The organism is Bacillus sp. MSP13 (genome assembly GCF_000815295.1).
GTDB lineage: Bacteria > Bacillota > Bacilli > Bacillales > Bacillaceae > Bacillus > Bacillus vallismortis.
Genome location: NZ_JXAQ01000004.1, coordinates 288,358 through 403,700 on the forward strand (window position 1 = coordinate 288,358; position 115,343 = coordinate 403,700).

General features: G+C 42.9%; 80 protein-coding genes, 1 tRNA gene, 12 pseudogenes and 1 riboswitch (2 of these 94 only partly in view). Of the genes and pseudogenes, 31 read left to right on the forward strand and 62 right to left on the reverse strand.

Translation table 11 applies throughout. The features are described 5' to 3' along the window. The 8 genes from SC79_RS04855 to SC79_RS04890 all read right to left on the reverse strand — a co-directional run. Positions 1 to 450, reverse strand: partial view of a non-ribosomal peptide synthetase gene (locus SC79_RS04855; RefSeq protein WP_082022546.1) — the start only. 3,381 nt of this gene lie to the left of the window's left edge; 450 of the gene's 3,831 nt are visible here — the first part of the coding sequence; its start codon is at positions 448 to 450; its stop codon lies beyond the left edge, outside the window. 7 nt (positions 451 to 457) lie between these two features. Continuing rightward, the gene (locus SC79_RS04860; protein WP_039074100.1) at positions 458 to 11,269 is read right to left on the reverse strand and encodes a non-ribosomal peptide synthetase; all 10,812 of its coding nucleotides are present in this window, start codon (positions 11,267 to 11,269) and stop codon (positions 458 to 460) included. 25 nt (positions 11,270 to 11,294) lie between these two features. After that, positions 11,295 to 18,962 carry a non-ribosomal peptide synthetase gene (locus SC79_RS04865; RefSeq protein WP_039074101.1) on the reverse strand — a complete coding sequence of 2,556 codons (7,668 nt, stop codon included), beginning with the start codon at positions 18,960 to 18,962 and terminating at the stop codon, positions 11,295 to 11,297. 19 nt (positions 18,963 to 18,981) lie between these two features. After that, positions 18,982 to 26,664 carry a non-ribosomal peptide synthetase gene (locus SC79_RS04870; RefSeq protein WP_039074102.1) on the reverse strand — a complete coding sequence of 2,561 codons (7,683 nt, stop codon included), beginning with the start codon at positions 26,662 to 26,664 and terminating at the stop codon, positions 18,982 to 18,984. A gap of 23 nt (positions 26,665 to 26,687) precedes the next feature. Continuing rightward, entirely contained in the window at positions 26,688 to 34,364 is a 7,677-nt protein-coding gene (locus tag SC79_RS04875) for a non-ribosomal peptide synthetase (RefSeq protein WP_039074103.1), read from the reverse strand. 344 nt (positions 34,365 to 34,708) lie between these two features. Continuing rightward, entirely contained in the window at positions 34,709 to 36,184 is a 1,476-nt protein-coding gene (gene dacB / locus SC79_RS04880) for a D-alanyl-D-alanine carboxypeptidase/D-alanyl-D-alanine endopeptidase (protein WP_039074104.1), read from the reverse strand. A 33-nt stretch (positions 36,185 to 36,217) separates the two neighbouring features. Continuing rightward, the gene (gene galM / locus SC79_RS04885) at positions 36,218 to 37,192 is read right to left on the reverse strand and encodes an aldose 1-epimerase (RefSeq protein ID WP_039074105.1); all 975 of its coding nucleotides are present in this window, start codon (positions 37,190 to 37,192) and stop codon (positions 36,218 to 36,220) included. Between the two features lie 131 nt (positions 37,193 to 37,323). After that, a complete protein-coding gene (locus SC79_RS04890; protein WP_039074106.1) occupies positions 37,324 to 38,715 on the reverse strand; it encodes an MATE family efflux transporter in 1,392 nt (463 codons plus the stop codon). A gap of 277 nt (positions 38,716 to 38,992) precedes the next feature. Here SC79_RS04890 and iseA point away from each other — a divergent pair, with 277 nt between their 5' ends. After that, positions 38,993 to 39,538: a DL-endopeptidase inhibitor IseA gene (gene iseA, locus SC79_RS04895; RefSeq protein ID WP_039074107.1), complete on the forward strand. Its 546-nt coding sequence runs from the start codon at positions 38,993 to 38,995 to the stop codon at positions 39,536 to 39,538. Positions 39,539 to 40,175: 637 nt separating this feature from the next. Here iseA and SC79_RS04900 read toward each other — a convergent pair. From SC79_RS04900 to SC79_RS04930, 6 genes are all read right to left on the reverse strand, one after another. Further along, positions 40,176 to 40,364: a hypothetical protein gene (locus SC79_RS04900; protein ID WP_010330622.1), complete on the reverse strand. Its 189-nt coding sequence runs from the start codon at positions 40,362 to 40,364 to the stop codon at positions 40,176 to 40,178. A gap of 247 nt (positions 40,365 to 40,611) precedes the next feature. After that, a tRNA-Arg gene (locus SC79_RS04905) sits at positions 40,612 to 40,684 on the reverse strand. A 51-nt stretch (positions 40,685 to 40,735) separates the two neighbouring features. Next, on the reverse strand, positions 40,736 to 41,281 hold the full coding sequence (locus SC79_RS04910; RefSeq protein ID WP_010330621.1) for a site-specific integrase: 546 nt from the start codon (positions 41,279 to 41,281) through the stop codon (positions 40,736 to 40,738). Positions 41,282 to 41,597: 316 nt separating this feature from the next. Continuing rightward, positions 41,598 to 41,828, reverse strand: coding sequence for an excisionase family DNA-binding protein (locus SC79_RS04915; protein ID WP_010330620.1), 231 nt, complete (start codon positions 41,826 to 41,828; stop codon positions 41,598 to 41,600). Between the two features lie 497 nt (positions 41,829 to 42,325). Next, the gene (locus SC79_RS04925) at positions 42,326 to 42,874 is read right to left on the reverse strand and encodes a methylated-DNA--[protein]-cysteine S-methyltransferase (protein ID WP_039074109.1); all 549 of its coding nucleotides are present in this window, start codon (positions 42,872 to 42,874) and stop codon (positions 42,326 to 42,328) included. After that, positions 42,864 to 43,511, reverse strand: a complete 648-nt coding sequence (locus tag SC79_RS04930; protein WP_082022548.1) for a bifunctional transcriptional activator/DNA repair enzyme AdaA — start codon at positions 43,509 to 43,511, stop codon at positions 42,864 to 42,866. Before SC79_RS04930 ends, SC79_RS04925 begins: the two co-directional genes overlap by 11 nt. Positions 43,512 to 43,964: 453 nt before the next feature. Between SC79_RS04930 and ggt the strand changes: the two genes are divergently transcribed. Continuing rightward, complete coding sequence (ggt, locus tag SC79_RS04935; protein WP_039074110.1) at positions 43,965 to 45,728, forward strand: gamma-glutamyltransferase; 1,764 nt, start codon at positions 43,965 to 43,967, stop codon at positions 45,726 to 45,728. Between the two features lie 92 nt (positions 45,729 to 45,820). Here ggt and SC79_RS04940 read toward each other — a convergent pair. After that, positions 45,821 to 46,677: pseudogene (locus SC79_RS04940) on the reverse strand (LysR family transcriptional regulator). 129 nt (positions 46,678 to 46,806) lie between these two features. Between SC79_RS04940 and SC79_RS04945 the strand changes: the two are divergent. Continuing rightward, a complete protein-coding gene (locus tag SC79_RS04945) occupies positions 46,807 to 47,796 on the forward strand; it encodes a zinc-binding dehydrogenase (RefSeq protein ID WP_039074112.1) in 990 nt (329 codons plus the stop codon). A gap of 56 nt (positions 47,797 to 47,852) precedes the next feature. On the opposite strand, the gene gltD is transcribed toward SC79_RS04945, so the two are convergent. Continuing rightward, entirely contained in the window at positions 47,853 to 49,334 is a 1,482-nt protein-coding gene (gene gltD, locus SC79_RS04950; protein WP_039074113.1) for a glutamate synthase small subunit, read from the reverse strand. 16 nt (positions 49,335 to 49,350) lie between these two features. After that, positions 49,351 to 53,913, reverse strand: coding sequence for a glutamate synthase large subunit (gene gltB / locus SC79_RS04955; RefSeq protein WP_039074114.1), 4,563 nt, complete (start codon positions 53,911 to 53,913; stop codon positions 49,351 to 49,353). 145 nt (positions 53,914 to 54,058) lie between these two features. Here gltB and gltC point away from each other — a divergent pair, with 145 nt between their 5' ends. Next, a complete protein-coding gene (gene gltC / locus SC79_RS04960) occupies positions 54,059 to 54,961 on the forward strand; it encodes a glutamate biosynthesis transcriptional regulator GltC (protein ID WP_039074115.1) in 903 nt (300 codons plus the stop codon). A 61-nt stretch (positions 54,962 to 55,022) separates the two neighbouring features. Here the strand turns inward: gltC and proB are convergent, their stop codons facing one another. The 4 genes from proB to SC79_RS04980 form a co-directional block, all read right to left on the reverse strand. Further along, the gene (proB, locus tag SC79_RS04965; RefSeq protein ID WP_039074116.1) at positions 55,023 to 56,138 is read right to left on the reverse strand and encodes a glutamate 5-kinase; all 1,116 of its coding nucleotides are present in this window, start codon (positions 56,136 to 56,138) and stop codon (positions 55,023 to 55,025) included. Next, on the reverse strand, positions 56,135 to 57,028 hold the full coding sequence (gene proC / locus SC79_RS04970) for a pyrroline-5-carboxylate reductase (RefSeq protein WP_082022564.1): 894 nt from the start codon (positions 57,026 to 57,028) through the stop codon (positions 56,135 to 56,137). The genes proB and proC overlap by 4 nt, the downstream gene beginning before the upstream one ends. Before the next feature lie 145 nt (positions 57,029 to 57,173). Continuing rightward, a complete protein-coding gene (rtp, locus tag SC79_RS04975) occupies positions 57,174 to 57,542 on the reverse strand; it encodes a replication termination protein (protein ID WP_003220337.1) in 369 nt (122 codons plus the stop codon). Positions 57,543 to 57,770: 228 nt separating this feature from the next. Next, positions 57,771 to 58,487 carry a 3-ketoacyl-ACP reductase gene (locus tag SC79_RS04980; protein WP_039074118.1) on the reverse strand — a complete coding sequence of 239 codons (717 nt, stop codon included), beginning with the start codon at positions 58,485 to 58,487 and terminating at the stop codon, positions 57,771 to 57,773. Between the two features lie 150 nt (positions 58,488 to 58,637). Here SC79_RS04980 and SC79_RS04985 point away from each other — a divergent pair, with 150 nt between their 5' ends. From SC79_RS04985 to SC79_RS04995, 3 genes and pseudogenes are all read left to right on the forward strand, one after another. Then, positions 58,638 to 58,943, forward strand: a complete 306-nt coding sequence (locus tag SC79_RS04985) for a DUF948 domain-containing protein (protein WP_039074119.1) — start codon at positions 58,638 to 58,640, stop codon at positions 58,941 to 58,943. 68 nt (positions 58,944 to 59,011) lie between these two features. Then, positions 59,012 to 59,770 (forward strand): annotated as a pseudogene (locus tag SC79_RS04990) (hypothetical protein). Between the two features lie 41 nt (positions 59,771 to 59,811). After that, positions 59,812 to 60,345 (forward strand): GNAT family N-acetyltransferase, encoded by a 534-nt coding sequence (locus SC79_RS04995; RefSeq protein ID WP_039074120.1) that lies wholly within the window; start codon positions 59,812 to 59,814, stop codon positions 60,343 to 60,345. A gap of 356 nt (positions 60,346 to 60,701) precedes the next feature. On the opposite strand, the gene SC79_RS05000 is transcribed toward SC79_RS04995, so the two are convergent. The 7 genes and pseudogenes from SC79_RS05000 to SC79_RS05030 form a co-directional block, all read right to left on the reverse strand. Continuing rightward, positions 60,702 to 61,694: an ABC transporter permease gene (locus SC79_RS05000; RefSeq protein ID WP_052245569.1), complete on the reverse strand. Its 993-nt coding sequence runs from the start codon at positions 61,692 to 61,694 to the stop codon at positions 60,702 to 60,704. Beyond that, a complete protein-coding gene (locus SC79_RS05005; RefSeq protein WP_039074122.1) occupies positions 61,688 to 62,434 on the reverse strand; it encodes an ABC transporter permease in 747 nt (248 codons plus the stop codon). The genes SC79_RS05000 and SC79_RS05005 overlap by 7 nt, the downstream gene beginning before the upstream one ends. A gap of 9 nt (positions 62,435 to 62,443) precedes the next feature. Beyond that, positions 62,444 to 63,382 carry an ABC transporter ATP-binding protein gene (locus SC79_RS05010; RefSeq protein ID WP_039074123.1) on the reverse strand — a complete coding sequence of 313 codons (939 nt, stop codon included), beginning with the start codon at positions 63,380 to 63,382 and terminating at the stop codon, positions 62,444 to 62,446. Between the two features lie 13 nt (positions 63,383 to 63,395). Further along, complete coding sequence (locus tag SC79_RS05015) at positions 63,396 to 63,947, reverse strand: MarR family winged helix-turn-helix transcriptional regulator (protein WP_039074124.1); 552 nt, start codon at positions 63,945 to 63,947, stop codon at positions 63,396 to 63,398. 207 nt (positions 63,948 to 64,154) lie between these two features. Beyond that, the gene (locus tag SC79_RS05020; RefSeq protein ID WP_039074125.1) at positions 64,155 to 65,399 is read right to left on the reverse strand and encodes an MFS transporter; all 1,245 of its coding nucleotides are present in this window, start codon (positions 65,397 to 65,399) and stop codon (positions 64,155 to 64,157) included. Between the two features lie 94 nt (positions 65,400 to 65,493). Next, positions 65,494 to 66,956: pseudogene (locus tag SC79_RS05025) on the reverse strand (FGGY-family carbohydrate kinase). Then, positions 66,953 to 67,999 (reverse strand): 2-hydroxyacid dehydrogenase, encoded by a 1,047-nt coding sequence (locus SC79_RS05030; protein WP_082022549.1) that lies wholly within the window; start codon positions 67,997 to 67,999, stop codon positions 66,953 to 66,955. The pseudogene SC79_RS05025 and the gene SC79_RS05030 overlap by 4 nt, the downstream one beginning before the upstream one ends. Positions 68,000 to 68,096: 97 nt before the next feature. Further along, positions 68,097 to 68,188, reverse strand: a riboswitch (SAM riboswitch). 148 nt (positions 68,189 to 68,336) lie between these two features. Here SC79_RS05030 and SC79_RS05035 point away from each other — a divergent pair. The 4 genes from SC79_RS05035 (at position 68,337) to SC79_RS05050 (ending at position 71,719) form a co-directional block, all read left to right on the forward strand. Next, a complete protein-coding gene (locus tag SC79_RS05035; RefSeq protein WP_039074128.1) occupies positions 68,337 to 70,379 on the forward strand; it encodes a molybdopterin oxidoreductase family protein in 2,043 nt (680 codons plus the stop codon). A 103-nt stretch (positions 70,380 to 70,482) separates the two neighbouring features. Then, a complete protein-coding gene (locus SC79_RS05040; protein WP_039074129.1) occupies positions 70,483 to 70,776 on the forward strand; it encodes a hypothetical protein in 294 nt (97 codons plus the stop codon). 468 nt (positions 70,777 to 71,244) lie between these two features. Next, complete coding sequence (locus SC79_RS05045) at positions 71,245 to 71,367, forward strand: hypothetical protein (protein WP_039074130.1); 123 nt, start codon at positions 71,245 to 71,247, stop codon at positions 71,365 to 71,367. 58 nt (positions 71,368 to 71,425) lie between these two features. Then, entirely contained in the window at positions 71,426 to 71,719 is a 294-nt protein-coding gene (locus SC79_RS05050) for a YozQ family protein (RefSeq protein WP_039074131.1), read from the forward strand. A 115-nt stretch (positions 71,720 to 71,834) separates the two neighbouring features. Here the strand turns inward: SC79_RS05050 and SC79_RS05055 are convergent, their stop codons facing one another. After that, on the reverse strand, positions 71,835 to 73,520 hold the full coding sequence (locus tag SC79_RS05055) for a methyl-accepting chemotaxis protein (RefSeq protein ID WP_039074273.1): 1,686 nt from the start codon (positions 73,518 to 73,520) through the stop codon (positions 71,835 to 71,837). Positions 73,521 to 73,635: 115 nt separating this feature from the next. Here SC79_RS05055 and SC79_RS05060 point away from each other — a divergent pair. After that, positions 73,636 to 74,225 (forward strand): annotated as a pseudogene (locus tag SC79_RS05060) (4-hydroxyphenylacetate 3-hydroxylase C-terminal domain-containing protein); the annotation flags it as partial. 56 nt (positions 74,226 to 74,281) lie between these two features. Here SC79_RS05060 and SC79_RS05065 read toward each other — a convergent pair. Together SC79_RS05065 and SC79_RS05070 are read right to left on the reverse strand one after the other, a co-directional pair. Next, positions 74,282 to 74,980: an expansin EXLX1 family cellulose-binding protein gene (locus SC79_RS05065; RefSeq protein WP_039074132.1), complete on the reverse strand. Its 699-nt coding sequence runs from the start codon at positions 74,978 to 74,980 to the stop codon at positions 74,282 to 74,284. Between the two features lie 261 nt (positions 74,981 to 75,241). Beyond that, positions 75,242 to 75,919, reverse strand: coding sequence for a YoaK family protein (locus SC79_RS05070; protein WP_039074133.1), 678 nt, complete (start codon positions 75,917 to 75,919; stop codon positions 75,242 to 75,244). Between the two features lie 169 nt (positions 75,920 to 76,088). On the opposite strand from SC79_RS05070, the gene SC79_RS05075 reads away from it, so the two are divergent. Continuing rightward, positions 76,089 to 77,126, forward strand: a complete 1,038-nt coding sequence (locus SC79_RS05075; protein ID WP_039074274.1) for a polysaccharide lyase family 1 protein — start codon at positions 76,089 to 76,091, stop codon at positions 77,124 to 77,126. 742 nt (positions 77,127 to 77,868) lie between these two features. Here SC79_RS05075 and SC79_RS05080 read toward each other — a convergent pair. Continuing rightward, complete coding sequence (locus SC79_RS05080; RefSeq protein ID WP_039074134.1) at positions 77,869 to 78,585, reverse strand: NPP1 family protein; 717 nt, start codon at positions 78,583 to 78,585, stop codon at positions 77,869 to 77,871. 232 nt (positions 78,586 to 78,817) lie between these two features. Between SC79_RS05080 and SC79_RS05085 the strand changes: the two genes are divergently transcribed. Then, positions 78,818 to 79,501, forward strand: coding sequence for an SOS response-associated peptidase (locus SC79_RS05085; protein WP_039074135.1), 684 nt, complete (start codon positions 78,818 to 78,820; stop codon positions 79,499 to 79,501). A 310-nt stretch (positions 79,502 to 79,811) separates the two neighbouring features. Here SC79_RS05085 and SC79_RS21500 read toward each other — a convergent pair. Beyond that, positions 79,812 to 79,992, reverse strand: a pseudogene (locus SC79_RS21500) (DUF4944 domain-containing protein); the annotation flags it as partial. Here SC79_RS21500 and SC79_RS21255 point away from each other — a divergent pair. Beyond that, positions 79,980 to 80,324, forward strand: a pseudogene (locus tag SC79_RS21255) (aspartate phosphatase); the annotation flags it as partial. The pseudogenes SC79_RS21500 and SC79_RS21255 overlap by 13 nt on opposite strands. Further along, entirely contained in the window at positions 80,321 to 80,443 is a 123-nt protein-coding gene (locus SC79_RS05090) for a PhrK family phosphatase-inhibitory pheromone (RefSeq protein ID WP_039074136.1), read from the forward strand. The pseudogene SC79_RS21255 and the gene SC79_RS05090, both read left to right, overlap by 4 nt. 227 nt (positions 80,444 to 80,670) lie before the next feature. Here SC79_RS05090 and SC79_RS05095 read toward each other — a convergent pair whose 3' ends face one another. Together SC79_RS05095 and SC79_RS05100 are read right to left on the reverse strand one after the other, a co-directional pair. Next, complete coding sequence (locus SC79_RS05095) at positions 80,671 to 81,165, reverse strand: hypothetical protein (protein ID WP_039074275.1); 495 nt, start codon at positions 81,163 to 81,165, stop codon at positions 80,671 to 80,673. Positions 81,166 to 81,184: 19 nt separating this feature from the next. Further along, on the reverse strand, positions 81,185 to 82,129 hold the full coding sequence (locus tag SC79_RS05100; protein WP_039074137.1) for a VanW family protein: 945 nt from the start codon (positions 82,127 to 82,129) through the stop codon (positions 81,185 to 81,187). A gap of 306 nt (positions 82,130 to 82,435) precedes the next feature. On the opposite strand from SC79_RS05100, the gene SC79_RS05105 reads away from it, so the two are divergent. From SC79_RS05105 to SC79_RS05115, 3 genes are all read left to right on the forward strand, one after another. After that, positions 82,436 to 82,918 carry a DUF2975 domain-containing protein gene (locus SC79_RS05105; RefSeq protein WP_039074138.1) on the forward strand — a complete coding sequence of 161 codons (483 nt, stop codon included), beginning with the start codon at positions 82,436 to 82,438 and terminating at the stop codon, positions 82,916 to 82,918. 10 nt (positions 82,919 to 82,928) lie between these two features. After that, a complete protein-coding gene (locus SC79_RS05110) occupies positions 82,929 to 83,144 on the forward strand; it encodes a helix-turn-helix domain-containing protein (RefSeq protein ID WP_039074139.1) in 216 nt (71 codons plus the stop codon). Between the two features lie 132 nt (positions 83,145 to 83,276). Beyond that, positions 83,277 to 84,080 (forward strand): DUF817 domain-containing protein, encoded by an 804-nt coding sequence (locus tag SC79_RS05115; protein WP_039074140.1) that lies wholly within the window; start codon positions 83,277 to 83,279, stop codon positions 84,078 to 84,080. Positions 84,081 to 84,126: 46 nt separating this feature from the next. Here the strand turns inward: SC79_RS05115 and SC79_RS05120 are convergent, their stop codons facing one another. Continuing rightward, positions 84,127 to 84,291 (reverse strand): hypothetical protein, encoded by a 165-nt coding sequence (locus SC79_RS05120; protein ID WP_039074141.1) that lies wholly within the window; start codon positions 84,289 to 84,291, stop codon positions 84,127 to 84,129. A 408-nt stretch (positions 84,292 to 84,699) separates the two neighbouring features. Next, positions 84,700 to 84,879 carry a permease gene (locus tag SC79_RS21595; RefSeq protein WP_306807610.1) on the reverse strand — a complete coding sequence of 60 codons (180 nt, stop codon included), beginning with the start codon at positions 84,877 to 84,879 and terminating at the stop codon, positions 84,700 to 84,702. 366 nt (positions 84,880 to 85,245) lie between these two features. Between SC79_RS21595 and SC79_RS21260 the strand changes: the two genes are divergently transcribed. Beyond that, the gene (locus SC79_RS21260) at positions 85,246 to 85,476 is read left to right on the forward strand and encodes a membrane protein (protein WP_039074143.1); all 231 of its coding nucleotides are present in this window, start codon (positions 85,246 to 85,248) and stop codon (positions 85,474 to 85,476) included. A 33-nt stretch (positions 85,477 to 85,509) separates the two neighbouring features. On the opposite strand, the pseudogene SC79_RS21600 reads toward SC79_RS21260, so the two are convergent. From SC79_RS21600 to SC79_RS05150, 4 genes and pseudogenes are all read right to left on the reverse strand, one after another. Further along, positions 85,510 to 85,700: pseudogene (locus SC79_RS21600) on the reverse strand (UPF0715 family protein); the annotation flags it as partial. A 498-nt stretch (positions 85,701 to 86,198) separates the two neighbouring features. After that, positions 86,199 to 86,378 carry a hypothetical protein gene (locus SC79_RS05135; RefSeq protein ID WP_039074144.1) on the reverse strand — a complete coding sequence of 60 codons (180 nt, stop codon included), beginning with the start codon at positions 86,376 to 86,378 and terminating at the stop codon, positions 86,199 to 86,201. 53 nt (positions 86,379 to 86,431) lie between these two features. Further along, entirely contained in the window at positions 86,432 to 87,322 is an 891-nt protein-coding gene (locus SC79_RS05140; protein ID WP_039074145.1) for a CPBP family intramembrane glutamic endopeptidase, read from the reverse strand. A gap of 193 nt (positions 87,323 to 87,515) precedes the next feature. Further along, positions 87,516 to 88,145: a type 1 glutamine amidotransferase family protein gene (locus tag SC79_RS05150; RefSeq protein ID WP_039074147.1), complete on the reverse strand. Its 630-nt coding sequence runs from the start codon at positions 88,143 to 88,145 to the stop codon at positions 87,516 to 87,518. A gap of 340 nt (positions 88,146 to 88,485) precedes the next feature. Here SC79_RS05150 and bla point away from each other — a divergent pair, with 340 nt between their 5' ends. Together bla and SC79_RS05160 are read left to right on the forward strand one after the other, a co-directional pair. Next, complete coding sequence (gene bla, locus SC79_RS05155) at positions 88,486 to 89,409, forward strand: class A beta-lactamase (protein WP_082022566.1); 924 nt, start codon at positions 88,486 to 88,488, stop codon at positions 89,407 to 89,409. Between the two features lie 206 nt (positions 89,410 to 89,615). Beyond that, positions 89,616 to 90,383, forward strand: coding sequence for a class I SAM-dependent methyltransferase (locus SC79_RS05160; protein WP_039074149.1), 768 nt, complete (start codon positions 89,616 to 89,618; stop codon positions 90,381 to 90,383). Between the two features lie 642 nt (positions 90,384 to 91,025). Here the strand turns inward: SC79_RS05160 and SC79_RS21650 are convergent. The 8 genes and pseudogenes from SC79_RS21650 to SC79_RS05195 all read right to left on the reverse strand — a co-directional run. Next, positions 91,026 to 91,225 (reverse strand): annotated as a pseudogene (locus SC79_RS21650) (UV damage repair protein UvrX); the annotation flags it as partial. 156 nt (positions 91,226 to 91,381) lie between these two features. Continuing rightward, on the reverse strand, positions 91,382 to 92,320 hold the full coding sequence (locus SC79_RS05170; RefSeq protein ID WP_039074150.1) for a sugar-binding transcriptional regulator: 939 nt from the start codon (positions 92,318 to 92,320) through the stop codon (positions 91,382 to 91,384). A 22-nt stretch (positions 92,321 to 92,342) separates the two neighbouring features. After that, positions 92,343 to 92,699 (reverse strand): PTS glucitol/sorbitol transporter subunit IIA, encoded by a 357-nt coding sequence (locus SC79_RS05175; protein WP_039074151.1) that lies wholly within the window; start codon positions 92,697 to 92,699, stop codon positions 92,343 to 92,345. Between the two features lie 34 nt (positions 92,700 to 92,733). After that, positions 92,734 to 93,744: a PTS glucitol/sorbitol transporter subunit IIB gene (gene srlE, locus SC79_RS05180; RefSeq protein WP_039074276.1), complete on the reverse strand. Its 1,011-nt coding sequence runs from the start codon at positions 93,742 to 93,744 to the stop codon at positions 92,734 to 92,736. A 54-nt stretch (positions 93,745 to 93,798) separates the two neighbouring features. Further along, positions 93,799 to 94,176: pseudogene (locus SC79_RS21120) on the reverse strand (PTS glucitol/sorbitol transporter subunit IIB); the annotation flags it as partial. A gap of 38 nt (positions 94,177 to 94,214) precedes the next feature. After that, complete coding sequence (srlA, locus tag SC79_RS05185) at positions 94,215 to 94,742, reverse strand: PTS glucitol/sorbitol transporter subunit IIC (protein WP_039074152.1); 528 nt, start codon at positions 94,740 to 94,742, stop codon at positions 94,215 to 94,217. Between the two features lie 21 nt (positions 94,743 to 94,763). Then, entirely contained in the window at positions 94,764 to 95,192 is a 429-nt protein-coding gene (locus SC79_RS05190) for a transcriptional regulator GutM (RefSeq protein ID WP_039074153.1), read from the reverse strand. 95 nt (positions 95,193 to 95,287) lie between these two features. Further along, positions 95,288 to 96,571 (reverse strand): NAD(P)H-dependent oxidoreductase, encoded by a 1,284-nt coding sequence (locus SC79_RS05195; protein WP_039074154.1) that lies wholly within the window; start codon positions 96,569 to 96,571, stop codon positions 95,288 to 95,290. 254 nt (positions 96,572 to 96,825) lie between these two features. On the opposite strand from SC79_RS05195, the gene SC79_RS05200 reads away from it, so the two are divergent. Both SC79_RS05200 and SC79_RS05205 read left to right on the forward strand, forming a co-directional pair. Next, positions 96,826 to 97,296, forward strand: a complete 471-nt coding sequence (locus SC79_RS05200; RefSeq protein ID WP_039074155.1) for an NUDIX domain-containing protein — start codon at positions 96,826 to 96,828, stop codon at positions 97,294 to 97,296. Positions 97,297 to 97,540: 244 nt separating this feature from the next. Further along, positions 97,541 to 98,977, forward strand: coding sequence for a flavin monoamine oxidase family protein (locus tag SC79_RS05205; RefSeq protein WP_156122658.1), 1,437 nt, complete (start codon positions 97,541 to 97,543; stop codon positions 98,975 to 98,977). A gap of 446 nt (positions 98,978 to 99,423) precedes the next feature. Here SC79_RS05205 and xynA read toward each other — a convergent pair whose 3' ends face one another. The 10 genes and pseudogenes from xynA to SC79_RS05255 all read right to left on the reverse strand — a co-directional run bounded on the left by xynA (position 99,424) and on the right by SC79_RS05255 (position 106,294). Next, entirely contained in the window at positions 99,424 to 100,065 is a 642-nt protein-coding gene (xynA, locus tag SC79_RS05210) for an endo-1,4-beta-xylanase XynA (protein WP_039074156.1), read from the reverse strand. A 433-nt stretch (positions 100,066 to 100,498) separates the two neighbouring features. Further along, positions 100,499 to 100,888 (reverse strand): annotated as a pseudogene (locus SC79_RS05215) (DUF6998 domain-containing protein); the annotation flags it as partial. A gap of 10 nt (positions 100,889 to 100,898) precedes the next feature. Then, positions 100,899 to 101,153, reverse strand: coding sequence for a SunI/YnzG family protein (locus tag SC79_RS05220; protein WP_039074157.1), 255 nt, complete (start codon positions 101,151 to 101,153; stop codon positions 100,899 to 100,901). A gap of 482 nt (positions 101,154 to 101,635) precedes the next feature. Continuing rightward, on the reverse strand, positions 101,636 to 101,968 hold the full coding sequence (csaA, locus tag SC79_RS05225) for a chaperone CsaA (protein WP_039074278.1): 333 nt from the start codon (positions 101,966 to 101,968) through the stop codon (positions 101,636 to 101,638). Positions 101,969 to 102,032: 64 nt separating this feature from the next. After that, positions 102,033 to 102,754: pseudogene (locus SC79_RS05230) on the reverse strand (helix-turn-helix domain-containing protein). A gap of 14 nt (positions 102,755 to 102,768) precedes the next feature. Continuing rightward, positions 102,769 to 103,384, reverse strand: a pseudogene (locus SC79_RS05235) (GNAT family N-acetyltransferase). Positions 103,385 to 103,463: 79 nt separating this feature from the next. Then, positions 103,464 to 104,036 (reverse strand): TetR/AcrR family transcriptional regulator, encoded by a 573-nt coding sequence (locus SC79_RS05240; protein WP_039074158.1) that lies wholly within the window; start codon positions 104,034 to 104,036, stop codon positions 103,464 to 103,466. A gap of 5 nt (positions 104,037 to 104,041) precedes the next feature. Beyond that, complete coding sequence (locus tag SC79_RS05245) at positions 104,042 to 104,743, reverse strand: MBL fold metallo-hydrolase (protein ID WP_039074159.1); 702 nt, start codon at positions 104,741 to 104,743, stop codon at positions 104,042 to 104,044. A gap of 76 nt (positions 104,744 to 104,819) precedes the next feature. Beyond that, positions 104,820 to 105,302: a GyrI-like domain-containing protein gene (locus SC79_RS05250; RefSeq protein WP_039074160.1), complete on the reverse strand. Its 483-nt coding sequence runs from the start codon at positions 105,300 to 105,302 to the stop codon at positions 104,820 to 104,822. Between the two features lie 53 nt (positions 105,303 to 105,355). Continuing rightward, the gene (locus SC79_RS05255; protein WP_039074161.1) at positions 105,356 to 106,294 is read right to left on the reverse strand and encodes a helix-turn-helix transcriptional regulator; all 939 of its coding nucleotides are present in this window, start codon (positions 106,292 to 106,294) and stop codon (positions 105,356 to 105,358) included. Positions 106,295 to 106,491: 197 nt separating this feature from the next. On the opposite strand from SC79_RS05255, the gene csk22 reads away from it, so the two are divergent. Beyond that, complete coding sequence (gene csk22 / locus SC79_RS05260; protein WP_039074162.1) at positions 106,492 to 107,037, forward strand: mother cell-specific sporulation protein Csk22; 546 nt, start codon at positions 106,492 to 106,494, stop codon at positions 107,035 to 107,037. A gap of 26 nt (positions 107,038 to 107,063) precedes the next feature. Here csk22 and czrA read toward each other — a convergent pair whose 3' ends face one another. Beyond that, entirely contained in the window at positions 107,064 to 107,387 is a 324-nt protein-coding gene (czrA, locus tag SC79_RS05265) for a Zn(II)-responsive metalloregulatory transcriptional repressor CzrA (protein ID WP_039074163.1), read from the reverse strand. A 192-nt stretch (positions 107,388 to 107,579) separates the two neighbouring features. On the opposite strand from czrA, the gene SC79_RS05270 reads away from it, so the two are divergent. Beyond that, positions 107,580 to 108,257, forward strand: a complete 678-nt coding sequence (locus SC79_RS05270; RefSeq protein WP_039074164.1) for a lysozyme family protein — start codon at positions 107,580 to 107,582, stop codon at positions 108,255 to 108,257. 283 nt (positions 108,258 to 108,540) lie between these two features. Here SC79_RS05270 and SC79_RS05275 read toward each other — a convergent pair whose 3' ends face one another. Together SC79_RS05275 and SC79_RS05280 are read right to left on the reverse strand one after the other, a co-directional pair. Beyond that, positions 108,541 to 109,077, reverse strand: a complete 537-nt coding sequence (locus SC79_RS05275) for a DUF420 domain-containing protein (protein WP_039074165.1) — start codon at positions 109,075 to 109,077, stop codon at positions 108,541 to 108,543. Between the two features lie 137 nt (positions 109,078 to 109,214). Next, positions 109,215 to 109,997: a VLRF1 family aeRF1-type release factor gene (locus SC79_RS05280; protein ID WP_039074166.1), complete on the reverse strand. Its 783-nt coding sequence runs from the start codon at positions 109,995 to 109,997 to the stop codon at positions 109,215 to 109,217. Positions 109,998 to 110,170: 173 nt separating this feature from the next. On the opposite strand from SC79_RS05280, the gene SC79_RS05285 reads away from it, so the two are divergent. The 5 genes from SC79_RS05285 to desR all read left to right on the forward strand — a co-directional run. Next, positions 110,171 to 110,668 (forward strand): hypothetical protein, encoded by a 498-nt coding sequence (locus SC79_RS05285; protein ID WP_039074167.1) that lies wholly within the window; start codon positions 110,171 to 110,173, stop codon positions 110,666 to 110,668. Between the two features lie 63 nt (positions 110,669 to 110,731). Beyond that, entirely contained in the window at positions 110,732 to 111,709 is a 978-nt protein-coding gene (locus tag SC79_RS05290; RefSeq protein ID WP_039074168.1) for a S66 family peptidase, read from the forward strand. A gap of 900 nt (positions 111,710 to 112,609) precedes the next feature. Continuing rightward, the gene (desE, locus tag SC79_RS05300; RefSeq protein ID WP_039074170.1) at positions 112,610 to 113,665 is read left to right on the forward strand and encodes a fatty acid desaturase DesE; all 1,056 of its coding nucleotides are present in this window, start codon (positions 112,610 to 112,612) and stop codon (positions 113,663 to 113,665) included. Positions 113,666 to 113,786: 121 nt separating this feature from the next. Next, entirely contained in the window at positions 113,787 to 114,899 is a 1,113-nt protein-coding gene (desK, locus tag SC79_RS05305; protein WP_039074171.1) for a two-component sensor histidine kinase DesK, read from the forward strand. A gap of 19 nt (positions 114,900 to 114,918) precedes the next feature. Further along, positions 114,919 to 115,343: the 5' portion of a two-component system response regulator DesR gene (desR, locus tag SC79_RS05310; RefSeq protein WP_039074172.1), read on the forward strand. It continues 175 nt past the right edge of the window; only the first 425 of its 600 coding nucleotides appear in the window; the start codon lies at positions 114,919 to 114,921; its stop codon lies beyond the right edge, outside the window.

The window sequence follows — 115,343 nt, forward strand, 5'->3', positions numbered from 1 at the left end:
CCAGATGCAAACATGCTCCTCTTCAGCTGTTTTGAATAGATAGATCCGCATCAGCATGTCTTTTTGCAAATCAAAGCCTTTTTGCTTGTCCTTCTCCTTAAAGCATTCAATATACTCATTCTGGCCGTTTATTGGCAGGTGGGAAATGTCTTCGCTGTACAAATGGAATTCGCGTTCTGTCATCACGACTTGCCGAGGTCCTGACAAATGCGGGACATGCGGCAAAAACACGGTTCTGAAAATGTCATGGCGGTCGATGATGGTTTGAATGCTGCGCTGATACCATTCATAACTGAGGCTTCCTTTAATGGTGAAGAGCGACTGCTCAACGTATGCCCCCTCCTCTTTACGGAGGAAGGAATGAAACAGCATTCCCTCCTGCATATGACTCAGAGGATAAATGTTCTTGATTTTTTTGATGTTATCCATAGTGTCTGCACCTTTCTTCACGGATTCATTAGTGAAAACTGAGCATATCAGCAATCTCTTGAAGCGCGTCCTCGGTCAGTTCTTGATCATCAAAATCACTGATGGTCTTTTCTGTTTCGCTTTTGTTCTGGCAGTGTTCGATCAGCTGTAATAAAAATTGAAAACATGTTTCGCTAAGCTGTTCGATGGTTTTGCGCTGAAAGCGGGTATTGTCATAAGTCATGTTGACAGTCAGTTTTCCTTCTGCAGCGATTGCACTGATATCCAGCGACTGTTCACGATTCCAAGTTGTGCTGATATCATCTCCTGCACCCAGCGAAGAGAATGAGAAGGCCTCCTCCTCGGGTGCTTCAGTTGGGCTGACGTTTTCAAATTGCCCCAAATAATTGAAGCTGATTTCTGGCGCGCCTGTGAAATTGATGTCTTTTTTGTCAGGCGGCGTCAAATATTTGATGACACCGTAGCCGAATCCTTTGTCCGGTATGCGTCTCAGTGTATCTTTTGTTGTTTTTAGCACATGAACTATGCCTTCTTCCGAATCTGGCAAGTCTGCGTTCAGTTTAACCAATAACGGATAAATGGCGGTAAACCATCCAACCGTACGGCTCACATCAACTCCGTCTAATACATCCTCTCGTCCGTGGCTTTCTAATGACAGTTTGAAGGCGGATTGTTTGGTCCAATGGCGTAGCGCGAGAATGACAGAAGCGAGAAGCAAATCCTGAGTATCTGTGTTGTATGCGCTGTTGGCATCTTTTAAAAGCGCAGCTGTCTCTTTATCGTTTAATGTAAACGAAATGGTGGATCGTTTTCTCTCGTTTGCTATGGGTCCGTCGATTTGATCAAAAGGCAGTGCTTCTGTTTGATATTCTTCGGTTTCGCGCCAATACTTGAGCTGTTTTATAAGATGCTGGCTTTCTGCATAGCCAGAAAGCTTTTTCGCGTACGCTTTAAACGAGCTTGTTTTAGGCGGCAGTTTGATATCCTCCCCGCCAGCAGCTTGGCGATACCCTAAAGACAAATCTTCAAGCAGAACCCGCCATGAAATGCCGTCAACGACGAAGTGATGAGCCGATAAAAATAAGAAATCCCCGTCAGCTGTGCGGAAAAGACCGGCTTGCAGCAGCGGACCATTCTTCAGATCCATTTTCCGCTGAATATCACGTACATGGTGTTTGATAATAGGCTCATACGCTCTATTTCCGTCTGTGCAGTCTGTATGTTGCAAATCAACAATGTGAAGGCCATACAGCGCGTCGTCCGAATGACTGAGCGGCCGATTATATTGACCCCACTTTCCTTGCTCATTCTGTGTAAACACCATCCGCAGCGCATCATGATGACAGGTTATTGCTCTTAATGTTTTACGCAGTGCGTCCTCTTGTATAGGGGTTCCTCGATGCAGCATAATAGACTGATTAAAATGGTGTTTTTCTTTTATATCTTGAGAAAGAAACCATTTCTGAACAGGCGACCATTGTACGTCTCCGACAACCGGGGCTTGGATGGAACTTGTATTTGAATCCCGGATATAAGCTGCCAATTCTTGAATAGTTGGATGGTTAAACAAATCTTTTACTGCCATTTGCTTGCCTATCCGATGAAGCCGTGCTGATACCTGTAAGGCTTTGATCGAATCTCCACCAAGCTCAAAGAATGAATCAGCTGTTCCGATTTTTTCTGTCCCTAGTACTTCTTTCCATATATCCGAAAGTATTTGTTCCATCTTACTGGCTGGTGCGCGGAATGAACGTACAGCTCCGCCCTTGGATTCAGGTGTTGGAAGTGCTTTGCGATCCAACTTGCCGTTTGGCGACAATGGAAGTGAACCCAGTTTTTCAATAAACGCAGGGATCATAAACATCGGCAGCTTGTTTTGTAATTCTAAGCGTATCGTATTTGTGCTCAACGCTGATTCTGTCATAACATAAGCCCTTAACTCGGTTTGTCCCGATGCTGCTACATGAGCGAGTACTGCGGTATCTTTTACACCATTTATACAACGAATGACCGATTCAATTTCTTTCGTTTCTACACGATAGCCCCTTATTTTGACTTGTTCATCAATTCTTCCCTGATATTGAAGTGTTCCGTCGGCCATCCATCTGGCGGCGTCTCCTGTTCGGTACATTCGCGTTTCGGGTTGGTATGGGTTCTGGACGAATGACCTCTCTGTCAGTTCCGGAAGGTTGACATACCCTCTTGCAAGACCTGTTCCCGCAATACAAAGCTCACCGGTAACACCGATTGGCTGAAGCTGTTGATTGCCATTTAAAATCAGCACTTGGGTCCCGTCAATCGGCTGGCCGATGCTTATGTGTTTCTGCTTTTCCATATGTCTCATGACGGTGGTAGCCACACTGTTTTCTGTCGGTCCATATTCGTTGGCAAGTTCTGTATGCGGACATACGGCCAAGCTGCTGTCTGTCAATTGCCGATCAGCTGCTTCTCCCGCCAGAGTGACGATTCTAAGCGTCTTTACATCTTCCGGCTGCAATACGTCCAAAAGCGCTCGATATAAAACAGGCACAATAATCATATGTGTTATCCGGTGATGGGACAGCTGGTGTTTAATAGCCAGAATGTCCTTCGACTCCTCATCATTAAGCAAAACTGCTTTTGCACCTGATAAAAGCGGAGTAAACATACTTGTTAAAAAGCCGTCAAATGAAAAAGAAAAGAGCTGCAGAATGGTGTCTGTCTCGTTGAAAGCATAAGCGTTTCGCCGCCACTGAAGAGTGTTGGAAATGCCTTTATGCTCGATCATCACCCCTTTTGGACGGCCCGTCGTTCCTGATGTATAAATGATATAAGCCAAATGATGAGCAGACGATACTTGCGGCAGCGGTGATTTGTCGTATGCCTCCGCATTCTCTATGGTCAAGATCTCTCCTGCGAAATCAGCAAGCGCACCAAAATTGGCTTCATTTATTGTCATAAGCAGTTTCGTTCCGCTGTCGCTGAGGATATAGTGCTTCCGTTCCGCCGGGTATTCCGGATCAATAGGAACATAGCAGCCGCCTGCTTTCCAAACACCAAGTATGGCCGCTACCATGCAGAACGAACGAGGCATCATGATGCCTACTGGTGTGTCCGGTTTAACACCTCGGCTGCGTAATGTATGTGCGATGCCATTAGACCACTCATCCAACTCTTGATAAGTCAGTGTTTTGTCTCCGCTGACAAGTGCAGGGGCTTTTAGTGTTCGTGCAGCTTGCTGTTCAAACAATTGACTAATTGTTTGTTCTTCGTATTGATTTGCTTTCCTGATGTTACACTCATTGAGCAGTTGGTTGCGCTCTTCTTGAGTCAAGATGTCGATACGGTTGAGTGTCACCTCCGAGTTCTTTCCGATGATGCGAAGTACATTTGTCAAATGCGATGCCCAGCGTTCAATGGTGGTTTTCTCAAACAGTGCGGTAGAGTATTCAAAAAGAAAATGAATGTTCCCGTCACCCTCAGATGCTTGTAGTGTCAGGTCGAATTTAGAAACGAGATGAGAAACTTCTGCCGGCTTCATTTGTAAATCATGCAGATGTAATGGCTCGTAATCATTATTTTGGACAACTAACATGGTATCAAATAGCGGGTTTCTGCTCATATTCCGCGTCACTCCAAGCTTATCGACAAGCTCTTCGAACGGATAATCCTGATGCTCATAGGCCTCCAATGCAGTGGCGCGCACTTCCTGCAAATACTGCACAAACGGCTTCCTGCCCTCCGGGCGTGCCCGAAGCGCAAGCGTGTTCACAAACATGCCGAGTATCGGCTCAAGATCCTTGTGCGGCCGGCCGGCAATTGGCGAGCCGACGATGATTTCTTCCTGTCCGCTCAAGCGTGACAATAACGCTGTGTAAGCTGCCAGAAGCACCATGTACAGTGTGCTTCCATTCTCCCGTGCCAGCTTCTGAAGGCCTGATGCGGCCTTTTGATCAAGCGTAAACGAGACCTTGTCCCCCGCGAAGCTCCGCACCGGCGGGCGGGTATGATCAGCCGGCAGATCCAGCACCGGCAGCTCGCCCTCGAGCTGCTTCAGCCAGTACGCCTCCTGCGTCTGGTATGCATTCCCTTTTTTAAACCCTTCTTGCCATACGGCGTAGTCTTTGTATTGAATGGGAAGCGCCCGAAGGGTCCGGTTGTTGTACAGCGCCCCGAATTCCTGAATCAAAATGTTGACGGAAACACCGTCTGATATGATGTGGTGCATATCAACCAGCAACAGGTGCCGTTCATCTGATGCCTTTACAATTTGGGCGCGGAACAGCGGCGCTTGGCTGAGATCAAACGGTTTAATAAACGCGGCTGCGGCTTCCTGTTCAGTTTGTTCGCCGAGGACTGCTGTCTGTAATGCAAAAGGCACTTCGTCATGGATGCGCTGAACCGGATCGCCGCCTTCGTCCTGTTCGAAGGATGTCCGAAGCGACTCGTGGCGCTTGATCAGCTCTTTGAAAGCCCTGTCCAGCCTTTCGGGGTCAAGCTTTCCTTCCAGCTCTAACACAGCCGGCATATTATAGCCTGTTCCTCCGTCCTCCAGCTGCTGAAGGACATAAATCCGCTTTTGGGCAGATGAAACCGGATAGGTCTCACGCTGTTCCGCCGGTTTCATCGCTTCATATGGACTGTCCGTTCCTTCACGGATAACGGAAGCCAGCCCTTCTACCGTCGGATGGGCAAACACCTCTTTCAGCGGCACCTGTACATCGAATGCTTTGGCAATCCGGGACACAAGCGCCGTTGCTTTTAAAGAATGTCCTCCGCGGTCAAAAAAGTTGTCGTGAATCCCGACAGGGCCATTTTTCAGCACGTCCTCCCACAGCTGGGCAAGCTTCATCTCGGTCACATTTCTCGGCGCTGAGTAGGCCTTTTCATCTACCGCTCCGCCAGGAGCTGGCAGGGCGTTTCGATCCAGCTTTCCGCTCGGCGTAATCGGCCACTGTTCCATCTCTATCATATGGGCTGGGATCATGTAGCTCGGCAGCAGTCTCTCAAGCTGCGCCCTCACTTCGTTTCTCCGAAGCCCTTCTATATACGCGCATAATTCCGGGTCGCCGCTGTCTGTCCGTACGGTCACGGCTGCTTCCCTTATGCCTTCTATGCTTCTAAGCGCCGCTTCAATTTCTCCGGGCTCAATCCGGTAGCCGCGGATTTTCACTTGATCATCCAACCGGCCGAGGAATTCCATATTTCCGTCAGAGAGCCAGCGTGCCATATCCCCTGTTTTATACATGCGTTCGCCCGGGTAAAACGGGTCCTGGAGAAAGCGCTCTTCCGTTAAGGCCGGCCGATTCAAATAGCCCCTGGCAACACCCGCACCGGCGATATACAGTTCGCCGATACATCCGGCTGGCAGCATCCGCTGCTTCTGATTAAGAACATATAATCTGACATGATGAACAGGTTTTCCTATTGGAACCTGCTCAAGCTTTTCATGCTGCGGACAATCAAAGAACGCAGCTTCTACGGTTGCCTCCGTTGGTCCGTAAGAATTGGTTAATGTAACATTTTGAAGCAACTCGCGAAATCGGGAGACGAGATGGGTCCCCAGCTGCTCTCCCCCGGAAAACACCCGCTTGAGTCCGTTTGTCTTAAGCGGTACAGGGCGATATTTTATATTTTCTAAAAATGCATGAAGCATTGAAGGCACAAAATGCATAGCTGTGATCTTTTGTTCTTCTATGGCCTTTGCGATCATTTCGGGTTCTTTTTCGCCTCCCTGAGGAAGCAAATAAACAGAGGCACCGGCATAAGGCGACCAAAACAGTTCCCATATTGAAGCGTCAAATGAATAAGATGTTTTATGCATAATCACATCTGATTGGTTCAGTTGATAACGGGACTGAAGGGAATTCAAAAAATTCACCGCTGATCGATGTTCAACTTCAACACCCTTTGGTTTACCGGTAGAACCGGATGTATAGATGACGTAGGCTAAAGATTGCGGATGAACGTCCGCATTCGGATTGGCCAAATGATGTTCCAGCCTGTTATTTGTCTGATTGAGATAAACAATCTCTCCTGCAAATGCCGGAACAGGCAGGTCGGCAGGCTGAAGCAGGAGAATGTTTGTACCGCTGTCCTCCAGCAGAAAGCTGATTCGTTCTTCCGGATAATCCGGGTCAATGGGCAGATAAGCACAGCCAGCTTTAAGAATGCCATAAATGCCAATCAGCATTTCAGGCGAACGCCGTCCTATTATGGCAACGATTGTTTCCGACTTCACGCCTCGTCCGATGAGCTCCCAGGCGATGCGGTTAGCCTGTTCGTTCAATTCTTTATAGGTCATTCCTCCATCTTCAAAAATAACGGCCGGTTGATCAGGCGTTTTTGCAGCTTGCTTTTCGAGTGCATAATGGAGAGTTCGATTCACCGAATAGCCTGTATCCTGAAACGGATGGCATGATTCAATGAAGGCTTTCTCTTCTTCTTTTGTTAGGATCGCTATATCGTCCAATTCTGTTTTAGGGCTGACAGTTATATGTTCCACAAGCGTGGTGAAAAGATTGGCCCACCTTTGGATCGTTTCTTTCTTAAACAAAGCTGTGCTGTATTCAAACTGACAGAAAAGCACGGAATCGTGTTCTGTCACATACAGGGAAATATCAAATTTCGATATTGGATGCTGCAAATCGTCCCAATGAAGCTTTACCTCTTTCATTTTCAGCTTTTGCTGTTCCATATTCTGAAGGACAAGCGTTGTGTCAAACAATGGATTCCGGCTCATTTCCCGCTGTACGCCGATTTTATCCACGAGCTCTTCAAACGGATAATCCTGATGCTCATATGCTTCCAGTGCCGTCTGCCTGACTTCTTTCAGACACTCTTCAAATGTCTTATTGCCGGCCGGGCGTGTCCGGAGAGCCAATGTATTGACGAACATTCCGAGAACTGCTTCAAGATCGGCATGGGGCCGGCCGGCAATAGGCGAACCGATCACGATATCATCTTGACCGCTTACCCGAGACAAAAAGGCTGAATATAAAGCGAGTAGCGTCATATAAAGCGTGCTTCTGTTTTGACGGGCGATCCGCTTTATCCTGGCTGTAATCTTTTTATCCATCTGAAAAGTTACTTTTCCGCCTGTGAATTGCTGTTCTGCCGGGCGGTGTTTATCGGTCGGAAGCTCTAGGACAGGAAGGTTCCCGCTGAGCTGCTGCTGCCAGTAATTTTCCTGCTTTTGGTACGAGTCACCCTGTTTAAATTGCTGTTGCCAAACGGCATAATCTTTATACTGGATTCGCAAAGGCTTAAGTTGCCGGTTTGCATAAAGATCGGTGAATTCTCGGATTAAGAGCTGGACGGATACGCCATCTGAAATGATATGATGCATGTCCACCAGCAATACATGCTTCTCGTTTGCCACTTTTACAAGGCCCGCTCTAAATAACGGCGCCTGACTGAGATCAAAAGGACGGACAAAACCCTCGATAGCAGCCTCTTGGCTTAATGTAAACGGCACTTCGTCATGGATCCGCTGAACCGGCTCGCCATCGGCGCCAGATACAAAGGAAGTTCGAAGCGGCTCATGCCGACGGATCAGCTGTTTACATACAGCAGATAATTTAGCGACATCCAGTGCCCCTTCCAGATTTAAGACCGCAGGCATGTTGTAGGCGACACCCTCATCAAGCTGCTGAAGCACATAGATCCTTTTTTGAGCCGAAGATACAGGATATGTCTCCCTTGCTTCCGCTGGTTCAATTGCCGCATACGGATTTTCCTCTGCATCTCGAATGATTGAAGCCAATCCTTCTACTGTCGGATGGGCAAAGATGTCCTTGAGCGGAACTTGTACATGAAATTCTTTTGTGATCCGTGACATAAGTACCGTTGCTTTTAAAGAGTGGCCGCCAAGGTCAAAAAAGTTGTCATGGATGCCTATATGACCGTTATTCAGCACATCTGCAAATAGCTGCGAAAGCTTTGCTTCTACCAGATTACGAGGGGCAGTATACGGTGTCCCGATGATTGAAGCATCTGGCTCTGGAAGTGCTGATTGATCTACTTTTCCGTTTGGGGTAAGAGGTATGCTGTCAACCCATACCCATTTCGCCGGAATCATGTATGCTGGAAGCTCACTTGCCATATAGCGGCGTAAATCTGCTGCATTCAGCCCTTGTACACTGCAATAGTAAGCGCACAATTCATGATCACCGTTTGATTCTTGCCTGACGAGAATGGCAGCTTCTTTAATGTCTGGGTGATTCATTAATGTGACTTCGATTTCTTGGGGCTCAATTCGATACCCTCTGATTTTCACTTGATTGTCTGCCCGCTCGATATATTCGATGTTGCCGTCTTCAAGCCGTCTGGCCAAATCACCAGTACGGTACATGACCGCTCCGGCCCTGAATGGGTCGGGTGAAAATTTGTCGCGTGTCAGTTTATCGTGATTAACATACCCTCTGGAAACACTCGCGCCGGAAATATAGAGTTCACCTGGTACGCCGCAGGGCTGAAGCTGTTTTTGATGATTCAAAATATATAGATCAGTATAGTCTATCGGTTTACCGATAGGAGGAAACTCAGGAATAGGGTCTCCCGGATGAATGGTATACGTTGATACCACATGAGTTTCTGCAGGTCCGTAATGATTGTGCAGGTGAATGCTGCGTTTACGTAATACTTCTTGGAAAAGGCTTGAAATGATTAATTGTTCTCCAGCAGCAATCAGGTGTGTGACGACATCAGGAAACATGTCCGCAAATTGCCGCTCGCTGAAAATCATTTTGATAAAAGCCGTTGGGAGAAACACAATATTCGCCTGCTGCTTGTTTATAAATGCAAACAGCTGAGGCACATCTCTTTTTATGGCTTCTGGCACGATGTGCAGCGTGCCGCCTTTCAAAAGCGCAGAAAAAATTTCTTGATAACAGACGTCAAAGGCAGAAGTGGCAAATTGCAGAACATCTGCTTCAAAGTCAATGCCAGAGCGAGTATATTCGGACTTCAGCAAGTTCGCCATGTTTCGATGTTCAAATTGAACGCCCTTTGGTTTACCTGTTGTACCTGATGTATAAATGATATACAGCAGATCATCCGCATTGTTGACTGACTTCATGTTACTGCCGTCTTCCTTGCTTTCAATCTCTTCTACAAGAGTGATAAGGTAATTGCTTTCTAGAGATGCGGAAAGATGTGCTTGTGAAACAACATGCGAACAGCCGCAGTCATTTAGAATATAATGGATTCTGTCAGCTGGATAATGCGGGTCAATCGGAACAATGGCGCCGCCTGCCTTCAAGATACCAAGAACACCGGTGATAAACGCCGCAGAGCGCTCCATCATGATCGCGACAGGCTCCTGTCTCGCAACACCCTTCATTCTCAATTGCCGCGCCAATCTGTTTGCCGAGTTGTTCAATTCTCGGTACGTTAACGAGCAGGCTTGATCAATTACAGCATAAGCGTCCGGTGTTTTTTCCGCTTGTGCTTCAAACATAGCATGGATGGTTTCGTAAACTGGTGCATGATCTGCGATTTTTCCAATCATCTGCTGCTTTTCATCATCTGTTGTAATCTCTATTTCTGAGGGTCGAAGATTCGGATTATTTAAGATTTGTGATACGGCATTCAGAAGATGCCCCTTGACAGAAAGCACAAAAGACCGATCATGCTGCTCCGCATCATAGCTCATTTTGATATGGATTTCTTCCCCTGGCGCCACCATAAGGTAAAAGCTGTAGTTGGTTTCATCTGCCACAGTGAAGTTATCAATCTGAAAAAGATCAGAAGCATGCTCCTCTTGGTTCAGCATATGAATCTCTTGCTGTACCGGATAGTTTTCAAATACGAGAATATGATCGATTAATCCTTGCTTAATCGCCGAACGGGCTTGAATTTCATATAAAGGGTGGTAGCTGTATGTTTCAGCGGCAAGACGGTCTTTTTGCATGTCTTTTATGAGCTTAAGAAATGGCGTTTTTGTTCCCTGCACCCGAACTGGTATCGTGTTAATGAAAAGACCGACCATATGTTCAATGCCTTCGATTTCTGCAGGCCTTCCTGACATGACAGAACCAAATACGGCATCATCATTATGATTGTATTTTTGAAGCAGAATGCCCCAAATGGTATGAAAAATTGTACTGAGTGTTACTTCTTCTCTTGCCGCAAGCTCTGAAAGCCTGCTGCTTTCTTTCTTAGAAAATGAAAACGTAACGTGCTCCTGCCTGCTTCTCGCCTTTGTTTTTTTCTGCTTCGGGAGTATCGTTTGCTGTTCATGGCCAGATAAGTAATGTTCCCAATAAGAAACTGCCTGCTCTTTGTCTTGTTCCATCAGCCATTTGATATACGTTCCGTATGGCTGGACCGGCTCCAGTGCTATTGGAGATCCATATACATAAGATGCGTAAATATGGAGAAATTCCTTTAGCACAATACTGAGACACCAGCCGTCCATCATAATGTGGTGAAAGGTCCAAATACAAGTGTACTGGCCCTCTCCTGTTTGAATCAGAGTGATACGCATGAGCATATCTTTTTGCAAGTGAAACCCTTGAGCACGGTCCTCTTCTTTCCATTGCTTAATAAATTGTGATTGCCTCACATCGTTTAAATGTGTAATGTCTTTTTCCTGTACGATGACATTCCGTTCTCTCAGGACAACCTGTTGGGGAGAGGAAACATTTTGGCTGATAAAAATCGTTCTGAACATATCGTGTCTTGCTACAAGGGCGTTAATGCTGTTTTGAAAAAACTTCGGGGTGACTTTCCCTTCTATTGTAAAAGAAGCTTGCTCGACATATGCTTGTGAATCTTTTTGCAAGAGGGAATGGAAAAGCATCCCTTCCTGCATGTAAGACAGCGGATAAATATCCTGAATTGAATTCGTTTTTGTCATGTTCATGTCTCCCTGTCACGATTTTCTACAATTCTTCCACCAAGCTGGATATACTGTCCAAATCCTCTGCCGTTAATGATTCGCTGCTAAAATCGCTCAGTGTTTTTTCTGTATTTTGTTTACCAGCGCAGTGTGTCATGATGTCCAGCAAAAAGTGTTCGATCCTGTTGATGAGCTTCTTCATCGTGTTCCTATGAAAGCGTGTTGGCGGATAACTGAGATTGAAATGAAGCTTGTTCCCTGCTGCCATTGCACTCATCTCGATGATTTGTTCACGTTTCCATGTGTGAGTGATGTCCTTTCCGCTTCCAAGGCTTGATGGACGGAAGTTATCTTGTCTTTCTATGTCGTTAAACTGGCCTAAATAGTTGAAACTGATTTCGGATGTTTTTGAAAACGTAATGCTTTTGTTTTCAGGGTGTGTGACGTATTTCAGCATACCGTAACCCACCCCTTTGTTTGGTATCCGGCCCAGTGTATCTTTAACGGTTTTTACTGCGGTTCCAAGCTCATCCCCATGATGTTCAAAGCTTATGAGAGCTGGGTATATAGATGTAAACCAGCCAACCGTCCTGTTGATATCGAACTCCGGCAACACGTGTTCTCTCCCGTGTCCTTCCAGTGCAATGCGGATTTTGTTTCCGCCTGTCCACTCACGAATCGCCAAAGATGCCGCGGTTAACAGAATATCTTGTGTATCTGTACCATAGGCGTGGTTGACGTTTTGCAGCAAGGTGGCGGTATTTGCTTCAGTGAGTGAAAAGCTTACCGTGTCCCTCCTGCTGAAGTCCTTGTTCTCATGATGCGGCAGTTCATATGGCAGTTCCGCAGCTTGCTGTTCCTCTATACTTCGCCAATACGCCTCCTCGCGAATCAGCTTGCTGCTTTGGGCATAGTCCTGTAGCCGTCTTGCGTATTCCAGATAAGAATCAGTTTTAGGCGGAAGCTGGATCGCCTGGCCTGAAGACGCTTGTTGGTATCCGGCTGACAAATCCTCCAGCAAAATCCGCCATGACACACCGTCAACGACAAGATGATGGATCGCAATGAACAAGTAATCTCCGGTCACTGTTTGAAACCAAGCGGCATGTAGCAACGGTCCTTCCTGCAAATTGATGCTTTGCTGAAGATCTTCAATTTCTCGTTTGATTTGGGTTTCCCAACCGCTTTCTGACTGTGAAAGATCAGTTATTCTTAAACTGTATAGTTGTGATTCATGAATGCCTTGATTGATTTGTATCCATTGCCCGTCATCGTTACGATAAACCATCCGAAGCGCATCATGATGTTCCGCAAGTTTTTTTAAGGATGCTCTAAGAGCGTCTTCAGACAAACGACCAGAGTGGAAAAGCATGACAGACTGATTGAAATGATGTCGTTCTTCAATCTCTTGTGAAAGAAACCATCGCTGAACAGGTGTCCATGGAACATTTCCCTGAATGGGCCCTTGTTCGATGATTCTTTCTGTCTTACGAATACATCGTGATAGGTCCTTTATCTTAGGATGACGGAATAAATCACTTACCTGCAGGCTTAGCCCATGGCGTCCAAGGCGTGCGGAAACTTGAAGCGCTTTGATTGAATCTCCGCCCAATTCAAAAAATGAATCCTCTATTCCGATCCTCTGGATGCCGAGAACCTCCTGCCAGATCAACGCCAGCTGCTCTTCAAGGTCATTGCGAGGCGGGACGTACGTTTGTTTAGATGCAACATCTGGTTCAGGCAGTGCTTTCCGGTTCAATTTGCCGTTTGATGTGAGCGGAAGTGTATCCATTTCAATGATGTACGCCGGAATCATATAATTTGGCAGTGAACGCGCGAGAAGAGAGCGCACTTGTTCAGCATTCGTGCCTGCTTTCACACTGATGTAGCCAAACAGCTCTTTGCTCCCCGTTTGGCCTGTACGTGCCAACACAGCTGCTTCTTTGACTGCGTCTATTTTGCGAAGTGCTGATTCGATCTCACCCAGCTCCACTCGGTAGCCTCTGACTTTTACTTGATCATCAATACGGCCAACGTACTCAATTGTGCCATCGGGAAGCCAGCGCGCCAGATCACCTGTGCGGTACAGTCGATCGCCAGACGCAAATGGATTTGGGATAAATTTCTCTCTCGTTAAATCAGGACGGCCCAAATATCCTCTGGCGACGCCATCTCCGCCGACACAAAGTTCGCCAACAGCTCCGATCGGCTGCAGCATTCCCCATTTATTTAAGATATAAGCGGTGGAATGACCAATCGGTCGCCCGATTGGAATAGAAAGTTCATATGTTTTTTGAATGTGAAAGCACGTCGAAAAAGTTGTATTTTCGGTTGGCCCATATCCGTTCCATATCGAAACTTCCGGGCAGACATTTTTAATTCGATTGATGTGGCTCACCGACAAAGCTTCTCCGCCTATAATCAGATGGTTCAGCTGTGAAAATGTTGTCTCATTTTGCTCTGTCAAATGATTGAATAGAGAAGATGTCAGCCACATCGTTGTGATCCCGTGATGTTCTATGTATCTCTTAAGCTGATGGGGATCGAGAAATGCCTGTTTCTCGGACAGATGCAAAGCTGCCCCATTTAGCAGCGGTCCAAATATTTCAAATGTCGTACCATCAAAACCGATAGATGATGTCATGAGAAGACGGTCTGCAGGTGTAAATGCAATATAATTGCTGTTTTTAACAAGGCGAATGACACTTCGCTGCTCAATCATGACACCCTTTGGTTTACCGGTTGATCCAGAGGTATAAATGGTATAAGCGAGCGAATGCGGCCCTGCTGAAGATTCAATGTTATTTGTTTCTCCTTGCTTTTGAATGTCTTCGATTATGATTTGTTCACATTCAATGTCTAATAGCCGTTTGTCGACTTTTTCAGATTGAAGAAGGAATGTCGCTCCGCTGTCTGACAGGATGTAAGCTATTCGCTCAACAGGCAGATCAGAAGCGATAGGCAAATAGGCTCCTCCGGCTTTCAGAATACCCAGCATTCCGGCTATGAGTTCCGGTGTTCGTCCTGTCAACAAGGCTACAACACTCTCAGGCCCGACTCCCTTTCTCTGTAGAACAGAAGCGATTTGATTTGCCCGTCTGTTCAGGTCCGCGTAAGTTAACACTTGTGTATCGCTGACAATTGCTACGGCATTAGGCGTTTGTTCAGCCTGGACTTCAAAGAGCCTGCTGATGGTTTCATTTCTTGGATATTCTATTTTTGTACGATTCAGTTCATGGATAAGGTAATGGGTCTCATCCTCATTCAGTATATTTAATGATCCGAGAGCGGCTTTGTTGTCTTGGATGATGGAGAGTAACATATTGATGAAATAGTGAAGCCACTTTTCTATCGTTTTTTTCTTATATAAGTCCGTACTAAATTCCATTTGGAACGTCAGCAAACCGCGGGGCTGTTCGTGAGCATAGAGGGTTAAATCAAATTTTGACGTTTGATGCCCATTGTTTGCTGCAGGTTTGAGACGAAGTTCATCTAGCCGTATCGATTCCTGGTCCATATTTTGAAGAACAAACATCACGTCAAACAGCGGATTCCGGCTCATATCTCGCGTTAATTGCAGCTTGTCGACAAGCTCTTCGAACGGATAATCCTGATGCTCATAGGCCTCCAATGCAGTGGCGCGCACTTCCTGCAAATACTGCACAAACGGCTTCCCGCCCTCCGGGCGTGCCCGAAGCGCCAGCGTGTTCACAAACATGCCGAGTATCGGCTCAAGATCCTTGTGCGGCCGGCCGGCAATTGGCGAGCCGACGATGATTTCTTCCTGTCCGCTCAAGCGTGACAATAACGCTGTGTAAGCTGCCAGAAGCACCATGTACAGTGTGCTTCCATTCTCCCGTGCCAGCTTATGAAGGCCTGATGCAGTTTCTTGATCAAGCGTAAACGAGACCTTGTCCCCCGCAAAGCTCCGCACCGGCGGGCGGGTATGATCAGCCGGGAGATCCAGCACCGGCAGCTCGCCCTCGAGCTGCTTCAGCCAGTACGTCTCCTGCGTCTGGTACGCGTTCCCTTTTTTAAACCCTTCTTGCCATACGGCGTAGTCTTTGTATTGAATGGGAAGCGCCGGAAGGGTCCGGTTGTTGTACAGCTCCCCGAATTCCCGAATCAAAATGTTGACGGAAACACCGTCTGATATGATGTGGTGCATATCAACCAGCAACAGGTGCCGTTCATCTGATACCTTTACGATTTGGGCGCGAAACAGCGGTGCTCGGCTGAGATCAAACGGTTTGATAAACGCGGCTGCGGCTTCCTGTTCGGTTTGTTCGCCGAGGACGGCTGTCTGTAATGTAAACGGCATCTCGGCATGGATGCGCTGCACCGGCTCGCCGCCTTCGTCCTGTTCGAAGGATGTCCGAAGCGACTCGTGGCGCTTGATCAGCTCTTTGAAAGCCCTGTCCAGCCTTTCGGGGTCAAGCTTTCCTTCCAGCTCTAACACAGCCGGCATATTATAGCCTGTTCCTCCGTTCTCCAGCTGCTGAAGGACATAAATCCGCTTTTGGGCAGAGGAAACCGGATAGGTCTCACACTGTTCCGCCGGTTTCATCGCTTCATATGGACTGTCCGTTCCTTCACGGATAACGGAAGCCAGCCCTTCTACCGTCGGATGGGCAAACACCTCTTTCAGCGGCACCTGTACATCGAATGCTTTGGCAATCCGGGACACAAGCGCCGTTGCTTTTAGAGAATGTCCTCCGCGATCAAAAAAGTTGTCGTGAATCCCGACAGGGCCATTTTTCAGCACGTCCTCCCACAGCTGGGCAAGCTTCATCTCGGTCACATTTCTCGGCGCCGAGTAGGTCTTTTCATCTGCAGCTCCGCCAGGAGCTGGCAGGGCGTTTCGATCCAGCTTTCCGCTCGGCGTAATCGGCCACTGTTCCATCTCTATCATATGGGCTGGGATCATGTAGCTCGGCAGCAGTCTCTCAAGCTGCGCCCTCACTTCGTTTCTCCGAAGCCCTTCTATATACGCGCATAATTCCGGCTCTCCGCTGTCTGTCCGTACGGTCACGGCTGCCTCCCTTATGCCTTCTATGCTTCTAAGCGCCGCTTCAATTTCTCCGGGCTCAATCCGGTAGCCGCGGATTTTCACTTGATCATCCAACCGGCCGAGGAATTCCATATTCCCGTCAGGGAGCCAGCGTACCACATCCCCTGTTTTATACATGCGTTCGCCCGGGTAAAACGGGTCTTCAAGAAAGCGCTCTTCCGTTAAGGCCGGCCGATTCAAATAGCCTCTGGCAACACCCGCGCCAGCAATGTACAGTTCGCCGGCGACACCGCAAGGCTGTACGGCTAAATGCGGATCTAACACATACAAACGCGCGCCGGGTACGGGCTTCCCGATCGGAATCCGCAAGCGGTCCCTGTCCCGCTCTGGGTCCAACACATAAAATGCCGCGTCTACCGTTGCTTCTGTCGGCCCGTATCCATGGATCAGCGAGACTTGCGGCAATAAAGAAGCAAAACGGGCTGCCGTGCCTGGCGCAAGCGGTTCACCTCCGGCGAACACACGCTTCAGGCTTGTCCCGTCACTCAGCCTTTCGATCTCCGCTTGATCGAGAAAACTGTTCAACATAGCCGGAATAAAATGAACCGTTGTAATACGTTCCTGATGAAAGGCTTTGACGATCAATGCCGGATCTTTCTCCCAGCCGGGCGGGAGCAGATAAGCCGAAGCGCCGGAAAGCGACCACCAAAACAGCTGCCAGACAGATGCATCAAAGGAAAAAGAGGTTTTCACCATGACAATGTCATCTTCCTGAAGCGGAAACTCGCGCTGCATGCCGGTCAGAAAGGAAACAGCTTGGCGGTGCTCAACGGCCACTCCTTTTGGCTGCCCGGTGGAGCCCGATGTATAGATGACATAAGCAAGAGAATCGCTGTCAACAGGAGGAAACAAAAGGTTTTCTGCTTTTTCGCCCGCAAGAGATGTCATGTCAACTTCAAGCGTTTCGCCAGAAAAGCTCGGTGTGGAACATCCCGGTTGAGTCAGCAAGAGAGCTGCGCCGCTGTCTTTCAGCATGTAGCTCAGCCTCTCCTCTGGATATGAAGGGTCAAGCGGCAAATACGCCCCGCCTGCCTTCAAGACAGCAAGGACAGCGATCAGCATGTCAGGTGACCGCTCAGACAGGACACCGACGATGCTTTCCTTCGTGACGCCGCGTGCCGCGAGGCGCGCACCCAGCCGGCTGGCATACTTGTCAAGCTCAGCGTACGTCAGCGAACCGCCGGAAAAGCGTATGGCTGGCCGTCCCGGTGTGACTGCCGCCTGTCGTTCAAACAGCCCGTGAAGGGTTAGGAATTCAGGTGAAACAGATACTGTCCTGTTATTTTGAGAAACCATTTCTCGTGCTTTGTTTTCATCTAGCAATGTCATATTTGACACAGGCAGAGATGGATCAGATATAACGTCAGAGATCATGTGCTGTACATAATCTTTTATCTCGGACATCATATTTGGTTGATGAGCGCCGGTATGAAAATGAATCCGAACGTACAAAGTACGTCCTGGGATCACTTTGACACTGCATCTATAGTTGGTGAGTTCTTCCATCTCGAAATCTTCCACGGAGAAATCAAATGATCCAGCCTGATTCAGCCCTTCAATCTCTTGTTGAGTAGGTGTATTTTCAAAGACGATAATATGATCGATCAGCTCTTGTTTAAGAGCGCTCTGTGCCTGAATGTCATATAAAGGGAAGTAACTATATGCTTCTGCTTCCGTCATGTCCCTTTGCATCCTCCTGACTAAGTCAGAAAAAGAAAGAGAATCACTTTGGACTCGGATAGGAATGGTATTGATAAACAGTCCGACTATGTTTTCGACATCGTTTAGCTCAGAAGGTCTGCCTGATATAACTGATCCGAACACAGCATCATCACAGCAATTGAACTTCTGGAGCATGATTCCCCATAGAGCTTGGAAAACAGTGGGGAGTGTCGCACCACAAACCGCTGCGATTTTCTGTAATTCGGAGGTTTCTTTTTCAGGAATGGTGAATGTGATCTGCTGTAATGTCCCATCTGGCATTTGATCTGTTCTTTTTGGCAGAGGCGAAGCTTTTTCGAAATGCTGAAGCCTTTTTTTCCAATACACAGCCGCTTCTTCCCGATCTTGCTGCATCAGCCATTTAATATACGTCCCGTACGGCTGTACGGGAGGCATATCAGGAAGCCTGCCTTTATCCAGTGCTTGATAAATGTGAAGAAAATCCTTAATGACGATGCCTAAACACCAGCCATCCATTAAAATATGATGATGGCTCCAGATGCAGACATACCGGTCAGGCGCCCATTTTAAAATAGATATTCTCATCAGTACATCCGTTTGGAGATCGAAGCCTTTTGATTTATCCTGCTCTTTGAATGCCTCGGTACAATGTTCTTTATCTCTCTCATTGAGATGAGAAATGTCTTCAAAATGAATATGGCAATGACGATGCTTGAGTACGACTTGACGAGGTTTGGCTACATTTTTATAGATAAACGCCGTTCGGAAGATTTCATATCTGTCAAAAACAGCATCCATACTTTTCTGGAAACGGTCCAAATCAAGCTGTCCATGGATCGTAAAAGAAGCCTGTTCAAAATAAGCTCTTGACTGTTCATCATACAGCGAGTGAAAGAGCATCCCTTCCTGCATAAATGACAAAGGATATATATCCTGTATTTCGGGTTGCTGCGGCATCAGTGTGAATCTCCTCTCCCTATAGTTTGTTGACAGCTCCCATAATTTCACTCAATTCATCAAGCGTTAAATCTTCATCAGTGAAATCAGAAGCGCTCCATTCTCGGTTTTCTTTGTCCGTACAATGCTCAATGATGTTTTCCAGAGTCTGTTTAAAATACCCCGCAAATGTTTGGATTGTTTTCTCCTCAAATTGAAGGCTGCTATAGATGATGTGCATGCTCAGAATCCCCGAAGAAACGGCGCCGCTGATATCCAGTGTATAAGGCCGCTCCCAGTTCGGGCTGATCTCATTTTCTGGCTTGATGTCAGAAACCTCAAAGGCTTTTGATTGAATATCCTGATCAAACTGGCCTAAATAATTAAAGCTGATTTCCGGGCTGTTTGTCTCAGAGCCCCATCTTTTGCTGATATATTTCAGCACACCGTAGCCTGCGCCTTTATGCGGTATACGGTGCAGCATATCTTTTGTCTGTTTAATGAGGTGGCCCAGCCGTTCATCTTTGTTCTGATGTTCAGAATCGCTCATATCAAGCCATATCGGATAAATCGAGGTGAACCAGCCGACAGTTCTGCTAATATCAATGTCCTCAAGATATGCTTCCCTTCCATGGCCCTCCATGCTGATTTTAAACCGGTCAGAGCCCGTCCATTGCTGCAAAGCAAGGCCTAAAGCTGTCAGAAGGATATCATTCATCTCCGTGCTGTACGCTTTATGTACAGCCGTTAACAAGCGTTCAGTGTGATGGCGAGATAGCTCAAAATCAATCACTTCTGTTTCTTTGAATGTGTTAGGCGCTGTTTCATTGTCTTTAGGAATCACTTCAATGTGACGGTTCTCATGCTCATCCCAAAACGCTGCTTCACGCTGCATCTGGCGGCTTTTAGAATAGTCAGCTATTCTTTGTGAATACGTTAAATATGAATCTGTTTTGTGCGGCAGTTGAATAGATTCTCCTGTGACTGCCTGTTTGTAAGCTGTTGAAAAATCCTCGAACAAGATGCGCCATGAAACCGCATCAATAACCAAGTGATGAATCGTCAGAAACAAATGGTCACCATTCTCGGTTCTAAACAATCCAGCGCGAAGCAAGGGCCCGGTTTCTAAACGAAATTGCTCCTGCATCTGGCTGGCTGCTTCATTAATCGTATTACGTGTTTCTGTTAAGTTACCCTTTACATCAAACAGTTCAAGAGCATATAACTCTTCATCTTGCAAATCTATCCCTCTGTTCATCTGTATCAACCTGCCATCTTCATACCGGCAGACGATTCTCAGTGCGTCATGATGAAGCAACAGGCTTTTTAGCACCTTTCTAAGCGCAATCTCATCAAAGCGTTCATTCCGGTAAAGCATCACGGACTGGTTAAAATGATGGATTTCCAGAGATTGAGAGAAAAACCATTGCTGGACAGGTGTCCATTTGATCTCGCCCTCGACCGGGCCTTGGTCAATGACGTGCACGGCTGTTCGAACCCGAGCGGACAGTTCACCAAGAGTCTGATGTTCAAACATCTCACGTACTGTCGTTTCGAATCCGCGCTGCTTCAGTCTGGCACAGGCTTGCAGCGCTTTAATAGAATCTCCGCCAAGTTCAAAGAAATTGGCGCTTACGCCCAGCTCATCCACATCAAGAAGTTCTTCCCAAATGTCAGCCATCACCTTTTCAATCTCATTTCTTGGGCTGATATCATCAGCAGGGTAAGCGTTTTTTTCAGGTTCCGGCAGGGCTTTCTGATCGAGTTTTCCGTTAACAGTCAGCGGGATGCGATCAATCTGTATGAAACGGGCGGAAAGCATAAAGTCAGGCAGCTTGGTTTTTAGAAAAGCCCGGACGTCTGATTCGTTCACGGCCTGTTGATCTTTTGTTACCATGTAAGCATATATAGCTGCTTGCCCTTGCTCACCTGGTCTTGTGATGACAGCCGCCTCTTTAACAATTGGAAGCTGAAGAAGAGCCGCTTGGATTTCACCTAACTCAATGCGGTGCCCTCTGACTTTAACCTGAGCATCAATGCGGCCTACATATTCCAGCTCGCCATTTGACAGGCGTTTCGCAAGGTCTCCTGTTCGGTATAATCTGTCCCCCGGGAGATAAGGATTGGGCATAAAACGGTCAGCGGTCAGCTCATCTCTGTTGAGATATCCCCGTGCCACACCTTCACCGCCTATATAAAGCTCCCCCGGAACACCGATTGGCTGCAGATTCATATAAGCATCCATTACATAAGCCTGCAGAGTTGAAAGCGGCCGCCCGATATTGCTTCTATTATTTGCAATGTCAGCTGCGGACAATTTTTTGAATGTCACATGCACCGTCGTTTCTGTAATACCGTACATATTGATCAGATCAGTATGTGGATATTGATCATTCCAGCTTTGAAGCATGCCGGGCTGTAAAGCTTCGCCGCCAAAAATGACGTATCGGATGTTTAAACGATCCGAATGGTTTTGATCTTCATACATCAGGCTGTAAAAAGCTGTCGGGGTCTGATTGAGTACAGTGACGCGTTCTTTTTTTAACAATAATCGGAATGCCTTGGGATCACGGGCTGTTTCCTTAGAAACCACGACTAGTGTACTTCCGTTCAATAACGAACCGAACATTTCCCATACAGAGAAATCAAAACAGTATGAATGAAAGAACGACCAGACGTCTTCGTGGCCAAATTCAAAAGGCAGGTTTTGATGCTTTAACAGACTGATTACATTGCGGTGCTCGACAACGACACCTTTTGGCTGGCCTGTCGTTCCGGATGTGTATATCACGTACGCCGGCTGATCCGCTAGGGTTTCTTGAATGTTTAAATCATCTAGAATTGAGCCGTTTTCGCCTTCATCGATATACAATATATGACCGTTATAGTCCGCAGGTTTAATTTGACCGCGCTCTGTCAGCAATAGGTCCGCCCTACTGTCATTAAGCATAAAGCTGATACGTTCTTGGGGATATTCAGGATCAATCGGCAAGTAGGCCCCTCCAGCTTTTAGAATCGATAAAACGGCAATGATCATATCTGTTGACCGATCGAGCAGCAAACCGACGATAACTCCAGGGCTGACTCCTTGTTTGATGAGCATAGCAGCTGTCCGCTCCGCTTTTTCATTCAGCTCTCGATAGGTAAGCTGAGAGTCGCTGCACACCACTGCGAGATGCTGTGGATGCTCAGCGGCTTTTTTTTCAAATAAGCTTACAATGGTTTCGTCTCTCGGAAACGCCGCATACTGTCCCATTTCTTCAAGGAGCGAATTCCGCTCTGCAGCAGGAAGCAATTGCATATCCGAAATTCTCATCCCGGTATCCGCTAGTCCCCTTTTTAACAGCTCAATGAAATAGGATGCCCACCGCGCAATGGTCTCCTCTTCAAAAAGAGCAGTGCTGTATTCAAAACGGCAGCGAATTTTACCCGAATGCTCCTCAGCGTGTAATGTCAAATCGAATTTAGATATATTATGTTTTGGGGTGACAGACGAAATCGATAAACCTGGCACTTCGAACTGAAAATCTTCACTGCTTTGAAGCACGAGCATCGCATCGAACAGCGGGTTGCGGTTTACCTCTCGGTGTGTATCTAGCTTATCTGCCAGCTCCTCAAAAGGATAATCCTGATGCTCATATGCCGTCAGAGCCAGGCGGCGAATGTCCTGCAAATACGAGCTGAACGTTTTGTGGCCCTCAGGCTGGCTGCGCATTGCTAATGTATTGACGAACATCCCGATGACGCCCTCCAAATCGGCGTGCGGCCTTCCGGCAGCAGGCGAGCCGACAACAATATCCTCTTGCCCGCTTAGCTTGGAAAGCAAAATAGAATACACTGCCAGAAGGATCATGTACAACGTTGTTCCCGTTTCAGCCATTAAATGGTGCAGTTCGTCCGCCGTGTCTTTATCAATGGTTACTTCGATTGTTCCGCCGCTGAAATCAGGGAGTCGCGGCCTTGTTTTATCAAGCGGTAAATCTAATACAGGAAGACTCCCGCCTAGCTGATTGAGCCAGTAGGCCTCCTGTTTTTTGTATAGCTCTCTCGGAAACTTCTCTTGCTGCCAAACAGCAAAATCCTTATAATGCAGGTTTAAAACTGGCAGCTTCTTTCCACAATATAAGTCAGTAAACTCTTGGACAAGCGTGCTCATCGAGACACCGTCGGCAATGATATGGTGCATATCGAGGAGGAAAAACCCGCGTTTATTGCCCATTGTAATCACACATGCTCTAAATAGAGGGCCGGACGAAAGATCAAACGGTTTGATAAAGGATTCGATTGCAGACTCAAGCATTTGTTCTGATTCCATTTCAAGCTCTCTCAAATCAAAAGCTATCTCTGGATAAATGATCTGCACGGGCTCTCCACTGTCAAGCACAAAAACAGTCCGCAATGCTTCATGCCGATTCACAAGTTCTGCGAGAACGCTCCTTAAACGCTGGCGATCCAGATTTCCGCGTAATTCAAGTACAGCAGGCATGTTATAGCCTGTGCTGTCATCTGCCAGCTGATGAAGAGCATATATACGTTTTTGCGAGTAAGACAGCGGATAGACATCTCTTTGATCCGCAGGCTCAATCTGATTAAAAGCATGTTCTTTTAAGCTCATCAATTTGACTGCCATGCTTTCAATTGTCGGGTGAGAGAAAACCTCACTGAGCGGCAGCTCGACATGAAACTTTTTATGTATCCTTGATACGAGTACGGCCGCTTTTAAGGAATGTCCGCCTAGCTGAAAGAAATCATCACGAATACCGATTCGCTGTTTATTCAGCACATTTTCCCAAATGTGTGCGAGGTCAGCTTCAATGAAAGTTCGGGGCGGCATAAAGGTGAGGCTCGCATTGCTTTCTGGTTCAGGAAGGGCTGCCCGATCAAGCTTTCCGCTGGATGTTAATGGCATCCGGCTGATGGTCATGATAGTTGTGGGAATCATATAGGGTGGCAATGCCCCGGCAAGATGCCGATGCAAATCAGTGAAACTATTACCCTTTTCCGGAACGATATAAGCAATCAGCTCCTTGTCCTCAGCAGAAGCATTACGAGTCAATACCGCCGCTTCCTTTACCCCCGGTGCCTGCCGAAGTACTGTTTCTATCTCTCTCAGTTCAATGCGGTAACCCCTCATTTTCACTTGATCATCAAAACGTCCAATATATTCAATCGTTCCATCCGGCAAAAAGCGGCCTGCATCACCTGTTCGGTATATCCGCTCTCCTTCAAGGAATGAGTGATCAGAAAATGCTTTCTCTGTCAGCTCTGGCTGTTTGTAGTATCCTCTGGCAAGCCCCGTTCCGGAAATGCACAATTCACCCGCCGCGCCAATCGGCTGCAGTTGATTTCCGTGTAAAACAACTACTTTCGTGTTTGCAATCGGGTGCCCAATCGTGATCCGGCCTTTTGCATTCAGATGACGCAATATGGTTGTTGCCACACTGTTTTCTGTGGGCCCGTATTCATTTGCCAGTTCTGCAGAAGGACAAATTCTTTTACTCATCTCAAGCAGGTCATGCGTAACCGCTTCACCCGCAAATGTCACAATCCGAAGACTTTCTGCATCGTCAGCAGTCATCACTTCCAATAACACCCGGTACAGGGAAGGAACAATGATCATATGACTGACCTTATAACCGGCTATTTTCCGCTTAAGGGCTAGAGCATCCTTCGCTTCGTCATCCGTTGTCAGCAGTACGCACGCACCGGATAACAGCGGGGTAAACAGGCTCGTCACACAACCGTCAAACACGTATGAAAATAAATGGAGGGAAAGATCCTGTTCAGTCATTCCATACTCTTCCCGTCTCCATTGCAATGTATTGGCAACGCCTTGATGATCAACCAGAACACCTTTAGGACGCCCTGTCGTTCCCGATGTATAGATCAAATAGGCGAGATCGCCAAGTGGAACATCTGGAGTTTCTGTTTGCTGATTTTCTGTATGTTCTATCGTTATCATATTTCCTTCATAGTGCGGCGGGATGAATGGCATAAGGTCTTCTTCTATCAGCAATTGAGCCGCTTGACTGTCCTTCAGCAGGAAAGAAAGACGTTCTGTTGGAAAATGTGGATCCAGCGGCATATAAGCGGCGCCCGCTTTCCAAATTCCAAGCAGAGCTGCAGGCAATTCCATTGATCGGCCCATTATCACAGCCACGATATCTCCGGCTCCAACTCCCTTTTCTACTAAGGCGTGCGCTATTTGATTGGCTCTTATGTTTAATTGGCGATAGCTCCAGCATTCATCCCCCATTTTCAATGCAGCAGCATCAGGTGTTTTGCGAGCTTGTTCCTCGAACAATCGACCTGTCGTTTTGTTCTCATAAAGACACTCTGTTTTGTTAAACAATCGGATAAGTTTTTGTTCCTCCGGCGGGACGATACCGATGTCACTGACGGCAATATCGGGATTCGCCAAAATGCAATCCAGCGCTTGTTTTAGATGCCCCTGAATCCTCAGCATCTCCTCTTGTTCGTAAACGGCTGCGTTGTAGCTGAATTTGATATAAAATGATTCTCCCGGAACGACAACGATATTAAAGTCGTAATTGGTTTGCTCCGACATTGAAATATCACCCAGCTTCAACGCATTTTCCTCATTTTCGCTCTCCATGCGTAATGCCTGATCAAGCTGTATAGGATAATTTTCAAAGACAAAAATATGATCGATCAAACCTTGCTTCAATGGGCTATGGTTTTGAATGTCATAAAGCGGGTAATACCCATGCTGTTCAGATGATAAAATATCCTCCTGCACGGCTTTGACCAGAGAAGAAAACATCATGCCCTCCGCAGATCGAATTCGCACTGGAACCGTATTAATAAACAAGCCGACCATTGATTCAATCCCGTCAATCGCTGACGGACGTCCTGAAATAACGGAACCAAAAACTGCATCATCAGCTGCGTTATATCGGTGCAGAAGCACGCCCCATATGCTCATAAACAACGTATTTAATGTGACCCCCCATTTTTGGGCGGCCTCTGTCAGTTTCTCAACCATTTCCGGCGCTAAAGAAAAGCGGACCTGAGCGGCTATATAATCCGCGTCGGCTGACCGGTTCTTTATCCGGGGAATAGAAGCGGTATTGCCGTATTCCTCCAAATATCGACTCCAGTAAGCGGCAGTCTCTTCTTGATCTTGTTCTCCAAGCCATTCGATATAACGGCTGTACGGCACCGTGCTACCAAGCTGCACAGGCCTGTTATTGCTGAGTGAATCATATATGCTGAAAAACTCTTTAAGAATAATGCCGAGACACCAGCCATCCATGATGATATGGTGATGTGTCCATACACACGTATATTTGCTGTTTCCTCTATCAAAAAGGGCAAGGCGCATTAATGAATCTTTTTGCAAATCAAATCCTTTTTCCCGATCCTTGGTCATAAATTCATCGACCAGAGACTGCTGTTCATGATCGATCAAGTGAGAAAAATCTTCTTTATACACTGTCAATTCGCGGTTTGATAAGACTACCTGCTGCGGTCCTGTAAGGTCTGGTACTTCTTTAATAAAAATCGTTCTGAAAATATCATAGCGGGAGACAAGAAGGTTTAAGCTCTTTTGAAACGAGTCGATGCATAGATTTCCCGTGATGGTAAACGAGGTCTGTTCAACATAGGCTTTTGAGCTGAAATCCATGAGTGAATGAAACAGCATTCCTTCCTGCATGTGCGATAACGGATAAATATCTTGAATCTTTGCCGATTGTGCCATCAATTCCACACACCTTTTCAAAGTTAGAGATCTTTCACAAGATTTTCAATGCTAGATAATGCAGACAACGTTAATTCCTTATTGCTGAAATCGCTGAGCGTTTTTTCGCGTGTTTTTTTCTGCGAACAATGTTCAATGATCTCGATAAGATGCCTGTTTAAACGATCCATAAAACACTCAATTGCGTGTTTGCTGAACACTTGGGTGTATACCGCTCTTACATGAAGCCGTCCGTCCGTAATCAAAGCATTGATGTCCAGCTCATATTCTCGTTCTCGCTCACCTGCTATTTCATAACGAGGCTGGTAATATGATAATTGAAATGTTTCAGCTTCCTTCTCTTCGCTGAATTGGCCGAGATAATTAAAGCTGACCTCAGGATCTTTATGCCGCAGTTCTCCTATATGTGTTAACAATCCGTAGCCAGTTCCTTTGTTCGGCACTCTTCTCAGCATATCTTTTGTCGTCTTAATTCGGTAAGCGAGCTGATCTTCGAAAAGCTCGGGAATACTCATGTCTAGCAGAATAGGATAAATGGAAGTAAACCATCCAATTGTCCGTGAAATATCCATATGTGGCACATGCCCTTCTCTTCCGTGTCCCTCAGTGCTGATCACGATTTGGTCATGCCCTGTCCATTCAGAAAGCGTCAATCCTAACGCCGTAAGCAAAAGCTCGTTGGCATCAGTGCCATAGGCTTTCTGAGTTTCAAACAGCAACTTTTCAGTACAGTCCCCGGACAGTGAAAATGCTGCTGTATTGCTGTTCACTTGCAGTTTGCCCGGCACTTTTTCTATGCTAAGAAATGCAGTGTGAGCGCCCAAAATCGTTTGCCAATACGATTTTTCGGCAAGCAATTGTTTGCTTTCGGCTATTTGTTGAAGACCACTGGCGTAGGATAAATAAGAATCGGTTTTTGGCGGTAATTGGATCTCTTGATTTTCTAAAGCCTGCTGGTATGCTGCCGCTAAATCCTCAAGCAGAATTCTCCATGAAACGCCATCTATCACAAGATGGTGAAGCGCAATCAGAAGATGATCCCCTCCTGCCGTTTTAAACAAACCCGCTTGCAGCAGAGGCCCTTTTTGTACATTCATTTTGCTTTGAATGACGGTTTCCTCAGCGGTTAGTTTTTCAGTAAGATGCGTACTTTCCAGTGCCTCTTTTGTCCAGTCTGCGAGGTGAAGGCTGAACAGTTCATGGTCCTCATAATTTGTTCCGCGATTATACTGAACGACATGGCCGTTTTGGTCTTGTTGAAAAACCATGCGAATGGCATCATGATGCTCGGTTATTTTACGCAGTGCTAGACGAAGCACGTTAGCATTAAATCCTTTTTCACTGAAAAGCATGACGGACTGGTTGTAATGACATTGAAGAGCATGAGCCTGTCCGAAAAATCTTCGCTGAACCGGGGTGAGGTCAGCTTCACCTTCCGCAGGCCCCTGATCGGCTTGAGATGCCAATGGTGTGATATGTCCGCTTAGTTCCTGAATTGTTGGATAACGGAATAAGTTGCGTATTGTCATGCTCCAGCCTTCAGCTGCCAGCCGCGCTGCCACTTGTAATGCTTTAATTGAGTCTCCGCCAAGCTCAAAAAAGGAATCGTGAATGCCGACTCGTGACATGCTCAGTACATCTTCCCATATAGACGCCAGCGTTTTTTGTATGTCGTTAACTGGTGCGGTATATGGGCGCGACAACACATTACTTGGAGCCGGCAATGCATTTTTGTCCAGCTTTCCGTTTAAGGTCAGCGGCATGTTTTCTAAAGGAATCAGATGCGCAGGAACCATATACGCCGGCAGCTCCTTTGTTAAAGCAGCACGGAGAGCATTTGTATTGACATCTGAAGGCACAATATATGCTGCCAAACCAGCATGTCCATTCTTATCATGCTGAACGGTAACAGCAGCTTCTCTGACAAGCCCCGTTTGAAGAAGAACACTTTCAATTTCTTCTGTTTCAATTCTGTATCCATTTATTTTCACTTGATCATCCGTTCGGCCAAGAAGCCGGATCATTCCGTTTGAAAGCAAGCAGGCTCGATCACCGGTTCTGTACAGTCTTTCTCCTGAGACAAATGGATTTTCTGTAAATTTCATCTGTGTTAATTCAGGTTTATGATGATAGCCTTTCGCAACACCTGCCCCGCCGATGCACAGTTCGCCGGCAACGCCAATCGGCTGAATTTGATCCGTCTGGCTGAGTACGTACATGCGTACATTTGGCAGCGGGCTGCCGATTGGTACGTTATCTCCCGTCCAGTCTTCTCCCGTACTTGTTTCATAAAAGCTCGAATCAATCGTTGCCTCTGTGACACCATAGCTATTGAAGATGCGCACGCTTTGGCCAAAGCGCTCTGTTAATGTTTTGAAATCTTGAGCTTTCACCATGTCAGAACCAAGAATCAGTATGTCTAGGTCAGGAAGCTTGAGCTGGTTACGGTATACATACTCCATCACCGGAATAATGAGAGCAGGTGTGGACTCCATCATCGTGATTCTTTTAGAGCTCATGATTTTATATATTTCAGCAGGTTCCAGCCGTTTTTCCTCTGGGCAAACGATGAGAGTCCCGCCGTTGGTCAATGTTCTTGCCAAATCTCCTGAGAAGACATCGAATGAAAAGCTTGCGATTTGAAGCAGTCTGACAGGCTTCTGATCCAGTTCATAAATTTGACGCCACGCAAGAGCAGCATGAGTAAAGTTACGATAGGTGACAATAACACCTTTAGGCGCACCTGTAGTTCCTGACGTATAAATGATATATACTGCGTCTTCAAGAGCTGGTGATAAGGCAAGGTTACTGCTATTTTCTTCATATAAGGCTTCATCATCAAGACAGATGTGAGACATCTCAGGTTCAGGTGAGTTTGAAATCAAATGCTTCAATTCCTGTTGTAAAAGAAGAATATCTGCACCGCTATCACGAAGAATGTATTCAATACGAGTTTTTGGATAGTGTGAATCGATTGGGATATACACTCCGCCGGCTTTCATCACTGCCAGTACGCCAATAATTGCCTCGATGGAGCGCTTGGCTAAAACAGCCACTGTTGGCTTCGTCTCTGCTCTTTTTTGCAATGTCCGTGCCAGGCGATTGGCTCTTTCGTTTAGAAGCCGATAGCTAATTTGTGTTTTGTCATCAATAACAGCGATATGTTCAGGTGTTTCTTCAGCTCTTGCTTCAAACATGCGATGAAATGCAACATCTTTTTGAGAAAATTCTACTTGAGTTTTGTTGAATTCAGTAAGTATGTTTTGTTTTTCTTTTTCACTAAGTATGTTTATTTGTGAAAGTCTTGTTTCAGGATTAGAAACGGCCGCATGCAGAAATTCGATAAAATGAGATGCCCAGCGTTTCATCGTAGCTTTCAGAAATATTTCTGTACTGAATTCCAATTCGCAGCAAAGGGCACCATCTGTTTCCGTTGCTATTAACGTAATATCGAATAAAGAAATGTGTTGCGTGAAATGGGCATCCCGGACTTTTATCTCTTCCAGTTCTACGTCCTGCTTTTCCACATTTTGAAGGATAAACATCGCATCAAATACTGGATTCCGGCTCATATCTCGCGTCAATTTAAGCCTGTCGACAAGCTCTTCGAACGGATAATCCTGATGCTCATAGGCCTCCAATGCAGTGGCGCGCACTTCCTGCAAATACTGCACAAACGGCTTCCCGCCCTCCGGGCGTGCCCGCAGCGCCAGCGTGTTCACAAACATGCCGAGTATTGGCTCAAGATCCTTGTGCGGACGGCCGGCAATTGGCGAGCCGACGATGATTTCTTCCTGTCCGCTCAAGCGTGATAATAACGCTGTGTAAGCTGCCAGAAGCACCATGTACAGTGTGCTTCCATTCTCCCGTGCCAGCTTATGAAGGCCTGATGCAGTTTCTTGATCAAGCGTAAACGAGACCTTGTCCCCCGCAAAGCTCCGCACCGGCGGGCGGGTATGATCAGCCGGGAGATCCAGCACCGGCAGCTCGCCCTCGAGCTGCTTCAGCCAGTACGTCTCCTGCGTCTGGTACGCGTCTCCTTTTTTAAACCCTTCTTGCCATACGGCGTAGTCTTTGTATTGAATGGGAAGCGCCGGAAGGATCCGGTTGTTGTACAGCTCCCCGAATTCCCGAATCAAAATGTTGACAGAAACACCGTCTGATATGATGTGGTGCATATCAACCAGCAACAGGTGCCGTTCATCTGATACCTTTACGATTTGGGCGCGAAACAGCGGTGCTCGGCTGAGATCAAACGGTTTAATAAACGCGGCTGCGGCTTCCTGTTCAGTTTGTTCGCCGAGGACTGCTGTCTGTAATGCAAACGGCACTTCGTCATGGATGCGCTGAACCGGATCGCCGCCTTCGTCCTGTTCGAAGGATGTCCGAAGCGACTCGTGGCGCTTGATCAGCTCTTTGAAAGCCCTGTCCAGCCTTTCGGGGTCAAGCTTTCCTTCCAGCTCTAACACAGCCGGCATATTATAGCCTGTTCCTCCGTCCTCCAGCTGCTGAAGGACATAAATCCGCTTTTGGGCAGATGAAACCGGATAGGTCTCACGCTGTTCCGCCGGTTTCATCGCTTCATATGGACTGTCCGTTCCTTCACGGATAACGGAAGCCAGCCCTTCTACCGTCGGATGGGCAAACACATCTTTCAGCGGCACCTGTACATCGAATGCTTTGGCAATCCGGGACACAAGCGCCGTTGCTTTTAGAGAATGTCCTCCGCGATCAAAAAAGTTGTCGTGAATCCCGACAGGACCATTTTTCAGCACGTCCTCCCACAGCTGGGCAAGCTTCATCTCGGTCACATTTCTCGGCGCTGAGTAGGCCTTTTCATTTGCCGCTCCGCCAGGAGCTGGCAGGGCGTTTCGGTCCAGCTTTCCGCTCGGCGTAATCGGCCACTGTTCCATCTCTATCATATGGGCTGGGATCATGTAGCTCGGCAGCAGTCTCTCAAGCTGCGCCCTCACTTCGTTTCTCCGAAGCCCTTCTATATACGCGCATAATTCCGGCTCTCCGCTGTCTGTCCGTACGGTCACGGCTGCCTCCCTTATGCCTTCTATGCTTCTAAGCGCCGCTTCAATTTCTCCGGGCTCAATCCGGTAGCCGCGGATTTTCACTTGATCATCCAACCGGCCGAGGAATTCCATATTCCCGTCAGGGAGCCAGCGTACTACATCCCCTGTTTTATACATGCGTTCGCCCGGGTAAAACGGGTCTTCAAGAAAGCGCTCTTCCGTTAAGGCCGGCCGATTCAAATAGCCTCTGGCAACACCCGCGCCGGCAATGTACAGTTCGCCGGCGACACCGCAAGGCTGTACGGCTAAATGCGGATCTAACACATACAAACGCACACCGGGTACGGGCTTCCCGATCGGAATCCGCAAGCGGTCCCTGTCCCGTTCTGGGTCCAACACATAAAATGCCGCGTCTACCGTTGCTTCTGTCGGCCCGTATCCATGGGTCAGTGAGACTTGCGGCAATAAAGAAGCAAAACGGGCTGCCGTGCCTGGCGCAAGCGGTTCACCTCCGGCGAATACACGCTTCAGGCTTGTCCCGTCACTCAGCCTTTCGATCTCTGCTTGATCGAGAAAACTGTTCAGCATAGCCGGAATAAAATGAACCGTTGTCACTTTTTCCTGATGAATGGCTTTAACGATCAATGCCGGATCTTTCTCCCAGCCGGGCGGGAGCAGATAAGCCGAAGCGCCGGAAAGCGACCACCAAAACAGCTGCCAGACAGATGCATCAAAGGAAAAAGAGGTTTTCACCATGACAATGTCATCTTCCTGAAGCGGAAACTCGCGCTGCATGCCGGTCAGAAAGGAAATAGCTTGGCGGTGCTCAACGGTCACTCCTTTTGGCTGCCCGGTGGAGCCCGACGTATAGATGACATAAGCAAGAGAACCGCTGTCAGGAGCAAACAAAAGGTTTTCTGCTTTTTCGCCCGCAAGAGATGTCATGTCAACTTCAAGCGTTTCGCCAGAAAAGTTCGGCGCGGAGCATCCCGGTTGAGTCAGCAAGAGAGCTGCGCCGCTGTCTTTCAGCATGTAGCTCAGCCTCTCCTCTGGATATGAAGGGTCAAGCGGCAAATACGCCCCGCCTGCCTTCAAGACAGCAAGGACAGCAATCAGCATGTCAGGTGACCGCTCAGACAGGACACCGACGACGCTTTCCTTCGTGACGCCGCGTGCCGCGAGGCGCGCACCCAGCCGGCTGGCATACATGTCAAGCTCAGCGTACGTCAGCGAACCGCCGGAAAAGCGTATGGCTGGCCGTTCCGGTGTGAAAGCCGCCTGTCGTTCAAACAGCCCGTGAAGGCTTGGCGCAATAGGCAAAACAGCTTCCGTCTTGTTAAACCCATACAACAATTTTTGTTTTTCTTTTACATTAGTCATATCTAATTCTTTTATAAATTTGTACGGATGTTGAACGGCGTTTTCCAGTAACGTAAGCAGATGGAGCTGTATTCGTTTAATATCCTCAAGAGAAAACAAGATATTTTGATAGTCGAAATTTAATTGTATGGTTCCAGTGTCTATACGCTCCTGTATTTGAACAGAAAGCTCGTTCGCGGTGTATCCGCTGAAATAAAGCGCCGTTTCATAGTCAAAACCGTCTGCATTATGCCATTGGAGCGGCTGATACTGCATAGAAATACCGATAAGGTTGTGTAATTTTTTCTGGTCTTTTCGTAATTCATTCACCAGTAAATTATAAGGAAACCGTTGGTGACGCATAACGGAAAGCTGTTCCCTGCCTACTCTGCGGACAAAGGAAAGGAAGTCCGCGCCAGGGTCAACTGTTATTCTGATGGGGAGAGAACTGACAAACATGCCGAGCATTTCTTTTTCAGCCTTTGACCCTCTATTGCCATAGTAGGTGCCAATGGCAAGATCTTTTTTAGATGTGAGCCGGCTGATGCATATGTAAAATGAAGCCATGAATAAAGAAATGATATTGATCTTTTGTTCTTCGCAAAAGATTCGTATCGTTTGCCCTAGATGAGGTGAAAGTGTGATGGTATCTCTGGATGCGGATGTGCTCTGTTTTGGGAAGGACGTCTGGCCGGCTAACGAGTGATAATCCGGCGGCTGCTGAAAGGTTTGAGTCCAAAATAAACGGTCCTTTGCAAAACGTGAAGATTGTAGATACTGACTTTCTTTTTCGATGTAGCTCAAGTAAGAAGGTTCAGGCTGATCGGGTAAAGGATCTTGCTTTTTTATTTTTTGATAAAGATCTATCAATTGATTTCCCATTACGTTTAAGGAGATGCCGTCCATAATGATATGATGGAATTTTGCAAACAGCCAAACCTCATGAGAGTGGATTCTTAGGAGAGAAAATTGATAAAGGGGCGAGTTGAACAGTTGAAATGGAATGCTTGCTTGGTCTTGTATCCATTGCTCTATTTCTATCATTTCAACATTTGAAAAGTCTGTTATTTCAAGTGAAGTATATTGATATTGGGCAAGGTAGAGTCGCGGTTCAAGCTCCTCTCCTTCTAGCAGCTGAAACCTGATGGCGTCATTGCGGGAGATGGAATGATTCAACGCTTCTTCTAAAGCATCATGATCAATATTGCCTCTGAATTTCACACAGGCCGTGAGATTGCAAATGCCGGTGCCTGGCTCCAGCAGTTCGGTAAACCACACTCTCTTTTGGGCATGGGTTAAAGAATAAGTATGTTCGCTCAACGGATTCCCTCCAGTTCTCATATTAAGAGGATAAGAAAAAAGCAGAAAAATGACGATAAAAGAAATTATATGACTATATAATCCATATATGCACTATATTAACGGATATTTTTTAAAGTACAATAAAGAATATTAAATTTTTATAACATTTTCTTGAATATAGTATTATTTCTTTAGTTTTCGTTTCTTTTTTTATCATTTTTTTGAACTGGAAGTGATAAAAGTATCGTTTTTTGTCAGGCCTTACACACTACTTTTTCGCTTATGCAAATGCGCGGTTGCGTCAGGTCAAGGTGGCAGACATAAAAAACCTGTTTTCGGCTTGGAAAACAGGTCTGCTGCGATTATTGATTTGCCAAGATCACAGCGATTTGGTCCTCAATATCTTTTCCTTCCTCTTCATCAATCAATCCGTTTAGAAGAATAGAGAACACAAGGATTTTTCCGCTCTTGGTTTCTGCGTACCCGGATAAAGAGCTGACTGTGCTTAGCGATCCGGTTTTTGCCCTTATTTTCCCTTGTGCAGGGGTGTCTTTCATACGGTTCCTCAGCGTTCCGCCTATCATTCGGTCACGATTGCCCGCAACAGGCAGAGAATGTAGATAAGCTGAGAACCACTTTTCATCTTGAATGTCATATAACAGCTTTGAGATTTGATCTGAGGTTACAGCATTAATATGAGAGACGCCTGAACCGTCCCTTAAGACAAGTGATTGGGGATCAACATCGAATTCCGGAAGTGTATGGTTTAATACTTCCAGCCCCTTTTCCCAGCTCCCCTCTCCTTTTTTCACTTTCCCCATTTCCTTTATGAGCACTTCGGCATGTCCATTATTGCTTAATTTCATAAACGGAACAAATAGTTTTGACAAAGGCATTGAGTGATGGGAGATGAACACGTCTGAGGAGCTGGGTGCAGCGCCCCTCGTGACGTTGCCTTTTATAGTAATTCCTTGTTTTTGTAGTGCTTGCTTAAATAAATCCAAGGCATATCCAGACGGCTCCCAGACCGCGATCCACTCCTTTGTCTTGCTTGCATCAACCGGTACGCTTCCTTCAATTATGATCGTGTTTGTCCCATGCTCTCTTTCGATTGTGAGGTCTTTCTTTAAACCGGCCGCAGTCGTTTCAGCATTGTTCTTGACCGTTACATAATCCGTCTTTGGTGATACAGAAACGGAAGGTCGTTTCCCTTCTTTTTTCCCTGGGCTGACCTCTACAATCACAGTACCTGCATCATAGTCTTCATTTGGTGATACTGTTAAAGCGGATATTTGAGCACCGTAATACGTATATTCATCACTCCATGGTAAATCAGGTGATAATCGGATGTCATCATACCACGTATCATCAGCGATCAGATTGCCTTTCACCATGTTCACGCCGGACTGTTTCAATTTCTCAGCCATTTCTTCAAAATCAGAGAGTAAAAGCGTCTGATCTCCTTTTCCTTTCAAATAAAGGTTTCCATTCAGCTTTTTCCCTTTAAGGGCGCCGTCTGTCCGGATCTCGGTTATAAAGGAATAATCCTCTCCAAGGACGGAAAGTGCCGAGGCCGCAGTCAATAGCTTTAAAGAAGAGGCGGGTCTCATTCGAACGTCTCCTGAATGCTCATATAAAACAGCGCCTGTATCCGCAGAGCGAACGGTGATGCCGGCTATTGCGCCTTCGAGTGCAGGATGCTCAGCTAATATCTTATCGATCTGTCCGGCAAATGCAGCTTGTTTGTCAGCCGCTTGTGCAGCTTGGTGCATATAAGGTACCGAAGCAACGACAAATAGCAGCAAAACAGCAATATATAGCTTTATGCTTTTTTTCATTTATTTACCCGCCTCTCTGCGCCTCATCATTAGCTATTGATTCAGTTCGATGGTGATGCTGCTTTTGGCTGTCGTTTTTTCGCCCGGCTCCAGCACTTGTAAACCAGTGAGTGATGAAGGCAAATCAAGATTCACAGCGTTTGTCACCCATGTGTAAGGTTCAGGGCATAAATACCCCTGTTTTGCGTCCGCATTGTATACTACCCAATGTTTAAATTGTTCATCAGCCTGATAAATAATGCTTAGATTTGCATGCTGATAATAAATGATTGCCTCATTTTCTCCGCCCCTTTTCTGATAAGCAGATAAAAAGACATCATCCAGCTGCTTCTCGCGTAACTCCATCCCTTTATGCAGCGCTTCTCTATTCGGTACATCCATGAGTTTCCCGGTCGGCAGCAGGCGTTCATTCAATTCCCACTGCTGATCTGCTGTCAGGGAAAATAACGAGCTTTCTTCTGGAAACAAAAATGTAGTATGATAACCGATCCCCCATGGAAACGCTTCCTTTCCTTTGTTCATGACCGTTGCATGTTTAAATAAAGTATTCCCCTTTAGCTGATATGTCATCCGAACGACGGCATGATGAGGAAATTGTCTATATACATGGGGTAGTTCTGATAGATCAATTTCTGTTTCAACGAGCACTTCTTCGTCCGTTTGCTCCATGGTTACGACGTGCCACTTTTCTTGATAAAGAAACCCGTGAAGATGGTTGTGTTTATCCTTTTCATTGATATCAAAATGATACGTTCTACCCCGGAAACTGAATGTCCCGTCACTTACCCGGTTAGGCGGAAACAGGATCGGGATTCCATATAATGTTGGTGTGTCATGAAAACTTTCTGCTGTTTCGGGTTCACGCAAAAGCTGGATTTTTGTTGCTTTGTCCACAAGAGAAATGACATTGCTCCCCCACTCTGGAACGACAATCATTTCTATATGCTCGTTGCCTGCTTTGATGGCAGGCGTTCCTAAATGCGTAATCTTCTCGACGTAGTTTGACATGTGTACTCAACCTCTCCTTGATTCATTTCTTTATAAGAATTCAATGTCATGTGCCATATTTCCTCCATTTTATGTTTTTCCTATCAAATAAAAACACACCGTTCACATGTTAAACGGCATGTTTAATGAGTCTATTGGATGAGACGTGTAATTTGTTTCTTTTTCCACACGAATTGATAATACCCATAAATCAACAGCAAGCTGACGGCAAATGCAGCCGGATAGCCAACCCATACACCGAGTATTTCAAGCTTTGTGTAGTGGGAAAGTACGAACGCGACAGGCACCTCTACTCCCCAGATAGCGAAAATACTGATCACGGTCGGCCATAAAACCGTTCCGCTTGCGCGCATCGTCGCAGAAAAAATTTGGGCGTTTCCAAACAGCAAATAGCTCCACAATGTAATCATCAAGAGACGGTGCGCGATGTAAAGTGTGTCTTTCTCGGTTAAAAACAACGCCAAAATCTGATGTGAAAAAACATAGATCAAAATGATCAGCACGCCGCCAATGATATAATTCAGCCAAATCCCGACACGAATCACTTGCTTTAAGCGGTCAACCTCGTTTGCTCCGATGGATTGCGCAGCGAAAATAGATACTGCTATGCCGAGACTGACAGCAGGCATCTGCACATAGCTGGCTACCTGGTTGACTACCCCGTAAGCAGCTGTCGCATTAGAACCGTAATGGTTGACGAATGAAATAACCGCTATCTCTGATAGTGAAACGAGAATCATATTAATGCTTGAAGGAATCCCGAGACGCAGCAGGAGGACCAGCAATTCCTTATCCATTTTCAAATACCGCCGCACCGTTTTGTCGAATTGCAACGGATGGTTTCGTTTTCGCAAATACACCATTAACACGATAAATGTCACAATAGTAGAAACGACGGTGGCATATGCGGATCCATATATGCCCAGCTGCGGAAAACCGAACATGCCAAGGATTAAGAGGGGCAAAAGCGCTATGTTGATGACCGTGCTCACAATCAGCGTATAAAACGGTGTCTTAGAATCCCCTGTTCCGCGCAAAAATGTTGTATAAGCGAAATATAAAAACATAAACGGCATAGCGTAAAATAAAATACGTGCATAGCTGGCGCTGACATGAATAACATTTTCAGGCGTGCCCATTAAGCGAAGAATATCCATGGTAAAAATACTGCCGACGACAGCTAGCACAACCCCTAATAAAAACGTAAACGTGAGCGTTGTCCCGACAACAGCCTTTAACCGCTCCTCATTCTTCGCCCCGTAGGCTTGTCCGATCAGGATCGAACTTCCTGAACCGATCCCAATTGTAAATGAGATTAAAAGAAAAAATAACGGGAAAAAGGATGATACAGCCGCAACTGCATCAACACCAAGCCATCGGCCTACAGCCATCATTCCGACAAGCTGGCCGACTGATTGCAGCACATTGCTTAGCAAAAGCGGCACTAAAAAGAGTGACATTGACCGCCAGACAGTTGGGTTGCTTTTCTTTTCAGTTGCAAGTTGTTCTTGTGATGTTTCCATATCGAAAGCTCCTTCATTTCATTTCGTTTGTAGTCACGCCCCTATTTCTTTTGACAAAAACAGGATATCCAACATGATATTATTCATCACCTTACACATGAAACCCTTCCCGATTCTTCTCATTTTACACATCTTTTTAGCTTATGAAGAATAAACTGCCAAGTAACAGCCTGCTTCTTTGTGAGAAAAATAATTTATGCAAAAGTGTTGTAATCTATCCGTAATTATTGTAACATTTGTAACATAAGAGAAAGAGATTTTGAAGGAGTGAACCACAATGAAAAAATGTCTTTTATTTCTAACAACGATTGCACTTATTCTGACATTAAACACAAATGCATTTGCAAAAAACACTTCAGGCGATTTATCACAAAAACAAGCACTGCAGCTGGCATTATCAGCAAGAGAGCATTTTTGGAATACAATGAGCGGCCACAATCCAAAAGCGAAAAAAGCAGTTTGCCCATCAGGCACATTTGAGCATCAAAACCTTCAATATGTGTACATGTGCAGTGATCTAGGGACGAAAGCAAAAGCAGTGAATTACTTAACACCTATTTTCACAAAAACAGCAATCGAAAAAGGCTTTAAAGACTACCACTTCACTGTTTCAAAAGGAAAACTTGCGGTTCCGATCGGCGACGGAGATAACCTTTTAAATTGGAAAAAATCAACTGCTAAACGAATCTCTAAAAAAGGCGGCACAATCACTTACGAATTTACCGTTCCAACTTTAGATGGGTCACCTGCAGCGAAACGAAAAGTGACATATGTAAAAGAAAAAAATAAATGGAAGGTCAATCAATTTGACGCCGTTATATAATGAAAACGCCCGGTAAGCGGGCGTTTTTTGGTCTAAAGAAAGATGACAGACGAAAAGGCTCGTTGTCTATTTCTCCTATTCATTATGCAATTTATATACCATTTCCTCCTCTAACCTTTTGGGAATAATAATATATCAGATAAACAATCAGAAAGACGAAAGCTGCGGCAACATAGTATAACCGCATCGCCAAGAAAGGAGCAAAATTCGCTATGACCACCAATATAATGATGCTTATTCCATACAAGCTTATAAAGCGTAGTAAAGCTAAATGACTCTCCACTTATCTCCTCAAAAAATGGGCGCTTAACGCACTCTAAGGCTGCCGAGAAAACCTCGACAGCCTTAAAGAATCCCCTTATTCTTTTGAGATCTCGGATAGTTTTTAAAAGTGATTTTGTCTACACAGTATATTAACCTTTACGTCGTCTCCTTCTTCGGCTTTCCAGCTGTCCATTTAGATCATACATTCACACACGCAAATAAGTCTGGATGCAATTGAATGACTATCATTACGTTTAACGAGTGCCCTCCCTTAAAATGTTTCTTTCTTCTAACGCTTGTGTGCACCTGAAAACTTTTGTGGTATACAATTGTCAAAATAAAAAGCACCCCGAAGGATGCTTTTTGATAGACTTTATTTCGCTCTTACATCAAATTGCGTTACAAGTCGCATATTAATATTTGCAATACGCTTACCATTCTCATACTCATACCAATGTTCACATTCTTGTAATTCTTTTATAAGTGCCTTCTCAGATTCTGCATTTACTTTAGCTGTTCTTACATTTCCATTGTCAAACCAAAAGTCAACTACAATGTTCATAAACTTTCACCTCTTCTTTTATTATCAAACAAGAGATCTAGAAATGTAACAGTTTGCAAAATTTGTCGAACGATTCTCTATTCCTCATTAGGTTTATTCTAGTGCAAATAATGTGTAATAAGAAATCAATTCACATCGTTTTCTACCGTATTCTTGTTCAACTGAAAAACTCCTATAAACACCAAAAAACCCTTGTTTTACAAGGGTTTTAAAGCTTTATGAATCTGAACCCCTCTCATTTTAAAAACGCTCTAGGAGAGATTCGAACTCCCGACCTGCAGTTTAGGAAACTGCTGCACTATCCGCTGTGCTACTAGAGCTTTTGTATTTATATAGTAGCTCCGATAATGAATATTTTCAAGAGGTTTGTTTTAAAGCCCTCCAAAAACCTTATACGCCGCCCTTGTTGTATCTTCATCAATACCGATATATCGCATTGTAATCGAGGGTGATGAATGATTCATGATTCTCTGCAGCTCGGCGATATCTTTTGTCCGCTGGTAAAAATGATAGCCAAACGTTTTCCGTAACGTATGCGTCCCTATCTCCTCAAGTCCGCACGCTGCGGCGGCTTCTCTTAAAATCCTGTAGGCCTGAATGCGGGAAATCGGTTTCCTGGTCCGAACAGATTTAAAAAGATATTCGTTTTCTTTCATATCTTTCGTATACTCGTATATTTCCTGTTTCAACGACTCTAAGATCAGAATCTTTCTTTTCTTTTTCGTTTTGCTTTCAGTTGCCCATAAATGGTCTTTGTTTTTAACATCCTTCACTTGCAGCGGCAAAATATCAGAAATGCGGAGCGCGCTGTTGATGCCGAAAATAAACAAAAAGTAATCCCGTTTGTTTTTGTTTAGCAAATACTGTTTTACATCTTGGATTTTCTCTAAACTGCGAATCGGCTGTACAATATGCATCGAAAAACTCCTTACAAACCGTTATGTAACGTATTGAGGTCTATGTTACTATTATAGCTGAAAAACGTTGAATGTCAAAGTACAGCGGCTTTTATGTAACATAATATACATAGTGTTACATAAGCGGGCAAGAAACGTCCGAAACGCCCCCTTCCGATAAAACGGCATTTAAAACCTCATATAAAGCTTTTAACCTCTTAGATACCTATTGCTCTATGCATTATCTAAAAACCGCTTAAAACAAAATCTGAAGCTTCCATTTTTCTGGTGTATCTAAAAACATATGCAAAAAAAAGACACAATTTGAAATTGTGTCCTAATCTTCATCCTTTACATCAATATCTTCTGGGATCGGTTCATTTAATATTTCCTGGACGAGTGCTTTGTAATTCTCCAGCTGTTCGAGATGGGTTTTGAACTGCCCCTTATAAATCAAATATTGCTCACCATCATGAACGGCCCTGATTTTTCCTTCGAGCACCAAGCTTTTAATATAATCCTCTGAAAGATTTGCATAATCTGCTGTTTCTTTAATTGTTAAATACATATAGGTATCCTTTCTAATTCGTAACTGCTTCTAATATAGCACACGGCTTATGCCAATATAATCAATTTTGCACAGAAAAACAGGTTCATGTGCTATGTGGGGTATTTTTAGAAATAAACACGCTAAGGAAATTCAAATAAGAATAGAGCAGAATTTTTATTTAAAGAATATAATGAAAAAACTCACAAACAACGAGTCCACTTTCTAAAACAGAAAAATGATTGTCATTTTTAAGTGCTTTAGTTGTCTACGTTGCATGCTTTTGTCTTTGTTCCACTGTTCAATTGCCATAGGATAAGCAGAGTTCTTATCGACTGTTGTCATACGTTTTTCTGAAACGCGAAAAGGCCGCCGTGCGATGACAATCTGTGAGAATATGATCTTATTTGTACCCTCTGTTCCAAAACGATAATGTTTCATGTAGATGGTCTTGAGATACAAGGAATCGCCTTCAAGCCTTTGATGTAGTTGATTTTGGCTAAAGATGTTACTGCTGATCAGACACAATGTAACTCCTTCCCATTGTTTGTAAAGCCTCGTTCAAGTTCCAGCAGTTGCGTTTTCATTTCTATTCCGCCGCGATAGCCCGTCAGCGATCCATTTTTGCCGATCACACGATGGCACGGAACAGTAATGAGGATCGGATTTGTTCCAATGGCCCTCCCAATGGCCCGAACAGCAGTCGGTTTTTGAATTTGTTGAGCAATATCTGAGTAGGATCTAGTTTGACCGAACGGAATATCACATAGTGCCTTCCATACGGCTTCCTGAAAAGGTGTACCGCGATAAAAGATGGGAATGGTGAACCGATTGAGCTTGCCTTGAAAATAATGAACAAGCTCATCTGCAAAGGGTTGCAATTTTTCGTCATCTCGAATCAGGTCGTTTCCAGGCAAGTAATGATTTGCCCATTTCCCCAATTCTTCGAATGGCTGATTTGGCGATCCGACAAAACATAGACCATTATGTGTTGCGGCAATGTACATCTTCCAGTTTTCATAAGAAAATAAGGACCAATAGAGAGAACTGCTTTTTTTAGGTGCCATTTGAGTATGTCTCCTTTAGGTTTTGTTTTTGCTGTCTACGGTAAGCTTCCGGCGTTTCTCCGGTTTTCCTCTTAAACAGCGTGATAAAATATGGTGTATTGGAAAGCCCGACAGACTTACCAACTTCAGAAACTGGGTCATCAAAAGTGGCCAATAACATTTTTGCTTTTTTTATTCGAACATGCTGGATGTAGTCCACCGGGGTCATGCCTTTGATTTTTTTAAAGGTTCTATGCAAGTGATAAGGGGTTCCGTGACTCTGAAGCGCAAGGATTTCAAGCGTCAACTTTTCATCGCAGTGGCTATCCACATATTCAGTTATGAAAGCAATCCACTCCTCATCAGGCAATCTTTTCCCGGTTGGCTTGCACCGTTTGCAGGGGCGAAAATGTGCGGCTAGTGCTTGATCAGCATTTTCAAAAAAGCCAATGTTTTCTCTTTTGGGTACTCTTGATTTGCAAGAAGGGCGGCAAAAAATCCCTGTTGTTTTCACTGCATAAAAAAAATAGCCGTCATAAGAAGCATCATTATGGATAATAGCCTGCCATTGTTCATCAGAAACAGGAGAGGGCAAAATCAGTTTGTTAGACTGTTGTTGATTAGTTCGGTTCGTATTCACTTTCCGATTGTATGTCATTTTGAATCACCTCTAGCTTCAGTATAAACCCAGAAACCCTCAAAGCAACTTATTGAAAGTATTTTAGAATGTAACAGCAAGATAATGAAATGAAAATGAAGAGTTGTTATGTAATCATACATAGCCTGTTTCATATGATTGGAGAGGGTCAAAAATCTATAGCGCGTATGACGTTTGAATTCAACTGGTCACTAGAGCCATTTTTTTAAAGAGGAGTGGACAGTTTAGAGAGCGAGCCTTTTACAACTCTTACGTTCTTTCATAATAAAGAGCCCAATTTGCTTAGCGTGTTTTTTTTGAAATGCTGGCGGGGATGGCTCACCTCCATATAATCAATTTTGCACAGAAAAACGGTGGAATGTTCTTTATAATATATCATTTGTCACTTGTGAAACCACTGTAAGTTTTTTACGCTAAGATTGTAACATAACAGCTTCATATAGGAGGGAGAACATGAAAAGAACGTGGAACATTTGTTTAACAGCGCTGCTTAGTGTTCTGTTACTCGCTGGAAGTGTCCCTTTTCACGCGGAAGCTAAAAAGCCGCCCAAAAGCTACGATGATTACAAACAAGTAGATGTAGGGAAAGACGGCATGGTTGCCACCGCCCATCCTCTCGCTTCGGAAATTGGTGCTGATGTACTGAAAAAAGGAGGAAATGCCATCGACGCGGCGGTAGCCATCCAATTTGCACTCAATGTAACTGAGCCGATGATGTCAGGCATTGGCGGCGGCGGTTTTATGATGGTGTATGATGGAAAAACTAAGGATACAACGATCATTGACAGCCGCGAACGCGCTCCGGCAGGCGCAACACCCGGTATGTTTCTCGATGAAGACGGGAAAGCGATTCCTTTCTCTGAACGGGTGACTAAAGGTACTGCCATCGGTGTTCCAGGTACGCTGAAAGGGCTGGAAGAAGCTCTGGATAAATGGGGAACCCGTTCAATGAAAAAATTAATAACTCCTTCTATTAAACTCGCTGAAAAAGGCTTTCCGATTGATTCTGTGTTAGCAGATGCCATTTCTGATTATCAGGAAAAGCTGTCGCGGACTGCCGCAAAAGATGTATTTTTGCCGAATGGAGAGCCGCTTAAAGAAGGCGATACCCTGATTCAAAAGGATTTGGCTAAGACATTTAAGCTGATTCGCTCCAAAGGCATTGACGCTTTTTATGAAGGAAAATTCGCCAAAGCGCTTTCTGGCACTGTGCAGGAGTTCGGCGGATCAATGACAGAGAAAGATTTAGAAAATTACGACATTACAATCGATGAACCGATTTGGGGAGACTACCAAGGCTATCAAATTGCAACAACCCCTCCTCCAAGCTCTGGCGGCATTTTCTTATTGCAAATGCTGAAGATACTTGATGATTTCAACCTTTCACAATATGATGTCCGCTCATGGGAAAAATATCATCTGCTTGCTGAAACGATGCATTTGTCTTATGCCGACCGTGCGTCTTACGCAGGTGACCCTGAATTTGTAAACGTTCCACTTAAAGGCTTGCTTCACTCTGATTATATTAAAGAACGCCAGCAATTAATCAATCTAGATCAGGTCAATAAAAAACCGAAAGCCGGTGATCCTTGGAAATACCAAGAAGGATCCGCAAACTATAAGCAAGTCGAACAGCCGGAAGACAAAGTAGACGGCCAAACAACCCATTTTACAGTTGCAGACCGCTGGGGAAATGTTGTGTCCTATACGACGACAATTGAACAGCTGTTTGGCACGGGTATTATGGTCCCTGATTACGGCGTCATATTAAATAATGAACTAACGGATTTTGATGCGGTTCCAGGCGGAGCTAACGAAGTTCAGCCGAACAAACGGCCTTTAAGCAGCATGACCCCGACCATTTTATTTAAGGATGACAAACCCGTGCTTACCGTCGGATCTCCTGGCGGGGCCACCATCATTTCATCCGTCTTGCAAACCATCCTCTATCACATCGAATACGGCATGGAATTAAAAGCAGCTGTTGAAGAGCCGAGAATTTACACAAACAAGATGAGTTCCTATCGTTACGAAGACGGGGTTCCTGAAGATGTTCTCGGCAAACTAAACGGCATGGGCCACAAGTTTGGCACAAGCCCGGTAGATATCGGAAACGTACAAAGCATTTCGATCGACCATGAGAATGGCATCTTTAAAGGTGTAGCTGATTCAAGCAGAAACGGCGCAGCGATCGGCATTAATGTAAAACGGAAATAAAAAGGAAAAAACTGTACTCGGTTCAAATGAGTACAGTTTTTTTGTATATAAACCTTTATATTCTACCTCATGCCTATCGCGGCGCACAAGCTTCATCTTTTCATTTCGCTATCTCATCTATAAATCTCTGAAATGCACTCGTAATAAAAAAGTCATTTCTATATATAAATACAATCTCTAAGTCTTGATACGCTGCGGGCAGCTGATGAATCCATACATTCGTGCGTAGCTCGGACCAGTCGACTGCAGACCTCGGGAGCAGCGCCGTACCGAGCCCGGCGGATACTCCTCTTATAATGGCTTCCAATGTGCCAAACTCTATGATTTTTTGATTTTGAATGCCTGCTTCCTCCAGCAATCTTTTAACCCTAGCGCGATGAGAACAGCCGGCTCCAAAAAAGAGCATCGGCTGCCGAAGCACGTCTTCTGCTGTCCCCTCCTGTGATGAAATCAAAACCAATTCATCACGGGAAACAGGGATTTGTCTGATATCCGTGTGCTCAACCGGGCCGTATACAAAAGCGCCATCAACTTTATGATCTAGAACCTGTTGCATCAAATTGTGGGTATCAGCTGTATTGACTGATAAATCAACTTCAGGAAAACGCTTGAGGAAGGATGCCGCATGCTCGGGCAGGTGCGTTACCGCCGTTGTTTCCAACGAACCGATCCGCAAAGGTCCTTTTGGATGCAGGCCCATCTGTGCCGATTTTTCAGCTTCGTCTAACAGCGCTAATACTTGATCCGCATATTGCAAAAGATTTTCTCCAGCAGCGGTCAGCTTCATCCCCCGATTCGTTCGATGAAACAGCCTGATATTCAAATCTTCCTCAAGGTTATGTATTCTGGCTGTCACATTCGATTGAACATAATTCAGTTTCTGGGCTGCCTTCGTTATGCTTCCTTCGCGGGCAACAGCCCGAAAAATCTTTAAATCTCTGCTTTCCATAGGGAATTCACCTTCTCGCTATGATAAAAAGTGATATCGGCTATCATTTTTGTTCATTTTACTTGAAGAAAACCGCTATGTAAAATAGGTGAAGATATGAAAATACAATTCAATGAGGAGGCAGACAGCATGAAGGCTGTAATTCACAACGGGAAAGCCGGACTTCTGGGGGTATCGTTTCAAGACGTTCCATCAAAACAGCCCGGATACGGCGAGGTAAAGGTAAAATTAAAATCTGCAGGTCTAAACCATCGCGACCTGTTTCTTATGAAAAACAACTCTGAACAAGATCCTCATGTGACACTGGGGTCTGACGGCGCGGGTATCATTGAAGAGGTCGGTGAAGGCGTGAAAAACGTTGCAGTTCAAACTGAAGTGATTATTTTCCCGACACTGAACTGGGATTTCACAGAAAACGTACCGTCTGTTCCGGAGATTCTGGGAGGCCCTTCTGACGGAACACTTGCTGAATATGTGATCATTCCTTCACAAAACGCGATCAAAAAACCTTCTTATTTATCCTGGGAAGAAGCAGGCGTTTTACCTTTATCTGCTTTAACCGCTTATCGGGCCCTTTTCACAAAAGCCCAATTGAAAAAAGGCGAGCATCTATTGATACCCGGCATCGGCAGCGGTGTTGCAACCTATGCGCTCTTCATGGCTAAAGCGATCGGGGCGACAGTAAGCGTGACCTCCCGCAGTGAGAAGAAAAGAAACAAAGCGCTGCAATTAGGTGCTGATTGCGCATTTGACAGCTACAGTAATTGGGATGAACATTTGCATGGAGAAAAGGTTGATGTGGTTCTTGACAGTATAGGCCCCGCCCTCTTTTCGGAATATTTCAGCCATGTAAAACCGAACGGCCGTATTGTCAGCTTTGGGACAAGTTCAGGTGATGTTCTCAGTTTTCCGATGCGTTCTTTATTCTTTCCTCAGATCAATGTATTGGGGACCTCGATGGGAAGCTGTGAAGAATTTCACGATATGCTCGCTTTCATTGAAAAACATCAGCTGCGTCCTGTACTTGACAGCACATATCCTTTAGAAAAAGCATGTGAAGCATATACCAGAATGCAGGAAGGCAGACAGTTTGGGAATATCGGAATCGTAATGAAATAAAAAAGAAACCGGCTGTTCAAACAGACCGGTTTCTCTTATATAATAATCCCCTTTATTTACGGAAGAACTGAACTCCCCATCAAATATCGATCCACTTCACGCGCCACTTCACGGCCTTCATTAATCGCCCATACGATTAAGCTTTGGCCTCTTCTTGCATCCCCTGCGGCAAATACGCCATCGATATTTGTTTGATAATCCCCATATGCTGCACTGATTTTGTTTTTTACAGAATCAACACCGAACTGTTTCAACAGCGGCTGTTCTGTGCCTTCAAAGCCGATAGCGATGAAGACAAGCTGAGCAGGCCATACTTTTTCCGTTCCAGGCAGCTCGCGGAACTCGTATTTTCCGTGCTCATTTCTCACTTTTTCCATTTGAATGGTATGCAGCTCTTTTAACTTGCCATTTTTATCTGCAACCAATTTTTTCGTTTGAATCGAGTATTCCCTCGGATCTCTTCCGAATTTTGCTTCCGCTTCTTCATAAGCGTATTCAAGCGTAAAGACGTGCGGCTGTTCAGGCCACATATTGTCATTTGTGCGGGCTGGCGGAAGTTTCGGGTGTTTTCCGAATTGGTGTACGCTTTTGGCTTTTTGCCGCAGAGCAGTAGCAACACAGTCAGCGCCTGTGTCTCCGCCTCCGATTACGATGACATCTTTCCCTTTGGCATCAATGAATTGCTTGTCTTTAAAGTTAGAATCTAGATAGCTTTTTGTTGCAAGTGTCAGGTAGTCCATCGCATAATGGACTCCTTTTGAGTCGCGACCTTCAATTAATAGGTCCCGCTGTTTTTGAGCGCCAGTGCACAGAATCACAGCGTCAAATTGCTCCTTCAGCTCATCAGCTGTAATGTCAACGCCGATTTCTGTGTTCGTGACAAAATCAATTCCTTCTTGCGTCAGCAATTTAACCCGGCGTTCTACAATCCCCTTCTCCAGCTTCATGTTCGGAATGCCGTATGTTAAAAGACCTCCCGCTCTGTCTGAGCGTTCAAAAACAGTGACGGAATGCCCCGCTTGATTCAGCTGGTCAGCACTCGCCAGTCCGGCTGGGCCTGAACCAACAATCGCCACTTTTTTGCCTGTTCGTTTTTTAGGAATTCGAGGCTGAATCCAGCCGTTCTCAAATCCTTTGTCGATTATGGTCCGCTCGATGTTTTTAATTGATACGGCCGGGTCTGAAATGGCTAATGTGCATGATCCCTCACAAGGAGCGGGACATACCCGCCCTGTGAATTCAGGAAAGTTGTTTGTTTTTAGAAGGCGTTCTAATGCTTCTTTCCATCTGCCCCGGTAGACAAGATCATTCCATTCAGGAATTAAGTTGTAAATCGGACAGCCGGATGTAAATCCGTTAATGTCCGCACCGATCTGGCAAAACGGTGTACCGCAATCCATACACCGCGCCCCCTGCCGTTTCGATGCTTCTTCTGAAAAAGGAGCAGAATATTCTTTCCAATCCTTTAAGCGAGTGAGAGGGTCCCGCTCAGCAGGTTTTTCTCGTTTGATCTCCATAAATCCAGTTGGTTTCCCCATGTTCCTCTCCCCTTCCTTACTGCACTACCGCTTGTTTTTGTCCCGCTGTTGCTGTATTTTGCTTTGGTTTCGTGTTGGCTTCAAATGCGAACATCACAGCTTCTTCATCTGATAACCCTGCAGCTTTTTGCTCTTCGATGCTTGCGAGCATTTGTTTGTAGTTTTTCGGAATGACTTTGACGAATTTTTTCACACTGTCTTCCCATTGATCAAGCAGGTCTGTTGCTTTTTGGCTGTTTGTATACCCAGCATGTTTTTCAAGCATGGCTTTGACATGCTTGATTTCTTTTTCATCCTCTAGTGATTCAAATAAAATCATTTCAAGGTTGCATTTGCGTTTAAACGCTTTTACATCTTCAGCGAGAACATAAGCGATTCCGCCGGACATACCTGCCGCGAAGTTTTTGCCTACATCACCGAGTACGACAACACTGCCGCCAGTCATGTATTCACAGCCGTGGTCGCCGATACCTTCTACCACCACATTCACACCGCTGTTGCGAACGGCAAAGCGTTCACCCGCACGTCCGTTAATATATGCTTCACCGCTTGTCGCACCGTAGAACGCCACGTTACCGATAATGACGTTATCATCAGACGCGGAATGGAATCCTTCCGGTGACTTGACGATAATTTTTCCGCCAGAAAGCCCTTTTCCGACATAATCATTTGAGTCTCCGTCCAAATAAAGCGTCATGCCTTTAGGGACGAAAGCTCCAAAGCTTTGACCGGCTGATCCGGTAAACTGCAGCTTGATCGTATCCTCAGGAAGCCCTTCTTCTCCGTAGCGTTTTGAAATTTCACTGCCTGTTATCGTTCCGGCTACACGGTTTGTATTGTTAATGTCGATAGAAACATCTGCATTTTTTCCAGTCTCGATGGCTTCTTGTACGGCCGGGAGAATCGCTGTAATATCCAGTGATTGATCAATTTTATGATTTTGCGGCGATTGGAATGTCCGTATGCCTTCAGGCTGATAAAGCAGGGTAGACAAATCAAGCTGGCTTGCCTTCCAGTGCCCCTTCGCCCGTTCACTCACATTGAGTACGTCAGTGCGGCCGATCATTTCATCAAATGTCTTGAAACCTAACGCAGCCATATACTCACGAACTTCTTCAGCAATGAACAACATATAGTTCACAATATGGTCGGGATCTCCCATGAACTTTTTGCGAAGCTCTGGATTTTGTGTCGCTACCCCGACAGGACATGTATCCAAATGGCAGGCACGCATCATGATACAACCGAGTACGACTAACGGAGCCGTTGCGAAACCGAATTCCTCAGCTCCTAGCAAGGCAGCCATCACAACGTCACGGCCCGTCATGAGCTTTCCGTCTGTTTCTAATACAACACGGTCGCGGAGTCCGTTCAGCATTAATGTTTGGTGTGCTTCTGCGAGACCAAGCTCCCACGGAAGCCCTGTATGTTTAATACTGGTTTTCGGAGAGGCACCTGTACCTCCGTCGTAACCACTGATCACAATAACATCTGCAGTCGCTTTGGCAACACCAGCAGCAATTGTGCCTACGCCTGCTTTTGATACCAGCTTCACGCTGATTCTGGCGTCACGGTTGGCATTTTTCAAATCGTGGATCAGCTGGGCTAAATCCTCAATTGAATAAATGTCGTGATGCGGCGGCGGTGAGATTAATCCGACGCCAGGTGTTGATCCGCGAACATCAGCAACCCAAGGATATACCTTGTTGCCAGGAAGCTGCCCGCCCTCACCCGGCTTAGCGCCTTGCGCCATTTTAATTTGCAGCTCATCTGCATTGACAAGGTAATGGCTTTTGACACCGAAACGTCCGGATGCAATTTGTTTGATCGCGCTTCTTCTGTCATCGCCGTTTTCATCTGGAACAAAGCGTTTTGGATCTTCTCCGCCCTCACCGCTGTTGCTTTTTCCGCCAAGACGGTTCATTGCGATTGCTAAAGCTTCGTGTGCTTCCTTACTCAAGGATCCAAATGACATGGCACCCGTTTTAAAGCGTTTGACAATCGATTTAGCAGATTCAACTTCCTCTAATTTTAGAGGTTCGCGGTTTCCGTCAAATCCGAACAAGTTCCGTAAAAATCCGATACGTTCTTCATCTGCCGCTTTTGTATATTGTTTAAACAGATTGTAATCATTTCTGCGGCATGCCCATTGCAAGGTATGAATCGTTTTCGGGTTAAATGCGTGATGCTCTCCGCCGTTTCTCCATTGGAAGTCACTTCCCGGTTCAAGCGTTTCGCTGTAATCATCCTGATACGCTTCCCGGTGGCGGCGCTGTGCCTCTTCCGCAATTGTTTTCAAGTCGATGCCGCCGAGCTGTGATGCGGTTCCTGTGAAATAGCGGTCAATCACATCACGGCTAATGCCTACCGCCTCGAAAATTTGGGCGCCCCTGTAGCTTTGTACAGTTGAAATCCCCATCTTGGACATGACTTTGACGACACCTTCAGTAATGCTTTTTCCATATTTGCTGACCGCTTCTTCATAGCTGATATCCAAACGGCCTTCATCAATTTCCTGCTTGTAGGTCGCATAAGCGAGATAAGGGTTAATCGCATCCGCACCATAACCGATTAATGCTGCAAAGTGGTGCACTTCACGCGCTTCTCCTGATTCCACAATAATGCTGACTTTCGTACGCAGCCCCTTGCGGATTAAATGCTGATGCAGCGCGCTGACTGCCAGAAGCGGCGGAATGGGTGTCAGGCGTTCGTTCATTTTTTTGTCTGATAAAATTAACAGGCTAACACCTTGGCTGATGGCTTTCTCAGCCTGTGTGAACATGTCCTTTAATCCGCGTTCAAGATCCTCAGAAAACAGCACATCGATTTTTTGGCTTTTTAAATCCGGATGAACAATCGTTTTTAATGCGTAAAATTGTTCGTTTGATAAAACAGGTGTATACAGTTTAATCCGGCGAACGTTTCGCTCACTCGGGTGAAGAAGGTCGCCTTCTGCGCCGAGCCAAGTCATTGTAGAAGTTACAAGCTGCTCACGAATCGCGTCGATCGGCGGGTTCGTTACTTGTGCAAACAGCTGCTTAAAGTAGTTAAACAGTGATTGCGCGCGATCTGACAGGACCGCCAGCGGCGAGTCATTCCCCATTGAACCGAGAGGATCTTTGCCTTCTGTGATGACAGGAATTAAATATTTCTGGACATCTTCATATGTGTATCCGAATGCCTTCTGACGAGTCAGAAGGTCTGCAAACTGTTCTTCCTCTCTTGTTTCCGGGTCAGGATTCACTTGGACAAGCTCTTCTTCAAGCCACTTTTGGTACGGGTACTCAGTCGCAATTTCTGTTTTAACTTCTTCATCCGTGATAATACGGCCTTTTTCCAGATCGATTAAAAGCATTTTTCCTGGCTCAAGGCGGTTTTTATATAAAACGTTTTCCTGTTCAACTTCAATAACGCCTACTTCAGATGAGAAAATCATATAATCATCTTTGGTTACATAATAACGAGCCGGCCGAAGACCATTCCGGTCAAGAATTGCGCCGATTTGTTTACCGTCAGTAAATGAAATGGCTGTCGGTCCATCCCAAGGCTCCATTAGAGAACTATGATACTCATAAAACGCTCTTTTTTCCTTAGACATATGCGTATTTTCCGTCCACGGCTCAGGAATGAGCATCATGGCGGTATGCGCCGGTTTACGGCCAGCCATCACAAAAAACTCAAATGCGTTATCCAAAATGGAAGAGTCACTGCCGTCAGCATTCAAAATCGGCAGAATTTTGTTCAAGTCCTCCCCGAAGCTTTCAGATACAAATTGCTGCTCACGCGCGCTCATCCAGTTGATGTTTCCCCGAAGGGTGTTGATTTCACCGTTGTGAACCAAATAGCGGTTTGGATGCGCTCTTTCCCATGTAGGGAATGTGTTTGTGCTAAAGCGTGAATGAACAAGCGAAAAAGCTGATACAAACGCTTCATCTTGCAGGTCAGAGTAAAACGCATCAACTTGTTCAGGTGTTAAAAGCCCTTTGTAAACAATCGTCTGGCTTGAAAGACTGGCAAAATAAAAATCAAGACCTTCCGTTACTCCCCAGTTTTCAGCCTGCTTACGAATGACATACAATTTTCGTTCAAAAGACAAGTCATCCTTCAGATCAGAACTTGCGCCAATAAATACCTGACGGACAAACGGACAACTTTTTTGCGCTACTGTTCCGATTTTTCCGACATTTACAGGTACAGTTCTCCATCCAAGAACGGCTTGGCCTTCTTGTTCAATCAGTGCATTGATTTGCTTTTCGATTTTTTTTCTTTCTTCTTCCTTCTGTGAGAAAAAGACCATTCCTACCCCGTAACGCCCTTTTTCCGGCAGATTGATGTCTTTGCACGCTTTTTTAAAGAAAGCATCAGGGATTTGAACTAGTAAGCCGGCTCCGTCTCCTGTATCCGGATCACTGCCTTGGCCCCCTCTGTGGTCTAGCTGGCAAAGCATCTTAAGCCCTTGTTTGACGATGTCATGAGTCTGCTTGCCCTTTAAGTGCGCATATAGGCCGATTCCGCATGCATCATGTTCAAATTCAGGACGGTAGAGACCTTGAGCTTTTGGCATTTGATTGTACGTCATAATTCCTCTCCCCCGATCAATTTCCGATAATACCGGTCATAAAATCTAACACTCTATAATCATTGTAGGTTTTCAAAACGATATAAACAATATATAATTTAGATCAAAAGAATCTCAAAATGAGATAGATGGATGTGAGACAAACATGGAGCTGCGCCAACTGCGTTATTTTATGGAGGTAGCTGAAAGAGAACACGTTTCAGAAGCCGCGGATCATTTGCATGTCGCCCAATCAGCAATCAGCAGACAAATCGCAAACCTAGAAGAAGAATTAAATGTGACTTTATTTGAGCGCGAAGGGAGAAATATCAAACTCACACCGATCGGAAAAGAATTTTTGATTCATGTGAAAACAGCGATGAAAGCCATTGATTACGCAAAAGAACAAATTGATGAGTATCTTGACCCGCATCGCGGAACGGTCAAGATCGGTTTTCCCACCAGCCTTGCGAGCCAGCTGTTGCCGACTGTCATTTCAGCATTTAAAGAAGAATATCCGCACGTCGAATTTTTGCTGCGCCAAGGCTCCTATAAGTTTCTGATTGAGGCTGTCAGAACCCGCGATATTGATCTGGCCTTATTAGGACCGGTGCCGACAAATTTTCCAGACATAACAGGCAACATTTTATTCACAGAAAAAATTTACGCGCTAGTTCCATTAAATCATCCGCTTGCCAAACAAAAAACGGTCCATTTAATCGATTTGCGCAACGACCAATTTGTATTGTTCCCGGAAGGATTTGTGCTTAGAAAAATGGCAATCGATGCTTGCCAACAAGCCGGATTTGCTCCTCTCGTTTCTACGGAGGGTGAGGATTTGGACGCCATCAAAGGATTGGTTTCCGCAGGAATGGGCGTTACTCTTCTGCCGGAAAGCACTTTCGCTGAAACAACACCTCGTTTTACTGTGAAAATCCCAATTGAGTTTCCTCAAGTAAAACGGACGGTCGGAATCATTAAACCAAAAAACAGAGAACTTGCTCCGTCTGCGAATGATTTTTATGAGTTTGTCATTCAATTCTTCTCTAAACTAGAGCAGTATCAATAAAAAAGCAACCCGAGCTTCAATAGAGAAGCTTCGGGTTTTTTACTCTTGTATCTCGTTTTCATTAATAGACAGGCAAAGATAAATCCACATGGCAAACAAATGCTTCCTGATCAATGACTGCTTTGTTCATCAGCTCTTTTTTCTTGTCGGGTTCTTGAAGCTGTACAGAAGAATAATTGACGATTCCGAGGCCGATTTCTGCCCCTTGAGAATCCATCAGTCTGACAACTGATCCGTTTTTGAATTTGCCTTTAATCTTCTGTACACCATCCAGATATAAACTCGATTGCCCGTTCGTTATTTTTCGTGAATAATCATCTGATAAAATCATTTCACCTTCAGGGCCGGAATTAAAAGCAATCCACTGTTCCTTACGATTCAACGGAAGCGTTCCCTCTGCTTCAAAATAGGTGCCTTCTGCTTCTTCGTGAACGGCTTGATATAAAATATCATCGGCATCTGCCTGACCAAGAAACCCTTTGATGCCGGACGCCATCACGATTTTAAATGCATCAAGCTTAGATCGCATGCCCCCGGTACCGACATCGCTGCCTGTGTCACCTGCGCATGCTTCGATGTCGGGCGTAATTTCACTCACCCGCTTTATCCTTTTTGCTTCTGGATTTGTCCGCGGATTGCCATTATATAATCCGTCAATGTCTGATAAAATCACAAGCATATCTGCATCGATTAAACCGGCTACTTTTGCTGCGAGCGTATCATTGTCGCCAAATTTGAGCCGATTAACGGTAACTGTATCATTTTCATTTATAATCGGGATAATGCCGCGTTCAAGCAGTACATTCATTGTATTCCGGACATTGTTATATCGATATTCATCAGAAAAATCGCTTCTCGTAATTAAAATTTGGGATGCCACATAACCATGGGCCAAAAACAGCTTTGAATATGCTTCCATCAGCAAGCCCTGGCCGATTGAAGCCGATGCTTGTTTTTCGGGAAGTTTTTCGGGTCTTTGGATAAATCCGAGCTTTCGATATCCAGCTGCCACTGCCCCTGACGAAACCAAAATGACTTCATAGCCGGCGTCTTTGAGTTTGACGACCTGGTCGACCAATGCTTCTAATTTTCGAATGCTGATTTCTCCATGAAGACTTGTTAATGAGCTGCTCCCAATCTTCACAACGACTCTTTTCATGTTTGTATCAGGCGTCACTTTACCACTCCTGATAGCGGGGCCGCTGTTTTTTCGATATCGTCGCTGATTTCCTTAGAACGCTCAGCCGCATGCTTAATCGCTTGAGAAATCGCTTCTCCGCCGCCGCTCTTTTTTAAAGCTTGCAGCCCGGCAGCTGTTGTTCCGTTCGGTGAGGTGATATTGTCTCTTAATACCTCGGGCTGTTCTCCCGTTTCCATGAGCATTTTTGCGGCGCCAAAAAGCGTCTGTGCGCCAATTCTTCGTGATAACTGTTTGTCGAGGCCCGCTTCCTCGCCTGTTTTTTCAATGAATTCCATTAAATAATAAAAATACGCGGGGCCGCTGCCGGCAATTCCGGTGAATATGTCCATTTGATTTTCTTGTATTGTGTAGACTTCACCCATGCATCCGAGCAATACTTCAGCAAGCTTTTTCAGATCTTCTGAGACATGCTTGCCAAGCGCAACGGCCGTTGCAGAAGCGCCAATTGTACTGGATGTGTTCGGCATCACTCTGACAACCGGCTGTTGATTAAGCAATGATTGTTCAATAAATGAGGTAGATATGCCGGCAAGGACCGACAGTATTAATTGATGGGGTTGAATACGTGATTTAAGTGATGACAGAGCGCTTTCGGCGTCTTTTGGCTTCATTGCCAAAATGAGCACATCCATGTCTTCAATACATATGTCATTCGGTGCAGCACCTTTGATTCCATATTGAAGCTCAAGTTCAGCTAATCGCTCTGTATTGCTGCGGTTTGTAACGCAGATGTTCTGTTTCGGGATTTTGTTGGCACGAACGATACCTGATATCATTCCTTCCGCCATAGATCCTGCTCCTATAAAGGCTACTTTTTTTTGATCAAAGATCGGTAACATCTCCTTTGTTCGCTTTTTTGTTCGCATTTTCACACGTTTAAAATGTTACCACGTGAGGAAATGATGTCAAGTAAGAAGGTCATCATTGATTTGTATTGTTTCTTTTCGACAAATATGTATACTGTGAAGCAAAACACCCAATAGACACTGCCGCTCTGGGTGTTTGTTTGTATTAAAAATTATCTGACAGCGCTTTTTCAATCAATTTTTTACAGCGGTCAAGCTCAACCTTCAGCTGTTTTTTATATAATTTGGCAGCTTCGTAATCTTTAAATTGATAGAGGACGACTTCCTGAAGCTTAGCCCCTTCTTTTTTCACTTTGATTTGCTTTAATATCCCATCATCAAGAAGCTCATGCAAAGACCGGTATACTTCTGTATGATTTGGTTTAAAACCTATTTCTTTAAATTCAGATCGAAGCACTTCAAGCAGCTTTAAGCCGTATAGCCTTTCTTGCTCTGTCATAGTGATCATATAAAGTTTCAAAAACGCGCGTTGTTTTACTAAAAAGCCCGTTGAACTCCTTTTTTCCTCTTTCATCACTTGCACTCCCTTCTTCTGATACTGAAAACATGATGTACTAAATATTCAATTCCCTTCTTTTGTTTCCCTTCTTTCTATAAAAGATTGATATTGTTGGATTTTTGTATGTACTGTTTATAAGTGGAGTGGACTAACTAAGAATATATAATGAAAATTTAGTACATAGTTTGTTTAGTTCGATTATATTTAAATAAAAAAAGCCTGTCAAAAGACAAGCTTCTCGTTTTACGGATTAGTTGACCACAATCCCGCTGTTTTGATGAAGATTCGCGGATCTAATTTCAATTGTGCCACCATGTATTCAGCAAGATCCTCTGGCTGCATCACTTTTTCAGGATTACCGTCTGTTAAATTCAAATCAATTGACATATCACTAGCGACAGTGCTCGGTGTTAACGCGCTGACTCTGATATTATGCTTTCTCACTTCTTGCATAAGAGACTCTGTTAATCCGAGAACCGCAAATTTAGAAGCGCTGTAAGCACTAGTCACAGCTGCTCCTCTTTGGCCAGCTGTAGACGAAATATTAATGATGTCACCGGCTTTGCGTTCGATCATTTCCGGCAGCACCGCACGAGTGACATGATACACACCCATTAGGTTAACTTGAATAATATCTTCCCACTCATCAGCTGACAGATCTAAGAAACCGCCAAATTTGCTGATTCCAGCGTTATTAATGAGGATATCAATATCGCCAAGCTGTTCCTTCACTTGAGCTACAGCTTGATTAACCTGGTCGGCATCTTTTACATCTGCAGCGGCAAATGCAGCTTTTACGCCAAACGCTTTGACTTCTTCAGCCACTTTTTCAACATTTGCGGCAGTCCGGCCGATTAACCCGATATTCACGCCTTCTTTCGCAAGCGCAATTGCGGTAGCACGGCCGATTCCTCTGCCTCCGCCTGTGATGAGAGCGGTTTTATTTTGTAAATTTTGCAATTGAAGCACCCTTTCTATGTTTACATATGTACGATATCACATTATAAGTACAATAGATCCAATACGCAAATCAAACGAATGATGCAAATATCATTTCTTCTGATTAAAAATGAAGAAATAGGGTAATGACATAAGAAAAGGAGTGAACATATGGTTATTGTTTATATCAGCATCGCAGTATTGGCTCTCTCTATCATCTTTCTAGGGGTTAATGTGATTCAAAACAAGAAAAAAATAGATCCCGCTCTACAAGAGCTCACCTCTGTTACGCAGGCAATGCAAAAACAAGTCGAAGGATTAAAAAATGAGGCGCAGCTGCTGACACGAAAACAAAAGAGCATTCAGCAAGATGTCCAAATGAAAAAAGCTGCCTTTCAGCAGACGGCTGCAGAAGTGAAAGAAGTTCCTCAGGCAGTTAAAAAGGTGTGGCAAGCAGGGCCTTTTAATAGTAGATAAAGATGAATGATATCCCTTTGTTATGATCAAAATCGACAATGGGATATCATTTTTTAGGAGGCTTACACCTGATGTTAAACCGCAGGTGCTTAGAGGCGTTCACAGAGAAACTGCTTACTCTTCCCTCGTCACCTACAAAGTCAAAATTACTCGTTTCTCCATTTGTCTTCATCAAGAAAACGGGCTTGGCATCTACTATTCACCTCATAATGAATATATCAATCGGTCTGCCACAATGATAATTGCGGGATTCTCACCGGGTTTTTTTAGATGAAAACAGCGTACGAAACAGCTGCCGACAGCCTGCGGCGCGGCCGGTCTCTTGAGCAAATAGCGGTAGAAAGCAGCGGGTCCGGTTCAATGTGGCATAACCTGATCACCATGCTGGATTTATGCGGTCTCCCGCAGGCTTTAAGCATTCAAAGCGCCACACAGCTTTTTAGAGAATTGCGGCATATGCTTCATACCACTTCCATTATCAAATTTCCTGTATTCATTCAGCAAAAAAACTATACCGGATACAGGCCCGCCATTACTCTCTCCCCCATCCTTTGCACCTATGCCTTTAGGCATTTCCCCGCGGAGCTCAATAAATTGACAGCACCGGCCCTTCTTATTCCGTTTGGAAAAGCCGCCGAAGCAGTCTGTGAAACATTGCTCAGCCAGCATAGTCTCCGGAATGTTCATTGCCTGCGCGGCTTTCCTCACCCATCGGGTGCGAACGGCCATCGTTTGAAACAATTCATCACAAACAAAGAGCTACTCAAAAGTCAAATTCGTTCCTTTGCTTCCTCAGGTTTGAATGTACTATAGAAAAGAGGAAATAAAAGGGATATGATAAACAAAAGATGAACTTGGGAGTGGTAGAATGTTTCCTGTATTAGAGACGGATCGGCTTACCCTTAGGAAAATCACAGATCAAGATGCGAAAACCATTTTTGCTTGTTTTTCAAACCATGAGGTGACACGCTATTACGGACTTGAAAACATGGAATCTATCGAACAGGCTATTTCAATGGTTCAAACGTTTTCCGGCCTTTATCAAGAAAATCGCGGCATACGGTGGGGAATTGAGAGAAAAGACACCAAAGAATTGATCGGAACAATCGGATTTCACGCTTTGGCCCAAAAGCACAGGCGTGCAGAAATCGGTTATGAAATCATCCCGGCCCATTGGCGAAACGGATTCGCATCAGAAGCCATTTCAGCGGTTGTATCCTACGGGGTTGCCACCCTTAGACTGACACGGATTGGCGCAGTTGTATTTACCGAAAATGAAGCCTCAAACCGCCTGCTTGTAAAAATGGGATTTCAAAAAGAAGGCGTCTTACGACAGTACATGTATCAAGATGGAATCCCTTATGATACAAATGTATATTCTATGGTAACATCAAAAGAATGACCGAACGGCATTTTTTCGATGTTAATGTTAGATCCATGGCCTGCACCAATTATGACATCTTGATTCCAGATCACTTCCTTCATGATTTTCATCTCTTTCGCTCATATAAAAATAAAGAACTATGAAACAAGTAAAAAGATGCACAGCTCACTATGCTCTCAGCGTGTCGGCAAATCCTCGCATTTGTTGCGGAGTGAAACGGCGGCCATTCTTAGGCATTCTTCCTAACGCCGCCGTCATACATCCTCTGAAAGTGTGCTCCAATGCTCGCCTTACCAAAAATTCGGGGGGTTTTCAATCACGCTGGAAAGATGACAAAATAAGATGGATCATCACTAATCTTATATTTAATTTCTTTATTCATATACCCCTTTATTAGTCCTGCTTCTAGTGATAAAACCACCAAGGAAACAAAACACAGCCGACCACATCAAAATATAGACAATCTGCGTCTTGTATCCCCACATTGAATCCCCCATTTCTACCCCGTGAATAAAAGTCATATACGCTTTTTGCGGCAGTATCGAACAAAGGGTATTCAATAACGAATGATGTGGAGCAAAAGAAATAAAGCAGCCTGACAATACACATGTGACCACACTGATACCGCTAGACACCAAACTGATATTTCGATCCATCACAGAAGCCATAAAGATAGCGAATCCTGTTGCAAGTACTGTAAGTACACCAAGTAACCCAGCAAGAATATCCAAACGGAACCCAATGTCAGCATGAAAGAATACATTTGTAATCACGATGGCCAAGTATGTGGGTATGTATAGACATAAGCATGTAAAGATAAACTGAACAAGCAAATATTTTCCCACATGTACGGGAGATACTAAAATCCTTCTGAAAGTTTTGAGCATCCGGTCTTCTGGATATAACGAAGCTAATGCCACACCTTGCATCAATACAAGCATTACGATAAATCCTAATATATTTGTTCCGGTTCCCCTTTCAGTCCTTACTTCATCCTCGCTCCGATAGCTGCCTGGCATTTTTCCAGTCTCAAAAAACTGCTGAATCATTTTTTGATCGGCTTTACTTTTCAACGTGGTTACTTTGTATTCACGTTGATTTTTTTCAACGATGGCCGCATATTTCCCTAACACCAGATCAGAAAACTCCGGCTTTTGATGCACCGCCGCCACTCTAAATGCAGAATCACTCGGCATATGTTGCACGTCGTCCCGTTCTGTTACAAAAGCGATTGTTTCTTTGAAAACCGGTTTACCGGAAAACATAATCGCAACGCCAATCATCAGCGGAATGATGATCACTGCAAGAATGATAATCGCTTTTTTGGTAAGGATTCGATCCCACCTGTTTTGAAATAAACTCAGCATACATATCCCTCCGGCTTACAGACAACATGCGAAACGGCAATACAAATGATTGAAGCCAATAATAGTCCTGTCATAACAGGCAGCAGCATACTGACATCTTGATCATAAATGAGGCGAAAGGAACATTCTGTTACCCATTTAACTGGAGAAAGAAGCGATATGTGATTGACGGTATCTCCAAATCTGTGAATCCCGAAAAATACGCCGCCAAAGAAAACAAAAAAAGCTATCGGAATTTGCATGATCCCGTTCGCCTGTTCTTCATTTTTGAACAAACAGCAAAACATTGTGCCAAAACAGCAGCCAAAAAATAAAAATACATACAGTAAGAGCATGACATAGGGAAGATTCTGTCCTCCAACATTTAAATGAAAAACCGTTTGAGCAAGCAACACATTCACACTGTACATGATGATACTGAATATCCAGGTTGATAGTATTTTAGAAAGATAAATACTGCTTGTCGAAACCGGCGCATACACAATGCGAATATTTGCTTTCTTCACCTTTTCCTCCATAAACGTATTAGAGGCCGTCATCGCGATTAGGGCCGCAGCAAAAATCATCATATTCACTGCGTAATAATCGAACGAACTGACACCGCCCGCCCCAAAGCTGTTTTTCGTCACAAAGCCCATGACCAGAATGAGAACGAAAGGAAAGGCCGTATTGGCGATTACAAGAACCGGATTCCTTACAATATTCATAAAATCAAATGTTATCAATTTTAACAAATTCATTTTGCTCTCCTAATCTCTTAATTTTCTTCCAGTCAGCTCTAAAAATACTGTTTCTAACGACGCCTCTTGTTTGTTCATGCTTTGGATACTGCAGCCTTGGGCGCTCAATTCTGCTATAATGTCACTCAGATGATCATGATTTTGCTGAACGGTCACTTTTAGTTGATGATCAGAGAAACTAACTTCTGTCACTCCTTTAATGTCCCTAATTGAGTTTTGATTTAATGGCTGAACACGCGTCAGCTGAAAAGCATAAGTCATTTCTTTATTCACTTTTCTGTATAGCTCCTCTATTGTTCCATCGGCAATGATTTTCCCTTCATTCATGATGATTATCCGATCTGAAATAGCCTCGATCTCTTCCATGTAATGTGTCGAGTAAATAATGCTCGCACCTCTTGTTTTCAGCTCTTTTATTGATTCTAAAATATGATGCCGGGATTGCGGATCAATTCCTACGGTAGGCTCATCCATGATAATCAGTTTCGGCTGATGGGCAATGGCGCATGCAATGTTTAATCTTCTTTTCATCCCGCCAGAAAACGTCTTAGGCTTGTCATCTTTCCTGTCATAAAGCTGTACGAGCTCCAAAGCCTCTTTTACCCGGGTTTTCAGTTCTTCTCCTTTAAGCGAATAAAGACTCGCAAAAAAACGAACATTTTTCTCAGCGGAAATTTCCTCATAAATCGCGATATCTTGAGGCACAATCCCGATGCCTTTCTTCATTTCCTTCGACCCTTTTTTCACATTATGACCCAATATCGTAATGTTTCCGGAGCTGGCCGACAACACCCCGGATAACATATGAATGGTAGTGCTTTTTCCTGCACCATTTGGACCTAGCAAGCCAAGAACTTCCCCTTCTCTCACTTCAAACGAAATGCCATCTACTGCCGTTTTGTTTCCGTACCGTTTATTCAAATCTTGTACTGCCGCCACGTTGTTCATATGTGTCTCCTTTTTACATTCTCCGTCTTGCGAATTCCTGTAATAAATGTGTTTTCAAATGATCTTGATTTTGTTCAGCGTCAAAATCAGTAGCGTCTTCTTCAAAACCATCCTGTTCTACTCCATCAAAACTGTATAGCTTCTTCAATAAAACCCACAATGTTTCCAGCTCTTCAGTAGAAAATCCTTTAAATAGATCTGCCATAAAGTACACCGCTTTTTCACCGCATTCCTCCATGACACGTTTTCCTGAATCGGTAATCTTCACATTCAGCGCTCGCTTGTCGCGTTTACTAGGTACAGTGGTGACATAACCTCTTTTTTCAATGCCGCTGATAAGGCTGTTGATGTTTTGTTTTGAAGTGCCTAATTTTTTTGCAATGTTGTTGAATGTCGTTTCCTCTTCCGGTAAATGCATGATGGCAACCATCGTCATAAATTGTCTTGACGTTAAGCTCTCATAATAATCATCTCCGCGTGATTGGATTTTGTTTAAAACAGAAAAAAGTGTAGCGTATGACTGCTGCATCAAAAATAAATCCTTCAGTTCTTTCTCGTAATCCATACTATCCCCTCCTAAAAATGACAATATATTGTCCTTTAATATCGTAACATCCATTAGTATATTGTCAATATGTTGTCTAATATTTTAGTAAAGTTTTACATCTTTCGGCCAATCATACAATACGAACATACCCAGATCAGTTCCACTATTTCGGAGAGCATCACTTAACAATGTCGAAAAGCGCCCCTGTAACAGGGCGCTTTCTGATTAAGATGCATATTGAGGAGAGGTTTCCTCCTGTACTGCTTTTTCCTCAGGTATATGAATGCATTTCGTCATGACCGCACTCGCTAGATATAGGACGGCAAAGATCCAGACAACGCCTTGCGCACCGACAAGACCGATAAACAGCCAAGCGAGTGCAGGACCGACAAATGCTGATAAACCTGCCGCCAAATTCAATACAGACATGGCTGCTCCTTTGTCTTTTCCAGCCGCCGTCGGCACAATGGCGCCGATCGGCACATAGCCTGCCAGCAAACCTCCCCAAATAAAGCCGATCACGCTGACAACCGCTACACTTCCGCCGGAGAAAACAGGTGCATAATATAAGAGGACGGTGAAAATGCCGCAGCCGACTCCGCCGAACCACATAACGGTATTTTTCCAGCCGAATTTATCACCGACAATCCCAAAGATGAGGTTAAACACAATGTTCCCCAGAAAAATCGTTCCCCAAATTTGCAGCCACACATTGGTTGAAATTCCGTGTTGCGCCATGTGCATCGGCAAAAAGACTGGGAATCCATATGTACCAATGCTGTTGATGATTCTGATGATTCCGCCTGTCAGCACCCGCGGGTTCGTAAAGAGAATGGTGACTCCTTTTAGAAGCTCCTCGGCTGTTTCTGATCTTTTTCTTTTCTTCTTTTCAAAACGGTCTTTATTGATGAATAGTGCGAAGAATGCGCCGAGGCATACCCAGAAAATAGAGCTCCACAGCGTATTCAAATAACCGAACGCTTTGATCGCGTAGCTTGAGTACCAAGCGCCGAACACAAACATGCCCAGGCAGTATGCAATCCAAAACCAGCCGACAGCGGTGCTTAGTTTGCGCTGCGGTGTTCTGTAAATGACCCATGTCAAGAAAGAATAAGCAAAAAGCGGGTAGCCTAACCCTTTCACGAAGTAAGTCGCATACATCACCGGAAGATTCAGCTGTTCAAACCCAAACACGATGAAAGCAGCTGTACCGATCACATAAAACAACAATCCCATAAACATCGTCCGTTTTGCGCCAAACGCTTCGAGACATACACCCGAAAACCAGGATGCTATCGCCAGCGCAATTCCGTAAATGCTAAAAATAGAAGCGGATTGCTGAACCGTAAGCCCGTTTTCGATCAAAAAAGGACTGAGCCAGCCTTGTTCAAGCCCGTCTCCCATCATAAACAAAACAACCCCTAAAAACCCCCAACCAAGCCGCTTCGGTATTCCAATTTTATCTAACATATCTGTCTCCTCCTTAGATGCACATATCAATTACCGTATTACCTTGTTAAAGCTAGTAATGAGAACATTCCTTAAAACAGCAGCTTATGCTGCCTTATATCAGCACTTCTCTTTCTGAACCTGAAAAAAACGCTGTGTTTGCTTCCATTCCTCATATAAAGCAAATTCAGTCTGACAGTCCTGCGGTTCGATCACTCGGATATTTGCTGTCATCTCTTCCGTTAACCGAAAGGCTTCATTGCAAATAACTGCGGCGCCAACGACAGATGCCTGATGATAACCCTCTTGAACATAGATTTTTTTTTGAAGAAGGTCCGCGATATATTGAGTGAGCGCCCTGCTTTGGAATCCTCCTCCGCACACCCATACATAGTCACGTTCAAACGGTGTAACCTCTGTTAAAATGTCAAAGTTCCATTTGATCGAAAATGCGATCTCTTGCAGCGCCGCACGCACAAAATGCGCTCTCTCTAAATGTGCTGCAAGCGGGGCATCAAAAAGAAAACCGCCTTTCGTTAACGCATTTTTTTCCGCCGATAAGTAAGAACCGAGAGCCGCCACGCATGCATTGTCTTCTTTAGCAAGTGCAGAAATCTCTTCCTCCATCACTTCGTACGGTTCATTCGGATAAAAAATCTGTTTTAATTTTTGATAGTTCAGACCGGTAATGCCCGGATTTGTTTCCACAAGCCAATGTCCTTGATCTGTATGGCAATTCAGCCAGGCTTTATGTTTTGTGTCGCCATGCTTAGCCGTAATTTTAGTTATTGGCGTTGTTGTCCCTGATACGATGACAATGTCCTCAAGCGCAGCGCCGGTGCTTTTCACAGCCAGCTGTGTATCCCCTCCTCCTGATATCACCTTTGCTTGTATGGAAAGGCCTAATTCGGACGCATACTCATGCGTTAGCGTTCCAATCACTGTTCCCGCTCTTACAAGTGGAGGAAGGATGGATGAAGAAAAGCCGAATATGCCGCACATTTCTTCTGACCAAGTATTCTGCTTCACGTCAAACAACAAGGTTTCGGTTGCCTGTGATGGTTCATATGTCAATATACCGCTCAGCTTGTACGTCACCCAATCACTGATGCTTGTAAAGCTCACGGTTTTTTCCCATAAAGAGGGCTGCCGCTGTTTTAAACCATACAGCTTGAGCGCAGAAAAAAGTGCAGTCGGCAAACGGCCCGTACGGCTGTATATCTCTTCCCGATTGGGTATACTCTCCTCCCACTCACGGCCGCGGTTATCAATGTTCGGCAGCCCGAGAAAAGAGTCGCCGTTTTGATCGATCAGCACAATCCCCTGTCTTTGACTCGTCGATGTCAAACCAATGATGTCAATCTTACTTGAACGAGAGAGCGCACGTTTTGCCAGTTTTATTACTTGCTCCCACAGCACCTGAGGGGAAAAATAACGGCTGTCCGGGTAAAGCGTCTCGGTGGAATAGACAATGTCCTCCCGTTCAACCGTTTGGACTCGACCCGATACACTCACGACAGCTACCCTCGCATTGCCTGTGCCGATATCGAAAACGAGATAGCCTTTTTGTTTTGTCATTCCGTTAGCCTCCTTTCTTTTCCCTCTGTTTTTAGTACATCTTTGTTATATAGTGTTGGAAGATGAAGAGTTTTTTCAGCCTGCCACTTTTTGAGGGCATCATTCAGGATCGTCACGTGATGATCCTCCACTTCAAAAGTTGCTCCAGCGAGATGCGGTGTTGCCAGAACATTAGGCAACGAAATGAATTCGTAATCCGATTCCTCTGGAGGTTCATGATAAAAAACGTCCAAAATCGCTCCTCTGATGTTATGTTCTTTTAATGCAGATAAAAGATCCTCACGGTTTACCACAACTGCTCTTGACGTATTGATGAAAATCGCACTCTCTTTCATCAGATCAAAATACGTCTGATCAATAAGTCCCAGTGTTTCCTCGGTACGAGGCAGATGGACTGAAACGATATCACTGTCTGAAAACACCGTTTTAAGAGATACGTTTTCATAGTGAGGATGATCGTCTTGCACGTATGGATCGTAATACTTGATTTTACAATCAAACGCGGTCAGCAGTTTTGCAATCCTTTGCCCAACCGCACCGAACCCAACCATGCCGACCGTTTTCCCCGTTAATTCATTCCCTTTGAATTTGACATAGGCCTGCAAGTAATCGCTGTCCCATTTTCCATCCTTCAGCCATTGATTAGAGGCGCTGGTATGACGGAGAAAGGAAATCACATTGCCGATAAACATTTCAGCAACAGCTTGTGCATTCCGCCCGGGTGTATAGAAAACGGGTATGCCCCTTTTTGACGCTGCGGCCACGTCCACATTGGAGGGCATGCCTCTGCATACGCCCACAAATGAAAGTTCTGGAACAGATGCAAATACGCTATCTGATACGTGATCAAGCTCAGTAATCAATCCTATCGCATGTGTATCTTTTAGTAGCTGAATGAGTTCATCTTCCCGGTATGCCCGGCCTTGTTCCTTCCAGGACTGATAAGCAACCGAGCCGAACAAGTTTTCAAGCTCTTTTCGTCCTTCTTTGTTGTACGGTGCTGTAACCAAAACCGTCATGGTGCAAAACATCCTTTTCATCATATTTTTTCACATAAAAAAATCTCTTTCCGAAGATGGAAAGAGATTCATGTATAAGCGCATGCCCTGTTTAGAGACAGACGCAGGTATAAACCTTGCTTTCCTATCTTTCAAGCTGACGCTTGCTGGAATTGGCACAATAATGTTGCCGAGGTTTCATAGGGCCAGTCCCTCCACCTCTCTGGATAGAAAATGTTGAGTATGTAATTTTCAGAATAAAGAATACGTTTATCATAAAGAAGTCTCAGATTGTTGTCAATCTCTTTTTTTCAGAATTGACGTTATCATCGGAAGTGTTATAATTCTTACAAAATATTTAACTAGAGAGAGGTACTGGGCCATGAAATCATTTGCCACACAACAAAACGGCATTTTTAAATCGGTTTGCTCGCTGGACTGCCCGGATCAGTGCGGATTGCTAATACATAAAAAAGATGGAAAAATAGTGAAAGTGCAAGGTGATCCTGACCATCCTGTCACAGCAGGAAACATATGCAACAAAGTCCGAAACATGACGGAGCGCATCTATGATGAAAAGCGGCTGACGACACCGCTCAAAAGGACTGGCGCGAAAGGCAAAGCGATATTTGAACCGATCTCTTGGGAAGAGGCGATCGATACCATCACCGCACGTTGGAAACAGCTGATTGATGAAGATGGTGCTGAAAGCATACTTCCATACAGTTTTTATGGAAATATGGGGAAATTAACAGCTGAAGGAATGGACCGCCGCTTCTTTTATCGTCTGGGCTCAAGCCAGCTTGAACGGACAATTTGCAGCAAAGCGGGATCTGAGGGCTACAAATATACAATGGGCATTAGCGCGGGAACCGATCCTGAGGAAACCATTCATACAAAACTATTTCTATTTTGGGGAATTAATGCGGTCAGCACAAATATGCACCAAATTACAATCGCTCAAAAAGCGCGAAAACAAGGTGCCAAAATTGTCGTCATTGATGTGCATAAAAACCAGACAGGGCGTCTCGCAGATTGGTTTATTCCCATAAAACCCGGAACCGACAGCGCACTTGCCCTTGGCATCATGCACATTTTATTTAAAGAGAATCTTCATGATGAAGCCTTTCTGTCTGAATACACAGTCGGCTATGAAGAGCTCCGTGAACACGTGAAACAGTATGATCCGGAAAAGGTATCGCGGATCACCGGTGTCAGCATCGACGATATATACCAGCTGGCAAGAATGTACGGCGACACCTCCCCTTCTTTTATCAGAATCGGAAACGGGCTCCAGCACCATGATAACGGCGGGATGATCGTACGGACGATTGCCTGTCTTCCAGCCATCACCGGCCAATGGCGGCGCAAAGGGGGCGGCGCAATTAAGCATAACAGCGGAATTTTAGCATATAACACGAATGCCTTGCAGCGGCCTGACTTACTAAATGGGCGCACACCAAGATCATTTAATATGAATCAGCTCGGCAAAGTGCTTTTGGAAACAGATCCGCCGATCCGTTCCCTTTTTATTTACGGGACGAACCCGGCCGTTGTCGCGCCAGAAGCGACCAAAGTCAGAAAGGGCTTGCTGCGGGAAGACCTGTTTACTGTTGTTCATGATTTGTTTTTAACAGAAACAGCTGCATATGCAGATATTGTACTGCCTGCTACATCCGCTTTTGAAAATACTGATTTTTATACCTCCTACTGGCACCATTATATTCAGCTTCAACAACCGGTGATTGAGAGATATGGAGAAAGCAAGTCTAACACCGAGGTGTTCCGATTACTGGCTGAAGCAATGGGCTTCACAGACCAGGAGCTCAAAGATTCTGATGAAGAATTAATCCGTCAGGCGCTTGACCATCCAGATAACCCGCATTTGGCGGAGATTGATTATGACTCACTAAGTACGCATTCCTTTATGAAAGCGAAACGCGAAAAACCGCTGTTTCCGGGTAAACTCCCGACTCCAAGCGGAAAAATAGAATTGTATTCACAAAAAATGAAGCAAGACGGTTTCCCTGCTCTACCGGCACATACGCCTCTTGCAAACGATGACGACCTTCCGTTTATGTATGTTCCGGGGCCAAATCATAATTTCTTAAACTCAACATTTTCCAACAATCCGAAACACATCAAGCTTGAAAAAACGCCAAAACTCTTTATCAACACAATAGATGCTGAAGAATACGGAATCGTTGATGGAGACGCTGTACGAATTTGGAACAGCCGGGGAGAATGCGAGCTGGCCGCTGCAGTCGGAGAACAAGTGCTGCCGGGTGTTGTTGTCAGTCAAGGATTATGGGCCGATGAACCAGGAAAAAAACAGCTTGTAAACGCGCTCACTCCAGACCGCTTATCCGATATGGGCGGCGGCGCTACCTTTTTTTCAGGCCGGGTGCAGATCGAAAAAGCGTAAAAAAAACTGCCAGAGCACATTCTGGCGGTTTTTTGGTTAGAAAATGAAACTTGAAGCAGGCCAATCTCGTATAACCTAACATCGAAAAAATGGAGGCATGCACATGGACGTTTTTTTAGGAATCGGTATTGCTTTGGCTGGATATTTTATCGGTGAAGGCGTAAAACAAATGAATCATCCAAAAGCATATGAAAAAAGTGATACCTTGTTAATAAAAGAACGAGATATTCACTATTACATCGGATATTTTTTAGGAATAACGACAGCAGAGGCAAAACAATTAGCCGGGGAGATGAAAGACCTGCCTTACGTTGAAATAAACGGAAAAAGGTTTGTGCAAAAACATCTGTTAAAAGAATGGACATTCACATTAGTTGAGAAACATCAGGGTGAATAAAGCGACGTCCGAGAAGGGCGTATTCATTAGTGACGCTCTTCTTAGCGACTTTTCATTTAAGTAAATTTGTAAAAACACATGGTGTTGCCGCAACACCAAACGTTGTATTCCGCTTTCGGATTTTTCGTAATATTCCAAAATGTATCTTGAGTTCCATTGTCTGTTTGCGTTTTGAAACACCAATTCATTTTTTATGGCTTTCCTTATTAAAGCATATCCCCTCTTCAGTTCCCTCCCTTTATGATAAGCTAAATCGCTCTCATCTAAACATACAGATCAAAATCTCAGCTCTATACAGCCTCTTCAAATCCGCAATGTACGAACGAAAGGTTCCAAAAATGTCGGTTTTCCTTATCAATTAATACGATCGGATTGCCCAATCAACAAAATAAAGCGAATGAATCCCTGCCTAACAGACAGAATAAGAAGAGTTGATATTCAACACTTTTCGTAAAGGGGTGACACCAATTGAGTAAAAAAGGAATTCAAAATTCAAGTATTGAGCAAATAAGAAATGACCATGAGACTGAAACAGCCTTCAAAGCAGATAACCCTAAAAAACATGGTTCTGATCCTAAAAGAACGAAATGAGTTTTGCCTTATTCCCATATCTGACACAGTAAATTTCAATAGTCTGGAGTGAGTAAAAGTGACTCAAAAAAACGGAGCAGACAGACCGGATGACTACAAAAGATTTTCTTCAATTGACAAGGAATACGATTTTCAGCAGTCTTTAAATGAAAATGGTCAAGCGGAACATACAAAGGCTGAAAATCAAACTCATAAGAAAGAAAACATAACTGACAACACGGATGTCGCTGGCAGATATTTCGAACCTTCTGATTATAAAGGAACGACGCAATTGGAAAAAGGATTGGCTGAAACTCATGAACAAGTCAGCGATGACTATTTTGAAGGGACTATTGATCAGAATTTAGACTAGTCATTCAAACGGAGCTAGCTTAAAAGAAGCAAGTTAGTTCCGTTTTTTTTAAAAACAACCACTGCAAAGCAGAAAAACCCCACCGGATTAGATGGGGTTTAAAAATGCAGCCTTATTAATATTTAAAACGATTAATGACGGTTTGAAGTTCTTCCGCCAACTCGGATAGAGATTCTGCAGCATAGGAGATTTCCTCCATTGAATTGAGCTGTTCTTGTGATGATTTTGCAACGGCTTCTGTATGTGCTGATGTTTCTTTTGTGCCAGCGGCTAATGTATGTACTGTCTGCTGAATCACTTCAACGCCTGATGTAAGCTGCTGTGTTGCCGCTGCCACTTCTTGTATTTGAGAAGTGACCTGTTCCACAAGGTTCAGTATTTCATTGAAATTCCCTGTTGTCTCTTGAGAAAGCATAATACCCGAGCTCACATTTTCTTGAACAACCTTAATGTTATTCACCGTCTCAACTGATTCATTTTGGATGGTTGTTACCACTGATTGGATGTGTTTTGCAGATTTATTTGTTTCATCGGCCAATTTCCGAACTTCTTCTGCCACCACAGCAAATCCTTTCCCTTGCTCTCCTGCTCTGGCCGCCTCGATCGCTGCATTCAGCGCCAACAGATTTGTCTGCTCGGAAATATTTGTGATCAATGAAGAGATATCACTGATTTCCGCTGTGCTCGAAACCAATGCCTCCAAACCATTTCCGGCTGAACCTACAGATGTATCTATAAATTTCATCTGCTCCAACATTTTGTTGACGGATTTCGACCCTATTTCAGCTTTATCTCTCATTGAAGAAGAAAGATTCGCTATGTTACCCGTATTTGAAGCAACAGATGAAATACTGTCTAATAATTCAGTAATGGATTCCGCACTTTTTTCTGTCATTGAGCTTTGCTTTGCATTACTGTCGGCAGCCATCTGCATGGCTCCGGAAATATGTTCAGAAGTTGATTTTGATTCTTCCGCGCTTGCCGATAATTCTTCAGAAGATGCGGCGACTTGCTCAGATGAACTGCTGATCTGCCTTACAATTTGAGTTAATGATTGGGTAAAAGAATTGAAAGATTGAGCAAGCTGTCCAAATTCGTCTTTATTTTTTACAATGACTTTTTTCGTTAAATCAGCGTCTCCGTGAGCAATTTCCTCAAGCTGCTTATTCAAGCTTCTCAATGGCACCATAATGGACTTTAACAGCAATAAACTTAAAACAATGCCTAATATGATTGATACCCCTGTAACAATGCTGATGAACCATTGACTCTTTTCCCCATTGGCGCGTATTTCACCTTTTAGAGCCTCCACCTCTTGATCCAAGCGGTCAGACAGCTTATTCACAGCTGGATCTACAACTTCTTTTCTTAACGTTCTTTCTTCTCCAAAATGGATGGTCTCTGCTTTTTTAGGATCTGAAGAGTAGGCTTTTACTACTTGCTGATTTAAAGCCCTATATTGAGTGAAACTTGACTTAATGTCTTCGATATTTGATTGATCATTCTCTTTATCAATCAAGTCATTGATCCGATCGAGGCTTTTTAAGATATCGTCTGCTTTTTCCTGCATTCCCTCGTCATATTCTTTGTCTCCGTTAATCAGAAAGCCTCTTTCATCATTTGATAAACCGGCCAAACGATATTGGATGTGTTTCATTTCTTTTTGGAATTCCATTTTGTCTTTAAGTTCTTCATTTTTTTTCACAGTAGAAGAAATCATAAAAACGGAGGAGCCTCCAATTCCAAAGATTGAAATCACTAATATCGATATAATTCCCAGCAATTTTGTTTTCACATTCATATGTCGATTCCCTTTCTGCACGATGTAATAGGTAAAAAAAAGTTCAAGCGTTTGAATCATCATTCGCTTAAACCCTTGTCAATAATATCGACATGTTTGATGAAGTTTATAGTGCTATCACGCCTTTACCTTTCACCAGGTCACCATTAGGCAAATGATCAAAATAGAATTTCTATTAGGAGTCGCACAGCTCTTGATCGTCACGATTAATGTTTCTGAATATCAGCATATTCAAGAAAAACCCTCTCAAATCATTGTAGGATTGGAAAGCATGAAGGCACTCATTGACAAGTCAGAACATGATGCCCAGTTAGATGAATACGGCTATATGCGGCCCAGTTTGATTCCGCTGCAAGTCATCAGTACGATCATCCCTACTTTATAACCGCGGCTGACTGAAATCATTCAACTAATTGGCGCTAACGGGATGGTGACGCTGCCGACAGAAAAAGCGTTTGACTCAGCGATCCGGGAAGATCTTGATCAATACCTCCAAGCAACCAATACAAATGCTGAAGAACGGGTGAGAATTTTCGTTTGCCATGGGATTTAACGATGAGTTCATTCGGAACAAGACAAACTCACTACGAAAGATACTTTTATGGAGATCCATTACGGATTTCAAGCAGACTGTATAGCACGTATCCGAAGCAAGAGCAAGTAAACTTGATTAAAGAATTTTTATATGCACATATTGATGATTGATACGATTCAAAGGAAAATAAAAAAACAGCGGGATAAGATCCGCTGTTTCGTGCTTTTTATTCAGGAAACTGCACATGGCCCGGCACTGTATATGCATTGGACGTTCCACTTTCAGGCAGCTTCGGAATGGTGTCTTTCACAACTTTCCCTCGGATGTCAGTGATTCTGACTGTGAGAGAGCCTGTCCCTAGATTGGTGCTGACAAAATGATTATAGTCCATTTTTTCCATGTTGATCCACTTTCCATCCTTAGCATATTCCATTTTCATAACCGGATACTTGTGATTTCTGACTTGGATTGCCGCCCACCACCTGCTGCTGCCTTCTTTAATTTTGTAGGTGAAATGTCCTGTGATCGGAGCTTTGACAACACGCCATTTGATATTGATTTTTCCATCTTCCATATTGCCGATTTTACGGAAAGCATTAGGTGACAGGTCGAGAGCTCCCCGAGCGCCTTCAGGATACAGGTCGGTAACGTAGACAATGGTTTTTCCTTTTGGCCCTTCGACTTCCAAATACGAGCCTGCAAGTGCCGCTTTCACTCCCCCGTAGTTGAGATCTGCCGGATTGATTGCAGCAATCTCCATATCAGAAGGAATGGGATCCAGCAGGAAAGCCCCTCCTGAATAACCCGATCCTGTATACGTTGCATACCCCTCATGCAGATCGTCATATGCTGCCGAAGCTTGCGGGGAAAAACAAAGGAGCATCAATAAAACCACACCAACAATAGCACTGATATTCTTTTTCATGCATGTCCCCCTCAGTCCAGACTTTAAATGAGAATCATTATCATTTTAAAGCTCTATCATCTGGTTTGAAAGAGGAAATAGATTCATAGATGGTTTCAAGACAGATTCACTATCATTCATATATCAAAGGTAGGGTGTTTCTGAAAAAACCATACAAATGAACGAGTGCGCATGTCAGTCGAATTTCATATTTATATTTACTGTGCTGCATTCCTATAGCCCTTTGCGACATGAAACAAGCTGCTGATCTGGTAACTGCTTTTATTTTTCCCCGCTCAGTTTCAACTTAGCTGTCAGCATGATGCCAAATATCATCACGATCGGAACCCAAATGATGATGTGATAAAAATCAGGCTCAGCTAAAGCTACAATAATAGCCCCCACACAATATAAGATAATAGCCAGCGCTCGCAACACAGCGTCTCTTACAAAAGCCTTCTTCTGCTTCTTAAAAAACAAACGGCCGGACAAATCCTCTAAAAGAGAAGCCAGTGTTCCAGTCAACACAGTTGAAGAAATACCGGCGATTCCCAGCTTTTTAGCTGCGATGGTTTGAATCCCCATGGATATGCTCATGAGAATAATAAGGATGTATACAGGAACAAAAGCCGAATAAAAAGAGAGACAAGCAAAGATAAACAAAATGAATGCTTCAAGTGCCAGAGCTTTTGTCACCGCAGTAGGCCACAGGGTATTTTCTGCCTTTCCGACAATCAGTGTTGATATAATGACGCCACATATAAATCCGATTAGCGCAGTCAAAGAATGAAAAACTGTGACCTCAAGGGATTTGCCGATCGCCAACCCCAACAATACAATATTCCCAGTCATATTCGCTGTAAATACATGTCCCAGGCTTAAATACCCGATTACATCCACGATTCCAGCTGTTAAACATAAAAGTGAAAGCAAGGTGTTTCGATAAGCTGCTGCAGTCAACGGTGCATCAATCCCTTCTTCTATTTCAATTGAGAGTATGTTTTTTTAACGAAATCTGTTTATTTTTTCATAACCCGGCTTTAATTAGGAAGATAGCACCTATTATTCCATTCCATTACCTGTAATAATAATCTCCGCAAGGAAATTTAATTGAAAGGGGCAGATTATGCTGAAACGATTTTGTTTATGGTTCGCCGTGTTTAGTTTGTTTTTGGTTCTCTTGCCTGGAAAAGCATTTGGAGCTGTCGATTTTCCAAATACCTCGACGAATGGCCTTTTAGGATTTGCCGGAAATGCTAAAAATGAAAAAGGCATTTCTAAAGCAAGTACAACGGGCGGAAAAAATGGCCAGATTGTTTACATTCAAAGCGTTAATGATTTAAAAACCCATATAGGAGGTTCCACTCCGAAAATTTTAGTGCTTCAAAATGATATTTCCGCATCTTCGAAGACAACAGTCACCATTGGCTCAAATAAAACACTCGTAGGCTCTTACGCGAAAAAAACGCTGAAGAACATTTATTTAACAACTTCATCTGCATCAGGAAACGTCATTTTTCAAAATCTGACGTTTGAACACAGTCCGCAGATTAACGGAAATAACGATATCCAGCTTTATTTAGATTCTGGCATCAACTATTGGATTGACCACGTCACATTCTCAGGCCACAGTTACAGCCCAAGCGGAAGTGATTTGGACAAGCTCCTATATATCGGAAAATCAGCGGATTATATCACGATCAGCAACTCAAAATTCGCGAATCATAAATATGGTTTGATTTTGGGATACCCAGATGATTCACAGCATCAATATGACGGCTATCCCCACATGACAATCGCCAACAATTATTTTGAGAACTTGTATGTAAGAGGCCCGGGTCTCATGAGATACGGATATTTTCATGTTAAAAACAATTACAGCAACAACTTTAACCAGGCGATTACTATTGCCACAAAAGCAAGAATATATTCCGAATATAATTACTTCGGGAAAGGCAGTGAAAAAGGCGGAATCCTAGATGACAAGGGCACTGGCTATTTCAAGGATATAGGCAGCTATCCGTCTCTAAACAAGCAAACCTCTCCGCTGACTTCATGGAATCCCGGCTCTAACTATAGCTACCGTGTCCAAACGCCGCAATATACAAAAGAATTTGTCACGAAATATGCCGGATCACAAAGTACAACTCTTGTATTTGGCTACTGACATAAAAGAGGCCTGCGTAAAAAACGCCGAGCCTCTTTTGCTCTTATAGGGTATTTTCAAGCGGTTTTATTGCCTCCCTCAAGCTCAAGCCCAGGACCAGTCTAACTATTCTTGCCAAAAAGCTTATGTTCTTTTTCGCTACAACGTCTCAATCGATTTTTTATTATACCAGTTTATCGCAAGTAAATAGAATAAAAAGAATCGGCTCAAACAATGTTTTACTATCAATTCTTCTATTTACATGTGAATTCGTTTTATAAACTAGACCGCCATCACTTTAATATGGTTTGTCCGGTATTGTAATTTGAGGCAACTGGCGCTAACAATGATACTAGATTAACAACACACTCTGGAGGTTAATAAAGGGCTGATACAAAAAAGCCTGTTTCTATATGTAAATATTGCTGTTAGCATTTTCAACTAACATTGCCTTCTAAACTGGCTCCAATTGTTCATTCTCCAGACACCCATTCATTAAAAAAAGGCCCAAGTTTTTAAACCGGCCTTTACATTTAACCCTTGCTTCGTGCGCGTACAGCTCTTTACATTGATAACCGCACTAACGTTTACATCCTTACAATCCTCTCTTGCAGCTCTACATCATCAGCTCAGCGCTTCTGCTATATCCTTAACGTAAAGCGTTTATAGGAATGTAAAACGCTAATCAATATAAACTTTATGCATCTTGTCATGAGGATGCTGAAAAAAATCTAATGTCAAATTCAGCATGCTACATTATGCATTATCTAAACCATGCCTTTTCTAAATGATTCGTGAAATGAGGGTCATTAAAAGGGACATTCGCTTTACCGAAATCCGTTGTATTGAGAGCATTCCTCGCTGCCGGTGTTAAGTCTTCCCACCCGATTAATGGCTGAGTGCCCCCTACTTGATCACTAATATGCAACTCATGGTTTATGGGCCATGTGCTGTTGTACGCAATTAATGGATGTGTATCCTTCATATTTCTTTCATTTGGCTGAACATTCGTGAATTTCCCATGTCCGGAGTATGCAATGGATAAAACGTTTGCATTTTTGTTAGACGGATTGTCGACCCACACTACGATTCCTTCCCAGTCATGTCTATGACCCAAACCTGGTGAAGGCTCATCCTTTGGAAAATACCAAGCATACATAATTGCCCACACGCCATTGTACCAAGTTGAACGTGAATAAACTTGTCCGGTATGTTTGCTGCAATCTCCTTTAGACGACCCAGATGGCTGTAACCCGCCACTTGTATTGCCTTGTGCATCTACCGCCGGAAAGGGCACACAGCCGCTATAAACTTTCAAATACGGCTGAAACTTTTTTTCTGCCTTTTGAGAAATAGTAGTTGGGACAACTTCATTGAAACCTACGACTTTGTCATGATCAATGACAGCAGCATCAACTGTTGGAACCAAGCTGATAAAACAAAGAAATGACATCAAAACAGCGAACGAAATTTTCTTCATTTCACTTTCCCCCTTATCGCATTCGTTATGTAAAATCCAAGCTGCAAAGTCATTATATAAATAGGGGAAACCCCATTCAATCAAATTTACAGAATCTTAAAAGCTATAAACAGAATCGATACAATGATCCATCAATCTTTACCTTCAAGTTAACCTGCAGAGCACTTTCGTTTTTTGATTTTCATGGATCCAACCTGTACACTATTTAAAAATACAAAAAAGGATGATGGATATGTGCGGCCGGTTTACTTTGTTCTCTGCATTTGATGATATTATTGACCAGTTTGACATCGATCAATTTTTCCCTAAAGCCGAATACCGTCCAAGCTATAATATTGCACCTTCACAAAACATCTTGGCAATCATCAATGATGGATCAAATCAGCGCTTAGGCAAGCTTAGATGGGGTCTCATCCCCCCGTGGGCAAAGGATGAAAAGGTCGGTTATAAAATGATCAATGCTCGGACTGAAACATTAACTGAGAAGCCGGCGTTTCGAAAACCGCTTGTCAGCAAACGCTGCATGATTCCGGCGGACAGTTTTTATGAATGGAAACGGCTTGATCCCAAAACCAAAATTCCGATCCGGATCAAATTGAAATCATCCGCTCTTTTTGCGTTTGCCGGGTTATATGAAGTGTGGAAAACACCTCAAGGGACTCCTCTTGGCACCTGCACAATCATAACAACTACACCTAATGAGTTCATGAAAGATATACACGACCGAATGCCGGTTATACTGACGCATAGGGATGAAAAAGAGTGGCTGAATCCTTCACATACAGATCCTGCTCATCTGCAACACTTACTGAAGCCTTACGATGGTGATGATATGGAAGCATACCAGGTTTCGTCATTAGTAAACTCACCTAAAAACAATTCACCTGAGCTTCTTGATGCACAGAATGGTGGGTAGTATGAGCTTGAATATTATGTAAACAAGCTTTATTTTCTTAGTGCCTACTCACTAATTTAGTGTGAATCTTTAGTACAAAGATCAGTTAGTTAATTCTGGCGAAATATCACAATAATATTATTATGTAAACTGATAATAAGCAATGTAGACCCCTTTAGACAATAGGGTTTACATTGCTTATTAAAACTAAGTCCGTTGCAGAAAAGCAAAGTGTTTTGTAACAACTGGATTGAATTCAATCCTTAATCCATGAATGGGCTTTGAATCAGTCGCCTCCAGTGAAGACATTCAGTCAACTTTCAGCTCTCATTTAATACCATATTTTCTTATATAATTTTATGTCCTCTGTTTGTTTTTTATCGCCTGTCTTCCACTCCACTTTAACTAATAGATCATGTCCTATTACTTCCTCTTCAAGCATAAAGTTTAAAGGTAGCGATGTGGTCTGGCATTTGACCTCCCTCTGGCATTTCTTCACCTGTATCCGATGATTAAAGAACAATTTAAATTGACGAAAAAGCGAAAGCCATTCATTTTTACAATAAAGCACAGGAAAGATTCATATTAATGGAGAATAACGTATACGAAGCCAAAATCAACATCTTATACAACCTTTATTGCGGCGAATGAAAACCAATTTTAAAAATTGCATTGAATATATTCAATTGTTGAAACGACAAAATGACCTTGAAAGTGTTGAGGAATTAGCCTACTTAGCCGCGAAAAGATTAAAACAATAGGTGCTTTTGAAGAAGCACCAAGCTCTTTCAATGAAAAGATGTGGGCTGAACAGAAAATGAATCAAGTGGAGGGAATCTTATGAAAAAACTAGTTCTTTGCGTTTCTATTTTAACTGTCATTTTAAGTGGAGTAGCTTTAGCGCAATTGAGTACAGATTCACCATCTAGTATCGAAGTTGCTGAGAGGCCGGTCGGAGGTTAAGAAGAAGAGCAATCGATATACCCCACTTCATGAGAGTGGGCTTTTTATTTTCCTTATTTCAAGCTTCCTACAACTTAAGGCAGCATTAAGTTCAAGCCATCCCATCTTTTTTTTGTTACTCTCCCCTTTCTTCATCAGGAGCTTCATCCTGATTAATATTCTCTCTATATAAAGTTGAAAACACTATTTCATTGACTGGCAAATTTTAAAACAAGCTGCTTATACGCCTAATGTACGCCGTCTTCCGTGAATGTAAAGCTCTGTTTTAAATGGCGCCCTTCCTGCCCTTTTTGCGTCCAAATAATCACCACTTCTAATTCAGAAGCCTTATTTGCCAGCATAAAATGATTAAACCTCAACGGCGAGCCGTCGTTTAAACTTTGAGCTAACGTTTTAGCCTCTTCTATTTGATTTATACCATTTTCATTAGGGCATCCAAAAAGCGAAAACCTTGTGATTGAGTCAGGATCATTTCGATACAATTGCACATCGACCGTAGCCGCTTCCTTCCCTATGTTTTTGACTTCCAAGGAATATACATGATATACCCCTTTCTTAGGACGCGCTAATCCCTTTACATTTTTTGCTTCACTTACTTGTACTGACCACTGTTCTGTTTTTTGTGTAATGGGTAACACAGAAAAAGTCAGGGCGGATGTTTTTGGTTGAGCAAAATGAAATGAAAATAATAAAACACATAAGAAAAATAATACGTTCTTCACTTCATTTATCCCTTCTTTCTTATTTAGTTGGTTCTCCAATAAAGGCATCCAATTGCCGCTCAACATTTATTTCTTTCGGTATTTGAGATGGTGCATTAGGAACGTTTCTCAGTTTGTTATTGATCATATCAGAAGAGTAAAGCGTAACAACCATACTTCCCCCACGCCGTTTGGCCCGAATGAGTATTGGCTGGTTATATTGGTTTTGAAAGAGAAAGTCAGGACCTCCCCAGCTTACTGTCGCATCGCGTCCAGGCGGAACATATGGCACGCTTCTTGTATGAGAATAACGCTGAACGATTCGCAGTCCCGCGCGATCGACTGCATTATATAGTGTTGATGATACCTGGCAAATCCCTCCGCCTACACCTTCAGACAACTCACCTTTAACAATAATGGGTGCACTTTTATATCCTTTATCTCTAGTCCTCATCCCAACAACTTGATTAAACGAAAACGTTTCATTAGGGAAGACAACATGATTGTCAATCGCTCTGGCAGAAAGGGAAATATTGTGTGAGCGGCTTTTATTATTCGCATTAAAATACGTTACGTAATGGCCAAGCTGATGTGTACTGATGTGAGCAAGCAGTTCACTGTCAACTTTTGGATAAATGTTTAATTCCGGCACTTCTACCTTGGAAGGGCCTTGGCCATAGAAAAACGCATAAAACGTTTCCATAAACGCCTGTTGATAAAGTCTGTACCCAACCCTGCCCGGGACAATGCTTCCCTGATCGTTAAGCACAGCGTTTATCGGCTCACGATAAATGTGCTTATTGAGCTGTTCGATGAATTCACGGTACTTTTCATGGTCAATTATCGGGGTACCGGGAAGAGGCAATGTAAAGCTTTCACGGTTAATAGTAGCTATCGTACGCCCTTGCTGTGTCACCGATAAGCTGTCAGTCGGCTCGCTTGGTTGAGCCAATAATAAAAGACCAGTGATCCACATGTGTATCATAAGCCGGTTTACCTCCTGACCATTAGTATGAACACCAGTTTATCCTTTGATGTATTTCTTCCTATCGTTGTTACACTATTTTTCAGCCATAATAAATCCTTAAAAGGAAATCCATATCTTTCATTGTTCTCCGAGCTGCCTGAAGCACACAGTGTCATTCGTTGCTTATAATCGACTTTTGGCTTATCTAAAATGAAAAATCTCCATATAACGATAATAAGATAATTGATTTCAATACTTTTTTATTGTAAAACGATAAATATCGTGTTACATTCAGGATGACAACAAATCGGTGAGGTGATTTTTATGAATCGAGTCTCAACACTATTTTTAAAGATTGCTGTTATTCTTATTGGCATTCCAATTCTTGCTTTGTGCATGTTTGTGGTGCCTAAGATAGCCAATTATGCAGCAGAATTATTACCAAATATGGCTTATATAAAATATCTTGTTTTCGTCTTTTTGTATGTAGCGGCGATACCTTTTTACTTTGCACTTTATCAAGCGTTCAAACTTTTAAGCTATATTGACCAAAACAAAGCTTTCTCCAACATTTCTGTAAGAGCTCTAAAAAATATTAAATACTGTGCGGTCACTATCAGTCTCTTGTTTGCGGCAGGCATGCCATTTTTTTATCTGATCGCCGAGATAGACGATGCCCCGGGTATCATAGTCATCGGCTTGGTCATTATTTTTGCTTCAATGGTGATCGCGGTCTTTGCTGCTGTTCTTCAAAAACTGTTAAAAGAAGCGATTGATATAAAATCAGAAAATGATTTAACGGTCTGAGGTGATAAACATGGCGATTATTATCAATATTGATGTGATGCTTGCTAAAAGGAAAATGAGCGTAACAGAACTTTCGGAGAGAGTCGGCATCACGATGGCTAATCTATCCATCTTGAAAAACGGAAAAGCGAAGGCCATTCGATTATCAACCTTAGAAGCAATTTGTAAGGCTCTAGAATGCCAGCCCGGAGATATTTTGGAATACCGAAGCGAGGAAGGCACATAAAAAGAACGCTTTTTCATAAAAAATAAAGTGATGTGGTGGTGATCCTATGGAAGCAACCTTATGTCCATTTAGCGGCTATTTTAAGCGTACCCTACAGAAATCCAGGAAAAACCTTAAAAGGAATCACACATCATGAGAGCCTTCAAACAACTCGTTCGTTTTGGTTGGGAACAGGCTCTTTCATGTTTGTTTCCTGTCGTCATTTTTGCCTCTTTGGCTGTTACACAAATCATCCCGCTTCCCTTCTTGCCAAGGTATGATTGGCTGCTTATTATCTGTGTTCTCATGCAGGGGCTGATGGTGCGTTCCGGGCTTGAAACAAAAGATGAATTAAAAGTGATCACTTTGTTCCACCTTATTGGTCTTGCTCTTGAACTTTTCAAAGTCCATATGGGCTCATGGTCTTATCCAGAAGAAGGATATTCCAAAATATTCGGGGTGCCTTTATATAGCGGCTTCATGTACGCAAGTGTAGCCAGTTATCTCTGTCAGGCGTGGAGAAGGCTTAAGGTTGCATTGGTGAAGTGGCCGCCGTTTTTTGCAGTTGTCCCGCTTGCCGCTGCGATTTATTTGAATTTTTTTACCCATCATTTCTCAATAGACATTCGCTGGTGGTTATCTGGACTTGTCATCATTGTCTTTTGGAAAACATGGGTGATATACGAGGTGAATGGAACTCGTTACCGTATGCCGCTTGCACTCTCTTTTGTGCTTATCGGATTTTTTATATGGATAGCGGAAAATATCGCAACTTTTTTTGGGGCTTGGACATATCCAAACCAAAGCGAGGCATGGAGTCTTGTTCACCTAGGAAAGGTGAGTTCATGGCTTTTGTTAGTGATTGTTAGCTTTCTTATCGTAGCGACGCTAAAACAAGTTAAGGAACTGACTCCTCCAAAGGACGTCCTTTCTCCTAACGTGCAAAGGACCGAATAAAAACAAAAAGCAACGTTCGAATCGTTGCTTTTTTTCTAGTATGATGTTAAAAACCCTTATAAACCGATTGAAAGAAAAACATCAAAATAATGGTGGCTGATACAACAACAATTTCGAAAGTATGTGAACTGCCATTTTCTTTTTCTCGTTCTGTCTGCTTCCTTATTTGATCCCTATATTTTCTTTGAATGTCATCTTTTTTATGATCCATGTTACTCGACCCCTTTCAAAGTAAAGTCAAGCAATACTGACTGATTCTCTCTTCATGCCTTTGTGTCGATTTAACCGCTTGCTCATCATTCTTTTTCAGTCTTGTCAGTAAAATAAGAAAAGTACATTAAACTGACGAACCCAGCAACTCCTATGATTGTAAATATGATATAAGCCCAAGCAGGTAAATCCATACATTTCCCCTCCTCATTTTTCTTCATTTATTTTTGAGAAAGGTAATTCACATCACTGTTTTTCATGTTATGTAGTTTGATGTCTTTATTTACCCCTCGCGCATACGGGAGAATAAAATCCACAATAGGTGTCCATATCAAAAGGAAAATCAAAGTCCAACAGCACTCTTCATATGATGATGTCGCATGTATTCTCTATCCAAAAAACAGTTTATTCAGAGCTGTTCCTTCGTGTTTTCTTCTTTTACCTTCTCGTTTAACTTGAAGCCAATCAAGATATTGATAAGCGCAGCTGGAATATATAAAATTCCGGCACCTATTATTCCTAACGCCGTACTTCCATTAACGATAAATGACTGCACTTCTATACTTCTTGACTTTAGACTTAGTAACATAAGAATTCCTGCGACAATCCCTATAAACCGAGAAACACCTGAAAGGGAAAAATCGTTTAAAATTCCAAAATATTGTCCTATGGCTGATAACAGGATTCCTAGAATGCTAGAAATCACGACTAGTTTTTTTATACCCTTTCTCCCCTTTCATGGCCACATTTGAATTTCTCTTACTTCACTGGTACTTGTTAAAAAGTTCTGAAAGAAAAAGATAAACTCTTGCGTAAGCGCTGGCGATTCGGGATGAAAAACAGCATTTTTCATTACATTTGTTAATATGCTTCTTTTATCTTACTCCCTTAGTCTCTCCAAGGACAGTGCATAACGTGTTAAGCTTTTAATAAAAACTTTGCAAGGAGTGGTTCTTTGCTGAAAGCTTCAAAGTTGTTCATTTCATGTGTAGCTTTAATATTGTGCGTGTATTCATTATATAATCAAAGTGTTTTTCTTTTAACATCTCTCCAAGTGCTACTTGCACTTCTGTTTGTTTTAATGGGGGTGGAGGCTCTTTTAAAGAAACAAACAAGGTCCGCGTATATCATGTTCGGATCAGCGGCTTTTATACTTGTTGTAAACGCAGTTAAATACATGATCTAGCCTAACTGTTATAATTACGCTGAAATCCCATCACAATTCCAAAGGAACAGCAAATACCAAGTAAGTGATGAAAGCGTAAAGCAATGATATCAACAGTGACTAACGTGATTGCCCATAAAATCGGAATAAACAAACATATACAGACCAAAGTTCAGACCGTATGAAATACTCGAAAACGCAAGAGTAAGAACATAATTTTTCAACTTCTTTTGATAGAGGCTCAAGTGAGCATCTCCGCATTTTCAAATCATGGGTTACGTTGTTATGTTCCGCTCAGGTAATCTCATCGTAATGCTATATTGTGCTGGTTTTATTTGTTTTTATCTTTTGGAAACGGTATTATCATAGGAATGAATAACGCCCATAACGGAAGTGCGCTCTTGGTAACGATAATACCTACTGAAGCAGCCAAAGCAGTCGATATCCATATGACTGCATAAGTCGTGGTTGGTTTCAATGTAATCCCCCTGATTTTATTTCTCGAAGCGTGCAAGAGACTTCCAATACTTGTCACATCAGTATACCATTTTCACTTTGAGTGATCGATAGATTATGACCTTTTTAAAAGACTAGCAATTTATGCAGTTCAATGTGCAGATATGACAGATTTTAATCAAAATCATTTGAAGCTACATGATTGGCAAGTGATGCATGTATTTCATAGATAGAATGATGATTCCGACAATTATGACGATCCTCCTCTTTATTTTTTCATGATCGTTTTATATTTCATTAATATGAAATATGACATATCCGACAACTTCAGCTACAAGAAGATATATCATGTACCTCGCATAAATAAATACATCTTCATCCGCATTTTTTTGTTTTTTGAACACCCATGCGAATAAACCTAATACAGTTAACACTGAGAAGATTTCAACAATTATTAAAATAGACATCTTTGCTCCTTTCCATTTACCTCGACACTTTCCATTTGTGTATAAACCAGTCGCTAAACATCATGCCCGTTTCTCTTCTTCTTACGTCTCCACCTTGCTATTACTGCTGGCATTAATAGTAGAGTACCAACAAAAAGCAACATAAAAAAGATCACAAACAGCGTTCCTGTACCCGGCACGATTTCTTCATAGGTGATAAAGCGTTTATCCCCCTGCACGACGAAAAAACGAGAATTTTCGAGAAAAGCCAGATGAAAGGCGATAGATGTCCATAAGCTTCCTGTTACAATACGCAGAAGTTGAAGAATGAAACCAAAAGATAACAATAAAACGATGTAACCTAATGTGATAGCTGGTGATTCGATTCCTGCTATATACTGCAAACCACATACAGCTATTGGTGCAAGCACAAATAGGATCGGCTGCAGAAGTAAGGCTATAAAACTGTTAAATCGCCCGTTTAGAGCATTGTACATCGTCCCGCGAAATGTTAATTCCTCTGGAAAAGCTTCATAAAAGAATGCGATGATCATATTTAAGAGCAATACTGTAACCAAATGTCCGGAGAAGTGAAATTGTGTAATAGTTATCAAGCCTAATAAATGGGCGATAGTAAACCCAGTTCCAGAAAGAAAAATCACATACAGTGCTCCCATAATGGCTTTCGGAATGGCTTGCCGCCAGCCAGACAATCCGATAGAGCAGAATGGTCTACTGGACGTCCGCTTAAGAAGAATATAAAGCAGCGGGACAGTAATGAACGTCACTAAGCCTGCCTGAATACCTTGCTGCAAGAGCTTGGAAGCTCCTGCTTGGCGTGCCATTGAACCGACAAAAGTAGCAAAAAACAACGCAAAAACGAACGTTCCCCAGCTGAAAAAAATAACCCCCAGCCATTTAAGATGATTGGTTTGTTTTCCGTTTTGAATTTGATGAAATTGCATTTTCATCCCCCTTTCACAGCATGTACAGCGTCAAACAAGAAAGCTAAATAAGCGTCGATCATAGCTTTCTTATTACAATACGTTCCAAATGCTGTTATTGTTTCAAATTTTTGAATCACCCTGCTTCCATTGTATCGCTTTCTTTCATCATAAAAAAATGCCCCAGCATTTCTGGGGCATGGCACTGATTCTATCAATTTATTGTATTCATTAGCTCGAAGAAGTATTCAGGTTTTTGGGTCTTGTTTAACTCATACCATGAATGTAATGTTTCTGGTGCACACACATCTAATGTTTTCAGTACTTCCATCGCAAATTCCAGGGGAGCAATTCCTGATGCGGTTACCAAATTCTCATTAGATACTGCAGGTCCCATCTCATAAAATGGTTCTCCTTTATAGTGAGGACAGACCATTTTCAAATAAGCTAAGTCATTGCTTGTGTGCTTTCTGGAATCTAAGTATCCATATTGCGCGAGGCCCTCGGTTGCACCGCAAATCGCAGCAACAATCGTGCCAAGCTTTAAAGCTTCGCCAACTTTTTTCAAAATCGGTTGATGAATATCTTCTCCCCAAGTATTCCCTCCGGGTAAAATCACAAGATCCTCACTCTCAAACGTACACTCATCAAGGGTAAAATCTGGTTTTATGCTTAGCCCTCCCATCGTCTTTATTACTTCTTTATGAGCTCCTACTGTAACTACTTTTAAAGGTGCTACATCTTTTTTAAAATATCTCCCTGAGTTTAGTTCAGCAATTAAATAGCCATATTCCCAGTCTGACATGGTATGAAATACATAAAGATACACTTTTTTTGTTTGCATTGATTACGCTCCCATCACAATTGCATAGCCCATTAGGATGACTTCACGCCATCCTTTTAAATAATGCCATATGATGGAAATAAAAACAATGACAAAAATCTCATGCCACTTGCGCTACTATCAATGATATTTACCATAATCACCTTTAAAATGGGTATATCTATTTTTTCTTGTTCTTCCCTTCCCCCATTGCCCGATTCACTTCATATATGAAAAAATCAAAAAATGAGATGAATGAAAAGGTCTTTGTTTAAACTATTATTGGAAATATATCGATTTTGATCCTATTTTTGTGGTATGAATAGAAGGTGAATACATCATCAATTGAATGAGGAGGTCGATTCATTTGAAAAATAAAGCGCCATTAAAACTTGGAATCTGTATTGGACTTTTTTGTTTGAGCCTTACTGGTTTCAAACCCTTTGATGCATCAACGCATGCTGAAGTAAAAGCCATAGGAGACATAAAAGTGACAAGCTGTATAACGAATGAAAAATTTGTTCAACTTGAGAAGAAATTTGACGCGAAACTGGGCGTTTATGCAATTAACACAGGTACAAACAAGACGATTTCCTATCGGCCCAATGAACGATTTGCATACGCATCAACCTATAAAGTTCTAGCCGCAGCTGCTGTCCTGAAGAAAAACGCAATTGAAAAACTTAATGAAGTCATTCACTACAGCAAAGACGATCTTGTTACGTATTCTCCAATCACAGAAAAACACGTGGATACAGGGATGAGCTTGAAGGAAATCGCTGAGGCTGCTATCCGTTACAGCGACAATACTGCTGGGAACATATTGCTGCAACAGCTTGGCGGCCCTAAAGGTTTCGAAAAATCACTGAAACAGATTGGGGATCATGTAACCAAGGCAAATCGTTTCGAGACGGATCTAAACTCTGCCATTCCTGGGGATATTCGTGACACAAGCACCGCCAAAGCACTAGCAACAGACCTTAAAGCTTTCACTGTCGACAACAACCTTACGCCTGACAAGCGCACGATCTTAACTGACTGGATGCGGGGGAACGCTACTGGTGACGAACTGATTCGGGCGGGTGCTCCTATAGGATGGCTAGTCGGCGATAAGTCTGGAGCCGGAAGTTACGGAACACGAAATGACATTGCTATCGTTTGGCCGCCTCATAGAGCTCCTATTGTTGTGGCAATCCTATCAAATCGGTTTACGGAAGATGCTCATTATGATAATGCTCTTATCGCTGAGGCTGCAAAAGTCGTTCTTACCGATCTTAAATCATGATATAAATCAAGATTGTCAGTGAAACACATGATTGATCCACCTTATAACTTTCTCATTTTTTTAATACCAGACCCGTTCTTCTTTTTCATGAACGGTGTATTTCATTTTTTAGCGTTTATCCCTGATTTCAGTAAACATCGTCATTACTTAGTTAGGTAAGCTAACAGCTGAAAAAAAGCAAATTGTTCGAAAGGCGGAGAGGAAAAATGAATGAAATTGATTTTTATGATAAGGTTGGAAAAGTAAACGGCTGGAATTTCAGTGAATTAAAGTGTGAATCTGAAGGGGTTAAGTGGAATTTTTACGAAGAAGTACAAGCAAGATGTAATCACTCAGATATACTTTTGGATATAGGTACTGGCGGAGGGGAAAGCGCATTAAAAATTGCATCTTCATTATGTCTCTTAATTGGAATAGACCTTTCTCGCGGGATGGTGGAAACGGCAAAATCCAACCTTAACCATTCGGGTCTCTCAAACGTTCGATTTCTCCAAATGTCCTCTGAAAATTTACAATTTCCTGCTGAATTCTTTGATTTGGTGTCAAATCAACATGCCCCATTCAACCCTAAAGAAGTTGCTAAAGTATTGAAAAAGGGCGGGACGTTTTTAACACAACAAGTTAGTGAAGGTGACAAACTGAATGTAAAAAAAGCATTCGGTCGAGGGCAGTCATTTGCAGAAAAAGATGGGACATTAAAAGAGCGATATATCCAAGAACTAAAAGATGCTGGATTTTCAGATATCCAAGTACATGATTATGACGCTATTGAATATTATCAAAGACCCGAAGACCTAATTTTCCTGCTCCAACATACGCCTATCATCCCTGATTTTGGTCAGGAACGGAGCGACCTTCATATTTTGAACAACTTCATTGAAACCAATCAAACTGAAAAAGGAATTTGCACAAATGCTAAAAGATTCATGATTGCAGCCCATTTATCATTTCTTCTCATGTGCGTTTCTGTATAAACAGGGACGCTTTTTTATTATTCAAACGTAATGGATACTAGAATCATATAAGTCATCCAACCGGAAAGCGCTCAAATTGTTTGCTAGCGATTTAAGGAGGTATTCCTCCCTTCTCCCCTAAAGGACAGATTAAATCAGAAGGCATTCAGTAATACCTAGCGGAAGCTTCTTAGTTAATACATAGATGTTCTCAGCGCAGCTCGTTGGGATCTAATGAAAAACACGTTTTTAAATACGTGTAGAAAGTTCGTTACCACAAATGCAAAGCAAGAAACGAAAGCGCCCATGCAAATATGCCGAACATGACAAAGAACCTAAGAAAAGTTTCATATTTTGTAAGCTTTCGTTCTCTTTTTGTTGTACCTAATCTCCAATAAAGGGCGTAGCCGGAGAACAATAAAATTAATTGTCCCAGTTGTGACACGGACTCAAAAAATTCTATCCCATTCATTGCTTTCACCTCTTACTTTATTATCGCAGACGGAAAAACCGTTTCCAACAGTTATGAAAATTAAGCAATTGGTCTACTCTAATGGTATAAAAAATGATGTTTCCTTTTTCCAGCAGAACGATAAGTGTAAGGCAGCAGTTTTGTTTCCCCATTAAGTCGTAAATGAACCTTCAAGATTTATCATCTTATGATTAGGGTCCTCTTGTCAGTTCTGCTCTATAAAACACAGTTCCTGCCGGTGTGTATAAAACTGCTTTAAGAATTGCTTTTGATCCGTATTTGCTTTCATCCATCACGATTCTTCTCTTTTCATTATCCACCTGAAATAATGCTGATTACCAATATTCTCAATCGTTGATAACGTGACTGAGTTACTTCGAACAGTCTTACCTAAAGAGAGCATGAAGCATCATCTCTAAGTAATGGAGATATTTGTGGAAAGACTAAGAGTCTTCGGTCGTAGAGCAAAATAATATATTATTTCCTCTTTCTAGTTTCTAAAAATAAAGGGACGATCTTAAAAAGTATCTCATCCCTTTATTTTTCATTAATCCAATAAGGCCTGTGCTGTCTGTTCGTCTGTCACCAATACATGGACTAACTTGCCTTCCAATGCTGCTTTTATTGCTTGCACTTTTTCTAATCCGCAAGCCACTCCAATAACAAGTGGAATCTCCCTTAATTGATCTAATTCCAACGCAATCACTCTTTCATTCCATGAACTAAGAGATGATCGGCCATTTTCATCGATGAAATTATAACAAATGTCTCCGACGACATCTGTATGATCAAAATACTCCTGATGTTCCTGACCTAGATAAGACTTCACCATAGTCGAATGTTCAGGAGTTCCCCCGATTCCTACAATCGCTATATGAGATTTGGCAGATTGATTAAAAATGTCTTGTATCGAAGTTTGTCTCATAAATATGTCTTTTGCTTCTTTAGAATCTACCATTACGGGTGCATGAAGAAGCTTATAGTGAGCTTGTAGACTTTCTGCGAGCTTAGCTACTATATGATTGGCATGTATATCTACTCGTTCGTTTCCCATTCCCCCAACTAAAGGAACAAATGTAACGGAAGGATAGGGCTGGCTAGAGGTCATCGCCTTTGCTACTTCATACAAAGTGGTTCCTGCGGAGACCCCTATCGTTTGCCCGTCTCTCATCACTCGCAACAAGTATTTACAAGCTGCAGATCCCAACCTGCTTTTCGAGGATTCGCCTCCCAGATTGGGAATGCATACGACTTCACGCAATCCATATAGACGTTCCACTTTTCCTTCGAGTTTTCTATAAGGATGAATCAAGTCATCATGAATAATAATTTCAACAATTCCCAAATCTCTTGCTTTTGCAAGATATTTTGAAATTAGAGAACGACTTACACCTATTTCCTCTGCAATCTGCGATTGATTACGTCCTTCCTCGTAGTACATATGAGCTATTTTAACAAACAATCTATTATCTTCAGGTAAATTCACATTCGTAACTCCTTTTTCTTTATTATTTAAATTCAATGATACTGCCATTTTTAACTTTCGGAAGCACGTACGGGCTGACAAACACAGCACCAGGAAGAACGTCTCCGTTAGGCTCGTTGAAGTAGATAGAAATATGGCCAAGTTCCTTTAAATTGTTATTGGCTGCGGATCCTACAGCAGTAATACTGAATTCTTGATCATCTACTTTTAGAGTATGCCCTTCTTTAATTGGGTTTTCTGATTGATCTTCTTCAACCTCATGAATGACAGCCACGTCTCTTAACCCCTCTGGTGTTTGAGGCCCAAATAAAATCATTATCTTTTCTTCCTCAAATGATAAAGCTAATTCCCCGATTTCTTTTACAATTGACTTATACATACCCATACCTCCATTTATCATCATTATACATTTATTAAAACATCCCAATACTTGCGACATATGCAATGATAACAGCAAGAACCCCAGTGATAAGACGACTATATAAAACTGCTGGTACACCATATTGTACCGTTTCTGCTTTCGCCTCGCCAAGTGACAAACCAACTGGTATAAAGTCCGCTCCCACTTGGGCATTAATTGCAAATAAAGCCGGCAAGGCAAATTGAGGCGGAATGTTTCCTTTAGCTATTTCAGTTCCAATTAAGACCCCTATAATTTGGGCTATAACGGAACCCGGTCCAAGCACCGGCGAAAGGAATGGTAAGGTGCAAACAAATGCCAAAATGATTAATCCCCACAAAGAACCAGCCAAAGGTGACAGGATGTGAGCCATTGCATCGCCAATACCTGTGTAGTTAATAATTCCAATGAGCATACTCACAAAAGCCATAAATGGAATGATATTTTTGATAAGCATGTCTATTGAATCTCGACCAGCTTGATAAAAGGTTCCTGTTACTTTTCCGATTCCTTTCGAAAATCTCATCAAGAAGTTATCTCTATCTTCTCGCTCATCTTTCTTCATTTCTTCGTTCAAATTTTCCTTGTCATTTATATTAAGTTGGCTGGTTTCTGATGGATCTTCTGATTCTGATGGAATTTCTGCTTGCTCGTCAGCCAATCTGATTTCTTTCTCTGTCACACCAGAAACAAAGATATCTTCTTTAATATGTTTAGCCAGTGGGCCTGAAGGTGAAGAAGGAAGGACATCCACTGTGGGAATCCGTTTCATTGGATAAAGTCCAATTCTTGCTGTTCCCCCACAATCAATAACAACACACATCATTTCATCTTCAGAAACTGAATGTTTAAAGCCGTCTACAGCCTCTGTTCCCGATACCTGAGCGATTTTTCTTGCGACAGGGTGAATCCCTCCACCCGTAATAGAAACAACCTTCGTCTTTTTTCCTTTAGGTTCAATTCTTAGACCTGTTCCCCAGCCACCTGAGCCTTTATCCACAAAGATTGCACGTTCCTTATTCATCTTATTAGGATTTTCTTTATCACTTGTGTTGATTTGACTAGCTTCCGCTGTTTCTTCAGGTTCAGCTAACCTGATTTCTTTCTCTGTCACACCAGAAACAAAGATATCTTCTTTAATATGTTTAGCCAGTGGGCCTGAAGGTGAAGAAGGAAGGACATCCACTGTGGGAATCCGTTTCATCGGATAAAGTCCAATTCTTGCCGTACCTCCGCAATCAATAACAACACACAGCATTTCATCTTCAGGAACTGAATGTTTAAAGCCGTCTACAGCCTCTGTTCCCGATACTTGAGCGATCTTTCTTGCGACTGGGTGAATCCCTCCGCCTGTAATAGAAACAACCTTCGTCTTTTTTCCTTTAGGTTCAATTCTTAGACCTGTTCCCCAGCCACCTGAACCTTTATCCACAAAGATTGCACGCTGTTTATTCATGATCGTTCCTCCTCGAGTCATGGTGACTTCTGCTTCAATTAAGAATTCGCTTCCATTCTTTTAGATAGATATTTTGTGATAAGTTCAGTAATAACCCCGCGTAAAAGCATGATGACAATTCCTATTAGGAAATAGCGAACGGCGAGATCAGACATAGGGTAACCAGCCTCTTTTATACCATTCGCAATTCCTAAGTAGACGAAAAGCTCTCCTGCATTTGCGTAGGGGAATAAAGCTGTAACAGGATGAAAGAAAGTAACTAGTGAATCGAAAAACGCTGGTTTTTGTTTTTCTGGTAAAAACCTTCCAAAGGTATAAGCCATTGGGTTTGTTAATAATAAGATTGATAGGATAGGCATTAATGTATATCTTAATAACGTATACTTTGCTGCGAACTGAATGACCTTATTGACTCTTTCTTCTCCTATGAACTTAATCATTGCATAGGTAAATGTGAGCAGTACAACTAAAGTAGGAACGATTCCAGTCATTAAATCCATAAACTGTTTACCACCAGCATCAAACATTCCTATAAAGTGTTCGCCGAACCACTGAATCCATTCCATAGAAATCAACACTCCTTTCCATTAAAGCATAGAGATTTTTTTTGCAGAGATTGATAATAAAGCATTTTCAGCAACCTTGGAAAGGGCTGTATGAAGAGCTGGTAATCGTCTATCATTTCCTTTTTGATTTGTTTTGTATTCTTGTAAAGCATCTAATACAGTTCCTATATGTTGGCCCTTATATTTACTGATTTCTTTAAACTTAGATAAGATTGAAAAACCATTGATTACATAACATTCCTGAATGATATAGTTACGGTCAACGACAATTATAACAATAGCTCCAGGACGAAACTTTCTTCTTTCCGTACCAGAAAATAAATAGTATCCTTTTTTCTCTCTGTAAGCACTTACAATCGTACTCATACTCTTTCTATAATAACGAACTTGTATGAAGGTAAATACATATTGAACGACTAGCAAAAAGCAGAGAATGAAAACAAATTTCATAGGAAGTCATGCCCCTTTTTAAGTCATATCTGATGAAGAAAAAGGGCGCGGACAAAACTCTTTTTTAGAAAGAGTTTTGTTGCACGCCTATGAACTTACAAAGTAGTTACAATTTTACTATCAGCCGTCACTGTCGGGAACAAACTATCTTGAAGCGATCTTAATTTCCAAACTGTTGTTGTAGGATCTAGTTCTACATCATCAGTTGTTAAGAATTGGCCTTGACGAATATCTTTTTTCGCCACAACATTTCCACTGATTAAACCAATTGGAATATGATTATTTCGCTTCAAATCTTGATGAGTTTCAAGAACCCCGCGTACAGAGTAACCTCCAATACCATCTAGTGCTTCTCCGGCTTTCATATCACGTTTTGCAACGGCAACCGTATCAGAAATTGGAGCGCCTAGTGGTTGAATAGATCCTTCATTTTGTAAAACAGCTTTGGCAATAGTAATAGGCGTTTCTAAACTAGCTAAATGATATGGCCGATATAAAATGTGATGGTCTCTTTCACCTTTTTTCAATAAGTAATCCAACTCATGCGCTACAGCATCATTTTGCCCTTTTACAATTACGAATACTCCAGGTGCAAGCCCGTCTACATAATCAACTACCCCAAAATGATTTAATACCCCGCCATTTTCTTTAAGGTCTAAATCTTTAATAACTGAATCTAGATCTCCAGTAATTCCATGCATCCCAACTACATCTGGTACAAATCCAATAGCATTAGACAATAAATTCATTTCAGCCATTGTCTTAGTACCATCCTGGAAAGCGGCAAGCATATGAGAAGCCATTTTCTTCTTATTTGCTTCTTCTTGTGCAGTGCCAGGGTTTGCTGTGACATTTAATTTATTATTTTTCCCTTTGCCAGCAACTAGAACTTCCATCCCCATCGTTTTGGCAAATTCAAATAATTCAAGTATTGCTGCCGGCTCATCCCCAGCAGAACCACTGTAAACTAGACCAGCATTACTAAACATTTGATGCATCACTGAGCCGATCGTAATATCCACTTCTACATTCAATAAGACAAGATGCTTTTTAGATCTTAAGGCTTCTAGTGAAATGTTGGCTCCTACTTCTGGGACTCCTGTTGCATCAACGATAACTTCTACATTGGCAGATTGAATCACTTCACGAAAATCATTAGTTACCATAATGGATTCTTTTCTGGATGCTTGTGAATTATAGTAATTTGCAGCTCTTTCTGCTGCCTCAATATTTATATCACTGATTCCAGTTACGCTCATACCAGGAATATGAGAGATTTGACCGATCATGCCAAATCCCATTTGTCCAGCACCGACGACTCCTACTTTAATCGGTTCGTTTGCACGTTCTCTTTCTAAAAGTTGTTGATAAATTGACATATAGCACATCCCCTTTGTGAAAATTCATAAAATTTAATTCATTAAACGCTTACATTCACATATAAAACAGCAGTATGCCTTATATGAACAATTAACATTAGTCACACACCAAATCAAATAAATAATTTTTGTAACATTTGTTACGACATTTAACATTTGTTAATTGTTATGGGTTTATTGTAGAATGTTATGAAAAGGCTGTCAATAAAAAATGTTAAAAAATGAAGAGGATAAGAAAGGTCGTATGTAACAAAATGACTAGAACCGATTATTATTACAATGATGACGCACCAAAACCAATAAAGATTGTTCCTGCTGTCTCAGCTGTCGTTCTTCATAAGGAAAGAAACATTTTACTTCAAGAACGTGTTGATAACGGAAAATGGTCTTTACCCGGGGGCAATGTGGAACCGGGAGAAACAGTGGAAGATGCCATAAAAAGAGAGGTTAAGGAGGAAACTGGCTTAGATATAGCGGTAAAACATCTGGTTGGGGTATACAGTGATCCCAATCATGTTATCGCATATCAAGATGGAGAAGTTCGCCAACAGTTTTCCCTTTGCTTTTTATGTCAAAAGACAGGCGGGAAATTAGCAACCAGTAATGAATCTAAAAAAGTAGAATTTATTTCGATAAGCGAGCTAGGTAATTTGAATATTCATATTACCCAGAGTATAAGAATTCAGGATGCTCTCCGTGGATACAGTAAAGCCTTTATACGATAGCTCAAGCCAAAAAGGAGAAAATCTTGTTGATAGGTAAGAAGGACTTCGAAGTTTTACATTTCCTTAAGGGTTGCTTTGTTCACCTAAGATATTTTTCAATATATTCACAGCACAACATATTGTTTTTAAACGAGAATACATGTCCGTTTGGCATTCCTATCACAAAAGTTGTAAACAGAACGTGATAAGCGCCCTTTTCACTGAATATAATGTCATATATTCATAAAAGAGGTGCTTTCAAAAAGTGACTTCTCTAACAAATGATGACATGGTGAAGATCATTAGAAACGGACTTAACGCATCACATCATCCGAAGCATATTATTGTTGTGGGAGCCGGATTGGCCGGACTTGTATCAGCATCTTTGCTGAAAAATGCCGGACACAGAGTAACGATTCTTGAAGCGAGCGGCAGAGTAGGCGGCCGTGTCTGCACGTTGAGATCTCCCTTTACTGATGGTTTGTACTTTAATGTTGGTCCGATGCGCATTCCGAATATCCATATGTTAACCTTAGAATATATAAAAAAATTCAGGCTGCCGACAAATGTTTTTATCAACAAAAGCCTAATGGACATCATTTACACAAATGGGATCAAAACACGTCTCCATCTTTTTGAACGACATCCTCAGATCTTAAGATACCCCGTTGCACGAAACGAACAAGGAAAAACCGCTGAAGAGCTGTTGCTTTCTGTATTACAGCCTATTCTGCATTTCATTTATCAAAATCCTGCGAGAAATTGGCTGATTGTTGAAAAACAATACAAAAATGACTCGTTAAGCTCGTTTTTAGGCACTTATTTTTCATATGGCGCGATCGATATGATGGGTGTCCTACTGGATATGGAAGCGTATATGGGGATGTCCCTTGTTGAGGTGTTACGGGAATCCATCCTTTTTACTTCGCCCACTCACTTCTATGAAATAACAGGCGGCATGGATCGGCTTCCTTCCGCGTTTCTTCCTCAACTAAAAACAAATATTCTATACCATCAAAAAATGATGAAAGTGTCTCAAAATGCGACTAGTGTTACGATCCATTGTCAGCATCAACAAACAGCAGAACATGTAACGTTCACAGCTGATCTCGCTATTATCACCATTCCTTTTTCAACATTGCGATTTGTGAAAGTGGAACCATACCATTCATTTTCCTACTATAAACGAAGGGCTATCCGTGAACTGAACTATATGAACGCAACAAAGATCGGCTTAGAGTTTAAACGCCGATTTTGGGAAAAAGCAGGTCAGCGCGGCGGCAAATCGATTACTGATCTTCCGATTCGTTTTTCGTATTATCCAAGCACTGGTATTGGGGAAAATGGACATGCTGTTGTTCTGGCGAGTTATACGTGGGCAGACGAGGCACTAATGTGGGACAGTCTTTCAGAAGGAGAGCGTATTCAGTATTCGTTACTGAATTTATCTGAAATATATGGCGATATTGTATGGGCTGAGTTTGTGTCGGGCGCCTCTTTTAGCTGGAGTCAAAATCCTTATTCTGCGGGAGCCTTTACAGCGATGGAACCAGGACAAGAATTAGAACTGTATCCCTATATCCCTGTCCCTGAGGGAAGAGTTCATTTCGCTGGAGAACATGCTTCATTCACTCATGCGTGGATGCAAGGTGCGATTGAATCCGGAATCCGTGCAGCTTATGAGGTCAATCGTTTATCTTAGATCTTGCTCTGTGCTAAATCTTGTTGTCTATAACAAAGAAATCCTTCCATTCCTTCACCCGCCATGCTACTTCATATAGCGATGAGCTGAATTGAGTAAGTCGATGTATATGCCCTTTGCGTCGCACACGAATGTGGCGTGTCAAAAGAGGTACTATAAAGCCATACACACAGCGCAGTTCACTGCTTTTTTTATTTGGTCATGTCGCAGGTGAAGTCACGCTTTCAACAATAAATCCATCTTATCTGCTGCTTCTACTTGCATTGTTGGAAGTGCGTGACTATATGTACCTAATGTTTGTTTAATAATCATTTACCAAATTCGAGGCATATATTGGAATTCCAACGAAAAGACCGTCGCTTCTTAGTAACTCACAATAACAAATTACAAAAATTCTCAAGGAACGATCAGCAGCCCGTTAGCTATCCCTGATTAAAAATGATCTGTTACCACACTGTTACGTTAGAACTTCCACTACTTTGATAGCCCTCTGTCGCTAAGACTTGGTAAGACCAATTACTACCCAGATTCATTCCGTGACTCTTCCATGCGTTAACATGATTGCTGAAAGTGATAGTAGCGTTGCTTCCAGTAGGTCTCTTCGACTGGCGAACACTCCAGTACTGGGTAAAAGTAGTGTTATCGCCATCAATGGAAGGAGCATTATAACGTGTAGTTGTATATATGTCATATACACCCCCATCACTGTACACCGTACCTTTATACGTTCCAGTAGGTCTGTAAGTACCCCATGAATCCACTACATAATATTCTATGAGAGGTGATCGCGTCCAACCATATAAAGTCAAATATCCATTGCCTTTCGGCGCCCAAACGCCAGCGTTATAATTTATTGTCCTAAATGGAGAACCTGTAGTCCAACCTTTACCAACAACGAAATTCCCGGTATTAGACCAATTCACACTGTAATTTCCGCCAGACCCATTGACAGCGTTTACTATTCCGCCCCCATCCGTCCAATTTTGCCAGTAGTCTGTGCTAGCTGCAGAGGCGGTTGACGAAAACAAACTAATACTCATGAAAGCTGCCGTTAATCCAACTAAGAAATTCTTTTTAAGCTTAAACATATGTTACCTCCTTTATATTTTTTCTGATTTTGCATGAGGTGGCACTCGTACATGTTTAAACCATTCTTACTTACTAACCCGAAAGCTTTTGATCGTTCCCTTCAATATAATACCATGAATTCACGAGTGAATATGATGAGTATTTGTAATTTAATTACAAAGGACTAAATTGCTGATAGGTGGTCTTGTTCCACTTGCTTCAATCTGGCCCAAGAAAAGAACTTAGAAGGAATCGTACTCAAGAAAGTGACTGCCTTCATGAAATTAATTAACAGTTGGCGATAAGTAATTAATGATGAATACACCGATGTTCTTTTTACTTCTGTCTTATTCTGATGAGGCTGCTAAAATTAGATCAAGTCAAGAGTGCAAAGATCAAGCATGTGAATAGTAAAGAAACATCCCCTTATTTATTGTGAGGGGATGGTTGCTTTCAAACAATTGTTTTATTGAATTGATACTCTCTATTAAGTTTCTTTAGTTGTCCAATACTAACTTCATATTTACCTCCGTAAACTTTACTGATTGTTTTCACTTCTTCCTTTGGCCCAAAATAAATAATGTTAAAATCATCATTTACGTATTGAACTACAAAAAAATCATCAAAATCATTAATTGTATTTTGATTTATGGGAATAAAACCACTTAATTGAGCTGTTGTTTTTACACTAATCCGTCTGCCATTACTCACAACATCAAATCCGTGCTGATTCGTTTGACGAGCCAGAGTGCCATTGGTTAGAAGTGCACATATGAATTCACCAATCCTGCCAATTAAATGCCTCAATTCTGTAGGCTTACAGTTTAATATATTCATTTCATATCACAATTGGTCAGTAAGAAACAATTTTACTCATAATTGAAGCCGCATTAGTGGTGAACAAAATGTAAGTATTATTTGTTGTTTTAATTACTACCCTATCCGTTGAGCCATAAGGAAATCCAATCCTGACTGCGCTTTTCTCCTCTCCCCCATAGTTTGGGTCAAGGAATACATCGTTAATTTCTTTGATTGGAATTTCAATTTTGGTTAGCTGCCAATTGATCATTAAGTTTTCATTTGATTTTTCAACGTTGATTCCCAGCATAAAACATTCCCCTTTTGACTTTGAATTCAGTAAAATTTTAACATACGCTAGAAAGTCTTAAAAAGAAATGCAATGATATTAAGGAAAAATTAAATTTATAATAACCGCACTCACTTTGTGCCTATCGTTGATGCTGAAAAAGTGCGCACAGATACAGATAAAGAAATTCAACAAGTCTCAAAAGCTGCATTGAGCGTGACTGGGTTTAGAACATCCTATCACAAAAACCCAACTCGCTATTACTCAATACTCCAATCCTAATATGTACATCTACATGACAGTAAATATAGAAAAATAAGATACGGATCATCAAAATGACAAAGTAACTCTTGCATTTCTGCACCCGCCATGCTATATTCATATAGCGATGAGCTGAATTGTGTAAGCCGATGCACATGCCCTTGCGGCGCACACGAATGTGGCGTGTGGTGCATCGCCTCAATACGCAAAGACGTTTGCCTAAGGCAAACGTCTTTTTTGTGTTATCCGATTTTTGTGCCGTTTGGGACTGGCTGCCCCGGCTCCAGCAGGACAACGTCGCCCTGCCCGGGTATGCCGCCAAGAACCAGTACTTCCGATTTAAATCCGGCAATCCGGCGCGGCGGAAAGTTGACGACTGCTATGATTTGCTTGTTGATCAGGTCTTCTGGCTGGTAGCGCTTTGTGATTTGCGCACTGGACTGTTTCATGCCGATTTCTGCTCCAAAATCAATCACAAGCTTAATCGCCGGGACTCTTGCTTCTGAAAATGCCTCAGCTTTTACAATCGTGCCTGTTCTGATATCCAATTTCTCAAAATCTTCAATGACTGCCATATCCATAACCCCTTTTTCTCCCATTATAAAAGAGATCTCCAATGTTTGTTTAACCAAAAAACGATCATTTTTTATCCGAATATAAGATGTTTTGATATAGACGGGGCGGCATGCCTGTCCTTTGTGTAAACCATCTTGTAAATGAAGAGAGATTTTGAAATCCCAGCACCTCGCTGACGACAGTAAGGGTTTCCTTTTTCTCCATCAGCATTCGTTTCGCTTCCTCAAGACGAAGATCAGCGATATAGTTCTGCGGCGACTTCCCCGTCTGCTTCTGAACCAGCTTGAATAGTAGGCTGGGTGATAATGCTCGATGTCTGCCAGCTTTTTAATCGTCAGCCGCTCGAATAAATGGCTGTGAATGTAGGCAATTGAGGCGTAGGTGTGGGATTGCAGTTTTGCTTTTATGTACTGAACAAGCATATGCAGCGAGTTTGCGGTGCCCGCTTTTGCTTCCTCCGTCAGTAAATACCTGATGGAAGACCAGAAAGGATCAAGTGCAGCTTCAATTCCCGATCCCGCATACTCATCAATTTTCATCGCATCAAACGGAACATCCAGTACAAGACACTCATTTCTGCCGATTGAACGGAAACGATGCTCGCACTCAGGCGGAATATATAAAAAATGATCCGGCTTTAATTTCACCTCGCGCCCCTCTGTCTCAAGATCAATACTTCCTTCAAGCGGAAAAAGAAATTGGCTGTATGCGTGCTTGTGTGAATGATATAGGCGTGTGTATGTTCGTTTTTCGCAAATGATCTCTTGAAGCGAGTCCATCAGCAAGCCCCTTCCTTTGGTCACTTTTTGAACCAGTAATGGTGTTCCGAGATAGGTAAAAATCCGATTTTTCATATAAAGAAACTGCCGCCAGATTTTCTTTTGTCACTTGTAAAAACTTGCGTTCTGCACCGTTGTTGATTGCCCATTCAGTCAATACCCTGATTAACAGGTTTTACACGGCGGCATGCACTTGAAAATGTTTGTATAGCCTCGATGCCGCTCCGGCGAAAATCCTTCCAATCGTAATTTCATCAATCCAAACAGTCAACGGCTCATGCTCCCACTTGTATGCAAATCAGCTGTTTTCTTCAGTATGGTTCATAATATCCCGGCATAATGCTGTCATTTAAAGCACTCGTCCGCCTTTTCATAACCGCTGCCTTACAATACAGCATCTAGTCCTTTCGGAGATGTATTGCTAATATGAAAACATACGGGCAAGCCTAAGTTTTTATAAAAATACTCGTCTTCTTGCCGAAAATCTTCTTCAGGCATTTCCGCTGATGTCCACACGCTGTTCGCCCTTTTGGTTACGGCAAAATCTGCTCTGAGAAGCCATTTTCCCATGCTTTTCTAAATATATGAGGGCCATGAAGCTGCCGCTAACCGTTCCATTTTGTGAATGTTATACAATGCCTGATGTCTCTCCCCTACGTATACTACCGTAATATTATATCAATATTCAGAAATATAGGACATCTTTTTAGTTTTTTTACATAATATTTTTATTTTTTATTAAACCCGACAAAAACGTGCGGATTGAGTATGACAGACTGTCTGAAATATCCTCTTCACGTTCAAATGCTTTTTTTGCGATTAAAGCCGTAAATCCATGCAATAGGCTTCTGAATCCCCTTGTCGCGTGAATGGCAGTCTTATCACTAGCATAGCCGTTTTCAATGAGCAGCTTTGACACAAGCCGGACAATTTCTTCTGAGACGATTTCCGCCCTTTCGTCCTGAACCTTAAGCAAAGACGCCTCATAATATCCGGGATTTTCAACTGCAAAATCAACATATGCATGAGCTAAAGAAAGCATAGCGACATCTCCCTTTTGTTCGATTACGGAGACTGCCATTTGTTCATAGAGCCTTGTCAGCCCGCTGACAGCAAGCTCTGTTCTGATCGCTTGCAGTCCGTTAATATGATTATACAGCGACGGAGGGCGCACATTCATTTTTTTAGACAGAGCGGCAAGCGTGACACCACTCAAGCCTTCCTGATCGGCAATCTCTGCGGCGGCGTCTACAATCATTTTTTGGCTCAACCCTATTCTCGGTGACATTCTCGTCATCCTTTCTTTGCTTTTGTGATCGCCTGTCTCATCTGATCTGCGGGTGATCTCAGGAAATGTCCATGTCCAACCGCGAGACACGAAGGCGCCTTGTCGGCGAGCAATTGTGCGCTTTTAATGGCTTCCTCCTTATTCCATGTGCCGAAGGCGGGAAAAGGAAACGTCCATTTTACCTGGCCTGATACAGCAATTCCTCCGCGCAATTGAAACGCATCACCAGCTATGATTGTGCCGTTTCTTGTATCAAGAAATGACATGCTGCCCGGTGTATGGCCCGGTGTCAGGATTGCAAGCAGAGAACCGATTGTTTCACCGCCTGTCAGCAGATGGTGAGGCTTTGTTTGTATGGGTTTCGCCATAGCTCCTTTAATGGGTGTCTGTGCTTCATCTTGACGCAAGGATGTGTCACCTTGCAGCAGGAAAGAATCCCGTTCTGAGATCATCACCTTTGCATGGGGAAATGCTTCTGTCAATGCATCCAGTGAGCCGACATGATCCCCATGTGCATGGGTCAGTAAAATATGCTGAAGGGGCTTTCCCAGCTGATTTACAGCTTGAATGATTCCTTTATAACTGCCCGGAAGTGCGGCATCAATAAGGGTGACTTCGTTTTCTTCCTCTACTAAATAGCAATTGACCGGAAATAATGCCGGCAAAAAAGTCAGCTGCCAAACCGTTTGATACTGAGTAACTCTCATTTTTTCATTCCTCCTAATAAAAACTAATGGCACTAGTTTTTATTATTAACTAACACCATTAGTTTATCAAGAGTTATTATTTTTTTATGGCTACATAAATATTAACTTGCGCCTGCTGAGGTACTGCAGCACTTTGATCGTACATTTCAAAGTCACCTGTAAATGTGCGGAGATGACGCTTATCCCAAGACCAAATGTCCTTCCACGTTTCAAGCACAACTTCTTCAATAGGACCGATTCTGGAAGTGAAAACGGCATAATCGGAAGCTGGCAAATCAATGGTTTCATAGGGTTCCGAAAGAGTGCTACTTTCCTTCTGAAACGTACCGACTGAAAATGTGTAGAGCCCATTCGTCTCCTGTTCGTAATTGGAATATAAGGCGATAATGTTTTGGTCTTTCTCAGCCTGCGAGAATAGAGCGCTCATATCGAGCTGCCAGAATTGATCCCACAGTGCCGGAATCCGCCTTTCTTCCGTTATTTCCAAAGCGTTGCTGGTCCGTTGTGAAAGCCCGGCAAACTGTTTCTGTTCTAAGTGTGTCATATGTGAAAAACTCATACGATCCCTCCTTTTTACCTAGATTATAAAAAAAGAAACCTGACAGCAGTGTGTCAGGTTTCATAAACTTTTTGCATTTGATGAATGGTATCTTTTACTTTATCCCGTATATGGAGAGGCTTCAGAACCTCAATATCCTTTCCGAACTGCAGCAAAAACCCGATCAGCCATTGATCGTCTGGAAGAGAAATGACTGCCCGGCAAATTTCACCTTTATCATAATGAAGAACTTCATTTCCGAACCATTCCCGTATGCGCTGGCGTGCTGCCGGCTGAACAAGAATGACCAGTTCAGTTAAGCGGTCCTTTTGGTACCAATTCTTATCCCATGGCAAGGTATCCAGCTGAATGTCTTTTCTGGTGAATGATTGATATAAAATGGTCAGATCATTCATCCGATTCAATTTAAAAAAGCGAAAATCGTTTCTAATCAGGCAATAGGCGTATAAATACCAGTGTCCCGCCTTGCAAACCAACGTGTAAGGTTCCGTTTGACGATGAAGTGTTTCCCCGCTTGCGTTTGTATATGTAAATGATATGGTTGACAATTGATCAATGGCGGCGCTGATATTCTCACGAAGCGCCTTTTGATCCTCAGTTTGGCCCCAAGCCGTCATGTCAATAAACCATTTTTCAGTTTGGTGCTGAAATGCTTCAGCAGACTTCTCCGGTATAAGATGCTTGATTTTTTGATAAGCTGTACTGTGAGAGGCGGGTTCATACATAGACGAGACACTCTGCAAAGCAGAAGCAATCGCAAATAACTCCTCCTCTTTCAGCCACTCTCTCTCAAGCCGATACGACTCCATAATGCCAATTCCGCCTCCGGAGCCCTGTGAGGTCACAATTGGGATACCAGCTCTATTGATCGTCTCAATATCACGGTAAATTGTTCTTACAGATACTTCAAACATCTCAGCAAGTTCAGCGGCCTGTACTTGTTTTTTACTGATTAATAACACAACCATTGCTAACAAACGTTCCAATTTCATTTTGCGCACCTTTTCTTCTATTGTTTTCCAACAAAATCAATCATAACATTTTCATAAAGCTTGGGCATATCTATTATGCGGCCCAACGAAATCCCGCATATGGTATGTATACAGGGGTCTCCCCTTCTTTTTTGTGTCAAGTATTACTATTTTGAACCGGATAAGCATACACTTCTCAACGGAGGGGATTTCACATCATGCATCTTACACTTCAAAGCATTTATCCTGCCATGATTATTATCTTTTTTCTGTATAAAAAAATTAAAAGGTCCATCGGATATCAGCCGCTAAGGCCTCGCTGGCTGTTCACCCGTATGATTCTTTTCTCACTGTTTGCTTTCGGTCTTTCAATCTTCAGCATCATTCATCCGTCTTTATATGGATATCTCATTTTCGGCACTCTTGGCGGCTGGCTCCTTGTCTTTTTCGCCAAAAGAAACATCTCCTTTGAAAAACGCAGAGGAAAAATTTATTTTCGCACTCATATTTGGGTAGAAATGATTCTTTTAACCTTATTCCTTTCAAGATTTCTGTATCGAGTGACAGAGCTGTATCATACTTCACCTGATTTAAACAGCCTTGGATCGTACAGTCAGTCAATCGGAACGGATCCTCTGACAATTGGCGTCTTTTTTCTAATAGCTGTTTATTATATCGGTTTTTCTTCTTTCGTCATCAAGCTCAGCAGAAACGAACTCGATCAGAACGGACAGCATAAAGCAAAAGACATCCTTGCCCGCTAACAGCGATAAACGCAAGGATGTCTTTTTTAATCATGTTGGGTATGATGGATCATTTGCTGAAGAACATCTAAAACGTGTTCATCCTCCGGAGAGTAATAAATGGATGTTCCTTCTCTGCGCGATTTGACAAGCCGGAGATTTTTTAAGAATCTGAGTTGGTGGGAAACCGTGGATTGCAATAAATTCAGTTTTTCTGCAATTCCGTTTACAGCATGTTCACCTTGGGATAATAAATGGAGAATCCTGATTCTGGTCGGATCAGAAAGCGCTTTGAACGTTTGCGCGACAAGAAACAAGGTTTCCTCGTCCAGATCAGCAGCTGTCCGCTCCATTTCTCTAAATTCAGTCATCTGTATCACCTTTCTTTATTCATAGTTTTATTTTATAACAAATGTGCTTGGGTGCAAACCAGCCCGCCTGTGTTCCAATTCAATCTCATAGGTTAAATTTATGTTTCAAATCAGGTTTTTACTTGGTCTGATATATCGTACTGTGTCATAATAAAGAGGTCATACTGCTCCAAACATTGAGGGTGAAACACAGTGAAGAAAAAGAGAAAAGGCTGTTTCGCTGCTGCGGGTTTTATGATGATTTTTGTCTTTGTCACCGCCTCTTTTTTATTCGTCTTGCTTTTTTTCAACCGGGATTTAATCAAGAAACTTCCAATTGACACGAAAATGATTGTTTTGGAACGTTTAACTGATTATAAACCGCTGGTGGAAGACGAGCTTGAAAATCAAGGACTCACTAATTATACATCACTCATACTTGGCATGATGTATCAGGAGTCAAAAGGAAAAGGCAATGATCCTATGCAGTCCTCTGAATCTCTGGGGTTAAAACGCAATGAGATCACAGACCCTCAACTCAGTGTTAAACAAGGGATCAAGCAATTTACCCTCATGTACAAGACCGGTAAGGAAAAAGGTGTGGATTTGGATACCATTATTCAAAGCTACAACATGGGGGCAGGTTACATTGATTTTGTAGCTGAACATGGAGGAACGCATACTGAGGAATTGGCAAAACAATACTCCGAGCAGCAAGTCAAAAGAAATCCCGATCTGTATACTTGCGGGGGAAATGTGAATAATTTTCGCTATCCGTATTGCTACGGTGATTATACGTATGCAGAAAAAGTAAAAGAAAAAACAAAAACTGTTGAAGAATCTTTACAGGTTGCAACACTTGAAACCATGGAATCAAAGGCCCATAAATAGGAGTCTATCCATTTGCCGCAAAAGCCCAACTATTTGGGCTTTTGGCATGTCTACAAGCACAAAAAAGCCATACTGAGTATGGCTTCAGCGTGTCGACAAACCCTCGCATTCGTTGTCAGGCCTGCGCGTCGGTGCTCACGAATATCTACATTCGCTGTGCTCCGATGCTCGCCCTTCCTAGACTTCAAGGGTTTTTCAATCACGCTGAAAAGATGACAAAGTCATAAAACGAAAACCGTTTTATGACTTTGTCAACAATCTGAAGCCATACTGAGTATGGCTTTTAATAATAAGGTGATATCATCAGATATACAATAACGCCTGTAAGACTTACATACAGCCACAAAGGCATTGTCCATCTGGCTATTTTTTTATGGCGCTCGACCTGCATGCTGAAGCCTCTGATCAGTGTAAACAGCGCAAGTGGCACAATGACTACAGAAAGGACGATATGCGAAATTAAGATAAAGAAGTAAATCGGACGCATGATACCTTCCCCGCCATACAGCGTATTCTCCGCGATCGAATGGTAAACAACATAACAAACCAAAAATAATAATGTTGTTGTGAAAGCTGCTAGAATAAAGCGTTTATGAGCTTTAATATTTTTCTGTTTAATCATCATCAGCGCGGCCAATAAAAAGATAAACGTAAAGCTGTTGAATATCGCATTCAGCATTGGCAAAATGTGAATATTCGCATGGCTGAACTGGTCTAATTTAGGCATAAAAAACAGCACTGCGATTAAACCGTTAATCAGAACTGTCAGCGTAAGGACAATCCCCGTATAATTTTTAGGTTTATTTTCTGTTTGGTTCATTTGATGATCTCTCCTATTTGTACTGACTATCCAAATCGTATGCAAATTCAAAGAGGTTGTCAACGTTTTCGAATGCTTCGTCAGAAATTAGACACACTTCAAAGGCCGGCAGCTTGCAGCCCCGGCCCTGTTCGATTTCACGCCTCTTTGATTAAATGCTCAACCGCTTTATGTTCATTTTCATTCAACAGGTTCTTTTGGATTTTCGAATGAATCGGTTTATTCATATGCTGATCCAATATATCCGCTGTTTCTTTATCACCGGCGATGACCATTCGTTCCCATCTTTTCGCGGCTGCTTTTTGATCAAGGTTGGCAGCCAGCCGCTTATACAGTCTTGTTTGGTTTTCCGTTACATGTTCCCTCATTCGATCCTCTTCAAACGGCACCGCTTTTTCTGCAGAGGAATGGCGATTCTCCCAAGACTCATTGATGATATCATACTCATAATGCTCAACCGCCTCAATTTTGCCTAAAACGGTTTCAATAATTTTCACTTCATGCTGCTGCGTTAAAATAAATGCAGTGCTTGGGTACGTTTGACGCAAATCCTTCAACTGATCCAGTATAGCTGTTTCTTCCCAGTAAAATCTTGTTGCTACAGGGATTTGCAGCTTTATTGCTTCCCATATGCCGCTATCGGAAACAAAAAACACAAGACTTCGGGGCATGTCCTTCCCCATTTCATTAAGATATTGATCAATCTTCGTTCTGATCCCTTCCAGACACTTCCCTTCCTCTGGATCACTTGCTGCCAAATACTCTTTTAATCGGCCAAACCCTGACTTTAGGGAAATCTTCCATTCTCCCCCCTGCTGCTCGGGATCTCTCATGTCTGTATTGAGATATAGGGAGAGAATTTTATCGGGTGGTTCCAATTGTACATACTGTAATTTCTTAATCAATGAATCAATCGCCATTCCAATTCCTCCTTTTTCAACAAGTTAGTTTTCTTTTTCCTCTCTTAGAATCAATCAAACCTTACTTTGCGCTAATTTCTACTAATAATGGATTTGTTATTTACAGATGCCCCTTTCATCTAATACAATTGGTAACTGTGTTTCTAAAATGGTTGATTGAAAGGAGTTTGGTCTTGTTTACTGTTAAAGAAAAAAATCGCGAAGAACTAGAGGAAGAACTGCATGACTTAGAATTTCAAATTTACCGCATGCAGGAGAATATGAAGGATCTATCTAAAGATGCCAAAGTGCTTGGTATTGATCAATCGAAACATGAAGAATGGATGATTGTTTCCTCGATTGATGATGGCCAAACATGCAAAATTATGCTTACTGATTGTAAAACGGCTTATAGAGGAAGAGACTGTTTTTCACTTGTAGCGACCTACAAGGAAGATGCCATTCATATCGGCGACATAAAAGGCCCTCCGAATCACGGGTTTGGTTCCATTTGCATGAAATATATAAAAGATATCGCCAGAGACCACAATATCCCAAAAGTCACCGGGGACATTGCCAAACGGGATTGGAATCATGTAGACCGGCTGATTCATTTTTATGAAAAACATCAATTTACAGTATGCATTGATCATGATACACAATCAGGCAGCATTAAGTGGGTTGATTTGTAAAAAGGTCTGGAAGAATGAACCAAGATGTGCTCTAATGGTGTAAAACCATTGTTGGAGGAGTCTATGTACGCCTCAAAACTGAAAAAGGGAGACGAAATCCGGATCGTGTCTCCCGCGACCAGCATGTCTCTATTATCAAATGAAACAAAAGTTCAAGCAAAAACGGCGTTAGAACGATTAGGTTATCGGGTAACCATCGCTGAACACGCAAATGAATGTAACGAATTTGATTCATCCTCTATTGAATCAAGAGTCCATGATCTGCACGCTGCCTTTTTCGATCCAGGTGTCAAAGCGATTTTAACGACACTCGGCGGTTTCAATTCAAATCAGCTGCTGCACTATCTTGATTACGATAAAATCAAACAGCATCCAAAAATTCTGTGCGGGTATTCCGATATCACGGCTCTTTGCAACGCCATTTATCAAAAAACGGGCCTTGTTACGTATTCAGGCCCCCACTTCTCAACATTCGCAATGAAAAAAGGGCTCGACTATACAAAAGAGTATTTTCTTTCTTGCTGCGCTTCGGATAGTCCGTTTGAGGTGCACCCTTCTGGCGAATGGAGCGATGATCGCTGGTATTTGGATCAAGAAAACAGGCGCTTTTATCCTCATGAAGGCCCGGTTGTGATCCAAGAGGGCTTTGCGGAAGGCACCTTGATTGGCGGAAACCTATGCACACTTAATTTGCTGCAGGGAACGGCGTATTTTCCTGAAACAGAGAATTCCATCTTATTGATTGAAGATGATCATATGTCAGACATCCATATGTTTGACCGTGATCTGCAATCGCTCATCCACCTCCCCGCTTTTTGTCATGTGAAGGCGATTTTGATCGGCCGATTTCAAAAAGCATCCAATGTACCAATGGAGCAGGTAAAAGCCATGATTGGAACAAAAAAAGAATTATCCGGCCTCCCAATCATCGCAAATATAAATGCCGGCCACACCACACCAATTGCCACGTTTCCTATAGGGGGAACATGCAGGATAGAAGCAATCGGGGATACATCACGAATATGGATCGACAAACATTAAGCAGCTTGTAAATCTCTTTTACAATCTTTTTCAGCTAGTTGTTTGTCTCAATCAGTAACTAAAATTCATCACCTTCAAATGGGTTACTTTTATGTACGTTTAACTCATTATTACCATCCAATCCTTTTATATTTCCCCTTGTTATTGTTTGTTTTTTCTAGTCCCATAAACTGAGAATAATGAGTTGTAATTGCTCCGATCATTGCGGTTGCAATTACAACAATTGAGCCTAAAGCTAAATCTGTAAAAAATGACAAACTGATTAAAAATATTTGTTGCTAATGCTGATTTATAAGTTTCTCCTAAATGATACTCTACTTTTGAAAAATAAATAATTTTATTAAATCACATCAAACTACAGGAGGTGGTACTGTGAGCAAAGATCATTCTTTAAAATTCAGGAAAACAATTCACTTTCTCACCATTATTGGAATAATTCTGTTGATTATTCCATCTGGACTTAATCCATGGTATTTGAACTTTGTTCTGATATTGTTTGGGATCAATATTAGCGTTCGATCAGTTGTTCTTTTGAAATCTGGTAGAAAGACTGAATATTTAGTTACTCTGGTAGCCTGTTTGTTTTGTATAGGATTTGGAGTTTTGAGGATGTTTTGAGGAAAAGCGGGCTCATTGTCTGCTTATTATTCATCATATCAGAGACGCCCGTATTGCTCTGAAAATCACGATAACATCTAATTTGATATACAGATTTAAAAGTACAATATTTTTTAAAAATAAACACTAACTCTACAAACTAACGTCAGCAAACATTCATTCACGGAAACCGCACGAGGAGCCATGACAAATGTCATATATGATGCATGATGTGTGCTACTACAAAGAACTTCTCTCATTCACGTATACTTAACCGAGACACACAATGAGAGGATACTTACTATGACTGAACAAACCACTGCGCAAAAACAAAAACAGCTGACCAAGCAAGTCGCTGCTTTTGCTAAGCCCGAAACAAAAAACAGCCTGATTCAGCTTTCGAACACGTTTATTCCTTTCTTTGGTTTATGGTTTCTTGCTTATCTGTGCCTCAATGTCTCCTATCTCCTTACGATAGCATTAACAGTGATTGCCGCAGGATTTTTGACAAGAATCTTTATCATCTTCCATGACTGCTGCCATCAATCATTTTTCAAACAAAAGCGCTATAACCACATACTCGGTTTTGTGACGGGTGTCCTGACTCTATTCCCTTATCTTCAATGGCAGCACAGCCATTCGATTCATCATGCGACAAGCAGCAATCTGGATAAACGCGGAACAGGAGACATCTGGATGTTAACTGTAAACGAATATCAAGCTGCATCCAGACGGACAAAACTTGCATACAGACTTTATAGAAATCCGTTTGTCATGTTTATTCTCGGACCGATTTATGTTTTTCTGATTACGAACCGTTTTAACAAAAAAGGGGCAAGACGTAAGGAGCGTGTTAACACATACCTTACGAATCTGGCAATCGCGGCATTGGCTGCTGTTTGCTGCCTGATCTTTGGCTGGCAATCGTTTTTACTGGTGCAAGGCCCTATTTTTCTGATCTCAGGCTCAATCGGTGTATGGCTCTTTTATGTGCAGCATACCTTTGAAGATTCTTACTTTGAAGCGGATGAAAATTGGAGTTACGTGCAGGCAGCTGTGGAAGGCAGTTCATTTTACAAACTCCCGAAACTGCTTCAATGGCTCACAGGAAATATCGGGTACCACCACGTACACCATTTGAGCCCCAAGGTGCCTAACTATAAGCTTGAAGTTGCACATGAACATCATGAGCCATTAAAAAACGTACCGACCATCACCTTAAAAACGAGTTTGCAATCACTTGCATTTCGCCTTTGGGATGAAGATAAAAAACAATTTGTATCATTTCGGGATATCAAACATATCCCTTCCAGCCTTCCGCCTGATTCAACAGAAAAACAAAAGCTGCGGAACGCCTGATGATGAAGGAGGTCTTCTCTTATACACAAGAAGGCTTCCTTTTTATTATTCAAGGGTGCATTCTAGCTTTCGCAATGATAAAGTTACATGTAAGATGAAAAGCTGAAAATGAGGGAATATCATGATTAAAAAGCATTTTACATTTCAAAAACTAAACGGGATTACGCCCTATATATGGACGATATTTTTCATCCTCCCCTTCTACTTTATATGGAAATCATCATCTACATTTGTTATCATCATCGGCATCATTTTGACGCTTTTGTTTTTTTCGGTATATCGATTTGCTTTTGTTTCAAAAGGCTGGTCCATTTATTTGTGGGCGTTTTTATTAATCGGCATTTCAACCGCCTCGATTACGCTTTTCAGTTATATTTATTTTGCTTTTTTTATCGCGTATTTTATTGGAAACATAAAAGAACGTGTCCCTTTTCATATTTTATATTACGTCCATTTAATAAGCGCAGCCGTTGCAGCCAATTTTAGCCTCGTATTAAAAAAAGAATTCTTTCTGACTCAGATCCCTTTTGTCGTCATTACCCTCATTAGCGCGATTTTATTGCCCTTCAGTATCAGAAGCCGCAAGGAACGCGAACGACTGGAAGAAAAACTGGAGGATGCAAATGAACGGATTGCTGAGCTGGTGAAATTAGAAGAGCGGCAGCGAATTGCCCGTGACCTCCACGACACACTAGGGCAAAAGCTGTCTCTCATCGGTTTAAAAAGCGACTTGGCGAGAAAATTGATATACAAAGATCCTGAACAAGCAACACGTGAACTGAAAAGCGTTCAGCAAACAGCGAGAACGTCTTTAAATGAAGTCAGAAAAATCGTATCTTCCATGAAAGGCATCCGGCTCAAGGATGAAATCATAAACATTAAACAAATTCTTGAAGCAGCCGGCATTACATTTATCTACGAGGAAGATCAATTGCCAAAGAATATCTCATTGCTTAATGAAAACATATTGAGCATGTGCTTAAAAGAAGCTGTCACTAATGTCGTCAAACACAGCCAAGCTAAGAACTGCCGAGTCGACATTCAGCAGCTCTGGAAGGAAGTTGTCATTACAGTGACTGACGATGGAACATTTCAAGGTGAAGAGAAGTACTTTTCAAAAGGACATGGCCTGCTTGGCATGAGAGAACGTCTTGAATTCGCAAACGGACACCTTCACATTGATACAAAAAACGGCACCACGCTTACCATGTCAATTCCTAATAACTCTAAATAAACAAAAAAGGATGACTTACATGATTCAAATATTTATTGCGGAAGATCAGCAAATGCTCTTAGGCGCTTTAGGATCACTTCTGAATTTAGAAGATGATATGGAAGTCGTCGGCAAAGGGACAAACGGTCAAGATGCTGTTGATTTTGTCAAAACACATCAGCCTGATGTATGCATCATGGACATAGAAATGCCTGGAAAAACGGGGCTTGAAGCTGCTGAGGAGTTAAAAAATACAGGCTGCAACATTATGATCTTAACCACTTTTACCAGACCCGGCTACTTTCAGAGAGCCATTAAAGCTGGCGTTAAGGGCTATTTGTTGAAAGACAGCCCGAGCGAAGAGCTCGCGAGCGCCATCCGAAGCGTCATGAACGGAAAACGCATTTATGCACCTGAGTTGATGGAAGACATATACAGCGAAGCTAATCCTCTTACAGACAGAGA

Bases quoted from the DNA above. Each gene is read 5' to 3' on its own strand.
- SC79_RS04860 (WP_039074100.1), bottom strand. From the start codon at position 11,269: ATGACAAAAACGAATTCAATTCAGGATATTTATCCGCTGTCTTACATG.
- SC79_RS04865 (WP_039074101.1), bottom strand. From the start codon at position 18,962: ATGCCGCAGCAACCCGAAATACAGGATATATATCCTTTGTCATTTATG.
- SC79_RS04870 (WP_039074102.1), bottom strand. From the start codon at position 26,664: ATGGCACAATCGGCAAAGATTCAAGATATTTATCCGTTATCGCACATG.
- dacB (WP_039074104.1), bottom strand. From the start codon at position 36,184: ATGAAAAAAAGCATAAAGCTATATATTGCTGTTTTGCTGCTATTTGTC.
- galM (WP_039074105.1), bottom strand. From the start codon at position 37,192: ATGTCAAACTACGTCGAGAAGATTACGCATTTAGGAACGCCTGCCATC.
- SC79_RS04890 (WP_039074106.1), bottom strand. From the start codon at position 38,715: ATGGAAACATCACAAGAACAACTTGCAACTGAAAAGAAAAGCAACCCA.
- iseA (WP_039074107.1), top strand. From the start codon at position 38,993: ATGAAAAAATGTCTTTTATTTCTAACAACGATTGCACTTATTCTGACA.
- SC79_RS04900 (WP_010330622.1), bottom strand. From the start codon at position 40,364: ATGAACATTGTAGTTGACTTTTGGTTTGACAATGGAAATGTAAGAACA.
- SC79_RS04910 (WP_010330621.1), bottom strand. From the start codon at position 41,281: ATGCATATTGTACAGCCGATTCGCAGTTTAGAGAAAATCCAAGATGTA.
- SC79_RS04915 (WP_010330620.1), bottom strand. From the start codon at position 41,828: ATGTATTTAACAATTAAAGAAACAGCAGATTATGCAAATCTTTCAGAG.
- SC79_RS04925 (WP_039074109.1), bottom strand. From the start codon at position 42,874: ATGGCACCTAAAAAAAGCAGTTCTCTCTATTGGTCCTTATTTTCTTAT.
- SC79_RS04930 (WP_082022548.1), bottom strand. From the start codon at position 43,511: ATGACATACAATCGGAAAGTGAATACGAACCGAACTAATCAACAACAG.
- ggt (WP_039074110.1), top strand. From the start codon at position 43,965: ATGAAAAGAACGTGGAACATTTGTTTAACAGCGCTGCTTAGTGTTCTG.
- SC79_RS04945 (WP_039074112.1), top strand. From the start codon at position 46,807: ATGAAGGCTGTAATTCACAACGGGAAAGCCGGACTTCTGGGGGTATCG.
- gltD (WP_039074113.1), bottom strand. From the start codon at position 49,334: ATGGGGAAACCAACTGGATTTATGGAGATCAAACGAGAAAAACCTGCT.
- gltB (WP_039074114.1), bottom strand. From the start codon at position 53,913: ATGACGTACAATCAAATGCCAAAAGCTCAAGGTCTCTACCGTCCTGAA.
- gltC (WP_039074115.1), top strand. From the start codon at position 54,059: ATGGAGCTGCGCCAACTGCGTTATTTTATGGAGGTAGCTGAAAGAGAA.
- proC (WP_082022564.1), bottom strand. From the start codon at position 57,028: ATGCGAACAAAAAAGCGAACAAAGGAGATGTTACCGATCTTTGATCAA.
- rtp (WP_003220337.1), bottom strand. From the start codon at position 57,542: ATGAAAGAGGAAAAAAGGAGTTCAACGGGCTTTTTAGTAAAACAACGC.
- SC79_RS04985 (WP_039074119.1), top strand. From the start codon at position 58,638: ATGGTTATTGTTTATATCAGCATCGCAGTATTGGCTCTCTCTATCATC.
- SC79_RS04995 (WP_039074120.1), top strand. From the start codon at position 59,812: ATGTTTCCTGTATTAGAGACGGATCGGCTTACCCTTAGGAAAATCACA.
- SC79_RS05000 (WP_052245569.1), bottom strand. From the start codon at position 61,694: ATGCTGAGTTTATTTCAAAACAGGTGGGATCGAATCCTTACCAAAAAA.
- SC79_RS05005 (WP_039074122.1), bottom strand. From the start codon at position 62,434: ATGAATTTGTTAAAATTGATAACATTTGATTTTATGAATATTGTAAGG.
- SC79_RS05010 (WP_039074123.1), bottom strand. From the start codon at position 63,382: ATGAACAACGTGGCGGCAGTACAAGATTTGAATAAACGGTACGGAAAC.
- SC79_RS05015 (WP_039074124.1), bottom strand. From the start codon at position 63,947: ATGGATTACGAGAAAGAACTGAAGGATTTATTTTTGATGCAGCAGTCA.
- SC79_RS05020 (WP_039074125.1), bottom strand. From the start codon at position 65,399: ATGTTAGATAAAATTGGAATACCGAAGCGGCTTGGTTGGGGGTTTTTA.
- SC79_RS05030 (WP_082022549.1), bottom strand. From the start codon at position 67,999: ATGATGAAAAGGATGTTTTGCACCATGACGGTTTTGGTTACAGCACCG.
- SC79_RS05035 (WP_039074128.1), top strand. From the start codon at position 68,337: ATGAAATCATTTGCCACACAACAAAACGGCATTTTTAAATCGGTTTGC.
- SC79_RS05040 (WP_039074129.1), top strand. From the start codon at position 70,483: ATGGACGTTTTTTTAGGAATCGGTATTGCTTTGGCTGGATATTTTATC.
- SC79_RS05055 (WP_039074273.1), bottom strand. From the start codon at position 73,520: ATGAATGTGAAAACAAAATTGCTGGGAATTATATCGATATTAGTGATT.
- SC79_RS05065 (WP_039074132.1), bottom strand. From the start codon at position 74,980: ATGAAAAAGAATATCAGTGCTATTGTTGGTGTGGTTTTATTGATGCTC.
- SC79_RS05080 (WP_039074134.1), bottom strand. From the start codon at position 78,585: ATGAAGAAAATTTCGTTCGCTGTTTTGATGTCATTTCTTTGTTTTATC.
- SC79_RS05085 (WP_039074135.1), top strand. From the start codon at position 78,818: ATGTGCGGCCGGTTTACTTTGTTCTCTGCATTTGATGATATTATTGAC.
- SC79_RS05090 (WP_039074136.1), top strand. From the start codon at position 80,321: ATGAAAAAACTAGTTCTTTGCGTTTCTATTTTAACTGTCATTTTAAGT.
- SC79_RS05100 (WP_039074137.1), bottom strand. From the start codon at position 82,129: ATGATACACATGTGGATCACTGGTCTTTTATTATTGGCTCAACCAAGC.
- SC79_RS05105 (WP_039074138.1), top strand. From the start codon at position 82,436: ATGAATCGAGTCTCAACACTATTTTTAAAGATTGCTGTTATTCTTATT.
- SC79_RS05110 (WP_039074139.1), top strand. From the start codon at position 82,929: ATGGCGATTATTATCAATATTGATGTGATGCTTGCTAAAAGGAAAATG.
- SC79_RS05115 (WP_039074140.1), top strand. From the start codon at position 83,277: ATGAGAGCCTTCAAACAACTCGTTCGTTTTGGTTGGGAACAGGCTCTT.
- SC79_RS05120 (WP_039074141.1), bottom strand. From the start codon at position 84,291: ATGGATCATAAAAAAGATGACATTCAAAGAAAATATAGGGATCAAATA.
- SC79_RS21595 (WP_306807610.1), bottom strand. From the start codon at position 84,879: ATGTTACTAAGTCTAAAGTCAAGAAGTATAGAAGTGCAGTCATTTATC.
- SC79_RS05135 (WP_039074144.1), bottom strand. From the start codon at position 86,378: ATGTCTATTTTAATAATTGTTGAAATCTTCTCAGTGTTAACTGTATTA.
- SC79_RS05140 (WP_039074145.1), bottom strand. From the start codon at position 87,322: ATGCAATTTCATCAAATTCAAAACGGAAAACAAACCAATCATCTTAAA.
- SC79_RS05150 (WP_039074147.1), bottom strand. From the start codon at position 88,145: ATGCAAACAAAAAAAGTGTATCTTTATGTATTTCATACCATGTCAGAC.
- SC79_RS05160 (WP_039074149.1), top strand. From the start codon at position 89,616: ATGAATGAAATTGATTTTTATGATAAGGTTGGAAAAGTAAACGGCTGG.
- SC79_RS05175 (WP_039074151.1), bottom strand. From the start codon at position 92,699: ATGTATAAGTCAATTGTAAAAGAAATCGGGGAATTAGCTTTATCATTT.
- srlE (WP_039074276.1), bottom strand. From the start codon at position 93,744: ATGAATAAGGAACGTGCAATCTTTGTGGATAAAGGCTCAGGTGGCTGG.
- srlA (WP_039074152.1), bottom strand. From the start codon at position 94,742: ATGGAATGGATTCAGTGGTTCGGCGAACACTTTATAGGAATGTTTGAT.
- SC79_RS05190 (WP_039074153.1), bottom strand. From the start codon at position 95,192: ATGAAATTTGTTTTCATTCTCTGCTTTTTGCTAGTCGTTCAATATGTA.
- SC79_RS05195 (WP_039074154.1), bottom strand. From the start codon at position 96,571: ATGTCAATTTATCAACAACTTTTAGAAAGAGAACGTGCAAACGAACCG.
- SC79_RS05200 (WP_039074155.1), top strand. From the start codon at position 96,826: ATGACTAGAACCGATTATTATTACAATGATGACGCACCAAAACCAATA.
- xynA (WP_039074156.1), bottom strand. From the start codon at position 100,065: ATGTTTAAGCTTAAAAAGAATTTCTTAGTTGGATTAACGGCAGCTTTC.
- SC79_RS05220 (WP_039074157.1), bottom strand. From the start codon at position 101,153: ATGCTGGGAATCAACGTTGAAAAATCAAATGAAAACTTAATGATCAAT.
- csaA (WP_039074278.1), bottom strand. From the start codon at position 101,968: ATGGCAGTCATTGAAGATTTTGAGAAATTGGATATCAGAACAGGCACG.
- SC79_RS05240 (WP_039074158.1), bottom strand. From the start codon at position 104,036: ATGTCACCGAGAATAGGGTTGAGCCAAAAAATGATTGTAGACGCCGCC.
- SC79_RS05245 (WP_039074159.1), bottom strand. From the start codon at position 104,743: ATGAGAGTTACTCAGTATCAAACGGTTTGGCAGCTGACTTTTTTGCCG.
- SC79_RS05250 (WP_039074160.1), bottom strand. From the start codon at position 105,302: ATGAGTTTTTCACATATGACACACTTAGAACAGAAACAGTTTGCCGGG.
- SC79_RS05255 (WP_039074161.1), bottom strand. From the start codon at position 106,294: ATGAAATTGGAACGTTTGTTAGCAATGGTTGTGTTATTAATCAGTAAA.
- csk22 (WP_039074162.1), top strand. From the start codon at position 106,492: ATGCATCTTACACTTCAAAGCATTTATCCTGCCATGATTATTATCTTT.
- czrA (WP_039074163.1), bottom strand. From the start codon at position 107,387: ATGACTGAATTTAGAGAAATGGAGCGGACAGCTGCTGATCTGGACGAG.
- SC79_RS05275 (WP_039074165.1), bottom strand. From the start codon at position 109,077: ATGAACCAAACAGAAAATAAACCTAAAAATTATACGGGGATTGTCCTT.
- SC79_RS05280 (WP_039074166.1), bottom strand. From the start codon at position 109,997: ATGGCGATTGATTCATTGATTAAGAAATTACAGTATGTACAATTGGAA.
- SC79_RS05290 (WP_039074168.1), top strand. From the start codon at position 110,732: ATGTACGCCTCAAAACTGAAAAAGGGAGACGAAATCCGGATCGTGTCT.
- desE (WP_039074170.1), top strand. From the start codon at position 112,610: ATGACTGAACAAACCACTGCGCAAAAACAAAAACAGCTGACCAAGCAA.
- desK (WP_039074171.1), top strand. From the start codon at position 113,787: ATGATTAAAAAGCATTTTACATTTCAAAAACTAAACGGGATTACGCCC.